The organism is Acinetobacter sp. 802_lipA (assembly GCF_058242885.1).
The window spans coordinates 2,534,909-2,650,251 of sequence record NZ_JBZAYP010000001.1; the positions used below are offsets into that span (position 1 = coordinate 2,534,909).

Here is a 115,343-nt window from a genome sequence, read left to right on the forward strand (position 1 = left end):
AAGTCGAAGGTTGTGACAAGTGTTGTTTCAAATAGCCAAAAGCAAAAAAGCTCTGCGAATTATGCTGAGCTTTTCATTGTTGGATATGGAGGTTCTATTTTTTAAGCATTACAACATTAATGAATTTCAACTCGGGTCGTGACCTTAATTTTTCGACACTCTCGGTCAGCTTCGAGTAGTGAGCGAATTTTAAAGTCAGAAAATCGCACTACTCGGTTTTGCATAGCAAACTGTTCAGGTGTTTTAATTTCTAAGCACTGAAAGGGACGCAGATTTTTTAGGATGTGCTTCTGTTTATCCGTCATGTTCTGTGTCGATAAGTACACATAGCCTTTGGTGGTTTTTAACAACACTTCATGTGGCTGTGCTTCAGTTGAGCTGGTGACTTTAACGATATGTGTTTTTAACACTTTGCATGCACTGAGGGAAAGTGCAAGACACAGCATCAATAGGGTAGTTTTGGTTTTCATGATGATGCGTATTTGAATGGTCTTTCTTCACTTTAGCCGAAAGTTTTCAACGGCAGCAATCAAAATATGACACTGATACGGTCATCTGTTTTAATTCTAGAGCATTCTACAAATAGGCTTCTGATAAATGCTAATCTGTAGCACAGATGCCAAAAATGAAGCATTCATTAGCGCGCTCTTTTCCCTACTTTATTTAAAAAAATTAACAAAACTATGAAAAATCAGTTCATTCAAACTTCTCTAATGTTCGCTGCAATGTTGGGTATATCCGCCAATATATATGCTGAGAACTTAAGCGCAGAGGACGTTCAGCGACAAAAAGCCACCAGCCAGTACAAAGCTTACCTTCCCGCAAAATATACGGTATTTGAGGTCGTGCAAGGGGACTTAAACAAAGATGGCTTGAAAGATGTGGTTTTAATCGTCAAAGGTACAGATCCGAAACAGTGGGTCACCGATGAATACCGCGGAAAACTAGATCGCAACCGCCGTGGTGTGATTGTGCTGTTGAATACAAAAGGGCGCTACCAAAAAGTCGTTCAGAACCTGTCACTGTTTTCTTCAGAAAATGAAGATGGCGGTGTGTACTTTGCGCCTGAGTTGGTGCCCTCTATCGAAAAAGGCCTGTTAAAACTACATTATGCACATGGTCGTTATGGATATTGGGCCTATCAGTTCCGTTTAGAAGGACGTGATATGCGTCTGATTGGCTATGACAGCTCCGATAATTTTGGCCCTTATGTGAACAGTGAAACCAGTGTCAATTTTCTCACCACTAAGAAGCTAGTCAGAGAAAATCTCAACAAAGACTCGGATAGCGACCCTAAATTTAAAGAAATATGGAGCAAAGTGAGTGTTGCTCCGATGTATTTGAGCAAAATTCAGGACATCGATGATCTGAGTCTTGAATAGTGTTGGCTTAGTTTTTGCTAACTTATATTTCAAAAATGTACTTTTATGAGTGACGTGAGTCTAGGGCATCAGTCACATGACTGCTTGATCATGTATAGGGGAAAGCGATGGAAAGTAAAGAACTGGCTTTGAGTGTTGAAGAGAAACCTAAGCTGAGTACAGCTGCTCATTTGATGGCAGGCTGGCCTTTGTTTTTAGTGATGATTGGTGGTGCAATCGGTGGAGCCTTAGCTGTGGTTGCGTATGTGATTAACCGAAAAATCTATCTGTCTCAGCTCAGCAATATGCAAAAGGTGCTTGCCAATTTACTCTGTGGTATGTCCGCGATCAGTTTATGGTGGTTTATTGCAACGTGGTTGCAAGGTTATATGGGGACTTAAACGTTCTGAAATGATGGTGTAAAAAATGATAGAAGTTCATTTTTATGCGATGAAATAGATGATTCAAGTGTCATTATGAATGTTTTTATCAAATCTAATTTTATTTATGGAAATATTTTTCATCATCGCTTGAAATTAGCCGATCTTAGGAAATTCATCCCGTACCAATTTGCTTAATATAGCGTTTAAGGGCACAGGAATCGAAAAGAGTAGTTTGCGACTCGTTATCTATCAGATCAGCGTCGTACTTACCCACAAGGTCTCGATTCGGCTTAGGACGCTATAGATTATCCATTTATAGGCAAAAGTTTAGAACTTACCCAGTTTTAATCGTTGAAGTTATCTCCTGATCCCTAAAAACTACATGATAAAAACAACACGATAAAAGACACGTCCATTTAAATATTTTCTTCCACTTCGAAACTTCTATATTGCCCCAAATTTATCCAAATATTTGCTCTAACTGTGCCAAAACAAATTGGCGCTTTGGTTTGCGAACACGGCTTTAAAAAAATTGCGATTTGATAACATTGGAACGCTTTGAGTTCTGCTATAACCATTAAAAGTCTGATAAAAATATGGAACAACAATGAAAATATATGTCACCAGTATCATGGTCGATAGCCAAGAAAAAGCCTGTCAGTTTTATACAGAAAAACTCGGTTTTAAAGTCAAACATGATGTTCCTGTGGGTGATTATCGTTGGCTGACCTTGGTTTCACCCGAAAGTCCAGAGGGTGTTGAACTGCTACTGGAGCCTGATGCACATCCTGCGGCACAGCCGTTTAAGGCCGCAATTAAAGCAGATCTAATTCCCTATACTTCTTTTCAAGTAGATGATCTCGATGCGGAATATGAGCGACTCAAAAACTTAGGGGTACGCTTTACCAGTGAACCGATGCGGGCAGGAAAAGTTAAAGTTGCAGTCTTTGATGATACATGCGGGAATCTCATTCAGCTGATGCAGGTCTGCGCAGGAAGTTGAATTTCTCATCTGTGATGCAATAAAGAAATAAAATCCTGAGAAAAGCGCTTTTATGTGAGAAAAAAATCATAAATACGCTGCATTTGGGAAAATATTTTTTAGATAACCTGAAAGCCAAGATTTTTTTCCAAAAATAGCCAAAAAGACTTTATCTTCGGGAAACAATCCCGCCCTTGGATTGTTAAATTATATCTCAAGGGTGTGACGGGATCGAAAAGAGTAGCATGCTACCAGTGGCGCAAAACGCGTGAGTAGTACTTACCCAAAAGGTCTTGATTCGGCTTAGGACGCTATAAATCAAAAGTTTATAGGCTATAAGATCATCACTTACAAAGTTATGATAGTTGAAGTAAACAACATGTTTTCCCAGACACCCTAAAAAATTTGAACTCGAATAAAATATAAATCAAAAAAAATAAATTTTAATATTTCCCGCGAAAACCGAAAAATCCTGCTGTTGTAGTTTCACTTACATCATTTTATTTTAAGCTTTCAATCGAATCAGCGCTGCTAAAAAGCTGGCTTTATATAGGGTGATGGGCGCCTAGGATTAAGCTGTTTTCGATATTTGGTGAATGATTGACAGCAGAAACACAGCTTGCTATTTTTCGCGCTCGCTTTTGTATGCTGTTATTCCTATGGCTCTAAATGACAACTTTATATATTCACCACCCCAAGAAGACTTGGTGATCGTTTATGAAGACGATGATTTGGTGGTGATTGAAAAGCCTGCGGGCTTGTTGTCTGTGCCGGGACGTTTACCAGAACACCAAGACAGTGCCTATTTACGGGTTTTAGCTCAGTATCCACATGCCAAAATTACCCATCGTTTAGATATGGCGACCTCGGGAATTTTAATGTTTGCCAAGCACCGCGATGCCGAAGTCGCCGTCAGCAAAATGTTTCAAGCCCGCACGGTGGATAAACACTATATTGCTTTAGTTCAAGGCCAGTTGGATGCCGAAGGCTGTGTTGAAGTGCCACTGATTACTGACTGGGAAAATCGACCACGGCAGATTGTGCACTTTGAACTGGGTAAGCCTGCAAAAACGCTTTATCAAGCTCTTAGCTATGATACTGAGACCGATATTACGCGAGTTTTACTGACCCCGATTACGGGGCGTTCACATCAGCTCCGTGTGCATATGCAATATATTGGGCATCCAATTACAGGGGATAAGTTGTATCACCCTGAGCCGACACGGAGTCCATTAAAACGTATGGCTTTACATGCCAGTTTTCTCGCCTTTCAGCAGCCTTTAAGTGGAAAAGCGGTTGCGATTCATGGACGAGTGCCATTTTAACTGTGTCACACTTTAACTATATTTTGAGAAATACTTAAAATTTGGGATATCAGGTCGTTTAAAAAACCGTTAGCGTAAGTTGTGTAAGTATCCTTTTATCCAGTGTGCTTATCTTTGTTGAAATTAACATTTGAGTTTGGCTTTTGGGCCATGATCACGATTGATTGAAATTGAATGAAAATAGGTTTGTCTGTTTCAAGGCTTACTGTTCGAATTTGATGTGTTCTTGCAGCGGAGTCTTTAAAAGAAAAATGACTTTCCCGTAAGGAGATAGGCCATGCTTTATGTATTTGCTGTCATTTTTGTCCTGCTGTGTGCGGTTATATGTTGGCAAAAAATACACAGCCTTGCCCAAAAAAAGAAGATTGAATCCTTAGAAATCAATTTAGAGCGTAGTCGAAACAGTTTAGAAGTTTATGAACAGCAGCAAAGTGAATTACAACATCGGCTGACCAGTTTAAGAATTGAGCTTGGAACACTCAGACAACGTAACGAAACTTTGAGTCCTTACCAAGAAATTATTGATGTCGAACACTATGTTATTGAACGGCACAACCAAGTTGAATTGTTTGCTGAAATGGTTAAATTTGATGCTGAACAAATGCTCAAACAATGTCGGCAGCGCATCGAAAAAGTACATCACTTCTTAACGGAATATGAGCGTAAAGCCAAAGAAATGAGCATGCTGCGGGCCAGAGAAAAACTGGGTGCTTTTTTTCACATGGCTGAAGAACGACAACATCTGGCTGAAATATCAAAGGCCTTACATCATAAGATTGAAACCTACAGCCAGAGTTATCAACTGCCTTCGGAGCAGTTATTAGATGAACTCATCGAAGGCTATGGGAAAACAGATGCGGCCTGTCATCTACTGAAAGTTCGGCAACAGGTGATTCGTGCGGTTGAGCAAAACGACGTTGTGACCTGCGCCTTTATGGATGAGAATCGGCGATTATCGATGATGGTGTTGGTTTCACAGTTATTTAATACGAAAGCAGACTTATATTTACAACGTGTGAGCAAAGATAATCTTGGTCTTTTGATTCAAGCTTTGCAGGATGACTTTACCCTGATCAATCACTATGGTGTGGCTTTCGGTCATACTCGGATACAAGAGAGTTATCTGGCTTTGCGTTTAAAAGAACTAAAATTTGCGGCCATACTAGAAAGCCTAAAAAGCAGTGATTTACAGTTTCAAGGGGACATTTTAGTTGAACATCGGGTTTTACAATAACGTGGCAAAGTCTGCGTGAAATAAAGTCCAAACAACCTTCGAAAAATCAGATGTAACTGCTATAAAAATGAGCAAAATATGCTATGTTGAAGTCACTATTTTGTCACTTGCCAACGATATATTGGCTAAAAAGATAACAAGGACATACGCATGACACGTGATTATGAATTATATCCAGATGATGATAACGGAAATGTACTTTGGCAAATGGCTGAGGATGGTGATGACCTATCTGAACCGCATGAAATAGAATATTCGATTGCCTTTCAAGAGCAGTCACAAGCAGAAAAGTGTGCGCTGTATTTATTACAAGAAGAGCAAAAAATCACTTTGTTTGTCGATGAAGAAAGTGATGTATCTGAGTGGATTATTACCATCTATGTGTATATGGAACCTGAGTATTCAGACATTGTCGACTTAGAACAATGGTTTACTAAAATTGCAGAACAGTTTGGTGGCGAATATGACGGCTGGGGCTGTATGGCCTATGTCTATGACGACGAAGATGACGAGGACTATGAGCAAGGTCAGGCCTAAGAAATAGTCAAAGTTAAAGCATGTTGGAAAACATGCTTTTTTTATTGGTGGGTAGAAAAGTCAGAGGGCCAAGTTTGGCTATTTAAAAAAAGATGCACAAAAAAATACAGTATGTGGGTTTGGGCGTTTTAAACTAAATCTGAATATTTGAAAAGAACGAGAAAAATCATGTCAAATAGTGTTCAATTACACCGCGTATTTAGTGCGCCCGTCGAGCGCGTCTATCGTGCTTTTACCACCGCAGATGCTTTAGTGAAGTGGATGGCACCACATGGCTTTACCGCACATGTAGATCAGTTCGATCTGCGTGAAGGTGGTCAATATCGCATGTTTTTTACCAACTTCAGTACAGGCATGCAGCATTCATTTCATGGCACCTATCATGAAATCGTTGAAAACAGTTTATTACGCTATACCGATGAGTTCGATGTGCCTGAACTGGCAGGAAAAATTGAAGTGCGTGTTGAGTTTAAAGAAGTATCTGTCGGTACAGAGGTTCATATTACGCAGTCTGGTTTACCCGATGTGATTCCTGTCGATGGCTGTTATCTGGGCTGGCAAGAGTCATTGTAACTCTTGGCTTTTTTAGTGAATCCAGACATTCCCGATGAATAGTGCATTGTCATCGTTGAACAATAGAATAAGTTGCATAAAAGAATAAAAGGAGTTTTGCATGCCAATACGCATGAAGCGGATTTATGCACCTGTCGAGGCAGAGGATGGCAAACGGGTTTTAGTCGATCGGTTGTGGCCACGAGGGGTCTCAAAACTTGAGGCCAAAATAGATGAATGGCCAAAAATTCTCACACCATCCAATGAACTACGGAAATGGTATCACCAAGACATGGTGGCACACTGGGATGAGTTTAAAGTCCGTTATATGAAAGAACTGGAAGCACATCCCGCCGAGTTGAATGATTTACGCCAACTGGCAGTACGTGAGCAAATCACTTTACTCACCGCAGCCAAAGAAGAACAGCATAACCATGTGGTGATTTTGAAGCAGTGTTTGGAACAAAAGTAAGTATTGAGCTGATGCTACTACAGGGGAAATTTATATTTTCCTAGGCTTTATTTTATTCATCCCATGATAAGGCTAAAGCCTTAAAATAAATATGTGATTCGCATCGCTTTCGTCTGAAAAATGCTATATTGGCGTTTTGAGCAATGTGAATTGCTTATTTTTTTTATTTTTGAGGTTTTTATGTCTTTACCCAACTGCCCAAAATGCCAGTCCGAATATACCTATGAAGATGGTGACTTGCTGATATGCCCTGAATGTTCAAACGAATGGAAAGAGGGAGAAGCAACTGAAGAAGTGGTGGCAATTAAAGATGCCAACGGCAACTCACTTGCTGACGGAGACACGGTAACGGTGATTAAAGATTTAAAAATTAAAGGTTCGTCATCGGTGGTGAAAGTCGGAACCAAAGTGAAAAATATTCGTTTACTGCCAGATGCCGCAGATGGTCATGACATTGACTGTAAGATTGACGGTGTCGGTGCGATGAAACTGAAATCTGAGTATGTGAAAAAAGCCTAATCCGCTGAGTTTGTAGTTCGAGATTAAAACGGAGTCAATTAGACTCCGTTTTTGTTTTTTGGCCATTTTGAAAAGACATTAAGCGTTGAAACACTAGCACAGCATGCTATAAAGATAAAAACCTGTTGAAGAATACGCTATGCCACATATCCACCTTGAATATTCAGACAATATCGACACCCTTGAAGTTAAGCCGATATTATTGGCTCTAAACCAAGCTTTGTTGGATGGTCAGTTTGTACAATCGGGCAACGACATCAAAAGTCGTGCTATTCGACAGTCCGATTTTGTGATTGGGGTAGATGGAGATGCGCAGGCTTATTTGCATGCCAAAGTGTCTTTATTAAGCGGACGAGATGAAGCCACCAAGTGCGCCATTTCGAGCCAGTTACTTAAAACCTTGCAGCAAAACTTTACCGCTCCTCAGGATTTAACGGTACAAATTTGTGTAGAAATTATTGAAATGCCAAAAAGCAGTTATAGCAAATTGGTATTAAAAGCATAAAATTATGAAGAGTTCCAAACCGTTTATTGGGCCGATATCACGTGTCATTTAAACGGTTTGAGGCTGTCATGCGTTATTCATATAGCGCTGTTATTTTATAAAAATAAAATCTGGCTGGTAGTAAATGCACTTTTTTTTATAAAAGAAGTCATTTATATTTTATGAAATTGGATGATTTTTTATTCGGTTTCGGTGGATCTACAATCACTTTAAAATAACAATAGGTGAGCTTATGTCAGGATGGTACGAAGTAAGTCAGGCAAATGATGGCCAATATCGTTTTGTTTTAAAAGCGGGAAATGGCGAGGTCATTTTGACCAGTGAACTGTATAAAGCAAAGGCGTCAGCACATAATGGAATTGAGTCGGTGCAAAAAAATAGCCCCGATGATACGCGTTATGAACGCTTAGAAGCCAAGAATGGCAAACCTTATTTTAACTTAAAGGCTGCCAATCATCAGATTATTGGTACCAGTCAGTTTTATGCCAGTGAGCAATCCCGAGATAAAGGCATTGAATCGGTCAAAAACAATGGTTCAAGTACCACGATTAAGGATTTGACGACTTAAGATCAGATTACATATTTTGCTTGTTTTAAGAATTGAAGAAAACCGCGTGTTTGCTATGGATGGCGCACGCGTTTTTTTATGCAGTTTGATTTGTAGCGTGGGAGTGCGATGTGGATTTTCGATTAGTTGGAGATGAGCATGCAGGGCATGAAATTATCTTCAAACTCAAACAATGGGATGATGCCATTTGTAAAATGGATGTACAAAATATCATTCGTCTTTGTCAGAGTGATGTCAGCTTGTTTGATATTGGGTTTGAGCTGCAAGGTGTGCAAGCCTATCAAGAATTGTAGAGACGATATGCCCCATTTTTTCAGGGGGAAATCAAAGTGTTCAGGCGTAACATCAATATTTTTAGTCGTGACGGTTTAGCTTTTTTACATTGTTATTCTAAATTGGATCATGCCAGTGGCGTTGCAACCCCAGAGATTCCTTGGTGCAGAACCACGCTATGTTTTCAAAAAACGGCAGGTGAGTGGTTGGTTGCCCATCAGCATATTTCGGTGCCTGTGGACTTTGAAACTAAAATGTCAAAGCCGATTTATTTTCCAGACTGAGTTCGACTAAAGCTTTGGCTTGGGTACAGGTTGAGCCACCTCCGTTTTGCTGGGCTATGTTTGAATGACAACATGAACAACTTAAGAAGAAGGTATCTATGGCATTTCAAGACTTTTACCGACTGAGTTCTCATGCGGTGCTAACCAATGATGCAGGACAGGTTTTATTACTGAAAGCCAATTATGCCGATCAGGCTTGGGGGCTGCCCGGTGGAGCCTTGGATATGGGAGAAACCATTCATCAGGCTTTGCTGCGTGAGTGCCAAGAAGAACTCAGTTGTCAGGTTCAGATCGATTATTTGTCGGGTGTGTATTTTCATTCGGCAGTGACCTCGCATGCCTTTATTTTTAGATGCCATTTGGCTGCATCTGCTGAGATCAGGCTCAGTGATGAACATACGGCTTATGCTTGGTTTGATCTAGATCAGCTGTCGAAGGTACAACGGATTCGTGTTGAAGATTGTTTAAATTATATAGGTATCGTGCAAAGCCGAAGTTTTTGAGTGCAAAATTAAAATTCCTCTGAAGTGGAGTGAGTGCATATGTTGAATAATAAGATCATAAAACGAAATAGTCCCATTATTGGTGTGTTGCTGATGAGTGCCTTGAGCCAGTTGACTCATGCTGAAACGGGTAACTATTTTATGCATAAAGACTGGGAACTTGCCTGTGATAATACGGGCATGTGCCGTGCGGTGGGATATCAAAGTGATGCTCAGTTTGGTCATCCAGTTTCATTGCTGATTTCTCGTCCTGCAGGTGCAGGCAGCGCGGTGCTCACCCAAGTTCAAGTGGCTGAGGAGTTTACGCAGGATACTGAAGCCAGTTTAAATGTAGGAGGAACATCTCTGGGTAGCCTGACCATTGATGCCAAGAAAAGTACCGCGAAACTGTCCAGTGCTCAAAGTGCGCAGTTGCTAAAGGCCTTGGTAGGCGCAGAAGATATTCGTCTCACGACCCAAGCACAGCAATGGCAAATTTCAACTGCTGGGGCAAATGCAGTTTTGCTCAAAATGGATGATATACAAAAGCGTGTAAATACACCGAACGCAGTATATCAAAAAGGTAATCAGTCTGAGCAAAATGTTTTACAACCCAAAGCCATCCCCAAAATTGGCATCACGGGATACCGACCTGCGGTTGCCAGTTATTTTGCCGTGGACAGTAAAAATGCCCATCAACTCTTTAAAAAGTTAAAAGCAAAAACAGATGAACAAGACTGTCCAAATTTATATGAAGTACGGTTTTTTGAGGAAGATCGGGTTTCAGTCTATCCGCTGAATGCAGAGCAAGTGGTGGTTCAAGTGCCATGTTGGCGTGGAGCGTACAATGAAGGTCTAGGCTACTGGGTTATGGACAAAGCATTGCAAAAGATTCAGCAGCAAGTCACGACATCAGGCTCAAGTTTTAGTGAGGCGCAAATTTTCTCAGAGCAAAAAGGTCGGGGTATCGCAGACTGTGGTATTCGTTCCGAGTGGGCTTGGAATGGAAAGGCTTTTGTCCTCAGTTATCAGGCACAATCGCAGCAATGTAAAGGTTTTGCGGGTGGTGCATGGAACTTACCCACTTATGTCGCGATCGTTGCGCGAACGGATTAAGTCGCGCTTGCGTTTAGTTTAAGGATAATGTCATCCAGCGGCTTGATACGCTTGACTTCATCCCAGAGGGCTTTGGCTTCAGGATAGTGTTTAGACATCATGCCAAGCCATTGCTTATAACGTCCGACCATATTCATTTCTTTCTTATACCCCCCGTTTAAGAAACGGATTTGTAAGGTCAGTAGCTCATTCCATGTGAGCAGAGGTGTATCGATATTTTGACGAATACACTGAGTCAAATCGGGGGTAGTCACGGCACCACGTCCAATCATTAAATCTTCACAGCCAGACTCTAAGCGACACTGTTTCGCGTCTGCATTGTTCCAAATTTCGCCATTGGCAATCACATTGATCTTTAATGCTTCACGAATCGGGCGGAGCTGATCCCAAAAAGCTGGTGGGGTATAACCATCGGCTTTGGTACGTGCATGCACGGTAACCCAAGCCGCACCTGCGTCTTCAATGGCATGAGCATTGTCCAACATAAAATGTCGGTCCATATAACCTAAGCGCATTTTCGCAGAAACAGGAATGTGTGCAGGAACCGCATCACGCACGGCTTTGACCAGTTCATGCACTACTTCTGGCTCATCCAAGAGTACAGAGCCACCACGGTGACGGTTCACGGTTTTGGCTGGACAGCCAAAATTCATATCAATGGCGGGTGCACCGAGTTTCACCGCACGGATGGCATTGGCAGCCAACATTTCAGGGTCATTGCCCAAAAACTGCACATGTACGGGTGTTCCCGCCGCCGTTTTTCCGCCATTGAGTAATTCTGGACAATACTGGTGGTAAATATGATCGGGTAAGACCGAATTGGTCACACGGATAAACTCGGTCACACACCAGTCGAAGCTACCTACAGACGTGAGCACATCACGCATGATTGGGTCGGTTAAGCCTTCCATTGGTGCAAGAATGAGTTTCACAGCGGTGTCACCAGTCAAATAGAAAAATGGTGTTATACGCAAATCCGATCACGCTGTCTAGTCTAATGCGTTTGGGTTAAATCGAAATAGTTTTGAATCTGTGTCTCCTCGACAAAGGCGTCATCATGTGAAACTAAAATAACCGCCCCTGTAAAATCGCGAATAGCCTGTGCCAACAGTTGTCTAGAGTCGATGTCGAGATGATTTTCGGGTTCATCCAGTAACAGTAAGTCCACAGGCTGTGCTGCGAGACTGATACACAGTAAAGCAACTTTGAGTTGTTCACCGCCACTGAGTAGGGAGATGGGAAGTAAAGCCTTATCTCGTCGAATTCGAAGTTGTCCCAATTGATTTCGACACGCCTCATCGGACAAAGACGGGTTCAATAACTCTAAATTGTGTACCGCATTCAGTTCTGAATTCAGTAGGCTAAAGTTTTGATCTAAATATAACGATGCTCCTCGCTTGAAAATGTCTCCCGATTGAACATGACTATGATTTTGAATGGCACGAAGTAAGGTCGACTTACCTGAACCATTTTGGCCGCGCAGTTGGATTTTTTCTCCGCTATGTAAGGCAAAAGAAATAGGCGAGATAGAAAGTGCTGCTAAAACCACGTCTTTTAAACGAAGAATTTCACCAGTTTGTTTAGGTTGAAAATGGAAATCAAACTTTTGTGACTTAATCTGTTCTAGTTGCTGCTGTTTGTTTTTGAGCTCATCTTGCGCTTGTTCCTTTTGGCGAAGTTGTTGCTGCGCGACTCCCGATAAGGTTTGACTCGCACGTTCTTTTTTAAAGTCGAGCAGGATTTTGGCTTGAGAACCAGAACTTCGTAATTTCTGCCCAGACTTTTGCCTTTTCTGAGCTTTCATGCGCTGCTCATGCTGTTGGGCTTGTAATTGTTTTAGTTCGCGTTTCTCTTGCGAGATATTGTGTTGTAGTGCCTGCTGGTGTTGCTCTGTGTATGACTGATACTCGGCATAGTTGCAACGGAAGTGTTGCAAGCCAAAATCATTTAAAACATAGGTATTGGAGATTTGATTTAACAATGTGCGGTCGTGGCTAATGACTAAACAGCCCGCAGGATGTTGAAGGATTTTTTGACTTAACCATGCACGACTTGCATGGTCTAAGTGATTACTGGGCTCATCAAGAAGTAAATAATGCTCAGTTTGTAAAAAAAGGCGACACAGTGCCAGTTTGGTTTTCTGACCTTCACTGAGTTGAGAAACTGAGCTAGATAGATCTGTAGGTAAGTTTGCACTTTCTAGCAATTTCAACCATTCAGTGGGTTGATGCCATGCATGTTCGACGCGGTCATAGTCTTCAAAGCTCGCAGTCGATTGTTCAATACGTTGAAAACTTGCATGTAAGTCAGCAATGTTAAGGGCTTCGGCAAGTGTACAGTTGCTTAAACGCTCGAGCTGACTTAAGTAGGAAAATGACATATGCCAAATCACTTCGCCACTCGCATAATTGGGCATGTGCGCCTGAGTGAGTAGGGACATTAATATTGATTTGCCTTGACCATTTCGTCCAATCAGAGCTGAACATTGGGCAGCGGGCAATTCAAAGTTTAAATGCTGAAACAGTGGTTCATGAGCAAATTGAACGCTGAGATTTTTTACAGTACAGGCCTGTTGGGTCATTGAAGACTCCTTTATACAGGACATACAAAATAAATTTTTATAGAGATATAGAGCAGTAAATAAGTTTATTTTGCACGTCAGAAAACACATAAATTAGATTTGACGGAAAATAAGACTTACTTCATTGGCGTTACTCTAAATTGGAAGAAGGGGGGGATATTTAGCCAGTATAACAGGTGGATAAAAAATGATCCATTTCATTGTCTTTCTTATGTACTTAAGGTTTATCGATCAATGCTATTGGTTAGGGAGTTTGTCATACACTAGTCGAAGCTTTCTGTAGATGTAAGTACAACCCGCAAGATTGGGATAGTTAGGCTTTTAGGAGTACAAAGTTGAGGCTCACAGTGGCGTTATACATTTTTAGTGGGGATGAGAAGTAATAGAGAACTAAAATATTGTAGGGTGGTTGGGGGAGTTTTTAGTGTTATTTTACATAAGCTCTATTCTATAAACTTTATGGAAAATTACTTTGTACACGACAAAAAAAGATAACTCATTGAAATAATGGCATAATACTTGTTTTCTGACGACGAATATGATGACACATTTCAATGAGTTACATCTCATCTTAAACAAATATCTAAAGTGGAACAAGTCACATGCAAAATGTTTTACACTGATTATGCTTGCATTAATTGTAAAACAGACATGTAATCTTTCTTCTGCATCTAAAGCCTTACCCATCAAGTGCTTACCACAATCATTTTATCGACGTATACAACGCTTCTTTGCAGATCAGTATTTCGATTATCGTCAAATTTCTCAGTTAATTTTCAATATATTTTCATTCGATAAAGTCCAATTAACTTTGGATAGAACTAATTGGAAATGGGGAAAACGAGATATCAATATCTTGATGTTAGCCATCGTCTATCGTGGAATAGCCATACCTATTGTTTGGACATTGCTCAATAAACGTGGAAATTCAGATACAAAAGAGCGTATTGCTTTGATTCAACGCTTTATCTCTATTTTTGGTAAAGACCGTATTGTGAATGTGTTCGCAGACAGAGAATTTATCGGTGAGAAATGGTTTACATGGTTAATTGAAAATGACATTAACTTTTGTATACGTGTTAAAAAAACTTTATTGTGACCAATCACTTAGCCAAGAATCATAAAATTAGTGATTTATTTCGTCATCTTCAAGTTGGTCAAACTGAATGTCGTAAACGACGTATTTGGGTTGGTCGAGTGAAACTGTATATTAGTGCGCTACGATTAGAAGATGGAGAACTTTTACTTGTTGTTTCTCCTATGTTTAATGCTTCTGCTATTCGTGATTATGCATTACGCTGGGAAATCGAAACGTTATTTAGTTGTCTCAAAGGACGTGGATTCAATCTTGAAAATACTCGTTTAACAGACCCTAGACGAGTCAAGAAATTGATAGCAGTGCTAGCTATCGGTTTCTGTTGGTGCTATTTAACAGGTGAATGGCAACATGATCGGAAAAAAGCGATAAAAATAAAGAAGCATGGACGACTTTCAGTAAGTTTATTTCGCTACGGTTTGGACTATGTTCAAATGGCTATTCTACGTTTGATTGGTTTTGGAAAAAAAGAAGAATTTAAGAAAGTGCTAGCAATTTTAAGAAAGAAAAAGCCTGATAGGACAAGGGTCCTATGAAATTTGTCGTGTACAGAGGGAAAATTATTAACTTTTTTCATATTTGTTAGAATTTTTATAGTATCCATATAAGTATGAATGTAAGTATATTCATAACAAATTTTTTCCCCTTGCCTTATTTCTCCAGAGTATTTTATGTTCTGATGCACATCAAATTCAGGATCAAAATTAAATTTATCTATTTCCTTTTGATTATTCTGTATTACAAAATACTCCTGACTAAATCTAGCTTTTGTTGACTTAATGCCCAACAAGTAGCCACAATTTTTAATTTTATTTGTTGAGTTTATTGCAGAATCTAATTGTTTTTTATGAAAAAAATCGCTGCAAATCCATGTGATTAAAGTGAATGCAAATGCTACAAAGAAAAATTTCATTATAAGTTTAATTTTCCTAAAGTTAACATAAAAGACTTTATCGACCTAAAATCATTTCCAACACAAACTTAGATCCGATAAAACCGACAGCCAACAAGAAGAATCCAATTAAGGTAAAACGAATCGCTTTTTGACCGCGCCAACCAAAACGGTAATGTCCGATGAGCAAAGCCCCATATACAAACCAAGAAATAATACTAAAAGCGGTTTTATGTGCCAGATGTTGGGCAAAAAAGTTATCGATGGTAAAGAAACCAAACACCAACGCCACGGTTAGTAAAAGAAAACCCGTTTTAATCAAGTCAAACAGTAAAGACTCCATCGCTTGAAAAGAGGGCAGTAAGTTAACCCAAAAGCGTTTCTTCTGTTTGTTCTTTAACTCACGATCTTGGAACCATAAAATCACGGCTTGTATGGTCGCCATGAGTAGCACCGCATAGGCCGACAGCGATAAAATAATATGAATATCTAAACCCAATGAGCGCTGTTCAATAAATTGAGTGGACTGGCTAAAGGCAAAACCTAAAATGAGTCCTGTAGCAGCCACAGGAATGCCAATCAGGTTCAAAGCTAGAATTGGACGATAAGTGCTATAGAGTAGACTAAGTAACAACATGAGCCCCGATGTAAATGACATTAAGACAAAAACGTCATAATTCACTCCCATTGGCGTGAGCATGTCATGGTACAAAACAGTCGCATGTAGTAATAAGCCTAAGCCTAAAATAATGCCAATAAACCAATGGTTTGGATCACGTTTAGCCATTAACTTGAGAAACAAATACCAAAAAGAGGTGGTATAAGCGACTAATGCTAAGATGGTGTAAACCAAGGGCAGGCTAATCATGTCAAACCTTTTTCAGGATGATGAATATTCATTTATATAAATTCGGTGCGAACTACAGTATCCTATAGCATTCTATGCATAAATTTTCTATTTTAAGAAAGATTTTTTTGCAACTAGCAATTTTAAGCGGATTTTGCAATGTTTGATACCTTAACGGAACGACTCACGCAGAGTTTAAGAAATGTTACTGGCTCTGGGCAGCTAACCGAAGACAATATTAAAGATACCCTACGTGAAGTACGTATGGCACTTCTTGAAGCCGATGTTGCACTTCCTGTAACTCGTGAATTTATCGCGAAAGTTAAGGAAGAGGCGTTGGGTCAAGAAGTCATGACTCAATTATCGCCAGGCCAAGCATTTGTTAAAATCGTGCATGACGAATTAACAAAAATGATGGGCGAGGCAAATGAAAGCCTTGATCTTGCAGCAAAACCTCCTGTTGTGGTCCTACTCGCGGGCTTACAAGGTGCAGGTAAAACAACAACGGCTGCAAAACTTGCTCGCTTTTTACAAGAACGCCAAAAGAAAAAAGTAGCGATGGTATCTGCCGACGTTTACCGTCCAGCAGCAATTAAACAGCTACAAACCGTTGCAGGTGAAGTTGGCGCGATTTTCTTTGAATCGAGTGCTGACGAAAAACCAATTACCATTGCAACGCGTGCAATTGAACAAGCCAAAATTCAGTTTGCGGATGTCTTGATTGTCGATACTGCAGGTCGTCTACACGTAGACGATGAAATGATGGACGAGATCAAAGAACTTCATGCGGCAATTAAGCCAACTGAAACTTTGTTCGTGGTCGATGCAATGACCGGTCAGGATGCGGCAAATACAGCCAAAGCCTTCAATGATGCACTGCCATTGACTGGTGTGATTCTGACCAAAACTGATGGTGATGCACGTGGTGGTGCGGCGCTTTCAGTACGTGCAATCACAGGTAAGCCAATCAAATTCTTAGGTATGGGCGAAAAGCTCGATGCCTTAGAGCCATTCCATCCTGAACGTGTTGCACAGCGTATCTTGGGTATGGGTGACGTACTTTCTTTGGTCGAAGAGCTTGAACGTAAAGTCGACAAAGAAAAAGCCGAAAAAATGGCGAAAAAACTGCAAAAAGGCGGCAGCTTCAACTTTGAAGATATGCTAATGCAGTTTGAGCAAATGAATAAAATGGGCGGCATGATGGGCTTCTTGGATAAGTTGCCTGGCATGAGCAATGCAGGAATTCAAGATGCGTTGGCGCAAGCGAACCCTGAAAAGCAAGTGAAAAAGATGGAAGCGATTATCCAATCGATGACCATCAAAGAGCGTCGTAACCCAGACCTGATGAACCCAAGCCGTAAAAAGCGTATTGCAGCAGGCTGTGGTATGGATGTCGTTGAAGTCAATAAGTTGATTAAACAACATGCGCAAATGGCGAAAATGATGAAGAAATTTGCCAATCCATCGGGTATGGCAAAAATGATGAAATCATTAAGCGGTATGCAAAAACAATTTGGTGGCGGCGGCGGAATGGGACCATTATTTGGTGGCAACGATAAGAAGTAATCTGCTTCTTACCATTTCAGAAAAAGGCGCGTTGAGCGCCTTTTTTTATGTCGTTTTGTGAGTCATGGAAATTATTGTGTGCGTTTTCAATACCGTCGCTTAATAACAAAAACGCACTGTTTATGGCTTGTAAGTTGCGTAAAATTTATTCTTTTCAAACATTATAATAAGAAGTTGAAAATGAATGGATCAAAACAACATATCTATATTGTGCATGGCTATCAAGCATCGCCCAATGACCATTGGTTTCCGTGGCTAAGTCAAAAACTCAGCCAGATGGATCTACATGCAGAAGTAAAACGCTTAGTGCTCCCGCGCAGCGATGCACCACATTTCGAAGAGTGGCAGCAGGCTTTAGCCCTGCAAATGACTACTTTGGATGAAAACACCATCATCATTGCGCATAGTTTGGGCTGTCTAACGACTTTACATTATCTCAGTAGTAAACTGCGTGAACGTCGAATCAAAGCGATCTTCTGTATTGCGGGCTTTAAAGCGGCTTTAACAACCTTGCCTGAGTTAAGTGGCTTTATTGCGCAAGTGAAGTTGGACAGCGGTATACTCCACTCTCACATCGCTTCACGTGTGGTGATGTTTTCCAATAATGACCCTTATGTTCCACCGCCTTTGGCGCTTACCTTTGGGCATTTTTTGAGTGCAGAGGTATTGGAAGTGAAACGTGCAGGGCATTTTATGCGTGAAAATGGCTATGCTGAATTTGAGCTACTGCTCAATACCTTAAAACCCCTTTTACAACAGCAGGCGGTGGCTCAGAATTGATGCTGAATATAATATTGTAGCCCTTTAAGTAATAAATCATTTTCAATGCATGGTGCATACTCTGCCAAATAGCGTGCAAATACAGGTGCATCACCGCCAGTTAAAATCAGTTGGCGTGGAGACTGTTGCAAGACTTTTTCAATGGTACTGACCAAGCCGAGCAAAATCCCATGATGCACTGCGTCGATGGTATTACGACCGGGACCGAGTTCATCAAAAGCCGCATCTGGAATTTTAATGCCTTTGGTGTTTTGGATCAGCGAGTCTCGTTGTAAGTAGAGGTTGGGTAAAATATAGCCGCCCAAATGCTGAAAACCATCTGCCAAGTCGATGGTTAGCGCCGTACCACAACTAATGACACAATAGTTCTGCTCTGGATTACGTGCGACAGCTAACACTTGCAACCAACGGTCAATTCCGAGTTGTTCTGGATGTTCATAACCACACTGTAGGCCTGCATAGTTGGCCTGTACTTGGGCAAAGGTGATCGGTACATTTAAACTTTTTAAAAGTCTACGGATTCGGTCATTATTTTTTTTGTCCTGAACCGAAGAAACACCAATCTGTTGGATGTTTAAGTTTTTAAAATGCTGAATTAGACCTAAAAGCAAATCGGCAGGGGACTGTAAATGTAACTCAGCCCCTTGTTCCAAAATTTGATCTTCCTGCGTAATCCAATACTTCAGACGAGTATTACCAATATCTAACCATAAATTTTTCATGATGATGCTCAATCATTTAAACAGGAATTATTGGGCGTAAACGGCCTTGATAAAAGTTTTCAACACCATTGGTGGTCTGAATTTGGACCGCACCATCATCTTGAATGCCTAAGAAGATGCCTTGAGATAGACCTTTCATATGTTCAAATTCAACCTGTTGCTGCATAAATGCTGCGTAATGATTGAAACGAGAAGCCAAATTTGCACTATTATGGGTGAACCATAGGCCTGCCTGTTGAATCGCCAGATATAGTTCCGCCATTAAGCGAATGCGATCTGCTTGGGCTAAACCCAGCTCTTCAAGGGAGCTGGTGGCTTGATCGAGCTGGGTATCTTCGACTTGGTTGATATTGATGCCCACCCCAATAATCGCTTGGTGGCTCGACAGTGGTTCAACTAAAATTCCGCCCCATTTACCTTGAGCACTGTAAAGGTCATTTGGCCATTTCACTTGCAGAGCAAGGCCTTGCAAACTCGGCATTTGCAAGATATTTAACGCAATTTCTAAAGCCAAGCGCCCATCTATAGGTGTTTTGGTCTGTAGCAATGTGCTTAAATAGATGTTTCCTTCAGGAGAAACCCATTGTCGTTGACGCTGTCCACGACCTTGAGTTTGTCGTGTACTGCAGACCAAAACGCTCTGAATCCCTTTTTGCGCAATTTCACGCACATCATCATTGGTGGATGTGGTAACTGGCTTAAGCAATAAAACTTCAGGAAGTTGCTGTGCTTCAGCGAGAAGCTGTTGTAATTGGCGTGTCTCTAAATCCATATGAATCTGAGAAAAGTGAAAAATGATCATGGAGTTAATCATATATTTACTGATTGGTGCAATCGCTGGTTTTGCTGCGGGGCTATTTGGGGTCGGTGGTGGACTCATTATCATCCCGATTTTATATGTGGTGTTTACTCATCTGAACTATGACCCGAGTGTCATTATGCATATGGCGGTTGGCACATCACTGGCGACTATTATTGTCACGTCAATGAGTTCCGTGAGTGCACATCATAAACGCGGGGCAGTGTTATGGTCTGTGTTTCGCAATTTGGCTCCTGGTCTAGTCATGGGCGCTTTTTTAGGTGCGGGCATTGCAGACTATATGTCGGGACATGGCTTACAGCTGCTGATCGGTTTTTTTGCAGTGTGGGTGGCGTACAAAATGTTTAGTGGCGCACATATTGAGGTCGATCCATCGCGTCAGTTACCGTCTACAGGCAAACAGTTATTTGTCGGTGCAGGCATTGGTGTGGCTTCTGCGATCTTTGGCATTGGTGGGGGAAGCTTGACGGTGCCGTACTTAAACCGTCATGGTGTGGTTATGCAAAAAGCGGTGGCGACGTCTGCGGCTTGTGGCTTACCTATTGCAGTGGCTGGGGCTTTAGGTTTTATGTGGTTCGGGCACCAAGCTGAAGTAAATGTACCGAATACTATTGGTTATATTCATGTCTATGCCTTTTTCGGGATTGCGCTGATGAGTTTTATCACTGCCAAGTTTGGGGCAAAAGTGGCGCATCTTTTATCGCCTGCGATGTTGAAAAAGTGTTTTTCTGGTTTGTTGGTGGTAGTTGGTTTATATTTTATTTATCAAGGTTTTAGTTCTTAATTTCTTTGACAATGTTGTGTGCGTTGCTGTTGATTGGCATTATAGACGGTAAAATTGTTAGACAATGACATAGTGTTTAGCGTTTAAGATCGGGTAAAACCTAAAAATAGGTCACTAAAGACCATGGATTGCATCTTATAAAAACAAGTTAGGAACAGTATGCAAGCACATGATACAGAGAGTTTGTCCGAACAAATTGCCAAGCACATCAGTGAACAAATCATTCGCGGTGAGTTGGTCGAAGGTGAGCGCATACAAGAATTACGTATTGCGGCTGAACTGGATGTGAGTCGCGGCTCGGTGCGTGAGGCCTTGTTACTGCTTGAACGTACACATCTGATTGAAATCTACCCGCGCCGTGGCGCTATCGTCTCTGAAATGTCCGCTCAGCAAGTGCGCGCCTTGTTTGACACCAGTAGTCTGCTGTTGGGGCAAATTGTGCAACGCATAGCGGAGACATGGCGCAGCTATGAAGCGGAACGTTTACAGCTGCTATTGGATGAGTTGGGGAATCAGCTGAAACAGGGCAGTATCGAAAAATTTTATGATTTGATTTTTGAAGGATTGGCGCGGCAGCATGAAATGGTGGGTAATGCTTATTTGATGAAGTTTTATCAAGAACTGTTACCCTCGATACGTCGGAGCTATTTTTTAACCTTAAATACTTCGCGTAGAGAGTTACAAGAATCTTATGATTTATTTAAACTGGTGACTGATGCGGTTTTAATCAGAAAATCACAACAAGCTACTTTATTTATGGAAGATTTTTGTCGACACTTACGTAACTTGGTGTTGGAATCTCTGACCCGAATGAAACAAATTGAACTTGCGTGGGCGAGACGCTCACGACGTTAGTCAGGACATTATGCGTTTAAGCAGTTTAAAACTTTCCGGCTTCAAATCTTTTGCCGACAGTACCACGTTACACTTTAAAGATAACCGCACAGCAGTCGTTGGGCCGAACGGTTGTGGTAAATCCAATGTGATCGATGCTATTCGCTGGGTCATGGGCGAATCCAGTGCTCGCCAACTGCGTGGTGGTAGTATGCAGGATGTTATTTTTACAGGTACGGCAAAGCGTAAACCCGTGAGTGTTGCCAGTGTAGAACTGCGTTTTGACAACACCTATGGCAAGTTAGGCGGTAGCTATAATGCCTATACCGAACTGGCGGTCAAACGTCAGGTCAACCGAGATGGCAAGTCTGAATACTTTTTAAATGGCACCAAATGCCGTCGTCGGGACATTACCGACATTTTCTTGGGTACAGGTTTAGGGCCACGTTCTTATTCGATTATTGAACAGGGCATGATCAACCGTTTGGTCGATGCAAAACCTGAAGAAATGCGGGTTTTTATTGAGGAAGCTGCAGGGGTTTCACGTTATCAAGCACGTCGCCGTGAAACTTTATTGCATTTGGATCACACCACGCAAAATTTATCGCGTTTAGAAGATATTGCCTCTGAATTAAGATCGCAGTTAAAAACTTTAAAACGTCAGGCTGAAACCGCGATTCAGTACAAAACACTGGAAAGCCAAATTCGCACCATTAAAGTCGAAGTTTTATCTTTTCAGTGTGAACAAAGCAGCCGTTTACAGCAAGAATATACGCTGCACATGAATGATTTAGGTGAGCAGTTCAAGCTGGTGCGTTCAGAGTTAACCACTTTAGAGCATGATTTGACTTCGACCAGTGAACTATTTCAACGCCTGATTCAGCAGTCCACGCCACTACAGAGTGAGTGGCAACAGGCAGAGAAAAAGCTGGCTGAGCTGAAAATGACTTTGGAACAAAAGCAGAGCCTGTTCCAGCAAAACACGACTACTTTGGTACAGCTTGAACAGCAGAAGGCGCAAACCAAAGAACGTATGCAACTGATCGAGCTGCAACTGGAAAGCCTTCACGAACAAAATGAGCTTCATACCGAACAGTTACAACAGCAAGAAAGTCAAAACCAACAGCAAAGCCAAGGTTTAACGGACTTAAAAGCACAGCAGCAACAGTTGCTTCAACAGTTTGAACAAGTCAAAAGTTTGGTTGAAAAACAGCAGCAACAAAAAACGCAAATGTTGGCGCAAAGTGAACAGTTGGCCAAAAATATTTTACGCTTTGAACAGCAAAAGCAGGTTTTAGAGCAGCAAGCTGCGCAAATTCAAAACCAAAGCCAGTTGGATGCGATTGATCAACTGCTACATGCCAAGCAAGACGCCGAGGCACAGCAGTTACAACGTGAGCAAAGTATCATTGAGGTGCAGTTGCAGTTGGATGATTTACGTATCCAACACCAAGCTGCTCAAACTGAGTTAAATCAGCACAAAGCAGATATACAGGTCTTAAGTGCCGAACAGAAGCATCTAAAGCAGCTTCTGGTTAAAGTGAGTGCCTTAAAAAATAGTGATCATCCACAGTTGATGCATGTGCTGCAGCTTAAAGATGCAGCTAAAACCCATGCCGCGCTGGTCGAAAAATTCTTAGCCAAATGGCTTTCAGCGCATTGTTTGGAAAACAGCGATGCATTCACCGATGCCGTTGCACGTCAGTTAACGCCTCAGCCGCATGTTGAACTGATCGAAATTGCAGGTTGCGATAGCCTAGCCAGTTGGATTGAATCGCCACAATCCTCTTTGTGGCAGCAGGTGGGGGTGACCACCAACTTAAAACAAGCCCTAGCGCTGCAAAAGCAATTGAAAGATGGTCAGTCTCTTTTAAGTTTAGATGGATACCATGTTGGCATGGACTGGGTGATTGGTTTGGATTATGACGAAGCGAGCCAAGCTGGACAGGGTGCGCTAAGCCATCGAATTCGTTTAGATGAAATTGAACAGAGTCTTGCTGAAAAAACGGGACTTCTGACTCAGCTTGAAACGAAAACTACAGAGCTTCGTACTCAAGTCCAAGCGGTGGATGAGCAGTTAAAAGCGGATCAACAACTGTTGAAAAAAGAAGTTCAAGCGACGCAGCAGATTGATTTGAATATTGCCAAAGTGCAAAGTACCAACCAAGCCTTTGAAGTGCAAAAGCAACAATTGGCCAATCAACTGGCGCAGCTAGACAGTCAGCTTGAAGAAGATGCCATGCAAAAAGATGATCTGGAGATTGATCTGCATGCATTAAATATTAAGCTAGAGCAAAACTTGCCAAACTATAAAACCATGCAGTTCCAAGTGGAGTCATTGACCGAGCAACTGGATGATAGCCAGCAGCAGGCACAGCAGGTTTGGCAGGCGCTTGAAATGGTGCGTCGTCAGGCGGTGCAAACCACACAGCAGATTGAACTATTAGAAAAAGACAGTACTTTCTTAAAGGCGCAGTATCAGCAAATATTGTCACAGATGGAGCAGGCCAAAAAGTTTATCGACCCTGTACAACTTGAACTGCCTGCCTTGGAAAGCCAGTTTAGCGAACAAGCACAGATTACTGAAAAGCTGCAAAAGACATGGTCTGAATGGCAAGTTGAACTGAATGCAGTGCAAGAGCGCCAGCAAAGTTTGACCGAACACCGTCATCAACAGCAACAACAAGATGAAAAGCTAAGAACCCAGTTAGAAGAGAAACGTTTGGCGTGGCAAGCGGCAAAGTCAGACTTACAACATTATTCTGAACAGCTGAAAGAGATGAATGTTGAAGCTATTGAGGGTTTGAGCATTGAGATCAGTAGCCATCAACAAGTTTTAGAAAAAGCACAGCAGCAGTTTGAGAAATTGGGCGCAGTCAATTTGGCGGCTTCAGAAGAATATGAAGAAGTATCAAAACGTTTTGAAGAGTTGAGTCATCAAATTCAAGATTTGGAAAATACCGTTGAGCAGTTGCGCGCTGCAATGAAAAGTATTGATCAAGAAACCCGTAAACTGTTCATGAGCACTTTTGATCGGGTCAATACCGAACTACAAGATCTGTTCCCGAAAGTTTTCAATGGCGGAGAAGCGAGTCTGACTTTAGAAGATGACTGGCAGTCAGGGGTTAAGCTCATGGCCCGTCCGCCAGGCAAACGCAATAGCTCATTGGCGCTACTTTCAGGGGGAGAAAAAGCCCTGACTGCGTTGGCCTTGGTGTTTGCGATTTTCCGTCTCAATCCATCGCCATTTTGTGTTTTGGATGAAGTTGATGCACCTTTGGATGATGCGAACGTGGGAAGATTTTGTAATCTTGTAAAAGAGCTTTCTGAACAGGTGCAATTCATTTACATTACCCATAATAAACTCGCAATGACGATGGCGACCGACTTGTTAGGTGTTACGATGCCTGAACCGGGAACATCAAAATTAGTGACTGTAAATTTAGAACAGGCAAAAGAATACGGTTTAGTCGCGGAGGCCTAATAAGATGGAATACACAACAATTATTGGTATCGTCATAGCAGTGATCATTATGCTGTTTGGGGTTCGAATGATTTTTCGAAAGCCGGCAGATGCAGCGCCTTCACTTGAGTCCGCATTGCATATCGATGCTGACAGTCAAAAACCGATTATCCCGCGTCACGTACGTGATCAACTGCAAACGGCATCAGTTGAAGAGGCTGAACGTAAAGAGCCGACTTTAAACGAAAACTCTGTAGAAGAGACACTGTCTGAAAAAGCCGAACCGAAAGCTTTGGATGCAGACAGTGTGCTCGAAAGCAGCAGTACTGAACCAAGTTTGGATGCGTCAGCTGAGGTAGAAAATAAAGCAGTAGACTCAGTCGCTCCTGAAAATGCTGTAGCAGATGCAACGGAATTAACGACTGAAAGCGCAAGCTCCTCGCTTGTTGATGACCAAGCAAAAGCGGATAAAGCTGAATTTAGTTTAAATGCCAATGTCGAAAAAGCCGAAATTTCAGAGTTTGACGATGAAAGCAGCATTTTAGATGCACATTTGTATGAGCAAAAAATTGTCGATGATGAAAGTGCTTTAGCCACAGCAGAATCGTTTATTGCCCTGAATGTTTATCCTGAACGTCGTGCATTGTCTGGTGAGAAAACTTTAAAAGTTTTAATGAAGTATGGTTTACGTTTTGGCGAAATGTCTTGTTTCCATCGCTATAACGAAGATGGAACCAAGTTACTGTTCTCTGTGTTGCAAATTACCGATACAGGCATGGATGGTTTTGACTTGGAAAATCTGTCGACCGATCCAATTAAAGGCTTGGCATTTTTCTTGGCCTTACCACACCGCGATGTCCAAAATGCCTTCGACACTATGGACAGTATTTCACGTTTGATTGCCCGTGAAATCGATGGAACAGTTTATGACCAAAACAACCAAGAGTTCACGCCACAACTGCGTGAGCATTGGCGCCACTTGGCGATTGATTACCGTGCTGGACAAGCAATTGACGCTTAATCTGATTGAAAGCAGTGATAACGATTTCTATAATAGACAGTAGAAATACAATTTTTAGGGCGGAACAAAGACCGCCCTTTTTTATGGTGAAATTATGACTCAACCTTCGACTGTCGTTGCGCAAATGCGTCAACTGATCCAAATTTTGGCACAGCATAATCATGCTTATTATGTGATGGATCAGCCGACCATTGCCGACAGCGAGTATGATCAGTTATTTCATCAGTTGAAAGCTTTAGAAGAACAATACCCTGAGTATATTCAGCCAGATAGCCCGATCAATAAAGTCGGTGGTAAACCTTTGGCGAAGTTTACGAGCGTGACCCATGTGGTACCGATGCTGTCTTTAGGCAATGTGTTTAATCAAGAAGAACTCTTTGCCTTTGCACGCCGTGCAGAAGAACGGTTGCCGAATCAAACGATTCAATATGATGTCGAACTGAAGTTTGATGGTCTTGCCATTTCACTGTGGTATGAACAGGGGGTGCTGGTGCGTGGGGTGACACGTGGTGATGGTGAAACAGGGGAAGACATTACTCAAAATGTCAAAACCATTCGGAACTTGCCGAAGGTGTTGAGTACAGATCAGGGTGAAGTACCTACGTTACTGGAAGTTCGTGGCGAAGTTTTGATGCCTAAAGCAGGTTTTGAAAAGCTCAATGCCGAAAATGAAGCCAAAGGGGAGAAGACTTTTGCCAACCCACGTAACGCCGCAGCGGGAAGTCTACGTCAGTTAGACCCGAATATTGCGGCTTCGCGTCCACTCGCATTTTATGCTTATGGTATTGCGCAGTGTGAACCGAATCATGGTCAAAGCACCATGTCGGAAAGTCTAGAGTGGTTGCAACAGTTTGGTTTTGCAGTTGGTGAGCGTCATTTTGTCTGCGATAGTATTCAAGAAGTTCAAGCGGTTTATGAACAAATCAATGCGGAACGACCACAATTGAGTGTGGAAATTGACGGTATGGTGATTAAGGTCAACAGCCTCAAACAACAGCAACAGCTCGGCTTTTTAAGTCGTGAACCGCGTTGGGCAACGGCTTATAAATTCCCTGCGGTGGCTGCGCTCACCACGGTTGAAAATATTGACTGGCAAGTGGGGCGTACAGGTACACTCACACCTGTGGCGCGTTTGAATCCTGTTGCTGTGGGCGGCGTGACCGTTTCAAATGTGACCTTGCATAATATTGGAGAAATTCACCGCCTAGATGTACGAATTGGCGATACTGTCAGTGTTTACCGTAGTGGTGATGTGATTCCCAAAGTGGAAAAAGTATGGCCTGAGTTCCGTCCTGTCGATGCCACTGAAGTTGAACTCCCGAGCCAATGTCCCGTGTGTGAATCACCTGTGGTGATGCCTGAAGGTGAAGCTTTAGCACGTTGTTCAGGTGGTTTGTATTGTGCTGCACAGCGTATTGAGGCAATTCGCCACTTCGTGTCACGTAAAGCGCTTGATATTGAAGGTTTGGGGGATCGTTGGGTCGAATCACTGTTACATCTTGATCTGCTTAAAGATGTGGCTGATATTTATCACCTACATGAGCACCGAGAAAAGCTATTAACCATTGAAAAAATGGGTGAGAAGTCCGTTCAGAACTTGATTGATTCGATTGAAAATAGTAAGAAAACCACTTTGGCTGCATTTATTTATGCACTGGGGATTCGTGGAGTGGGTGAAACCACAGCACGTATGTTGGCCAATACTTTCCAAACTTTAGATGCGCTACGTGTAGCAGACATTGACGCTTTAAAGAAAACTCCAGATGTGGGGGATATCACGGCGGAGTGGATTGTCGACTTTTTCCAAGCACCGCATAACCTTGAAGTCTTGGACCGATTATTGGCGGCAGGTATTCACTGGGACGCGCCTGTGGCACCAAGTCGCCAACCTCTAAATGGAGAAAGTTGGGTCGTGACGGGGACACTCAGTACGATGGGCCGTGATGAAGCAACACAGCTTCTACAAGCACTGGGCGCACGTGTCAGTGGTAGTGTGTCGAGTAAAACTAAGTGTGTTGTCGCAGGTGAAAAAGCAGGTTCAAAGCTGGATAAAGCGGAGAAGCTCGGGATTGCTGTGATCAATGAAGCTGAGTTTATTCAACTGATGAAAGATTATGGCCAGTTAGAGGCTTAGATTTTTGATTTGGATCAAAAATATACTGTTCAGATAATAGCGTTCAGTTAAAGCACACGACTAAAATGACTTTTAATGATGAGGGTTACAGCGGAGTCTTACGTATTCGCATCAAATGCTTGAAGTTCGTATGTTACTTTGGATTAGCCCAAAGTAACCAAAGGCATGAGTCATCAGCAAAACTCGTTCATTGCTATCAATGAGTAAAATTGTCGCAGAAACATTTTTTTCTCATGTAGTGTTGTCTCGAACAGTTGCTGATGACATTTCGTGTATCCCATACCTTCATAAATTTAGAAAAAGCATAGTGCTTGTCAGCTATGACGTTGACGAGCACTAAGCTTTTTATTTATTTTCAAGGAATATATTGCTTAATAACACCGTCATCGAGCAATTGTTGAAAGTGCTCAACCAAGCTTTCTTTGACATCTCGATACTTTAAGCCTAATTCTTTTTGGCTCTTGTTCGCATCAAAATAAATTGGATAACCCATATTTAACTCAACAAACTCGCGGCTAAAACCAATGAATGGACCAATCACCTTAAAAGCTGCTTTAGGAAGTTCATTTCGTGGAAATGGAAACTTCCAACCAAAATGTGCTTTAAGTAATTGACCGATTTCAAGCAGACTTAAAGTTCCACCACTGACGATGTAACGACCTGTTGCTTCTGGGTTGAATGCTGCTTGTAAGTGCGCTTCAGCAACATCTTGAACATCGACCACACCATTCCACATGGGTGGGACACCTGCTAAAGTCAAGCCATTGGTAAACTGTTGTAAGACCTCAATCGAACCTGACTGTGTATTTGGTGTCAATGAACGACCAAAGACCAACGCAGGGTTAATGCATACCAACTGCCAACGATCTTGTGCCTCCGCCATTTCCCAAGCTTTACGCTCAGCCATCACTTTGGAATATGGATAAGGCTGATGGGTCTCTGAGCTGCTGGTATTCCAGTGACTTTCATCGAAAGAATTATGGTCTGTTTTTAAAATATCAATGGCATCGCCATAGGTCGACGCAATACTCGAAGTGACTATAACGCGTTTAACGGACTCGGTTTCATTTACGGTGTTTAAGACATTTTCTGTACCCAAAACAGCAGGTTCAATGATGTCTTTCACTGCATCTTTATAGTTAGTAACGACGAAAGGAGAGGCCATATGAAAGACAATTTCACAGCCTTGCATCGCTTCTTTAAAGGAATTGGGCTCGAGCAAATTGGCTTTAAAGAGTTTCAGTGTTCCAGCACTGCTGTCTGCAATTTTAGATAAATGTGCAAAGCTTTGGGTTTTGTTCAAGTCACGTACAGTGGCATGAACGGTATACCCTTGGGTTAATAATTTTTGAATCACCCAACTGGCAATATAACCCGATGCACCTGTAACCAGTACCGGTGCTTGTGTTGCTAAGTTTGTCATAGATTACCCATTGTTGTTTTAAGTATTGGCTTAGTGTAAACGTGAATGCCTTGAAAGTCTTTGTCTCTCTGGGGTGAACAGGTGTCTGACTTATGCGTCATTTTATAATATTGCACCACACTGTATTGAAAATGAGCGAGTAAAACGTATTTTTTAGCAGTAAGCTTAAATTTGTATTTTAGATCAGATAGATAAGTCAAATGATAAAATACAATAAATAATGATAATTATTTTACATATAATAATGATTCTCATTAAAAATAAGTGTTGTTTAAAATGAAATCCTTCTCTAAGAAAATTCTTGCAAGCTCTGTTGGGCTTTTAATGATGGGTGGCGGCTGTTTACAGCTTGCATTTGCAGAGGAGGTTTCAGTTTTACCTGCCTTAAAATCAGAAGCGCAATCACAACAAGGCTATGCCGATGGTAAATTGGCGAAGGCAGCTGACTTGGGTGCTTTAGGGAATAAGTCAACGATTGATACGCCATTTACGGTTTCTACTTATACAGAGCAACTGATTCGTGATCAACAAGCATCTACAGTGGGGGAAGTTTTAGAAAATGATGCCAGTATTCGTGCGACGACCAATCAAGGTCATTTAAACGAAAACTTCCAAATTCGTGGTTTTAGTGTCGGCTATGATGATATGGCTTATAACGGGTTATACGCTGTAGCTCCTATGGGACGTATACCAACAGATTTACTAGAATCGGTGACAGTATTGAAAGGACCGAATGCTTTGGTTGCAGGTATGGCACCAGCGGGAAGCGTTGGCGGAGTCGTGATTGCTAATTCTAAACGTGCCGACCAAGATCTAACACGTATTTCGACGTCATTAGAAGATGAGAGTTATTATAAAACCAATGTAGATGTTTCTCGTCGTTTTGGTGACCAAAAACAATTTGGAGTTCGTGTAAACGGCACATATGGAGACGGTGAGCATCTTATTGAAGGTATGGATGACCGTTTAGCACTGGGTTCGATTGCAGCAGATTATACGACCGATAAATTAAAACTAAACTTTGATGCTTATGCCATTCGTGAAAACCGTGATAATGGTTCACCTGCAATGATCTCTATGCAAAAAACAGGCGTAGTTGCTGCACCAAAGGGTGATAATAATTACTTTGATCAAATTCATGGGGAAACCTATAGCCGTTATGCGGGCTTAAATGGTGAATATAAATTCACCCCTGATACCAAAGTTTTTGCAGGTGTGGGTTATGTTGAAAAAGGTTATTCGGGCCATATTTTTGGTACGCGTATGATCTTGCAGAACAGTGCAGGTGATGCAACTTCGCAGTACTATCGAGTCACATCTAAAGAAAATAACCTAAGTGGTAATACGGGTATTGAAACTAAGTTCAATACAGGCGCCATTAAACATACCCTTGGGTTACGTGCAGATTATGTACATCGCGAATACGATCAACACTCTCGTGCGACCAGTTCATCATTTACAACGAATCTTTATAATCCGAACTCGAATGGGACAATGCCAACGACCTATCCAACAATTGTACCTTATGAGGATGATAAATTCATGAGTTATACCTTGACGGATCAAATTTCAATGTTGGATGACAAATTGCAGTTGATTTTGGGTGCTCGTTATCAAGATATGCAGTTAGAAAGTCTCACTACAGATGTGAAATACGATGAAAATAAGTTTTCACCAAGTTTAGGCATCGTAATCAAACCATTTGGAGAAAATTTATCTTTCTATGCAAGTTATGTTGAAGGTTTATCAAAAGCAGACTCAGTAACTTCTACCGCGGATGTGAATGAAGGAAAACTGTTTAAGCCTTACGAAACGAAGCAATATGAAGTGGGGACGAAGTATCAAGCCGGTTCTTGGTTAAATAGCTTGGCGCTTTATCAAATTGAAAAACCGACTCTGATCACAACAGCTTTGGCGACAGCGGTTAATGGTAATACACAGATTACTGAAGATGGTGGAGAAAGTCGATCACGTGGTATTGAATGGTCCTTCTCAGGGAATTTGACCGAGGACTTAAGTCTACTGGGAAGCATGGCTTATATTGATGCTGAATATACAAAAGGTTCTACAAGCACCACTGATATTTCAGGCAATACGATTTATGGTGTGCCAGACTTTACTGCCTCATTAGGCTTGGATTATGCCGTACCTGTGGTAGATGGTTTAAATGTTAATGCTCGGGCTAACTATGTTAGTGAACAATATTTAGATAGTTTGAATACCTATAAACTTCCTGACTATACTATTCTTGATGTTGGTGCGCGCTATAAAACAAAACTGGGTGGTGTAAACACGACTTTCCTAGCCAATGTCGATAACGTGACTAATAAAAAATATTGGGAAGGTGTGTTCAACTCTTACTATGCAACGGTTGGTGGTGCACGTACCTATAAACTTGGCGTCACTTTCGATTTCTAATTTTTATGATCAGCCCATTGCGATGCAGTGGGCTTTTTTATGTCTGAATGCTGTCTCATTTAAGTTGAACGCAATGATGAAATTTCTCGGTTTATTCCTGTGCTGCGGTGGTTGTGTACTGCTGTATTTGACCCATCCTAATCAAACGGTTCTTAAACAGGCTGTGGCGAAAAAGTATCGTTGGGTCGGGTGGTTTGCTTTTATTTTGGCATTGGTTCTTTTACTGGCGGTATTACCAAAACTGGTGGCCGTGTTGATGTGGTTGCTGATGCCATTGGTGTTGTGGTCAGTACTGCCATTTATTCCTTTATTACATGGGGCTTTGACGCATGACGTTGCTACGCGATCAAAAGATACAACCTGACTGGTGGACGAAAAGCTTTGCGGGCGCAGTTCTTGGACTCAGCCTAGCTTTCGCTTTAGCTGCGTTAATCACGATGTGGGGACTGCAATCTGAGTATCATAGCCTTGCACCACAATTAGGTATGTGGTCGATTCCGTGGATTTGGCTACCGCTCTTTTTCGTGGCCTATTTTATTCCACGCGGTTGGCAGTCCATTGTGATTTATCTGTTTTTCAATTTCGTGGCTTACACACTTGTGTTTTGGTTCAGAGGGTAATAGGGCATGAAGATACGTACAGATATTCTCCGACTGGCTAAAGAGCTGCATACATGGGTAGGAATTTGCGCAGGCATTCTCTTGTTCATCTGCTTTTTTGCAGGTGGGCTGAGTATGTTTCAGCATGATTTGAGTAAGTGGGCAACGCCACCGCAACAAAGTTTAAATACGGTTGAACTCCATCAGTACAACGATTTGGTGTTACAGGTACAGCAGCATTATCCTGAAGCTCAAAAAAGCTTTCAGATCAATTTAAACTCCAAAGAGTTTCATTATGCCCCGATTCAGTGGCAACCTGCGCAAAGTCAAGTACATGATGATCATGCCTTTGATACCGATCAAAGCGCGATGTTAGCAACACTGAAACCAGATGGGACTTTACAGGTTGAACAGGAAAACTTATCTAAACTGGGTTGGTTGATTGAACAACTGCACGAAACGGCAGGTATTCCAGGGATGCTTGGGCATCATACACTCGGTGTTTATGTGATGGGTGTGGTATCTGTCTTATATTTTTTGGCGCTAATGACAGGTTTAATCATCCTCTTGCCGACGTTGGTCAAAGACTATTTTGCGATACGGCAAGGTAAGAACAAAAAACGTTTTTGGCTCGATGCGCATAATGTGATTGGCATTACCAGTTTACCGTTTCATATTTTGATTAGTGTGACGGTAATTGTTTTTGCATTTCATGATCTCTTTTATGATGGCTTGGGGCAGTTGGTGTCCAAAGGCAAACCATTGTTTGAACGTCCTGCTGCGGTGCAAATTGCAGATCCAGTTCCTCAACTGGATGTTGAAAAAATACTCTTACAGGTACAGCAACAAGCACTAGGCTATGAGGTCTCGTCTGTAAGCTTTAACAATCTAGACCAACCTGCCAAGGCATCGGCACGCGTCAGTTTATATAGTCCAGATCAGATGTTACGCGGTGACAACTTCGACGTGATGTTTTTCAATCCTTATCAGCCTGCACCTTATAGTACAGCCAATTTAAATACCCAAAGTTCTGGTCTAGATCAACTGATTCGATCGATGTTCAGTTTGCACTTTGGTAACTATGGTGGAGATTTTACCCGTTGGTTGTATTTGGCCTTGGGTCTGGGCGGAGCATTTTTATTTTACTCAGGCAATATTCTATGGATTGAATCGCGTGTAAAGCGACAAAAAAATCCAAATTTAGCACCACCTGCACAGCGTAAGGATGTGCAATTCATCGCAAACTTAACCATAGGCGCATGTTTGGGAGCGGTCTTTGGCATTGTTATGAGTATGTTGATCGGGCGCTGGGCCTATGTACTCAGTCCTGAACTACACAGCATCAACGCATGGTTTATGTATATCTATTATGCGATTTTTATTTTCAGCTTAATGCTGAGCTTCGTACTGGGCGGAGCACGGGCATTACCAACGTTATTGCTGTCGATTGTGATTGTTTTACTGCTCATGCCTTTGACTTCTGCTATCGCATTGCTCTTACCTGAGATTGGATTATGGTCATCTTCTTCCTCTTTATGGTGGGTTGACGTCTTTGCTATTATTTTTGCTGGGTTATTTTTCCGTTTTTATCGCCAAGCTCAGGCCCGAGTCCAGTCCGCAGAAGTGGGTTCTCTTTGGTCCGTTGCTCAGAAAAAATGAAAGATTGTGCACCGTTCCAAGGTTGAAATAAGAAGCATTTTTAATGGTTACAAAATGAAGCACAGGGCGGTTCAAGCCTAAAAAGCCTTTGCAAAAGGGATGAAGTTTTGCAAAGGCTTCTTTTATAACTATTATTTTGATGATTCATACTGCAAATGCGTATGTTTCTCATTTTAATTTTATAAAAATCATAAACTTACATAATTTATCTTTTGCAAAGTGAATTAAATATGTCCATAATAGTTGCATTAGAGAATGGAGATTTTGAAATGCGTGGCAATCCTGAAGTCGTAGACTACTTAAATATGTTGATCGGTGGAGAATTGGCTGCACGCGATCAATATCTCATTCATTCACGTATGTATGAAGATTGGGGTTTGAGCAAAATCTTTGAACGTATCGATCATGAAATGCAAGAAGAAGCACAACATGCGGATGCAATTATTCGCCGTGTTTTGTTTTTGGAAGGCACACCGAATATGCAACGTGATGACGTTGAAATTGGTGAAGATGTCGTTTCATGCTTAAAAGCCGATTTAAAGCTTGAATATCATGTACGTGAAAAATTAGCGCAAGGCGTAAAATTGTGTGAAGAAAAGGGTGATTACATTACCCGTGACATGTTACGTCAGCAAATGTCAGATACCGAAGAAGACCATACTTATTGGTTAGAAAAACAATTACGTTTAATTGAGTTGATTGGTCTGCAAAACTACATTCAGTCTCAAATGTAAGAGATGCCAGCTACCAGTTTTATGTAAAGGTGGCATGTGTATTTACATACTGAGTAATCAAAAAGCCTTCGAATCAATGTCCGAAGGCTTTTTTGTATGGGTTATTTTTTAGAGAATTTTTGAATATCTGCCAATACTTGTCCCGCATGGGTTTGGGTATTTACACTGCTGTAGTGATAGATCACTGTACCTTGTGGGTCAATCAGAAAGGTTTCACGTTTCGCAATTTTTGCGATGCCTAAGTTTCGTACGATGCCGAGTTGATTTGCCAGTTGATGATTGTTATCAGCCAAAATAGGGAAATTCAGCCCCAATTTTTTAGAAAATTTTTGATGTGACTGTACATCGTCCAAACTCACGCCTAAGACCACCGCATTATTTTTGCTAAATTGTGGGTAGAGTGCTTTGAACTGATTGGCTTCTTGGGTGCAGCCCGGCGAGTCATCCTTCGGATAAAAATACAGAACGATCCATTTGCCTTGATATTGTTTGAGCTCATGCCATTTGGCATTTTGATCTTGTAACTTAAAACTCGGTGCGGGCTTGCCTACCCATTGTTTTTGGTCTGATGAAGCGCTTGAAAAAGCCGGTGCTGCATAAGTGGCGCTACTGATGGCACAGAAACTACCTAGCGAAATTAAGCTAATCATTGCCATTTGCATTATTTTCATTGTGTAGGCTGTCCAGAAATGTATTCCATCGATCTTAGCAAATTTTAAGGCACTAAAGTGCTGAGATTCTCATGTCCAAATTTGAATTATTAAGGCTCTAGACTAGCAGAATAATTATGTTAGTCTAGAATAATGATAGAAAACAGTAAATTAAGTCACTACAAGATTAAAAAAATTATTCAATGCTTTTGTGTTGATATTCCTGCTTCCAAAACAGCCTTATTACTCAATTTAAATCGTAATACGATTAATTATTGGTACATGCTTTTTAGAGAAACTATCTATGATCATCAAACAGATTTAAGAGCTAAGTTTGTTGGTTCAATAGAAGTAGATGAAAGCTATTTTGGAGCGAGAAGACAACGTGGGTTTCATGGAAAGTTAAAGCGTGGTCGTGGGACTCTAAAACAGCCAGTATTTGGAATATTCGAACGTAATGGGCGCGTCTATACTGAAATCGTACCTGACTGTAAAATGAAGACTTTACAAGAGGTTATCATTGGTAAAGTTTCACTTGAGAGTGTGATTTATAGTGATTAATGGTCTTGTTGATGTGGGTTATTCAAAGCATTTTAGGGTAAATCACGGAGCAAATGAGTTTGCTAGAGGACAATGCCATATAAATGGAATAGAATCATTTTGGAGCTTTTGTAAAAGAAGGCTAGCAAAGTTTAACGGCATATCAAAAGAGTACTTTGATTATCATCTTAAAGAAACTGAATGGCGTTGGATGAGGGAACCTAATGAGTTAGCAACTGAGCTGTGGAACCTCATTAGGTAAAATTAAGTGTAAATCTGCTAGTCTAGAGCCTTATTTATTTAAATTTGCTGTTCATTCAAAGGGCTTGCTTTGCAACGGAGTCTGAGGTTTTATACTGTTTGAAATTTACAGTTTTAGAGTCTGCATTGAATCAACGTATTTTACTCATCACGGGCTGGGGTGGTGGGACCAAGTTACTGCAACCTTTGGCTCATGCTTTGCAGCATAAAGGTCATTCGGTTGAGCTGATCAATATTTTTAATGGATTGGATACACAGGCGTTGCAGCAATATACTGAACAAGCCAAAGATTTTGATGTCATTATCGGCTGGTCTTTGGGGGGACAACTGGCGACTTTATTGGTCGAGGCCGTTGAACAGCAGTATCAACAGCAAAAAGTATTAATTACTCTGGCTTCAAATCCGTGCTTTGTGGCGCATGAAAACTGGGCAACCGCGATGAGTCCAGCGACATTTCAAAGTTTTAAACAATCCTTCGAAGCAGACGCGATTGCAACATTAAAGAAATTTGGATTTATGGTGTGCCAAGGGACGGCAACCACCAAGCAAGATTTTTTGCAGTTGCAAAGTTTGCTTCAGCCTCAGTCTTTAGATCTGTTAAAACAGGGACTCAATTGTTTAGAGTATTTAAATACGGTTGAGATCTTACAAAATTATACGGGGCATCAACTCCATCTGCTGGCTAAACAAGATTTTTTAGTTAGCTACAAAGTCTTGGATAATTTAAAAACTTTAGGTGCAATTTTTTTAGATGCGATGCTTTTAACTGGTTCACATGGACTTCCAGTTTTTCATGTCTATGAAGTAACTGACAAAATCTGCCAATATTTACAAAAAATGGATTAAACAATTCACTGAGTGGTGAATATCGCAATTTCTTTTTGATGCGCGCAGGTTTAAGATCAGTCAAATTGAAATTTTGCTGTAACTGTCGTAGATATGGAGTTAAGGATGACTGAGATCAATGCCAAATTTGATGCTGAGTTGGATGACTTAGCATTTGATCGGGAACATATTTGGCATCCTTATACCTCGATGACCAATCCGCTCCCCACCTTTAAAGTTAAAAAAGCCTTTGGTTCAACCATTGAATTAGAAGATGGTAGTCAGTTGATTGATGGAATGTCTTCGTGGTGGTGCACCATACATGGCTATAATCATCCTGAACTGAATCAGGCTGTGACGGATCAACTGCAAAACATGTCGCATATTATGTTTGGTGGTTTTAGCCATGATCCCGCCATTCAACTGGGCAAATTACTGTTGCAAATCACCCCGCCAAGTTTAGATAAAATTTTCTATGCAGACTCGGGTTCTGTTGCGGTTGAAGTGGCGTTAAAGATGGCAGTTCAATATTGGACTTCGCTTGGGAAACAAGACAAAACCAATTTTGTCACTCCGCGTTCGGGCTACCATGGTGATACATGGAATGCGATGTCGGTCTGTGACCCTGTCACAGGGATGCATCAAATTTTTGGCTCAAGTTTACCCAATCGTATTTTTGTTCCTGCACCGCAAGTTGCCTTTGATGCAGCATGGAATGAGGATGACGTCCATGAGCTTGAAAACACCTTAGCTACACAGCATGAAATTATCGCCGCGCTGATTATTGAGCCGATTGTTCAGGGTGCAGGTGGGATGCGTTTTTATCATCCTGAGTACTTACGACAGGCCAAATTGCTCTGCGAAAAATACGGTGTTTTACTGATTTTTGATGAAATTGCGACGGGTTTTGGGCGTACGGGGAAGCTCTTTGCTTGGGAGCATGCACAGGTCGAACCTGACATTATGTGTATTGGTAAAGGTTTGACAGGCGGCTATATGACCTTGTCTGCAACCTTAACCACAAAGCATATTGCTGAAACTATCAGTCGAGGCGAAGCGGGTGTGTTTATGCACGGCCCAACGTTTATGGCCAATCCCTTGGCGTGTGCAGTAGCGGCGAAAAGTACAGAACTCCTCATCTCACAAGATTGGCAAAGCAATATTCAACGCATCGAAACACAACTTCGTACCACCTTGACACCGTTGCAGTCACTTGAATATGTACACGAGGTTCGTGTATTGGGTGCCATCGGTGTGGTTGAGCTGACGTTTAATGTGGATATGAAGACCTTACAACAGGAGTTTGTCCGCCGTGGTATTTGGGTGCGACCTTTTGGAAAACTGGTCTATGTGATGCCCCCTTATGTGATTAGTACACAGGAACTCAAGACCTTGCTTGAGCAATTGGTTGAAGTGGTGGTGCAGATGCAGGAGCCTGTTGTATGAAGCATGTAGAGCATTTTGCAGCACAACTGGATGTGCTTAAACAGCAAGGCAATTTGCGCCAGTTCACGTCCAATGTGCAGCAAGGGCGGATGATTCGAATCCATGATCATGAGATGTTGAATTTGGCATCGAATGACTATCTAGGATTGGCTGCAAATATCGAATTACGAGAACAGTTTTTCGATGAAACACCAAATGCGCAGCGCTGGATGAGTTCAGCTTCTTCACGTTTATTGACGGGTAATTTTCCTGAATATGAACAGTTTGAGGCCAGCCTAAGTCAAGCTTTTCATGGTCGAGCGGCTTTGGTATTCAACAGCGGCTATCACATGAATATTGGTATTTTACCTGCGCTAGCGGACAGTAAAACCCTAATTCTGGCTGATAAATTAATCCATGCCAGCATGATTGATGGTATTCGTTTATCGACAGCGAAGTTGGTACGTTATCGCCATAATGACTTGGCACATTTAACCCAACTTTTGCAAAAGTATCATACCGATGATACTTTTGATCGAATCATTGTGGTGACCGAGTCCATTTTTAGTATGGATGGTGATGAAACCGATTTGGCTGAATTGGTTCGCATCAAAAAACAGTTTGAAAAAGTCATGCTCTATGTAGACGAAGCACATGGTATCGGTGTGCGTGGTGAGCAAGGCTTGGGCAGTGCTGAGCAATACAAAGTGATTGATGAGATCGACTTTTTGGTTGGCACTTTGGGTAAGGCGATGGCTTCAATCGGCGGCTATCTGATTTGTCACCCTGTGATTCGAGACTATCTGATCAATACGATGCGCCCATTGATTTTTAGTACGGCACAACCGCCGATCTGCATGGCGTGGAGCAACTTTATCTTGCAACAAGTCTTGCAGTTAAAGACCTCAAGACAGCATTTACACAGTATCAGTCAGACCTTGCAGCAAGCGGTTCAGGCCAAAGGTTTTGATTGTCCATCAACGTCTCAAATTGTCCCTGTGATCATCGGTGATTCGAGCAAAACGGTAGAGAAGGCGAAAGCTTTGCAACAAGCAGGTTTTTATATTATGCCTGTACGACCACCGACTGTGCCGCAGCACAGTTCTAGACTACGTATTTCCTTGACCGCTCAAGTTCGCCATACTGATTTAGATCAGTTGATTCAGTTGTTGTGAGTGAGTCGTGAAGAATTTAGAGATTGATAAAGCACAAGTCGCATTGCGCTTTGCTCAGGCAGGGCAAAGCTATAGTGAGCATGCGGTTGTGCAAAAGCAAATTGCACGCCAGCTTTTTAATTTAATCCAACGTCATGCTGCTAAAACGCAATTTGAGCGGGTGTTTGAAATTGGTTGTGGTTCAGGAAATTTAAGCCATTTATTGCTGAAAGATTTCCAAATTCAGCACTATTTACTGAATGACTTATATGCCGAGGTGCAGCAGCACTTTCATGGCTATTCAAATATAGACTGGTTATTAGGTGATATTGAACAGCTTGTTTTTCCAACTCATTTAGAACTGATTGTATCGACCTCTGCGTTGCAGTGGATGACAGATCTTGCTGCTGTTTTTCAGAAAGCGAATGACAGTCTGCTCCCACAAGGGCTGTTTTGTTTTTCCACCTTTGGCGAGCGGAATTTACAAGAGATTAAGACCTTAACGGGGCAAGGCTTAGATTATGTCAACCTCGATCAACTACGGGAAAAATTGCAAAATCAAGGTTTTGAAGTTCTGCATTTGTCTGAACAAATTGAGTGCTTAGACTTTGCGACACCGAAACAGATACTGCAACATTTAAAAGCCACAGGTGTCACGGCAACTGCATCGAGCTTTCGTTGGACCAAGCACTCGCTTGAACGCTTTTATCAAGATTATCAACAATTTTCACAACTCGATACATCAGGACAGATTCATTATCGCCTGAGTTATCACCCTATTTATTGTATTGCACGGAGAATGCCATGACTGGATCAGTTTACTTTATCAGTGGAATCGATACAGGCATTGGGAAAACCTATACCACGGGCTACTTAGCCAAGCTTTGGAATGAACAAGGCCAAAAAACCATTACCCAAAAGTTAGTGCAAACGGGTAATGTGGATGTTTCTGAAGACATTGAACAGCACCGTAAAATTATGGGTATGGGCTGGTTTCCTGAAGATGACAGTAAGCTGACCATGCCTGAAATTTTTAGTTATCCTGCATCGCCACATTTAGCGACTAAAATTGATGGTCGTGAGATTGATTTTGCAAAAATCGAGCGTGCTACTCAGCAGCTGGCTGAAAAATATGAGGTGGTGTTGTTAGAAGGTGCGGGTGGTTTGATGGTGCCTTTAACCACAGATCTGCTCAGCATTGACTATATTGCAGCCAAGCAACTGCCTGTAATTTTGGTGAGTTCGGGGCGTTTGGGCAGTATTAACCATACCATTTTAAGTTTAGAAGCACTGAAAAGTCGTGGTTTGGAGCTCTATGCTTTAGCCTATAACTTAAATGATGAGTCACAAGATGAACTCATTTCTAAAGATACTGCGAACTATTTAAAAGCTTATTTGGCGACACATTTTCCGCAAGCCTTGTGGATCGACATTCCCGTGTTGAAGTAATCTTTTTACTTTTATTACTTACATGTGAAAAAGAGTGAAACTTATCCTCTTCCAAAGCGTGCATGATCACGCTGGATTTGGAAGATGAGTTGTTGCTAAATTTTGGAACGCTTCAAGCCGAACTTCGCTCAAACTAAAAATGAAGATTTGCAGTGACGAAAATGTTTTCATGAATATCGACTAGAAAAATAATTTAAATGACATCAAAGAAGTAAAAAGATAGTGTGCGCAATGACAGAGGGATAACTGTATGACCTCACTTTTATCATCTGACGCGAATAAAGAGCAGGTGTAAATTGCTGTCTACGGGCACTATTCAAGAAGAAATTGATGTTTTACCGTAAGCGTCCGCTGAACCCCATGTCTATTTTTTAATTTGAGTTGGATTTCCAGCGGTGTGGTAGCAATTCTTCTATTTGGGTCACTTTATGGGTCGGCAATCTTTTCAGCACATCACTTAAATAGGCATACGGATCCAGCCCATTCAGCTTTGCTGACTGGATTAAAGTCATGATGTTTGCCGCTCGCTGACCACTACGCAGCGAACCTGCAAATAACCAGTTCTTACGTCCCAACGCCCAAGGCCGCACCTGGTTGTCGGGTAGTCAGACGCAGTTACCTACGTCCAACCCCCTAAGAACCGTGCATGCGAGTTTCCCAGCACACGGCTCAAGCCTCTGCTAAGGCGCCATTCGGCACCCGGTTATACATCGTTGACATTGGCAAACTGAACACTCCTCGGACAATACAGATGGTAAATCTCAAGATTAGCAACTGCATCCGTTCCACCATGACTTAGCTTCACAATATGACGGCTGTGCCATGGTGTATCTTTGGTGACTGGTTTAAGACAGGCGCAGCAGCGACCACCTTGTTTTAGCCACACCCGATACAGCTTGGCTCGCCCCTTTGCGGAGACCAGCATTCTTTTACCCCATCGGGATTCGAAGTACTCATCCCATGCGGGGTCATGAGGGTTAGCAGCAGCCTTGATCTTGATATGTCGCACAATTGGCGTGTCCGAGGCAGACACTAATGTGTATTGTCGCTTCCGACCATCGGCGGACTGTTCATCACATGAGAACACCCATCGACGCGCTCCTTGTACTTTGAAATACCGATCTTTGACCCATCGGAGTGTCTTGCGAGGGTGGCGACGTACAGCCCATCGCCAGAGCATTTCCCACACTGCGTTGTCTACCTGGTTGAAAACCTTCTTGGCAACGACATGACTATGATAGTTGGCCCAACCCCTTAGAATCGGGTTGAGCAAACCGATCAAAGTGGCCTGTCGTGTCGCTTTGTTTGCATTGATTAATGCTCGCAGCTTGTCAAGATGAGCGCTGATGTTTGCCTTTGACGGCTTGATCAGTAGCTTGCCGTTGTACTTACGTACGTTCCAGCCAAGAAAATCGAACCCGTTCCCTATGTGCGTGATTTTGGTCTTTTCCTGAGAGAGCACGAGACCGCGCTGCGCCAGAAATTCAACCACGGCAGGACGAACTTCATTTTCGAGCCACTCTTTAGAATACCCCGTGATGATGAAATCATCCGCATACCGTACCAGTTGCAGCTTTTTGCCTGTCCATTTGGCGTTAGAGAACCTCTTCGCCAGCATCGTTTCCAGTCCGTCCAAGGTCATGTTGGCCAGCACCGGGGAGATAATACCTCCTTGCGGTGTTCCGGAAAGACTGGGAAACAGCTTGCTTTGGTAGACGTAACCGGCTTTGAGCCATTTCCGTAGAATCACCTTGTCCATTGGGAGGTTGGCGATCATCCAGTCATGGCTGATATTGTCGAAACAGCCTTGAATGTCACCCTCTAGCACCCACTCCGCACTTACTTTTCTTGACAGCACACCAAAGCACTGTGCTGCAGCATCCGCGGTTGAGCGTTGCGGTCTGAACCCATAAGAGTTCCGATCAGCGATGGTCTCCGCGATGGGTTCCAAAGCCAGCAGATGGAGCGCCTGCATGGCCCGGCATTTCATCGTGGGTATCCCGAGAGGTCTCATCTTGCCATTTTTCTTCGGAATAAGGACTCTCCGAAGCGGAAGGGGCGTGTAACCTCGCCTCTTCAACGACATCATCGCACCGGTCTTGGCCTTGGGTGTATTCCAAGTCACCTTGTCGACCCCAGCCGTGTTTTTGCCTTTGTTTTCAGACACTCGTTTGACGGCCAATGCTTTGCCACTAAACGAGTGAGTCAGCAGCCATTGCAAAGCTTTCGCCTTGTTATGCCTGCCGTCTTGTACCGCCTTCACAATACGCGCTTGCAGCCCTCTGACATGACGCTGTACAGCAATCCAATCGATGCTGTCCCACGATGTGCTGGAAGGTGCACACGCTGATACTGCTGCATTCATTTGCTCTCCCTCCATTAAAAGGGTTCTACACACTCTCTTGTGATGAGAGACCATAAGGACGTCAGCCCGCTTTCGCGTGGGGTAATGTTTCAACCTCTATCCAACCCATTACAGACTGGCATTCGCTTTTTCCTCGTTCCTTCGCCCGCATCACCATGGGCAGTTTTTGCAAACTGCTTTCCCAATGGGAGTAATACGGGATTTCCACGTTCCGCTTACTGAAGTACATCGGCTTAGGTGCCTGCTATCGACCGGGAGGCGTATGGGTCACGAATGCGTAGTCGAAAGACGCAATTCCCACCTCCATTACCGTTTTGGTTCGAGCGTATCAGCCATTTCCGCTCGTTCAACTTAACGATCGTTACGCAGATTCACATGTGTTCACCATACCGATTATCTAGCCCTTGTCCGGCTATGGCTGCCAGAAGGGTACGCCTCTCACGATTGATACCCCGCACCTTGCGGTGCCTCGTTACATTGTCGAAGGCGCTCTTTATTCAGCCTTCTAGATTCACCCGGTGACACGGGTGGTTCCCGCAGGGGGGAACAACTTCATTAAGCGACTTCGTGTCGCACTTCCACCCAATTATTGCAAATCGGTAGATTGCCATCATCCAGATAGCGGCTTAAAGCTGGCCAACGCTTCAGAGTGTAATTGATGGCCTTGGCGGTTGGAGAACTCGATGGCACCGTCAGTTGATGCTGGTTGAGCCATTCATACAGTTGTTGCATCACCGGTTGACTATGCTGTTGTCGGTATTCGCGGCGCTGTTCTGCTGTACCATCGGTCTTTCTCCTGAGTTCTGCTTCTATGGCATACAGTTTCTGAATCAGCACTAAGGCCTGTTCAGCGACCTGACTTTTCTTGGTCACATGCAGTTCATGGAATTTACGACGAGCATGCGCCATGCAGCCCACCTCAATGACTTGGCCTGATTTAAAGCGTGCTTTATAACCACTGTAATCATCACAGACCAGATGGCCCTGCCAGTCTTTCAGGAACGCTTCAGCATGCTGGCCTGAACGACTATCCTGAAAGTCATAAATCACGGCTTGAATTGGATTATATTGGGTTGTTGCATAGGCCCAGACATAACCTTTCTTCGGTTTTTTCTCATCATCACTCATCCGCATGATGGTGACCGGCGTTTCATCAGCATGGATCACCCGCTGTTGCAGCACCACCTCTTTTAAAGCATTGGCCAGAGGTTCCAGTTCTACACCGCAGCGACCTATCCAGTCAGATAAAGTTGATCTAGAAAGCTCGATTCCCGCCCGCTGATAGATCAGACGTTGACGGTACAGCGGTAAATGATCTGCGTATTTCGAGACCAACACATGGCTAAGCAGTTCAGGACTGGCAATACCTTTATCAATCACATAGGCGGGCATCGCTTGCTGAGTCAGGGTGTCACACTGATCACAGACCCATTTGCCACGCACATGCTGTTCCTTATAGAACTGTGCCGGTCTGAAATGTAGTTTTTCACTGATATCTTCGCCGATACGACGCAAGGTGCAGCCACAAGCACATTGGGTTGATGTTGGTTCATGCTCGATACGGATGGTGTGTAGATGATCGGGCAGCAGTCGACGTTTAGGTTTGTTGACTGTGGCTTTGTGTGTCGCTGCATCAGTTTTATCTGCATTCAGCCGTTCCAGTTCCAGATCAACAGCGGCAATATCTTCTTCGACCGCTTCATCCCACAGATGGATTTGTTTTGCGGTGAGATGTTCGTTTTTACTGCCAAATTTGTGCTGTTTAAATAGTGCGAGCTCATGCTCGTATTTTTGCGTGAGAATGGAAAGATGTTGAACTTTGGCATCCAATTGCTGGTTTGATTTTTCTAATTCTTGATTTGATTGTGCCAGAGACTGATGTTGCATTGCCAACTGTCTAGTAAATTCCAGCAGTTGTTCATGGGTCAGTTGGCTTAAATCAGGCAGTGTATTCATGACCGCAGTATGCCTGAGGTCATGAGAAGAATGAAATAGAACGTTTGGAGAATAGCAGAATGGACCAAGCTAGTTTAGAGCATTGTGACCAATTGCTGTCGTCCAATGCGCTGCCAAGGCAAACCCTGGATCAGTGCCTGTAACTGTTCTGGACTGAGTGCCAGGGTTTCACCCTGATGAACTTTAGCCCAGTGAAATTTGCCCTGTTCCAACCGCCGAGAACACAGCCAGATCCCCAGTCCATCATGTACCAGCACTTTCATGCGATGGCCACGTTTATTACAGAACAGGTAAGCACAATGCGGTTTAATGTAGCCAAAGGCTCTCACCACCTGAGCCATGGCCGTATCCATACCTGCACGCATGTCCATGGGCTGAGTAGACAACCAGATTTCATCGATACGGATCATGTTGTAAGTGCCTTGAGTAATTCTGCTAAAGCAGATATTTCTGATACTTGCCATTTCAAGCCAATTTCTGCTTTTGAGTGGGGTAAAGTAATTTGAACCGTTAACATGCCAGTAGAAATAGGATCTAATGGTGCGGAGCAAGATAAGGCAATAAATGCAGGTTTATTCGGTAGGGGTGAGCGATCATTCCCTGGCTTAGCATCAATTAAGCGAATCCATTTGGATACAAGATTTGTATTCAATCCATGTTGCAAAGCGACCGAAGCAATTGAAACCTCCGATGCTTTACACGCCTGAACGATCTGCTGTTTAAATTCAGCACTATATGTTCTTCGTATTATCGTAAGAGATGCGATGGATGTCTGATTATTTGTAGTCATAAATTTAAGTTCCCACTTGTTTTTAAGTGAGGACTAAATTAAGGCTTATAGGACGAATTCATAAGATGTGTTCAGCGGACGCTTACGTTTTACCTAAGTTATATCTGAAGCTTAGCCGTATAAATGGGATGGAACATTTTTCGACTTATGGTACAACATTCTAAGGAATTAGAAAAAATAGGCGTGGCATGATATTCGCTTTGTTGCTGAGGTGAATATTTGCCCATGACCGTTTTTTAAATTTTGATAATTAAAATTTAATTTATAAAACATGGGTTTATGTTTTAAGTCTTTGTCAGTGTTGTCTTAAAAATAAAACACAGACCTTGAACATGGATGGCATGAGATCACCTTGCTTAAAAAAAAGATGTGTATAGGTATGAACTTGAATTCAAAAAAACTGAAGCTTGCTGCTTTATCCCTTGCGATGGGTTTTGGCTTTTCTGCCTATGCAAAGTCGCCTGCAGATCCAAACAAAGTATTAAATATCGCTTATGAAGCGCCTGATGATGGTTTTGATACGGTTAAAACCTATAATTTTTATAGTGGTAGTATTGCCCAAGCCATTTTTGAACCGCTTTTAAAATACGATTATTTGGCACGCCCCGCTCAATTGGTTCCAAACACAGCAGTGTCGATGCCAAAAATAGAACAAGAGGGCAAAGTCTATATCTTTAAAATTCAGCCCAATATTTATTTTAGCGATGATGCCGCCTTCAAAGGCAAGCCGCGAGAGTTGGTGGCGCAGGATTATATTTATTCCATGATGCGGATTATGGATCCGAAAAATCGCTCACCGACCTATTCATTTATTGAGGGCAAAATTGTCGGTGGCGATGCTGCTGTTGCTCAGGCCAAGAAAACAGGCCAGTTTAATTACGATGCCGCGATTCTGGGTTTAAAAGCCCTCGATAAATACACACTACAAATCACATTAACTCGTCCTGACTATAATTTTCCCTATATCTTAGCTTACGCCACATTTAGCGGAACAGCGCGGGAAGTGGTGGAGTTTTATGGGGATCGAATTGCGCAGCATCCAGTGGGGACAGGACCTTATCAACTGAGCAAATATGTACCGCGGAGTCGTATTGAACTGGTGGCCAACCCGAAATATCGTGGTTTTACATGGAACTTTAAATCTACAGGTTCGAGTTGGGACAACCGTCTGGTCAAGGAGATGCAAGGCAAAAAAATGCCGCAAATCGGCAAAGTCAGCGTCAGTATTATTGAAGAGGAACAGTCTCGCTGGCTCGCGTTCAAATCAGGGCAACTCGACTTTGACAAACTGACTTCGAATGCGGTACCACAGGCTTTAAATGGCAAACAACTCAAACCTGAACTGGTCAAGCAGGGTATTCAACATTTCCCCAATAAAGACGCTGAAATCACCTATACCATGTTTAATATGCAAGACCCTACAGTGGGTGGTTTTGGGCTTGAAAAAGTTGCATTAAGACGTGCGATTAGTCTGGCTTATAACCAAGCAGAAGCCATTAAACAACTGTATAAAGGGCAGGCGGTGAAGTCGGAGATGTTGGTGCCTGAGGGGGTACAAGGCTTTAATCCGAATTATCGGAGTAGCGTGGCCTATAACCCGCTCTTGGCGAATAAATTACTGGATCGTTTCGGTTATAAAAAAGGTGTAGATGGTTATCGTCGGCTACCGAATGGTCAGCCTTTAACGCTCAAGTTTATGACTGAAAACAGTTCCAGTTCCGTGATTCAGTCTGAACTGTGGAAGAAAAATTTAGATGCTATTGGTCTGCGTGCCGACTTTGTGGTGAGTAACTTTGCTGACAATTTAAAAGCAGCGATGCAATGTAAATATATGATTTGGGGCGGGGCTTGGATTGCAGACTATCCTGAAGGGGAAAACTTTGCTCAGCTGCTGTATGGGCCCAATTCGGCGCAGGGCAATCTCAGTTGCTATCAGTCCAAAGCCTATGATGCACTTTATACACAAGCAATGGCACTCCCACCGCCTCAGCGTTTGCCATTTTATGAAAAACTCAGTCGTCAAATTGAGGCCGATAACCCATGGATTATTCATAACAGTCGTGTTCGAAATTGGTTGTTACATCCACAAGTTCAGGGTTTTAAAGCACATCCGATGATGAATACCAATTGGCAGTATTTGGATATTCAGCCCATAAAAAAATAATTGAGATGTAGAACATAATGAGAGATCTAAATCAGAAATTGAAACGATGGGGTTTGGGAATTTTGGCAGGCAGCATTCTGCTGAGTAGTTCAGTTTCCAGTTTTGCGCAAAGCCCTGCCGACCCGAAAAAAGTTTTACGTTATGTTTTTCCTGTGGCTGAAACAGGCTTTGACCCTGCGGGCGTGCATGACTTGTACTCGGCCCATGTCAATGGTTCGATTTTTGAAACGTTGTTTACCTACGATTATTTGGCCTCACCTGCGAAATTGGTGCCACGAACAGCTGAGGCTTTACCCGAGGTGAGCCCGGATGGATTGACCTATACCATTCGTTTGCAAAAGGGGATTTATTTTGCTGCAGACCCAGTGTTTAAAGGTAAAAAGCGTGAGCTGACTTCGGCTGATTATGTGTATACCTTTAAGCGTTTACTGGATCCGAGTTTGCATTCACCCAACAGTTGGTTATTTGATGGGCGAATCTTAGGGATGGAGGCTTTGCTGAAACAGGCGCAGAAAACGGGAAAATTCAATTACGACCAATCTGTCGCGGGCTTGCAAACACCAGACCGTTATACCTTGGTTATTCGCCTGACCAGCCCAGATCAGAACTTTCCAATGTTGCTTGCGCATCAGCCTGCAGGCGCGGTTGCACGGGAAGTCATCGAAAAATATCGTGACAAAGCGGGTTTTGTCATGGGGCATCCAATAGGAACGGGGCCATATATGCTCAGTCGTTGGACGCCGGGTTCGCGGATTATTTTAAAGGCCAATCCTGATTTCCGAAGTTTTGTTTGGAACTTTAAAGCCAGTACGCCTAAGGACCAAAAGATCGTCAAAGCCATGCAAGGCAAAAAGATGCCGCAAATTGGCGAGATTGATATTCAGGTGATGGAAGAAGGACAATCACGCTGGTTGTCCTTTATTAAAGATGAAGTGGATTTGTTTGCCTTAGATGGTGAGCTGACGGTTCAAGCCTTGCAAAATGGAAAGTTAAAACCGGAATTGGTTAAAAAAGGCGTACAGCTGTCACGGATCACCGATCCTTCGATTGACTATCATTATTGGAATATGCAAAACCCAGTGGTCGGCGGCTTAAGTAAAGATAAAATTTCCCTGCGCCGCGCTATGGCAATGGCTTTTTCAGCCGATAATTACATCAATATTTTACAAAAAGGTGATGCGCAAAAACTGCAAGCACCGATTCCAAGTGGTGTGGTGGGCTACGATCCCAATTATCGAAGCAGTATTCCTTATTCAGTCAAAGCGGCAAATTTATTGTTAGATCGTTATCACTATAAAGTAGCTGCGGATGGTTGGCGTGCTCAGCCGAATGGCAAACCTTTGGTGATTGAGATGACGCTTTCGGGCAATAATTTACGCAGTCAACAACAAGCCGAGTTTTGGAAGAAAACCTTAGACAGCATCAAAATCAAAATGACCACCAAGTCGATGCCTTTTGCTGAAGCTTTGAAATTAGAAAAACAATGTAAAACCATGTTTAAAGCATCAGCATGGATTGCAGACTACCCAGATGCAGATAACTTTATGCAGCTGTTTTATGGCAAGAACATCAAGATCACCAACAATGGCTGCGTCAAAATTCCTGAATATGACCGCCTATATGAACAAGCCCAAAAGATGACACCAAGCCCAGAGCGCGATGCAATCTACGCCAAAATGTCACGCCTGTTGGAGGTGTATATGCCTGTACAGGTGATTGGCGCGCGTTACCGCAATATCTTGGCACAACCGCGGGTGATTGGTTTTAAAAAGCATCCCATACTGCCCGCAGAGTGGATGTATATCGATATTGATTTGAAGAAATAGAAATTAAACAAAACTGGAGTCATGATGAAAAAGCAACATTTTAAATTCACTGCATTGTGCATGTTGGGCCTAGGGATGAGTCAGATGGCTTTGGCGGAAACAGCACCGCGCCAAACATTACCCAGCTTTCAAGCCAAAGACATCCCTGCAATGTGTAATGCCAAAATTGCGGATGTGAAAAAGCAACTTAAAACGTTTGAAAATAAGCCCCTTAAAAATGAAACCGCTGCAGCGCCTGTATTGACTGAATGGGATCGTATTTTTGCATCATTTGAAGATTTTTACGGCCCGATTGGTCTGTATAGCAATGTTGACCCTGATGAAGCACTGCGTAAAGCGGCTGAAGACTGTGAAATTAAAATTAGCCAATTCCAAACCGATGTGTATCAGAATCCAAAGCTATATCTACAAATTAAGAAAATTAAAATTGCTGATCCGATTGAAGCCAAGTTCCGTGAAGATATTTTGGAAGGTTTTGAAAAAACAGGGATACAGCTTTCAGCAGATAAACAAGTACGTTTAAAAGCGATTTTTGATGAATTGGCAAAAGTTGAACAAGAGTATGCGCGTAATGTACGTGATAATCCTGAAAAAATCGAATTTAGCCCTGATGAGCTAAAAGGCCTGCCACAAAGTTATATCGACGGCTTAAAGAAAAATGACAAAGGCAATTATTTACTCGGCTTTGAGTATCCCGATTATCGTCCGTTTATGGAGTTGGCAGATAACGATGAAGCACGTAAGCGTTATCAAATTGCATTTACCCGACGTGGTGGCGAGAAAAATCTGGCGCTGCTGAAGCAAGCCATGGACCTACGTTATGAGTTAGCACAACTATTTGGTAAGTCTAGTTATGCCGAATGGGTACTGCAAAGTCGGATGGCGAAAACCCCTGAAACCGTGAATAAATTCTTGGCGGATGTACATGCTACCGTGGCGCCCCTAGAGAAAAAGGAAGTCCAAACTCTACGTGAGTTTAAAGCGCAAAGTTTAAATATCCCTGTTGAGCAAGCCAGTATTGAGCGTTGGAGCGAAGCATATTGGAGTGAAAAATTACGCAAAGCCAAGTATCAGGTTGACCAAGAACAGCTACGTCAGTATTTTCCAACACAAGCCTCTCAAGACTGGCTATTTGCCATTTCTGAAAACCTATATGGCATCAAGTTTAAGCCTGCCAAAGTCGAGGTTTGGCAAGACGAAGTGGAATATTACGATGTGACCGATGCCAAAACAGGGCAACTGCTCGGCGGTTTATATATGGATAAATTTCCACGTAAAGGTAAATATGGACATGCTGCTGTGTGGGGTGTTTATGGCGGTAGTAGCTTAACTGGACGCAAACCGATTTCAGCACTGGTCACTAACTTTAACCGCAATGGTTTAAATAGTGATGAGTTAGAAACTTTTGTACATGAGTTTGGTCATGCGTTGCATGGCATTTTATCCAACACACGCTTTTCGTCTCAGTCAGGAACTTCAGTTGAGCGGGACTTTGTCGAAGCGCCGTCACAAATGTATGAGGAATGGGCACGACGCAAAGAGACTTTGTCAAAGGTGGCTGATTACTGTAAACCTGACTGCCCACGCGTGGATGATGCGCTGATTGCCAAACTCAATGCCGTGCATAGCTATGGGCGTGGTTTACATTATGCTCGTCAGACGTTGTATGCGCAGTATGACATGGCGCTACATGGCAGTGATGCACGAGAGGTGCCCTTAAAGGTTTGGGAAAAAATGGAAGGGGCAACGGCTTTGGGCTATGTTCCAACCACCGAGTTTCCGGGGCAGTTTGGTCACATCATGGGTGGTTATCAAGTCGGGTATTACGGTTATATGTGGTCAGAAGTGATGGCGTTGGACATGCTCTCAGCCTTTGGTGATAACTTAAATAATCCTGAAGTGGGACAACACTATCGTCAAACGATTTTGTCCCAAGGTGGTCAAAAACCTGCCAAAGCATTGGTCAAAGACTTTTTGGGTCGTGAACCTGATAACAAAGCCTTTTTCGATGAAATTACCGGTCAACGGGTGAAATAAGGGGCATTTTTATGCTGGCATATATTATTCGTCGAATTTGGCAAATGATCCCGACCATGCTTGGAGTGGTGTTGCTGATTTTCTTCTTGTTTAACTGGGTTGGTGGTGATCCTGCTTATATTTTGGCAGGGAAAATGTCGAACCCTGAACAGATTGAAAATATCCGACAGCAGCTTGGGGTCGATCAGCCCTATTATGTGCAACTGTGGATTTTCATTAAGCAGATTCTGACTTTTGATTATGGGCTGAGTTGGAGTACAGGGGAGTCAGTATCGCAAATCATCACGACACGACTCGGACCCTCGCTGACTTTGCTCATTCCGCTGACGATCTTACAAACCATCATTTCTATTGTGTTGGCTTTGGCGGTGGCAGCGGTGCGTGGCAGTTTAACGGATCGTATGGTGATGATGCTGTGTACGATTGGCATGTCGATCAGTATCTTGGTGTATATCATTGTTTTTCAGTATGTCTTTGCCTATCAGCTGAGCTGGTTTCCAGTACAAGGCTGGAGCGATAGCTTTAGTGTGAACCTGTTTAAATATGCTTTATTGCCCATTCTGATCATGTTAGTGGTCAGTATTGCCCCGACTTTACGGTTGTATCGTAGTTTTGTTTTGGATGAAGTCAATCAAGACTATGTTCGTACTGCACGTGCCAAAGGGATTGGTGAACGGCGCATTTTAGGCGTGCATGTGCTACGTAATGCCTCAATCCCGATTATTACAGACGTGATGGCAAGTTTACCTGCTTTGTTGATTGGTGCATTTTTGATTGAGCGTTTCTTTGGTATCCCGGGCATTGGTCGTGAAGTAATTATTGCGGTAGAGCGTAGTGATTTTCCCGTAATTAAAGCCATTACCGTGTACGTTGCCCTCGCAACGATGTTTTTCAACTTGATTGCCGATTTGATTTATAAATGGGTCGATCCACGTGTACAGTTGAAGTAGGTGAATTATGCTCAGTGTTCTTACTAAAAGAAAACCAGATACTGCTGAACCTACAACAGCGTCTACAGGACTATGGCAACTCGCCATGCGCCGCTTAAAACGCGATCGAATCGCCATGTTTTCTCTCCTAATCGTACTGTTTTATTTGGTGCTGTTAATTTTGTCATCTACAGGATTGATTGCAAAAAACTGGAATAAAGAAGTCGCTGTGAGTTATGCACCGCCTACGTTTATCGGTGCAGCAGCGATACCTGCTACGCAAAGTGAAACACGAAAAGTCGAAGCGGCTGTGCCTGAGAACCCTGTTGATCCTTTAAAAGATGTGATTCGTGAGCTCAACACAGAAATTGCTGCTGAACAGGGTGTGGGGGGGGCAATTGATTACTATGGGGTTGTTGATCCTTTAGCCGAAGATATGAGAGCGATTGATCAAGCGCTAGATGGTCATTTACTAGATCAGCAAGCGGAACTTAAGCAAAGCCTGATTTTAGGTGCCGACAAATGGGGACAAAGTGTTTTACTGAAAACCATTAAAGGTGCAGAAACATCAATTATTGTTGGCTTAGTCGCAGCTTTTCTTGCTGTGGTGATTGGCACGGTTTTAGGTGCCATTTCGGGCTACTTTGGTGGCTGGGTCGATGATGTCTTGAACTGGTTTTATAACATTTTTACCTCGATTCCTTATTTGCTTTTGGTGCTAGCGATTGCCGCAGTACTGCAACAAAAAGGTGTTTTATCCATTGTTTTGATTTTGGGTTTAACGGGGTGGACGGGGGTATATCGTTTAATTCGTGCCGAATATATGAAGCATACTTCGCGGGAATATGTGTTGGCGGCAAAAGCAATTGGGGTGAGTCATAGCCGACGTATTTTTGTGCATATATTTCCCAATGTCAGTCATATTGCACTGGTTCAAATGTCAATTTTAGTGGTGGCCTTTATTAAGTCAGAAGTGATTTTGAGCTTCCTAGGTTTTGGTGTCCCTGTTGGTGTGGTGTCATGGGGCAGCATGTTGAATGAAGCGCAAAGTGAACTGATTTTAGGTAAGTGGTGGCAGTTAGCGGCTGCTTCTGTGGCAATGGCGGTTCTGGTCACTGCATTTTCAATGTTTACCGATGCATTGCGAGATGCATTAGACCCGAAACTGAAATAGGAGTATGAGAATGTCTGAACTCAATCATATGACAGCGCCAGTCTTACTTCAGGTGGAAAACTTGCGTGTCAGCTTTAAAAATGAAGAAAAGCAGTACATTGAAACAGTCAAAGGCATTAGTTTTAGTATTCCAGTGAATGCCACTGTGGCTTTAGTCGGGGAGTCTGGCAGTGGTAAATCGGTCACATCGCTAGCGACCATGGGGCTATTACCTCCTGAAAGTAGTCAAATTGCTTTGGACAGTAAAATTCTGTTTGAGGGGAAAAACCTACTCGATTTACCACGCCGTGAAATGCGGAAAAAGTGCGGCAAAGATATTGCCATGATTTTTCAGGAACCGATGTCATCCTTAAATCCTGTGTTTACGGTGGGTTCACAAATTGCAGAAATTTTGCAGTTACATTTGGGCATGAGTCGTAAGCAGGCGCGTGCACGTGCTTTGGAACTCTTGATAGAAGTTGGAATTCCATCTCCTGAAGCCAAGATTGATGCTTATCCGGGGCAATTGTCGGGTGGGCAGCAGCAACGCGTCATGGTTGCTATGGCAATTGCGTGTAAACCCAAACTATTGATTGCCGATGAACCGACGACAGCGCTGGATGTCACCATTCAAAAGCAAATTTTAGATTTGCTGGAGTCGTTGCGGAAGAAGCATCAAATGTCGATGCTGTTTATTACCCATGATTTGGCTTTAGTCGGGGAAATTGCCGATCAGGTAATCGTAATGCGGCATGGTCAAATTCGTGAACAAGGCAGGGTTAAAGATGTGCTTGAACGCCCTCAAGATGTCTATACCAAAGCGTTGTTACACTGCCGTCCACAATTGTCCAAACGTCCCATGCGTTTGCCCATGATCAGTGATTTCATGCAGCAAAAGGGTGATGACTATATTGAAATGCATACCATCGATGTCGAGTCACTTCAACAAAGATCTCGCGGCTTAACTGGCCAAGAAGAGATCATTTTAGATGTGCGTGACCTTAAAAAGTCATTTTATAGTCGTAAAGGATTATTCGGCATAGAGGAGTTTCAAGCGGTCAAAGGCGTGAGTTTCCAACTGGCAAAAGGCAAGACTTTGGGCTTGGTGGGTGAGTCTGGTTCGGGGAAAACCACCATCGGATTATTGCTGATGCGTTTACAGGCGGCGACGGGAGGAAAAGCGCTGTTTGAAGGTCAAGATATTTTGGCCATGTCAGAAAAAGAGTTTGCTCGGTATCAACGCAAGATTCAAATTATTTTCCAAAATCCCTATGCATCACTCAATCCACGTTTTACCGTCGGGCAGATTCTGATGGAACCGATGCAGGTGCATCATATCGGCGCGAATGATGCTGAACGTAAACAGATGGCTTTGGAACTGTTGGAGCGTGTGAGCTTACCTGCACAGGCTTTTTATCGTTATCCGCATGAGTTTTCTGGTGGGCAACGTCAACGTATTGCGATTGCGCGCTGCCTAACCTTAAAACCTGAGGTTTTGATTTGTGATGAGTCAGTTTCGGCCTTGGATGTTTCGGTACAAGCCCAAGTACTGAATTTGCTGCAAGACTTACAGGATGAATTTGGACTGAGTTATATCTTTATTTCACATGATTTATCAGTGGTGAAATATATTTCAGATCAAATCATGGTGATGAATCATGGTGATGTGGTGGAAATAGCCAATTCAGATGATTTGTACCAGTCGCCACAGCACGAATATACCAAACGTTTACTTAGTGCTATTCCGCAAAGTGTGGCATGAATGGGTGGCTGTTGTTTTAATAATAAAAACGCTCAATAAGTTGGGCATTTTTTATAAGGAGCTTGCAGTTTTTTCTGATCTAGAGCAGAAAGGGAGCTTATTGTGCAGCGTAAACACATATAAAAAGAGCCACTCGAAAGTGGCTCAAATTTGGACTTTAGAAATTAAAATTTCTTAAAGCTTTTATTTCCAAAAGGTTTACGTGGCGCATTTTCATCACGCGCGTCGCGTTGACCATAGGTGCCTTTGTTGCCAAAGTTCTCTGGACGGCTGTCACGTTGTGCATAGCCTGAGTTTTGGCGTGGTTCACGTTGACCATAACCAGTTTGTGCATTGTCCTGACGACGTTGGCTATGACCATTTGGATTTTCACGACGTTCACGGTTGAAAGCTGGCTTCGCTTGTTGTTGGCCTTCATCTTCATTGTCACGGCGCTGTTGGCGTAAGAAACCACCACGACGCGCAGCCATTGGTTTTTCTTGCATACGTTCAGTACGACGTTTTGCCATGCCGTATAAACCAGTGCCTTGACGTGGTTTTAACTCAACCGCTTTGGTTAAGTTGTCGATGTCGTTTTTGTCCAACTCCATCCAACGCCCCGTACGTAATTCACGCGGTAAAATAACCGTGCCATAACGTGTACGGAGTAGACGGCTGACTTTTAAACCTTGTGATTCAAAAATACGACGTACTTCACGGTTACGACCTTCTTTTACCACCACTTGATACCAACGGTTAATCCCTTCACCGCCAATTTCAGAGAATGACTCAAACTTCGCTGGGCCATCATCTAACACCACACCTTTGAGCATGTTGTTCTTAATTTGAGGCGTCACTTCACCCATAACACGTACAGCATACTCACGTTCAACTTCATTTGATGGGTGCATCAAGCGATTCGCGAGTTCGCCATCATTTGTGAACAACAGTAGACCTGTTGAGTTAATATCCAGACGTCCAACCATCACCCAGCGATCATTCGCGATTGCAGGTAATTGATCGAATACCGTTGGACGTGACTCAGGGTCGTTACGTGAACAAATTTCGCCTTCTGGTTTATAGTAAATCAGAACACGACGACGAATTTCATCTTCAATTTGGAACGATACTTTACGACCATCGATGCGAAGCTCATCACCTGGTTCAATACGTTCGCCTACTTGGGCAACTTGGCCGTTGACACTCACACGACCAGCGGCAATGACTTCTTCCATATAACGGCGAGAACCCAAACCAACTCGTGCGAGTACCTTTTGCAACTTTTCACTCATGACAGCATAACCTTAGAAATTATCATCAACAGTTCACCTATTTACGACTTCGGTGCATTCGCATCGAGCGCCATAAAAGCTTCCTTGGCATCCTGCAGGGGAGGCAACTGACCTAAAGAATTTAGGCCAAATGCATTTAAAAATTGGGGCGTCGTAACTAACAACGCAGGTCTTCCTGGGAGTTCACGAAAACCAGATTCTTTAATCCAGTTCCAATCAAATAACGCTCGTAACAGTTGACTGTTATTTGAGACTCCTCGAATTTGTTCTATATCTGCTCGAGTGACGGGTTGATGATAAGCAACCACGGCCAACATTTCGAGTAGCGATGGCGAGAGGCGAGTTGGTCGCTCTGGCCACGTTTGTGCAACGATTTGACGGTATTTTGCTCGAACTTGAAAACGAAAACCTTGAGCAGTTTCAATCAGTTCAATCGAACGACCATGTTGTAGCATGGCAAGTTGTTGTAAAAACAGGCGTAAATCTTGTTTGCTATATTGATTTTGGAACGATTCTTTCAATCGTGCAAGTGAAACAGGCGCATCACTGGCAAAAATAATCGCTTCTAATTGCATCAACACTTCATGCAAGTTGTCTGCATTCGTTACAGGAGCGGTTTGTTCTAACATTATTTTTTGACTCCTTGTATCGAAAGTGGTGCTTCAACACCTGAACTCACAATTTGAATACGTTGCTGGCGGGTTAACTCTAAAATGGCCATAAACGTCACGACCATGCCCATACGTCCTTGAATGGGACGCAGCAAAGATTCAAAAACTAAAACTTCACCTGAAGCGACTTTGCTTTCAATAAAAGCCATACGCTCTTCAAGTAAAACTGGTTCTTGTGCAATTTGGTGGGTGATTGGCTCAGGTCGGTTAAACACGCAGAAAAGTGCATCACGCAGCTGTTGCACATTATGACCGTCATTATTGTCTAGAGTTTGGCCTAAGCTGACATTGGTTGAGAAGGTGTCTCGCTCTAATATAGGCATTTGTCCTAAGCGTTCAGCCGCTTGTTTAATTCGTAGATAAGTTTCTAAACGGTCAATCAGCTCTTGTTTTGGGTCTTTTTCAATTTGGATTGCATTGGGTGCTTTTGGCAATAGCAAACGTGACTTTAAATCAGCCAATAGCGCGGCCATCACCATATAGTCTGCTGTCAGCTCAATGTTAAGCGACTTCATGGCATCCATATAAGACAGGTATTGCGCTGCAATAGGGGCAATATCTAACTGTAATAAGTCGAAGCCGTTTTTTTGAATCAGGTAAATCAGAAAGTCGAGTGGTCCTTCAAAATGCTCTAAAAGAATTTCAAATGCAGCTGGAGGAATATATAAATCCTCGGGGATGGAGTCATGCCACTCATCCATAACACGGATTTGTGGAAGATCTTCCATGGCATTATGGACGGATTGATTCATTACAGTTATTGGCCACGCGAATTTTCAAAGGCATGATTATGTTTTTTCGAATCAGTACTTAAGGAGAAAAAGTAGAGGCGATTTAAAAAATACATAATTTTAATAGGGCTTAGTGTAAAACAAATTGCGGCGTGAATACATGATTTCACCGACCAAATAACAAAAAAAGCTGTAAATAAATAGAGAGTATTTATTTGTGTGATGCTTTTTATGCGCTGATGTCGTAGCTAAATTTGCAGAAGTGGGGTGGGTTTGAGAGAACATGATGTACTTAGGACCTAGTCCTGTGGTTTGAAAAATAATCGATTTATTGTAAGTAGCTAGATGAGGCTGCATAGTGCGGCATTATGAATCTCAAAAGCAGCCTACAAAATAGGCATTGGATGAATACCTTAAAGAATAGCGCTGAAATACGAAGAAAGTATTTCAGCGCTGCTCCAACTTCAGAGACTTTGAAGTCTCAAATTTTTGGGTGTTGATCAATCTCAGATCATCGCGTTTGAAATTATTTAGTCTTTTAAATCGATTGTGACGGTATCGATTTGACCTGTGAATGCATACGGCGCTTTTTCATTGTAGCGAGGTGAAACGGTTGAGCCTAAGTCCATACCGATATCGAAGGTTTCAGTTGCGGAGAAGCGATAAGGAACCACTTTTTCAACCTGACCTTGGGCAACCGTTTCGCCATTGACGCTGATGGTCACGGGTCCGCCAATACCATGTCGACCTTCACGCGGAGTCTGTTGATAGTCTACGACGATGGTGTGTTTACCCGGCGCTAATGCTTTGGTGGCAGCAATCCGATAATACGATTGGGCAAAGAAGTTGTATTCGTACACAGGTATGCCATTTTCCAAATACAACGAGAAGCCACCTCCTGAACCACCTTCAGCCACAATTACACCATTGGCACCGCTTTTAGGAATGACAACGTCAGCCTTAATACTATGCGAGCGCTGATACATGGATGGTGCACTGCCTTCAGGCAGACGCGTGGTTCCTGCTGAATAGGTGAATTGCTTTCGGCCACGAACTGAAGAAGGCCGCTCTGGATTAAAAGCACGTTCTACAAAACGATCATCTAACGGATAAACGCCATATTTGCCTGCTTCTTGGTCGAATAGCTTCTGCATTTCTGCTAAGCGTTGAGGCTCTTTGGCTGCTAGGTCATGCGCTTGGGAAAAGTCCTGTTTGATATTGTATAGTTCCCATGGACTATCTTTAAAGCCTAAAGAGCCACTGAGCTTCCACGGTACGCCATGGAAGGATGAGGCAACCCAACCGTCTTGATAGATGGCTCTATGTCCACCCGTTTCAAAGTATTGGGTATGACGCTGATCTTTGGCTTTTGCATCATTGAAACTGTATGCCATGCTAATGCCAGACATTGGCGTTTGCTTTACACCATCTACTAAGTTGGGCTGCGGAATATTGGCTGCTTCTAAAATGGTTGGGGTGATGTCGGAAACATGATGGAATTGGTTATGGATCGCATGCGTGGCTCTAATTTTTGCAGGCCAAGAAACGATCATGCCATTGCGTGTTCCCCCGAAGTGAGAAGGAACGCGTTTCATCCATTGAAATGGAGACGAGCCAGCCCATGCCCAACCGACAGGATATTGGTTTTCGTGTTTAGGTCCGCCAATTTCATCAATATGTTTTAATTGATTTTCAACGGTATCTGGAAAACCATTTTGAGTCATTAGGTTATTGATAGTACCCGTTAACGTCCCTTCAGCACTGGCACCATTATCCCCCGCAATAAAAATAATGAGGGTATTGTCTGCATCTGGAAGTTTCTTGATGGCTTTAATCAAACGTCCCATTTCATGATCTGTTTGTGCGAGGAAACCTGCAAAGACTTCTTGATGTTTTGCAAACAAGCGCTTCTCATCTGCACTCAGAGCAGCCCAAGCTTGAATACTGTCTGGGCGAGGCGTCAAGTCGGTATTTTTAGGAACAATGCCTAATTTTTTCTGACGGGCCAAGGTTTCTTCACGGACTTTGTCCCAACCTTGGTTGAACTGTCCTTGAAACTTATCAATCCATTCTTGATTGACATGCAGTGGTGCATGGACGGCACCGGGTGCCATATAGACAAAATACGGTTTATCTGGAGAGACTGAGCCTTGGCGATTGATCCAACCAATTGCATCATCGACCAAGTCAACATTCAGATTATAGCCTTGTTCTGGTCGTTTAGTGGGTTCAACGGGTGTCACCCCGCGGATCAACTGTGGTTCCCATTGGCTCGACTCACCACCAAAGAAGCCATAAAAATATTCGAAACCGAGACCTGTTGGCCAGCGTTCAAAGGGACCAACTGGGGATGTTTCCCAGTCAGGGGTGTTGTGCCATTTACCAAATGCCGCAGTGGCATAGCCATTGTCTTTAAGGATTCTAGCCACACTGGCACTTTCCTTAGGCCATATCGTGTTATATCCCGGATAACCTGTTGAAAGTTCGGTAATGGTTCCCGCTCCAACTTGATGTGGGTTTTGTCCCGTTAAAAGCGCTGCACGGGTAGGGGAACTGATTCCTGTAGTATGGAAACGATTGAAAATCACACCATCATCTGCAAGTTCATCCATTTCAGGTGTCGGCACAGGTCCCCCAAAGGTGCCAGCTTGCCCAAAGCCCAAGTCATCTAACAAAATCACCACCACATTGGGTGCATCTTTCGATGCTTTTATCGGTTGAGGGAAATCTTGTTTAGAGCCTTCAAAGGTTTCTTTAATCACCCCATTAAATGCGGGTGTGGGTTGGGGTAAGACCAAGCCTGTCTGATTGAGGGCTTGAGGTGCTGAACTTTGGGTTTCAGGTGCGGCTAAAGCCATATGCGAAGCTGCAATCGCAGCAACCAGCGTGAGGACTTGTGTCAGTGGTTTTGGGGTTAATGGTCTATTTTTGTTCATATACAATCCCTTATTAAAAGTTTCCTTGTTGTGGTGTTGAAAAACCGTATTTAGTTTTGAAAAAAATGCGCGAAAATGCGAAGTAGAAAGAAAAGACCTACAGAATAAAAAGGCTTAGATGCACTGGAGTAGTTGAAACTGCAAACAGGCCTAATATTGTGATATTCCCTTGGTTCGGCATTTTTTGTCCTTATTGATTTGATTATGATGTGGCTGTTTTTCATGCCATGACGATCCATCGTCAATGTACGGCGAAGTATGTTTGATGTTCTGGCCGTACAGTAGCAAACTGCTTCGGAAGATGAACCACTCAAAAGAATGGACTTGGCTGTTTTTTCCGCACTTTAAAATGAAGATGGCTCTTTGCAGTAACATCGGTTGTGAGCGCTAAAGCCGCACAGCTGAAGTGCTTTAATTTTTATGGATGTGTACTGATTTGAAAGCCTAGGGATGTAAAGTACGTCCAAAATATGCATAAATGCGTCAGTTGACGCCAAGGAAAAGATTCATCCATAATTTACTCAGGTCCTTGTAGCGCAAATTCAATGATGCGCTGACAGCTGTCTTGTAGGCAGAGATTTTTGGGTTCAAGATATTTGAAGTATTGTTGGATGGTCGCGATCGGCAGGAAATAGCTATACAGATTCTCTTCCCGCATAATGCAGTTGATTGAACTCGGGTTTTGCACCAAAGTCTCGGACTCAAGTGTCCAAGGACGCTGCACATATAAACTATGTTGCTCGGGAAATTGATTCAGATTGAGCAAAACCGTAAACAGGGTCATGTTGATCTATTGAGAATGTGAGATTCAGTTTCCCTAGCGAATAAATGCAGCGCATCACTCAAATGCGCTGACATCGCCAAGCCCACGGCGAATCACTTCAGGGTGATCACCTGATAAATCGACAATACTGGTGGTGCTTAATGTGCCCAGCCCGCTGTCGATAAACACATCAATTCGTTTTGATAGTTGCATTTCTATATCATAGGGATCATCCAGCGGTTCTTCCTGATTCGGCAGGATTAAAGTACTGGTTAGTAGTGGTTCACCCAACTCTTTGAGTAACATTTGGCACACAGGGTTACTTGGAATACGTAGACCAATGGTTTTTTTCTTCGGATGCATCAAGCGTTTAGGCACTTCACTGGTTGCAGGCAAAATGAACGTGGTCACGGCTGGTGTATTGTTTTTCAGTAAACGATACATAGCATTGTCCACTTTGGCATAAGTGGCAATATCGGAAAGATCCGCGCAAATGATGGCATATTGATGTTTGGCCCCAAGGCCGCGAATTTGAGCGATCCGCTCCATGGCATTTTTATTCCCAATCTGGCAGCCAATGGCATAAGCGGCATCGGTCGGATACACCACCACATCGCCTGCGCGAATCCGTTCTACTGCTTGGCTGATTGAGCGTGCTTGAGGGTTATCAGGATGGACTCTTAAATGAAGCATCGTTTTTATCTCCTGATGGTTTTTTCAACATTATCGCGCTTTATCTCGGTGATGTTCAATGACCAAAATGTGAATCGTGCTAAATTTAGTCGAGCATTTCTCTTTGAAATTCATCGCTCTGTAATATTTTGCCAGCACGAGTACACAGGCAAATACAGTCAATGAAGTGTTTCGCATCACGCGGTAATTGGGCTTGGCCTGAAAAATAAGCCTGAACTTGAGCGAAAACATGGTCTTTGAAGCGGCTGCCGTCACCACCTTCACCAGTCAAATTGTCGAGTGAAACCCGAAATTTACGTCCAAAGGCTTTTGCAAACATCCATTCAATGGCTTGAGGTTTAATTTCAACCTGTTCAAATAAAGCTTGTTGTTCAGCTGTGCGACCATCGGGTGCATACCAGTAGCCTAAATCGGGGAGTAGGCGACGTTTGTCTCCTGCAATGCTCCAATGGCTGATTTCATGCAAGGCACTATTAAAAAAACCATGGGCAAATTGGATACGCGCAGGGGAGCTTTCTATCGCGGGAAAATATTCAGGTTCAGAGTCACCTTTAACCAAGTTGACATTCAGGTGGGAAAACCAACGATTAAAGTGTAAGATGAGCCAATCAACTTGTTCTGCTTCTGTACACAAATTCTCCCACGTCGAGAGTTGCACTTGGCGGTTTGAAATGTCAGAATCGACAGTTGAAATTGTGCTCACAAGTGATGAAATACTCACTTCTGTTTGCGGCTGCAACAGATGCATGACTTAAGTTACCCAAATGGTCTGTCTAAATAAGTACAAAATTGTATCTTAATCTTTGACAGAGTACTGATGAATTTGTAGAATTGCCGCCTTAATTATGTCAGCAAATACCTTTCCGGCACAGATTGAGCCGTTTAAATGGGCCGAACAAGGCTTTACATGGTCAGGAACACTGCCATTGTCTCGCTTTGCTCGTATAGCCCGTGAAGCTGTTGGATCAATTGATGATCAATTGATTAACATAGACTGTAAGCTATCAATGGATGCGTATCATCGTATTGTATGGCTAGATGGTCACGTTGAAACGAACGTTCCAATGGAATGCCAGCGTTGTTTAGGCACGGTAAACATTGAACTCGTTTCAGATTTTCATCTAGCTCTAGTGGATGATGAGTCACTGATAGAGCGCTTGGATGAGGATGCTGATTTCATCGTCTTAGGTGAAAGTGAAGCAACGACGAAAGGTAGCTATGATGCGCCTGCGACGGCTGATTTACTGTCTCTGATAGAAGATGAATTGTTATTGTTGATGCCTTTGTCCGCTAAGCATGACGCTTGTGAACATAAGCACCAACCTGCCGTTGAAGAACTTGTTGAAGAAAAGCGGGATAATCCGTTTGATGTTTTGGCAAGTTTGAAGGGTAAACTTAACTAATTTTTGTGTTATACTCTTCCGTATAAGACAACTGAATTTGTTCTGATCCATATTTTTCGATTTGTAAGGAGCCATCATGGCCGTTCAGCAAAACCGTAAAAGTCGCTCTCGCCGTGACATGCGCCGTTCACATGACGCTTTAACCGAGAATGCATTAACTGTAGACCAAGCTACTGGCGAGATTCACCGTCGTCACCATGTATCTAAAGATGGTATCTACCGTGGTCGTCAATTATTCGCTAAAGCATCTGCTGAATAATTGTCGAAGCATTAAGCTTAAAGCTTAGTCGAAAAAAGGGGAGCGTAAAGCTCCCTTTTTTTGTTGTCGAATTTTTATCGCTGCTGTTTTTGTTGTATTTGGCAATTACATCGACCTAAATTAAGTGTTAAATTTTCGCTCCATAAACGAGAGCAAAGACAAGAAAGGACTTTTTTATGTCTGCGAAACAACTTGATCAAGTCGCTCAGGCAACAAAAACAGCGTTTGTATTTCCCGGTCAGGGTTCACAAAAGGTTGGCATGTTGGCTGAATTGGCAGAACAATTTGCCAGTGTTGAAGCAACATTTGCAGAAGCCTCTAAAGCGGTTGGATTCGATTTGTGGCACATTGCACAATCTGGTGAAGGTTTAGACCAAACTGAATTTACCCAACCAGTATTGTTAACTGCCAGTATTGCTTTGTGGCGTGTATGGTTAGAACTTGGCGGTGTTGCACCGAAGTATTTGGCGGGGCACTCACTTGGTGAATACAGTGCGTTGGTTGCAGCAGGAAGCCTAAGCTTAGGTGATGCAGTCAAGCTGGTAAATTTGCGTGGCAAGTTGATGCAAAGTGCTGTACCTCAAGGTAAGGGTGCAATGGCAGCCATCTTAGGTTTAGATGATGCGCAAGTTGTTGCTTTATGCCAACAAGTTTCGAGTCAAGCTGAAGGTTCAGTTGAGGCAGCTAACTACAATGCTCAGGGTCAAGTGGTGATTGCTGGTGAAAAAGCAGCAATTGAAGCAGTCATGGCTTTAGCCAAAGAAAACAGCGGCAAAGCGATTGCATTACCAGTTTCTGTTCCATCGCATTGTTCATTGATGAAGCCTGCTGCAGAACAGTTTGCAGAAGCTTTGGAACAAACTGCCATTGAGCTGCCTAGCATACCTGTAATACAAAATGTGGGCGCGGAAATTGCTACAGATGTAGCACAAGTCCGCCAAGCACTTACCGCTCAGTTATATGAGTCTGTACAGTGGACCAAAACAATGCAGTTTATTCAGGATCAAGGGATCCAATATGTTGCAGAGTGTGGTCCAGGCAATGTTTTGGCAAACTTGGCAAAACGTCTACCTAATATTGAAAAAGCATTTCCACTCGATAGTAAATCGCGCTTGGAAGATGCACTAAATGCCATTTTAGTGGCTGAAGGAAAAATTGCATGACACAGGAACGCAAAATTGCACTCGTGACAGGTGCAAGTCGAGGGATTGGTGCTGCCATCGCTCAGCAACTTATTCAAGACGGTTATTTTGTTGTGGGTACTGCGACATCTGAGTCAGGTGCAGAAAAACTTGCTGTAAGCTTCGGTGAACACGGTGCAGGTAAAGTACTCGATGTTCGTGATGGTGCTGCCATTGATGCGCTTGTAACTGACATTGAACAAAACTATGGCCCTGTGTTGGTTTTGGTGAACAATGCTGGAATTACCAAAGATAATTTGTTACTTCGTATGTCAGAAGATGACTGGGATGACATTTTAAATATCCATTTAAAAGCAGTTTACCGTTTATCTAAACGTGTGCTAAAAGGCATGACTAAAGCACGTTTTGGACGAATTATTAATATTAGTTCTGTGGTTGCGCATTTTGCCAACCCAGGTCAGGCCAACTATTCAGCAGCGAAAGCTGGTATTGAAGCATTTAGCCGTAGCCTTGCAAAAGAAATGGGCAGCCGTCAAATCACTGTAAACTCAGTGGCGCCTGGTTTTATTGCAACAGAAATGACTGAGCAATTAAGCGAAGATATCCGTAAAAAAATGAGCGATCAAGTGGCTTTGAACCGTTTAGGTGATCCACAAGATATTGCAAATGCGGTGAGCTTCTTGGCATCAGACAAAGCAAATTACATTACTGGTACGGTAATGCATGTAAATGGTGGTCTATACATGAGCTAATTGGCTGATGGATAAACTTTCAAAATTTTAAAGATTCAATTAAACTAACGGCATTAAAAACGCCACAAGCAATGAGGAGAATTCCTGTGAGCGATATCGAACAACGCATCAAGCAAGCAGTTGCAGAACAACTTGGTCTTAAGGCTGAAGAAATCAAAAACGAAGCATCTTTCATGGATGACTTAGGTGCTGACTCTTTAGACCTTGTTGAGCTTGTTATGTCTTTCGAAAACGACTTTGACATCACAATCCCAGATGAAGATTCTAACGAAATCACAACTGTACAATCTGCGATTGACTACGTTTCTAAGAAACTAGGTTAATACATATTGTTTCAGCTTTGCTGAATGGAAAGGCCACCCACTTGGGTGGCTTTTTTATGCCTTTCAAAAAATGCAAAGCACCTAACTCACCTTTAAAATCTGCTATTTACTCGGGTAACTTACAAAGCTTTACCTTAAGAGGACTTTTCGCTACCAAATCTGTTGTCTTTTTTGGGTATAAAAAAGGGTGTCTCATTTTTGAGCATTCAATATAACAACACTGATATAACAAGATGGAGCATACACATGGGTCTTTTTGATTTTGTTAAAGGCATTGGTAAGAAAAATACAGCAGCAGCCGAGCCTCAAGCTGCACCAAGCACACCAGCAGAGCCATCTGCTCAAGAAATTGCCAACAAGTTATTGGGTCATATTAAAGCATTGGGCTTACCTGTGACGGGACTTTCAGTCAGCTATAACTCCACCACGGATTTGGCGACCGTGAAAGGGCAAGTTCAGACTCAAGCCGACAAAGAAAAGATTGTTTTAGCCGTCGGTAATATTGACCATGTGGCACAAGTCGATGATCAACTCACTGTGGCTAGCCCTGAACCTGAAAGTAAGTTCTACACGGTTAAATCGGGGGATAACTTATCGAAAATTTCCAAAGCATTTTATGGTGATGCCAACCAGTACAATAAAATTTTTGAGGCCAACCGTCCGCTATTGAAAGATGCAGATGATATTTTCCCAGGCCAAGTCCTACGTATTCCTGCTTAAGTTCAAAGGTTGAAGAAAAGGCGCATGAAGCGCCTTTTTTATTTGAGAGTGGAATGTTGATCAAGTGCTTAGTGACTTGCTTTCACAACAGCATGCTGATTGAGCATACCTAAAGTAATTTTTTTTACTTCATCTCGACTTTGTTGAATGTGAGCACTGATCTTTTCAACTGCAAGCTCCGTCTGTTGCTGTGCTATATAATTCAAAATGGCTTGATGCTCCGCATAGGTGGCTTCAATTCGATCCATTTTTGAAAAATCGAGGCGCCGAATAATGCGAATTTTTTCACTGACCTCTTGGTGAATTTTGATCATTTCTTGATTGCCAATGGCACGAACCAATGCACAGTGAAAATCTTCATCAATTTTCGCCATGGCTTTTAAACTCGATAGATACTGCTTAGGTGCAACCATCCAAATTTTGTGTAGGTGTTTCATTTCCTTCGATGGCTGAGATGTACTGCTGCATAACTTTCGAATTGCGTACTGCTCAATCATGATGCGCAGCTCATAAAGCTCATCGTAGTATTGCAAGTTCAGCGGGCGGACAGTCCAGCCACTACGAAATGCCACCTCTACATAGCCTTCTTGTTGCAATCGATATAGCGCCTGCCGTGCAGGCGTGCGGCTGACCTGATAGCTCAAGGCGATTTCGGATTCGGTAAAACGTTCACCTGGCATCAATTTGAAATCAAAAATATCGTTTTTTATTTGCTGGTAAACCAGTTCAGACAAATTGTCTGAACTTGAACCTGCACGTGTCATATTGGGCATGCGTTATTCCATATAAACCAAAGGCTCACCGCTATGAACGGTTTGTCCAGCCCGACAAATAATGGCTTTGACAGTACCGTCATCTGCTGCATATACAGGTAATTCCATTTTCATGGCTTCAATGATAGCAATGGTTTCCCCTTTTTTCACAATCTGACCTTGTTCCACTAATATTTTCCAAATATTACCTGTCATCGAAGCATGTAGCGCTGCATAGGCACTGTAGTCGGTCTCATCAGGTATTTCTGCAATCAGATGTTCTTGATGATCAACGCTTTCTTTCCATAAGCCCACTTCAGCACTAAAAGCGTGTTGTTGCTGTGCTTTAAACTCGGCAATGCTGTCTTTTTCATCTTCAAGCAGTTGTAAATACGCTGCATAGTCAAATTCAGTGTCTTCAATTTGAATTTGTGCTTGACCATTTTCAAAGTCGGCACGCCATTGCTCTAACTCTGACTCAGATACGGGGAAGTATTTGATTTGATCAAAGAAGCTTAGAAACCATTGTTTGTCGCCAAACTGTTTGTTCTTTTTAAACTTATTCCAGATGGGTAGGGTGCGTCCGACCAGTTGGTAGCCACCTGGAGAGTCCATACCGTAGATACACATATACATGCCGCCAATGCCTACGGTACCTTCAGCGGTAAAAGTACGTGCTGGGTTGTATTTTGAACTTAACAGGCGATGGCGTGGGTCAATCGGTACTGCACATGGGGCGGTGAGATAAACATCACCAAGGCCTAAAATGAGGTAATTGGCATTGAAAATAATTTCTTTGACTTGCTCTCGGCTGTTTAAACCATTGATGCGTTGAATAAAATCGACATTGTTTGGTAGCCAAGGTGCTTTGGCACAGACACTTTCTTGATAGCGTTCTACAGCACCTAAAGTTGCACTGTCTTCAAATGCCATTGGGAGATGAATGATCCGTGACGGGATCTTAATTTGGCTTAAATCTCCCATTTGCTGTTCAAGCTTGAGTAGAAATTCGATCAATTGATGCTGTGGAAGCGTGAGCCCATCGTATTTGATTTGCAGCGAGCGTACGCCGGGGGACAGTTCCAATATGCCTTTAATATTAGCCGCGCGAATGAGTTGCATGAGCTGATGAACGCGTAAGCGTAGCGCCAAGTCTAAAACGTTGTCACCGTACTCCAGTAAGATATAACTGTCACCCGCTTGGCGGTATACCGTGCGTGGAGACACATCAGTTGCCTCTAAGCTGGCAAGAATTGCGGATGTTGGAATATCACTGCTTGGGGGTTCAGAATTAAGGGTTGCATGAGCAAAATTTTCGATCCGTTCAATTTGTTGTTGTTCTAAGGTATTGGCTTGTTCAACGGTTAAAGGATAAAAGCTGATTTTATCATCGGCTTTAAGTTGACCCACTTTCCAAAGTTCAGCTTTGGCAATAGTTACAGGGCAAACGAAGCCACCTAGACTTGGCCCATCTTTGGCTAAAATGACAGGGAAGTCACCTGTGAAGTTAATTGCACCAATGGCATATTCACAGTCATGGACATTGGATGGGTGGAGTCCTGCTTCACCTCCATTTTCACGTGCCCAGCTTGGTGTTGGCCCTGACAGTCGGATGCCTAAACGATTGGAGTTGAAGTGGACAGTCCATTCGGAGGCAAAAAACTCTTCAATATATTCAGGTTTAAAAAAGTCAGGTGCACCATGTGGTCCATACAGAACGCCAATTTTCCATTCTCTGCCGTAGCTTGGAATCAGGGCAGAAGATAGAGCTTGTGGTTCTTGCGTGGCTAAAGGTGTATCGCTATTTGGATGGGTTGTGTTGACGAGTTTGATCATGTCACCTGCACGAAGCACACGTCCTGCATGCCCGCCAAAGTTACCTAAAGCAAAAGTCGAACGACTGCCCAAATATAGGGGGATATCGAGTCCATGACGCACTGCTAAATAGCTACGGCAACCAGACTCGACCTGTCCTAAGCTGAGTACTTGACCTGCGCAAATGTGAATCGGCTGCCAAAAGGCCACAGGCTTATCATCCAGTTGCACAGGACATGGTGCACCTGTCAGTGCAATCACACTGTCTTGGTGAAACTTGAGACTTGGGCCTTGCAGAGTGAACTCGAAGCCTGCTGCGCTAGCATCATTCCCTACAATTTGATTGGCCAATTGAAAAGCATAGTCATCCATAGGACCCGATGGTGGTACACCAATATCCCAATAGCCAACACGTCCCGGAAAGTCCTGAATCGAGCTTTGTGTGCCAGCTTGGAGTACTTCAATCACATTCGGTACGTAGTCAAAGTCGTCTAGCAAGCGTGTCCAGATTTGCATTTGTTCAAAGCGTTCATCAGAGATCACGCTATGTGCATAGTCTAAATTGGTGCTGATGCCATTTAAACGAGTTTGAGAGAGTACATTTTTTAGTTGCTCAATGGCTTGTGCACGGGTGTCCGCATGTACGATGATTTTGGCAATCATCGGGTCAAAATATTGCGAAATTTCTGTTCCTGTTGAAACCCATGTATCAACACGACAATTGTCTGGAAATACAACTTCGGTCAGTACACCCGGGCTGGGTTGGAAGTTTTTAACTGGATCTTCTGCATAAATACGCACTTCAATCGCCGCACCTTGCGGTTGGATGTTGCTAAGTGCCGTCCAATCCAGTGCATCGCCCGCAGCAACTTTAAGCATGCATTCAATCAGGTCTAAACCCGTCACCATCTCAGTGACAGGATGTTCCACTTGTAGTCGGGTATTGACCTCAAGGAAGTAAAATTCATCACGTGCAGCATCATAAATAAATTCGACCGTACCTGCGCTGCGGTAATTGACCGATTTGCCGAGTTCAACTGCTGCTTGGTGTAGTTTTTGACGTGTGGCTTCGGGGAGATGAGCCGCTGGGGTCTCTTCCACTACCTTTTGGTTACGACGTTGCAATGAACAGTCGCGTTCACCCAATGCAACCACTTGACCTTGGCCATCACCAAAAATCTGAACTTCGACATGACGCGCACGGTCAATAAAACGTTCTAAAAATACGCCCGAATCTTTAAAAAATTGTGCGCCTAAACGTTTGACGCTTTCATAAGCTTCAACTAAGGCTTGTTCATTATCACAGCGAGTGAGGCCAATCCCTCCGCCACCTGCGGTACTTTTTAGCATGATGGGATAACCAATCTCTGTAGCCGCAGAAATTGCTTCATCTAAGCTGCCAAGTAGGCCTGTACCTGGTGTCATGGGCACTTGAGCTGCGGCGGCAAGCTCACGTGCACGGTGTTTCAGGCCAAACTCTAAAATTTGTGTCGCTGTTGGCCCCATAAAGGCAATATTATTTTTCTCACAAGCCTCTGCAAATTCAGCACTTTCTGATAAGAAGCCATAACCCGGGAAAATAGCTTCAGCCCCCGTTTTTTGTGCAGCTTGAATCAATTTTTCAATGCTTAAATAAGTGTCGGATGGTTTTAAGCCGTCTAAAGCAATGGCAATGTCCGCGTCTTTGACATGTTGTGCGTAACGGTCACTGTCTGAATATACCGCTACACTGGTCATCCCCAGTTTTTTTAAAGTGCGAATTGCACGTACGGCAATTTCGCCACGGTTTGCAATCAATACAGTTTTAAACATTTTAAAATTCCTAAATTTGACTAAGCTTGTTCTACTTTTGAATTGTTACGGTGCTGGATATAGGCGCGCCAACCACCAAAGTGACTGATGTTTTCGGCATCGTTTAAGCCATAAGGTTCGCAAATGAAACCTTTAACCCATCGACCGTCTGCCAGTTCGACATTGCCCATGCCCAGTGGTGTCGGAATCTCTGCGACAAATTCTCCAAAGCGAGCGGTGGGTACATCCCACAGTTCAACAATGATCTGCTGACCGTGTTCATCGACTCGGGCTAGACCGGGTTTAGGCGGGATCGTGCCATTCAGTGCAAACAGGGCATAGTGCTCAGCGGTATGCGTGGTTTCCACAAGCACAGCATCACGTGTGAGCAATTGGAAGTTCAGCGGCATTCCAGTCAGGTGTGCGCCAACCACTGCAACACGGATATGATGTGGAGAGACTGTGTTCTGTAGCTTTGGAATAGATGCATATCGGTCTAAGGCACCCAGCTTTAAGTTCAAATGCGTCTGCCAAATTTTTCCGAATTCAATCAGAGCTTGGTCATACCATGCAGGTGCAATTAGGCTGATGCCGAAAGGTAAACCGTCAGTGCGGAAACCTGCGGGCAGGGCGAGAGCACTTAAATCGGCGAGGTTAGTAAAATTGGTATAAGTCCCAAACTCAGAGTTCAGGCTAATCGGTGACTGTTCCATTTCCGCAAGGGTATGAATGGTTGGGGAGGTGGGAACAATCAATGCATCAAATTGGGCCAAAGTGTCTTGAATTTTTCGGCTTAAGTCTTGCTTTAAGTACTCCGCGTTATAGGCATCAATTGCACTAAAATCATGACCTTTTTGAATGATTGCACGCACTGTCGGATCGAAAACCTCAGGCTGCTGCGCCAACAACTCGGCAACCGCCGCTGTACGTTCTGCCACCCATGAGCCTTGATAGAGTTGGGCTGCCAACTGTTCAAACGCTGAAAAATCAATTTCAGTAATTTCAGCACCGAGAACTTTTAACTGTTCTACAGCCAGTTGGAAGGCATATTTAGCTTGGTCATCTCCAAAGAATTCCAGTTTTTGGGGAATAGCAAAATGTGGCTTAGTCGAGAGTTTCACAGGTGCAGTCTTTGGATGCTGGCGTGAATAGCTATCTAGCGCATCGTAGTGTTCTACCATTTGGGCAATGGTGTCGGCGTCTGTTACCGTTAAAGCAAAAATCGAAATACAGTCCAAACTTTTACAGGCTGGGAGTAGACCACGATTTGAAAAACGACCTTTGGTGGGTTTTAGTCCAATAATATTGTTAAATGCAGCAGGAACACGGCCAGAGCCTGCAGTATCTGTTCCGAGTGCAAAGGGCACCAAGCCACGAGCAACAACACTGGCTGAACCAGAGCTAGAGCCACCACTGACATAGTCAGCATTAAACGTGTTACTGACTGCACCAAAGGGAGAGCGTGTCCCTACGAGACCAGTTGCGAATTGGTCTAAATTGGTTTTTCCCACAACTATTGCCCCTGCATTTTTAAGCAGGCGAATGGTTTCTGCATCTTGTGTAGCAACAGTTGTCAGGGCCTTGCATGCGGCCGTGGTGACAAAACTAGCAACGTCGATGTTATCTTTAACTGCAAACGGAATACCGTATAAAGGTAATTCTTTGCTGAGGTCTGTGGCTTGATCTGCTTTTTGCTTTAAGACTTCAATTTGTTGGGAAAGTATTTCTGTTGTAGCAATTGAAATCCATGCATGATCAGGTTGTGGTAATTGCGCTACATAGTCGATTAAATCTTCAAGATGAATATCTTGGTTAAGATAAGCGGTTTGCCATTCTTGAAGTGTCCAGCCAATGCATTTGTTCTGACTCATTTTTTTGCATTCCAACTTGTATACATGATGGAATACAAAAATGCAGAATCTATGCCAATCTAATCAATTTGATTTATCTTTGGTTATAATTGTTATAAATCATTGGTTTAATGTTGAAGCTTTAGTTTAAATGAGTGATTCTAAGTGTTTTTAGAGTTGCACCAAAACAAGCGCATAGGGGAGCTAATGGTGCTTTTTATGATCAAGCCTTGGGTGGTTTGACGTTAAACTATTTAAAAGTAGGGTTTAAATCATATTCGTTTTTTATGTGAATTAAAGCCAAAAGAATTGAGGTTAAAACATATTATAAAATAGGATAATTCAAAGAAACTATACACACTCAGTTTTTAATTTTTATGTATAACTGAATGTATTTGAGCTATGCCAAATCTGGAAAGTTGCAAGTTTCATTTAACTCTTGATCAATACAACCGTTGAAATGTGCAGAGATAATCAATAAATCACGCGTATAACTTATAATAAACTATAATTTTTCATTCAGCTTTTCTCATCTTTCCTGTGTAATTAATTCTATGCCATATATTGATATACATAAGCTGGCTGGATCTTAATTCAAATACTAAGATGTGAATAACTGGGTCTTTTTTTCGAATAATAATTGATGTACTTAACTTGCATTTATCCTGCATAAGGTGATGATCTAAACTGTCTGTCGATAGCAGATCAATTGCTACTATGTATAAGCTATTGGCAGTAGGCTATGTTATCTATAGGGGAGTGGCCTATATTATCCTGATAAGCAACAGCTTCAAGAATTGCGGGTTATGTAGAAGGTTGTAATTGTTAGCGAGTTAAATGAAGTTTGAGTAAATTGCAAACCAGTATGAAAAAAATAAAATTTTAGTGGTCTGGTATTAACTGAAAAACTTTAATATTTCTAGAGTAGATAAAGGAATGAATTGGGTTAAGCTGAATATGACTGGGATAATATCAAAACTATAAAAATAGAAACTTACAGATGGATCGGTCATTTATTGAAAAAAGGCTCTGAACTTAAAAATTCTATTAAAGTTACAAAAAATTAAAGAAATTTTTTGTAACTTTTGTACAATCAGCCACAACTTAAAATTTAATAATAACGATGCCCAATAATATTTACGCTGCAATAGAGCAACTTGGACTTAGTGCACAAAAACGTGCCATTCATATTCAGTTCAGCAATACCTCGCTTAACGAACAAGTATTCCTTCAGCGCATAGATGGAACGCATGAACTGAATACAGGTATAGAGTTACAGCTCCTTTGCTTATCTACCTCCGCTCATATTCCGTTAAAGCAATTTATTGGTAGTCAGGTGGCTGTCGATATTGTCACTGAAAAGTCAGAACTCAATCGTATTTCAGGCATCATCACCAAGGCGGATGTAGGGGCAAGCGATGGCGCTTTAACCATATACCGTTTAACCGTGGAAGACCCGACAGCCTTATGGAAGCATCGACGTAACTCTAGAGTTTTCATGGCGAAGTCTGTTGTTGATGTAGTTCAAACCATTTTTGCCGAGTGGCAGCAACGTAGTCCCTTATTTGCTTCAAGTTTGATTTTGGATAAAAGTGGTTTAAGCAAAGAATATGATGTGCGCCCATTCATTATGCAAGCGAATGAATTAGATAGTGAATTTATTCAAAGGCTGCTCTCTTCAGAGGGGATTAACTGGCTTATTGATGAGTCTCAGCTCAAAGTGTCCAGTTCAAGTGAACCCATTCAGCCACAAAAACTTAGACTGATTGATGACAACGCTCAATATCAAAGTTTAGAGCGTCAGAATATTCGCTTCCATCGTAGCAGTACTGTAGAAAGTAGTGATTCGATTACAAATTTGGTCGGGCAGCGTTCTATACAACCAACATCTGTCCATATTCAACATTGGCAAGCAAATACTTTAGAAGTAGAAGAAGGTGCGGGTTCAGTTCAAAGCAAACATAGCCATAGTGATAATCAAGACAACGCCAGTCTAGGTTTAGAGCAGGCGTGGCATTTCTCACCTGCATGGATACAAGACCTTAAAGGTGAAGATGGAACGACCAAATCAGGCAATGGTCAGATTGAAAAGTTTAATCAAAATCTTGGTCATTATTACGACTTACAAGCCAAGCAATTTATGGCTACCTCGACTGTACGAGATGCACAAGTGGGTTACTGGTTTGAGCTCAACGAGCACCCTGAAATTGATCAGCATAGTGGTTCAGACAAAGAATTCTTAATCACATCCAAAAAATTCTATAATCAGAATAATTTGCCTAAAGATTTGACCGATCAAATCACAGCTTTGCTGAAACAAACCAATTGGCAACAGGCTGAAATTACGACAAATAATAAAGACGAACGCCAAGCCAATCACCTCGTCTTACAACGACGCAATATCACAATTGTTCCAGAGTACAATCCGCTACGACAACGCCCTATTGCATCACCACAACGCGCGAAAGTGGTTGGACCAAGTGGTGAAGAAATTCACGTGGATGAATGGGGGCGTATTAAAGTCCGTTTCCTGTTCACCCGTAGTGAAGACAATACTCACGATGGCGGTGCAGGTTCAAATGACAATGACACAGATTCTGCTTGGGTTGATGTGCTCACACCTTGGGCAGGTGAGGGTTATGGTGCACGCTTCTTACCGCGTATTGGTGAAATTGTGGTTATCGACTTCTTTGATGGCAATATCGACAGACCCTTTGTCGTGGGGCGCATCCATGAAGCACAACGTCATCCAAGCAAATTTGACAATACAGGCAAACTGCCTGATACCAAAAAACTGGCAGGGATCCGATCAAAAGAGATTCAAGGCGAGGGCTTCGGGCAACTACGTTTTGATGACACGACTGATCAGATCAGTACCCAGCTACAAAGTAGTCATGGTGCGACACAACTGAACTTAGGGAATTTGAGTCATCCTAAAGAAACGGACACGAGTGAAGGGCGAGGTGAAGGTTTTGAACTGCGTACTGACCAGTGGGGAGCACTCAGAGCTAAACAGGGTTTATTACTTTCTACCTATCGACAAGATTCAGCAAATGGTCATCATCTTGATACTTCTGAAACGAAATCACAATTTGAATCTAGTCTAAATAATTCAAAAGCTTTAAGTGAGGTTGCTAAAAATCAACAAACCGATCCATTAGAAATACTGGATAATCTAAAAGAGTTTATTGAACAAATTGAACAAGAAAGTGAGGCGAAGGCAAAAGCATTTAAACAAGCTTTAATGATATTGACCTCCCCCCATTCGATTGCTCTGACTACAAATGAAGATGTTCACCTTTCAGCAGATGGTCAAATTGGTCACAGTGCAGGGGACAGTATTAATTTTAGTACCCAAAAGAATTTACTTGCACATGCACAAAGTAAAATCAGTTTGTTTGCCGCACAGGACGGTGCGAAATTCTATGCAGGTCAAGGCAAAGTTGAAATACAGGCTCAAGCAGATGGGGCTGATTTGATAGCACGTAAAGGTGTACAGATCATTTCAACTGAAGATGCCATTTACATTACCAGCCCTAAAGAAATTAAATTAATCGCTGATGGTTCTGAACTTAAGATTAATAGTTCCGGAGTCTTTGCAACAACTAGTGGAAAGTTTGAGGTTAAGGCGGGACAGCATTTGTTTATGGGTGGGGGAGAGGTTTCAGCTCAATTACCTTATTTACCTGTTATTGGGAAAAATACGGGTTCCATTGAACTTAATTATGTTTATGAAGACTTATCACCTGTTAAACAAGCCACGTATGAGTTGTTATTTGATGATGGTACAAGTCAGAAAGGACAATTAGATGCAAACGGTTATGCGAAAATAGAAAATATTGAACTTGGAAAAAAAGCAAAAGTTTTATATGGGGAAGATATAAGAGTTGAGCCTGATCATTTCATAAAACTTTTAGAAAATCCTATTATTAATCAGAAAATAAGAACAGATGAAGATGCTAATTCTGCCAGAGATTCGTTTAAATCAGTCTATCAATCATATCTAACCGATAACTTTTTTGATGATGAAATTGAAGAAATACAAAATGGTGGAGACATTGTTCATGATTATTATGATGACTATATGTTAGACAATGAAATTAATCCTGAAACAAAATCATACACTGATACTCATTTAAAAAACTTAACTGACGATGAAGCGGAAACAGAACGTAATTTTCAAGAAGGTGATATTTAATGGCTAATTTACCTTCTGTTCCTGCAAATGCAACTAAACCTGTTAATCCCCATGTCTCCCAACAACAACTTAAAAAAGCTGATGATGATGTTGGCAAATGGTTTATGGGCTTACTTGATGGCAGCGGGACAGGTCCAAGTCAGATTATTGTGACTGCTGTTTTAGGTTGTGTCCCTGTAGTAGGTCAATTATTTGACCTAAGAGATTTGATTAGAGGCATTATTTTAGTTTCAGCAAATCCTGCAAATGTTATGGGCTGGGTGGATTTAGTCATTACGCTGATAGGATGTATCCCAGGTTTTGGTGATGCATTTAAAGCTGGGTTTAAGTTGGCTAAAAATGGGGCAAATGCAGAACGTGTTTTTGATGCAATGCGTAAATATGCCAAGATCGATCCCAAAAAAGCACTCAAAGAAATAAATTGGAATAAGTTAAAAAATGAGTGTATTTCTTTACTCAATAAAATGATTGATGAGATTGTTGATGTACTCGATTCTTGGTTAGCTAAACAGGTTATAGGTCGCCCAAAGGTCAATGAAGTAATCAAAATGTTTACTCAGGTAAAAAAAGATGCGCCTAAGTATATGAACGCTGCATTTGCTGAAATTCAAAAAACTGTCAATCAAATGCTAAATATGCATCCACCTTTACCATCAACTGCTGTTGGTAAAGCTAGCCAACAAGTTCCTGCAAGACCTGTCGTGCCTAGAGGTGGTGGAAAAGGGGCAACACCTCCTCCTGCTCAAAGGCCTTCAAATCCTCAACGAGGTGGTGCGCAACAACAAGTTAAAAATAATGCGCCTACTGCTCAAAGTTCAGCAGCTGCAAAAGCAAAAAAAAGCCATGAAATACGTCAAGCAAAGAAAAAGCGTTGGTCTACTGGCGTGCCAGCCGAACATATCGTTGATTATTATTCGAAAGAAAAGCGTAAATCTTTACGTAAGGTCAATGATAATGGACGTTTGATTGAGGAGTATGAGCGTTTAAAGCGTAATGCGGCTGGTGATCGGATACGTAAGCAAGATATTAACCAAACCGGTATAGATCATTTATGGTTTGGTAACCATAAAGGGCGTAAATATTTAGTAGGCGAAACGAAGGGAAGTATTTTTGGTCACTTTTCTTTTTTGGCTGGTATGGCACAATCCGATGCTAAGGCTATTGAAGGAAATCGTTCTGAGATTGGAAATATTTTTAACGAAAAAACTGAATATAATGAAAATTCAGGCTTAGGAAAGAGATCAACCAGTGCTGAGACTTCAATTAAAAATGAAAGTGCTTTGGAAGGGAGTAAAGGTAAAGCGGGTCTAGGCGGAACTAAGACGAAAGGTCGTCAAATGAGTCATAAATGGATTGGAGCCTCATTAAAAGAGGATAACTCAGTTTCTGCTACACATAAGAATACTATATCTGCAAATATTATAATTGCTCTACGTAATTTGTCATATCCAACAATATATAACCGTGAAATTTATATGGTAACAGGAAAACAATATGAGCAACATGATCGATCAAAAGGTAAATCACATAATATTCAGATGCCTCTAATTTTTTTACCCGATAATATTTTAGTTGAATAGAGAGTCATATATGGAGTTGTTAAGCAAAAGTGATTGGGAGTCGAGAGGTGGTCCCACATGTTTGAACAACTAAAAGCTTATTTATAAGTGATACTCTGCTCTAGTTAAGCTACCTTATTTTGTTGTGGTAGCTGGTCATAGTAAAACTCATCTGGAGTCATTTTGTCCAGACTCGAATGAGGTCGTTTCAAATTATAAAATTCAAAATATGCGTTTAATTGCTTCTTCGCATCCAAAACATTGCTGTAGGCTTTGAGATACACCTCTTCATATTTAACGCTCCGCCATAATCGTTCAACCATCACATTATCAACCCATCGACCTTTACCATCCATACTGATTTGAATGCCATTTGATTTCAATACATCAATAAATGCATCACTGGTAAACTGACTGCCTTGGTCTGTATTAAATATTTCAGGTCGACCATATTTTTCAATAGCTTCATTTAATGTTTCTATGCAAAATGTAACCTCCATACTAATCGATACTCTATGCGCAAGTACCTTGCGGCTATGCCAATCAATCACAGCACATAAATAAACAAAGCCTTTTGCCATAGGGATATACGTTATATCCGTAGACCACACTTGATTACTGCGCTGAATAGCCAATCCTTTGAGCAGATATGGATATTTGCGGTGAGCTTGATTAGCCTGGCTTAAATTTGGTTTGCAATATAACGCATTAATGCCCATTTTCTTCATTAAAGTACGTGTATGACGTCGTCCTATATGATGTCCTTGACGATTCAACAAATCACGCATCATACGGCTACCTGCAAAAGGGTATTGCATATGTAACTCATCCATACAGCGCATCAGCTTCAGATCTGATGCACTCACAGGTTTTGGGCGATAGTAATAACAACCACGGGAGACTTTCAGCAGCTGAGCTTGCTTAGATACTGAAATCTGAAGTGAGTCATCGATTAACTTTTGTGGTTGAAGCGGCCCAGTTTCTTCAACACACCTTCTAAAAAATCAATTTCTAATGCCTGCTCACCGATTTTTGCATGTAGTTTTTTTAGATCGATGGGTGGTTCTGTTGGAGCTTTTGATTGATCGAAAGCTTGCGAGGAAGCTGAAATCAGTTGATTTTTCCAGTCGATAATTTGGTTTTGATGAACATCAAATTCAGCACTCAATTCAGCAAGTGTTTTTTCTGCTTTAATCGCAGCAAGTGCTACCTTAGCTTTAAAATCATTTGAATGATTTCTTCTTGGTCTACGTGCCATAAAATACTCCATATATTGATGTTTATAACATCATTTGGGGAGCAAAATATCACTTATAAGTGTTGTTCAAATTTCCTGATCCACCTCTTCGTTAGGTAGCAGAAAGTCTGGTGAAATTATTGAAGTTACCCTAACAGCCGCCGCAAATGTGCGATTAATGCAATCTTCTGATTTTAATAATTACAAAAATGGTCGTCGTCATAGTTATAGGGGAGGACTTGTAACAAGAAGTCCTTATCGGATAGCTATTCCAAGTTCTGGACGATGGTATTTAACTGTTGATATGCAGGGTTTAAGAGGAAGTACAAAATCTTCAATACGAATTTTACCTTCTGCACTACCTGAGGCAAGACAAATGCCATTAAGTGAAGTACCTAGTCTTTATAGAGAACAACCCGAAGTAGTAAATGATCATGAAACGTTTGATGTATTTATTTCCCATGCCTCAGAAGATAAAGATGATTTTGTAAGAGAGTTTGCTACATCTCTTACAAATAAAGGTTTAAAGGTTTGGTATGACGAGTTCGCTTTAAAGATAGGAGATAGCCTTCGTCAAAAAATTGATAGAGGTCTTGCTAAAAGTAGAGTTGGATTAGTTGTTTTATCTCCTTCTTTTATAGCTAAAGGTTGGACTAATTATGAACTGGATGGAATTGTAACTCGCAATGTTTCAGGAGAGCAGATTTTACTTCCAATTTGGCATAATTTGACAAAGCAGCAAGTAATTGATTTTAGCCCTTCTTTAGCTGATAAGGTTGCACGTTCAACTGCAACACACACGGTTGATGAAATTTCTAATGAAATTGTTGACTTAATTAATTCACATAAATAGAAAATGTATATGAACAAACATAAAGTATTTATTAGTTATCACCATCATTTAGATCAAGATTATAAAGATTATCTTGAGGAGTTAAATGAGGAGCATCAAATTTTTATTAATCAATCTGTGAAACTAGGTGAAATTGATGATTCTCTATCGACAGAAACTATAAGAGAGAAAATTCGAGATGAATATTTACAAGACTCTTCTGTACTGATCCTTTTGGTTGGTCTCGAGACTAAGAATAGAAAGCATATTGATTGGGAAATTTATTCAAGTATGAGAGATAGTAAAAAGAATAAAAAATCAGGGATACTTGTTATTAATTTACCTACAATTAATTGTAAATATTACACGGCTGCTCATGGGGAGGGTGAAAAAAGCCTTTATCCATCGACTACTTGGGTGTCTATCAATGACAGAGAAGAGTATGAGCAACGATATCCATATATGTCAGACAGAATAATAGATAATTTATTAACTCATAAATCATTTATTTCAGTCATTAATTGGGATGATATTGTAAATAATCCTGAAAAATTAAGATATCTAATAGATTTAACTTTTCAGGATAAGGATAAGGCTGAATATGATTTATCTAGACCAATGAAAGGTAAAAATAGTTCTAATAACTCTACCAATTCCATTTTTCAGAATTTATTTCAAATGGAACCTTAACATGGTTCTCAAAAAAGGTATTAATTGATCTAAAGGAATCTAATAGTTCAGCATAAGCATAGTAAGTCTTTTGTATTTCGTAGATCGTCGTGTTGTAGAAAAATTTTCCACTTCCTTCGCCGGAATATTCGATGGTATTATCCGTAGAAATTTTTTGATACCAACGACGATAGTTATTCTGATTCTTAGTCAAAAACTTGTTTAGCTCTTGGAGTATATGATTTGTTAGGTCATATAGATCCTTATCCCTTTTTGGATCAAGAATTTTCATTTCGTGACGGAAAAAATTATAAGTTTCGAAATATGATTCGAATACATCTGAAAAATTATCATATTTTGGCTCAATTCTAAAAAGTGTTCTTTTGGAATCTAAAAAGTTAGAAACACTATTGGTATATAAGGTTCTAGATGTATCAAATAATATATTTAATCCACCTAAACTTAGTTTGTCTATTCTCAAAGAATACTTTTTACCAAGATATGCTGTAAAGGCTATGTAGCTTACTAAGCAAATTACAGTTGTAACAATAGAGGTGGATCAGGAAATTTGAACAACACTTATAAGTGATATTTTGCTCCCCAAATGATGTTATAAACATCAATATATGGAGTATTTTATGGCACGTAGACCAAGAAGAAATCATTCAAATGATTTTAAAGCTAAGGTAGCACTTGCTGCGATTAAAGCAGAAAAAACACTTGCTGAATTGAGTGCTGAATTTGATGTTCATCAAAACCAAATTATCGACTGGAAAAATCAACTGATTTCAGCTTCCTCGCAAGCTTTCGATCAATCAAAAGCTCCAACAGAACCACCCATCGATCTAAAAAAACTACATGCAAAAATCGGTGAGCAGGCATTAGAAATTGATTTTTTAGAAGGTGTGTTGAAGAAACTGGGCCGCTTCAACCACAAAAGTTAATCGATGACTCACTTCAGATTTCAGTATCTAAGCAAGCTCAGCTGCTGAAAGTCTCCCGTGGTTGTTATTACTATCGCCCAAAACCTGTGAGTGCATCAGATCTGAAGCTGATGCGCTGTATTGATGAATTACATATGCAATACCCTTTTGCAGGTAGCCGTATGATGCGTGATTTGTTGAATCGTCAAGGACATCATATAGGACGACGTCATACACGTACTTTAATGAAGAAAATGGGCATTAATGCGTTATATTGCAAACCAAATTTAAGCCAGGCTAATCAAGCTCACCGCAAATATCCATATCTGCTCAAAGGATTGGCTATTCAGCGCAGTAATCAAGTGTGGTCTACGGATATAACGTATATCCCTATGGCAAAAGGCTTTGTTTATTTATGTGCTGTGATTGATTGGCATAGCCGCAAGGTACTTGCGCATAGAGTATCGATTAGTATGGAGGTTACATTTTGCATAGAAACATTAAATGAAGCTATTGAAAAATATGGTCGACCTGAAATATTTAATACAGACCAAGGCAGTCAGTTTACCAGTGATGCATTTATTGATGTATTGAAATCAAATGGCATTCAAATCAGTATGGATGGTAAAGGTCGATGGGTTGATAATGTGATGGTTGAACGATTATGGCGGAGCGTTAAATATGAAGAGGTGTATCTCAAAGCCTACAGCAATGTTTTGGATGCGAAGAAGCAATTAAACGCATATTTTGAATTTTATAATTTGAAACGACCTCATTCGAGTCTGGACAAAATGACTCCAGATGAGTTTTACTATGACCAGCTACCACAACAAAATAAGGTAGCTTAACTAGAGCAGAGTATCACTTATAAATAAGCTTTTAGTTGTTCAAACATGTGGGACCACCTCTTATTTAAAAAAAGGAAAGAAGATGAAAATTAAGTTTTTAACAGTTTCATTGATGCTTATTCTGCCATTTTCTGTTTTTGCAGCAAATACTGTAGTAGAAAAAGCGGTCATTGAATCAAATAATACATATAAGGCGAAGTATAACTTAGAGGATATGACTGAGTTTAATCAGGCTCAAAAGGGCTTTATTGCCAAGCCAACAGGTCAAATTAAAAGTGAGAAAGGCAATGTTATCTGGGATTTTGATGCATTTAGTTTTTTACAAGATCAAGCACCAAATACCGTTAATCCCACTCTATGGCGACAAGCAAAATTAAACAACAATGTTGGGCTATTTAAAGTAACAGATCGAGTTTGGCAAATTCGTGGTTTTGATTTGGCAAATATGACCATCATTCAGGGTGATACTGGCTGGATTATTGTGGATACATTAACCTCTAAAGAAACGGCTGAAGCAGCACTTAAATTTGCTAGACAGCATTTAGGTGAGCAAAAAATTTCAGCCATTATCTTTACCCATAGCCATATCGATCATTTTGGTGGTGCATTAGGCGTTCTTTCTAGCGAAGAAATTAACGCTAGAAAAACTCCAATTATTGCGCCAAAAGGCTTTATGGAAGAAGCGACCAGTGAAAATGTGATGGCAGGTTCAGCCATGATACGTCGTGCGACTTATATGTATGGAACTTTTCTACCTAAAAATGCGGAAGGATTGGTGGATACAGGTTTAGGTAAGGCTGTTGCTGTGGGAAAAATGGGCATCCTTGAGCCTACACAACTGATCACTCAACCAGAACAGAAAATGACGGTTGATGGCTTGGATTTTGTGTTTTATAACGTGCCGGGTTCAGAAGCACCAGCAGAATTAACGTTCTCTATCCCATCATTGAAACTTTATAACGGCGCAGAAATTCTATCTCATACCATGCATAATCTTTATACCCTTCGGGGTGCTAAAGTCCGTGATGCCTTAAAATGGGTGGGCTATCTAGACCAAGCAATGCAGCATGCCAAAGCATCCGATGTATTGATTGCACAGCATCATTGGCCTGTCTGGGGCAATGACAATATTCAAGATTTTATTAAAACCCAGCGAGATGTTTATAAGTTCACGCATGATCAGACGGTGAGATATATGAACTCTGGTTTTAATGGCGCTGAAATTGCCGAAAAAATTAAGCTTCCAGCGGCACTTGATCAAAAACTATATGCTCATGGCTATTATGGAACCCTAAAACATAATGTAAAAGCAGTATACCAATATTATATGGGATGGTTCGATGCCCATCCTTCCAATTTAGATCCATTACCCCCTAAAGCTGTTGCAAAAAAATATATTGAGTTAGCAGGTGGGGAGAACAATGCATTGAAAAATGCGCGGGATGCCTACGCTCAAGCTGACTATAGATGGGCTGCCGAGATTTTAAAACATATTGTGTTGAATAACCCTCAAAACCAACAAGCAAAAGACTTATTGGCGAATACTTATCGTCAATTGGGCTATGCTGCTGAGGCTTCAACTTGGCGTAATTTCTTTTTGGTGGGCGCTCAAGAGCTACAAAATAATGTACCCCTACAAAATACTTCTGATCCGAGTGATTTATTGATTCATACACCAACTGAAAGATTTCTTGAAGCTATGGCGACAAATTTAGATGTGGAAAATTTAAAAAATGAAAACCAGTGTATCAATCTGGTTTTGTCGGATACCAAAGAGCATTTTTCATTATGGGTTGAAAACTCAGTCATGCAGTTTAAGCGTTATGATGAAAGTAAAGATTTGGCATTGGATTGCCCTACATTAACCTTAACCAAGCCCTTATATCTAAAAATGATTACAGGTCAAATAGAAGGGGTAAAAGTCCTGCTTTCTAAAGACAGTAAAGTCAAAGGTAATCCACTGAAAATTGGAAAATTCTTTGCAATGTTTAAACGTCCAGATTCAATTTTCCCGATTGTGACTCGACCAAATGGCTAAGCTCAAATAAGTAAAGTCGAAACTTAAATTAATAGATCCAAAGAAATGGGTGAAATTATCAACTTGGTTCTCCCAATCTTATAACAGGAATACAAGAAATTATTTCTTGTATTCCTCTTTAAAATTAAAAGTAAGCTATATGTATTTTAACTCTATTGATACTTTATTAAATGGTTTTTGAATTTTTATACTTTATTTTCGATGGAGATATTTTTATTATTAGCTTGTTTAAAAAAGATTTGTTTATTTTTCTATTAATTGCTTCTAAATAATAACTTCAATATTTTTGTGGTTAAAAGGCAAGGGGGTATTATGATGTGTTTTTTATTGAAAATAAGCTTTTATATTAGGTTAACTTGATTGCACTATTTGATGATTATATTGAGTAAATATATAGGTCATGATGATCATATCAATATCCGATAGTTTAAGAGCTCAATATTTGTTTTGCCAAGCTTATATTTTAGAGGTGGATCAGGAAATTTGAACAACACTTATAAGTGATATTTTGCTCCCCAAATGATGTTATAAACATCAATATATGGAGTATTTTATGGCACGTAGACCAAGAAGAAATCATTCAAATGATTTTAAAGCTAAGGTAGCACTTGCTGCGATTAAAGCAGAAAAAACACTTGCTGAATTGAGTGCTGAATTTGATGTTCATCAAAACCAAATTATCGACTGGAAAAATCAACTGATTTCAGCTTCCTCGCAAGCTTTCGATCAATCAAAAGCTCCAACAGAACCACCCATCGATCTAAAAAAACTACATGCAAAAATCGGTGAGCAGGCATTAGAAATTGATTTTTTAGAAGGTGTGTTGAAGAAACTGGGCCGCTTCAACCACAAAAGTTAATCGATGACTCACTTCAGATTTCAGTATCTAAGCAAGCTCAGCTGCTGAAAGTCTCCCGTGGTTGTTATTACTATCGCCCAAAACCTGTGAGTGCATCAGATCTGAAGCTGATGCGCTGTATGGATGAGTTACATATGCAATACCCTTTTGCAGGTAGCCGTATGATGCGTGATTTGTTGAATCGTCAAGGACATCATATAGGACGACGTCATACACGTACTTTAATGAAGAAAATGGGCATTAATGCGTTATATTGCAAACCAAATTTAAGCCAGGCTAATCAAGCTCACCGCAAATATCCATATCTGCTCAAAGGATTGGCTATTCAGCGCAGTAATCAAGTGTGGTCTACGGATATAACGTATATCCCTATGGCAAAAGGCTTTGTTTATTTATGTGCTGTGATTGATTGGCATAGCCGCAAGGTACTTGCGCATAGAGTATCGATTAGTATGGAGGTTACATTTTGCATAGAAACATTAAATGAAGCTATTGAAAAATATGGTCGACCTGAAATATTTAATACAGACCAAGGCAGTCAGTTTACCAGTGATGCATTTATTGATGTATTGAAATCAAATGGCATTCAAATCAGTATGGATGGTAAAGGTCGATGGGTTGATAATGTGATGGTTGAACGATTATGGCGGAGCGTTAAATATGAAGAGGTGTATCTCAAAGCCTACAGCAATGTTTTGGATGCGAAGAAGCAATTAAACGCATATTTTGAATTTTATAATTTGAAACGACCTCATTCGAGTCTGGACAAAATGACTCCAGATGAGTTTTACTATGACCAGCTACCACAACAAAATAAGGTAGCTTAACTAGAGCAGAGTATCACTTATAAATAAGCTTTTAGTTGTTCAAACATGTGGGACCACCTCTCATTTAAAACTGCAAAAGTTGATCTACTTATGCCAACAACTAAAACATATGGATTTGGCGGCTGACTTTAAACAACATGCCGCTGGTCCATATGATCCAGTTATGGCACGTTATTTAGATAAAAAGTTTAAAGATCATGAGTGGTTTAGTTACGATCCTCAGCGAGACTTAAAGTACAAACCTCTCAGTAGATGTAATGATCATAGATCTGCATTTAATAAGTATTTTGCTAAAGATGTGACTGCGATTTATGACTTAATAGGACTTTTTAGAACAAGTAAGTCTGATCATATAGAAATTGTAGCAACTCTCTTTGCTTGCTGGTTACGTTTGCTTGAGCAAAAGCACTTAGTTACAGAAGAGCAGCTTCTGAAAGATTTTTATGCATGGTCAAAAGAGAAAAAAGAATTTAGCCAAAATGAAGTATTGAATGGGTTGAAGTGGATGAAGCAAAATTTAGTTGTACCATTGTAAAATGTTTAAAATTTAATAAGAGATATAAAGTTAAATGTTTAACAGTCAAATTTGAAACATCTTTTTTTGTAATTTAACTATATAGTTATTAAAAATGGCTACTTAATAGAGGTAATTAATGGCTACCAATGGACATGAATATTGCGTTCAAAATGCTTTTAATCGGTCACATGCTGGCAGATATATATATGTTGTAGCCATGGGTATTTCTTGGGTAGTAATCTATATTTTTTTAAAATTTAATGGTGAACTCTCCCCATTAGAAAACATTGTAATTTCAAGTTTAAGTACGGGTATATTATTTTTAGCTTGTTACTTTTTATTTGATAAATGGGTGTGGAAATGGAACTTGTTATTTCATTTTTTAAAATACCCTGATATTTCTGGTGAATGGGAGTGTATTGGTAAAACATCCTATCAAGAACTTGATAATGAGTTAGTGAAATCAAACAACTCAGAATGGCAAGGTAAAGTAACTATAATTCAAACTTGGGATAAGCTAAGAATTAGAATGGAAACTAAATACTCTACTGATGTGGTTCTAGGATTTTAGACCACGTCTATAAGTGATAATCTACTCCCCAATAAGCATGGGAAATGCTTGTTTTTGGAGTCAACCATGACACGAAGAAAACGTCGTAATCATTCAGCAGAGTTTAAAGTTAAAGTTGCTCTCGCAGCAATTAAAGGCGACCACACACTCGCTGAACTTTCTACTCAATTCGATTTACATCAAAACCAAATCATCGATTGGAAAAATCAACTGCTTGAGCAATCAATCAATATTTTTTCACGACCAACAGCACAACAAGAACCTGAGATTGACCTCAAAGCTTTACATGCCAAGATAGGACATCAGGCATTGCAAATTGATTTTTTAGAAGGTGCGCTCAGAAAAATAGGGCAGCTGAGCGGCAAAAAATGATCGATAAGACCCATCAACTTTCGGTACGACAACAATCGCAATTGATTCAAATCAATCGCAGTACGTTGTATTACAAGCCCAAAGAGATTTCATCAACTGATTTGAGTTTGATGCGTCTAATCGATGAAATTCATCTCGACTACCCATTTATGGGCAGTCGAATGATACGAGATATGCTACAGCGTCAAGGGCATCAAATAGGTCGGCGTAAAGTCCGACGTTTAATGCGCTTGATGGGAATACATGCTTTGTATCCAAAACCCAATACCAGTAAGCCTAATCTTGCACACCGTATTTTCCCATATCTGTTGAAAAACATGGTCATCGATCACTCTAATCAAGTCTGGTGTACAGATATCACGTACATTCCTATGGCTAAAGGCTTTGTCTATCTGTGTGCAATTATAGATTGGCATAGTCGTAAAGTACTGGCTCATCGAGTATCGATCAGTATGGAAACAGACTTTTGCATAGATGCGTTGCAAGAAGCAATTGTGAAATATGGTTGTCCAGAGGTATTTAATACAGACCAAGGCAGTCAATTCACAAGCGAGGCATTTTTGAATGAGTTAAAATTGCGAAATATCCGTATCAGTATGGATGGGAAAGGACGATGGATGGATAATGTGATGATTGAGCGGTTATGGCGCAGCTTGAAGCATGAGGAAGTCTATTTGAAGGCTTACGATACGGTTAAACAAGCGAAACAATCAATTGCTGAATATTTGGATTTTTATAACACGATACGTCCTCATTCAAGTTTGAATAAGGCAACACCGGATGAATTTTATGATCAACATTTACTAAAAGTAATGGCAGCATAATTTAAATATTTAGAGCGGATTTATCACTTATAAAACTGAATTGAGTGGTCTAATTAACGGAACCACATTACTACTTCTGAGAGTATTTCAGCAGCCATTATTTATGATGAAATTGATTCATATAAGGTTTTATATAGTTATAAAAATGAGCCTAAAGACTTAGATCATAAAGAACTACGAACCCATTTAGGTTTTGTAGAACTTCAACTCAACAAGAACTCAAAAAGTGCTTCCGCCAAATACTATAATGTAAGTGGTAGAAGAACTTTTGGCTCAATGGAATGGAAGAAATTAAATTGATAATGGAAAAAATTTTAGTGATTCTTTAGATGAAAAGCCCAAATCCTGACATAAATCACTTACTAAATTATCTAATGCAATACTCAGTGTGGTGAGAGAAGTTAATTTGTCAGCGGAATCAAAAATTTTTCTAGTCCCATCAGGAGTGTCTAAAGATTTTGCATAATTTGGATTGTGATATAAATAATCCAAAAACCTTTGGGTTTCTAAAACAATCCCAAGAGAATGATTTTTGCTATTTTTTAAATTATCCCTATTAGCATGGTACATAACAGACGCTAGGTCATAGCTGCTTAGTGTAATCTTTGAGCCTTCGTCAATTAAATCAGCTTTGATAGTTTTACATAGCCGAATGGATTTTCTTAATGAACCTTCTGTTAAATACTGGCAAATTAATTTAATCCAATAAATATGGGAAAATGGTAAATTTAGAAATGTTGTAGGGATCTTTTTATCTAAAACGTTTATTCCTCTTAAATATTCAGACCCTTTGTTCTTATATTCATTCGTTTCGACCCAATGAGATGGGACTACATCTACATCTCTTGGTAATGACCCTCCTGTAAGGCTTATGCATTTTCCACCAGTATTATCAATTTTAACAGCGGGATATGCTTGCTTTAGCTCATGAAAACTAGAATTTCTTAATTGTTGTAGAATTTTTATATCTTCATTTCTTAATAAAGTTGTACAGTCTTCTGAGCGATAGTGATTTTTATGTATAACTAATAGATCAACATCACTGACTCCCTTAATATGGATATCTAAAGGTACAGAACCTTGCAATTTATATTCTGTAGCTAATCCATGGTTTGTCAGTCGAGTTTTAAGTTGGTTTTCAATTCTTTTTGCAGTTTCAATGTAAGCGTCCGCTGAACACACCTTATGAATTCGTCCTATAAGCCTTAATTTAGTCCTGACTTAAAAACAAGTGGGAACTTAAATTTATGACTACAAATAACCAGACATCCATCGCATCTCTTACGATAAAACGAAGAACATATAGTGCTGAATTTAAACAGCAGATCGTTCAGGCGTGTAAAGCATCGGAGGTTTCAATTGCTTCGGTCGCTTTGCAACATGGATTGAATACAAATCTTGTATCCAAATGGATTCGCTTAATTGATGCTAAGCCAGGGAATGATCGCTCACTACTACCGAATAAACCTGCATTTATTACCTTATCTTGCTCCGCACCATTAGATCCTATCCCTACTGGCATGTTAACGGTTCAAATTACTTTACCCCACTCAAAAGCAGAAATTGGCTTGAAATGGCAAGTATCAGAAATATCTGCTTTAGCAGAATTACTCAAGGCACTTACAACATGATCCGTATCGATGAAATCTGGTTGTCTACTCAGCCCATGGACATGCGTGCAGGTATGGATACGGCCATGGCTCAGGTGGTGAGAGCCTTTGGCTACATCAAACCGCATTGTGCTTACCTGTTCTGTAATAAACGTGGCCATCGCATGAAAGTGCTGGTACATGATGGACTGGGCATCTGGCTGTGTGCCCGGCGGTTGGAACAGGGAAAATTCCACTGGGCTAAAGTTCACCAGGGTGAAAACGTAGCTCTCAGTCCAGAACAGTTACAGGCACTAATTCAGGGTTTGCCTTGGCAGCGCATTGGACGACAGCAAGTGGTAACAATGCTCTAAACTAGGCTGCTACATTCTGCTATTCTCCAAACGTTCTATTTCCTCTGCGTCATGACCTCAGGCATACTGCGGTCATGAAAATGCTGCCTGATTTAAGCCAACTGACCCATGAACAACTGCTGGAATTTACCCGGCAGTTGGCGATGCAGCATCAGTCTCTGGCACAATCAAATCAAGAATTAGAAAAATCAAACCAGCAATTGGATGCCAAAGTTCAACATCTTTCCATTCTCACGCAAAAATACGAGCATGAGCTCGCACTATTTAAACAGCACAAATTTGGCAGTAAAAACGAACATCTCACCGCAAAACAAATCCATCTGTGGGATGAAGCGGTCGAAGAAGATATTGCCGCTGTTGATCTGGAACTGGAACGGCTGAATGCAGATAAAACTGATGCAGCGACACACAAAGCCACAGTCAACAAACCTAAACGTCGACTGCTGCCCGATCATCTACACACCATCCGTATCGAGCATGAACCAACATCAACCCAATGTGCTTGTGGCTGCACCTTGCGTCGTATCGGCGAAGATATCAGTGAAAAACTACATTTCAGACCGGCACAGTTCTATAAGGAACAGCATGTGCGTGGCAAATGGGTCTGTGATCAGTGTGACACCCTGACTCAGCAAGCGATGCCTGCCTATGTGATTGATAAAGGCATTGCTTCACCTGAACTGCTCAGCCATGTGCTGGTATCGAAGTATGCCGATCATTTACCGCTGTACCGTCAACGTCTGATCTATCAGCGGGCGGGAATCGAGCTTTCTAGATCAACGTTATCTGACTGGATAGGTCGCTGCGGTGTGGAACTGGAACCTCTGGCCAATGCCTTAAAACAGGTGGTGCTGCAACAGCGGGTGATCCATGCCGATGAAACGCCGGTCACCATCATGCGGATGGGTGATGATGAGAAAAAACCGAAGAAAGGTTATGTCTGGGCCTATGCCACTACACAGTACAATCCAGTTCAAGCGGTGATCTATGACTTTCAGGATAGCCGTTCAGGTCAGCATGCAGAAGAGTTCCTGAATGGCTGGCAGGGCCATCTGGTCTGTGATGATTACAGTGGTTATAAAGCACGCTTTAAATCAGGCGATGTCATAGAGGTGGGCTGCATGGCGCATGCACGTCGTAAATTCCATGAGCTACATGTGACCGGGAAAAGTCAGATCGCTGAACAGGCATTACTGATGATTCAGAAACTGTATGCGATAGAAGCAGAACTCAGGAAAAAGACCGATGGTACAGCAGAACACCGCCGCGAATACCGACAACAGCACAGCCAACCGGTGATGCAACAACTGTGTGAATGGCTCAACCAACATTATCTGACGGTGCCATCGAGTTCTCCCACCGCCAAGGCCATCAATTACAGTCTGAAGCGTTGGCCAGCCTTAAGCCGCTATCTGGATGATGGCAATCTACCCATTGACAATAACTGGGCAGAGAACTCAATGCGTCCCTGGGCATTGGGCCGTAAGAACTGGTTGTTTGCAGGTTCGCTGCGCAGTGGACAGCGAGCGGCAAATATCATGACTTTAATCCAGTCAGCAAAGCTGAATGGGTTGGATCCGTATGCCTATCTCAGTGATGTGCTGAAAAGGCTGCCGACGCATAAAGCGACCCAAATAGAAGAATTACTACCACATCGCTGGAAATCCAACTCAAATTAAAAAATAGGCATGGGGTTCAGCGGACGCTTACCAATGACAACTGTAAGCGTCCGCTGAACACACCTTATGAATTCGTCCTATAAGCCTTAATTTAGTCCTCACTTAAAAACAAGTGGGAACTTAAATTTATGACTACAAATAACCAGACATCCATCGCATCTCTTACGATAAAACGAAGAACATATAGTGCTGAATTTAAACAGCAGATCGTTCAGGCGTGTAAAGCATCGGAGGTTTCAATTGCTTCGGTCGCTTTGCAACATGGATTGAATACAAATCTTGTATCCAAATGGATTCGCTTAATTGATGCTAAGCCAGGGAATGATCGCTCACTACTACCGAATAAACCTGCATTTATTGCCTTATCTTGCTCCGCACCATTAGATCCTATCCCTACTGGCATGTTAACGGTTCAAATTACTTTACCCCACTCAAAAGCAGAAATTGGCTTGAAATGGCAAGTATCAGAAATATCTGCTTTAGCAGAATTACTCAAGGCACTTACAACATGATCCGTATCGATGAAATCTGGTTGTCTACTCAGCCCATGGACATGCGTGCAGGTATGGATACGGCCATGGCTCAGGTGGTGAGAGCCTTTGGCTACATCAAACCGCATTGTGCTTACCTGTTCTGTAATAAACGTGGCCATCGCATGAAAGTGCTGGTACATGATGGACTGGGGATCTGGCTGTGTGCTCGGCGGTTGGAACAGGGCAAATTTCACTGGGCTAAAGTTCATCAGGGTGAAACCCTTGCACTCAGTCCAGAACAGTTACAGGCACTGATCCAGGGTTTGCCTTGGCAGCGCATTGGACGACAGCAAGTGGTCACAATGCTCTAAACTAGCTTGGTCCAAGTTGCTATTCTCCAAACGTTCTATTTCATTCTTCTCATGACCTCAGGCATACTGCGGTCATGAATACGCTGCCTGACTTAAGCCAACTGACCCATGAACAACTGCTGGAATTTACCAGACAGTTGGCGCTGCAGCATCAGTCTCTAGCACAATCAAACCAGCAATTAGATGCCAAAGTTCAGCATCTTTCCATTCTCAATCAAAAATACGAGCATGAACTGGCGCTGTTTAAAAAGCACAAATTCGGCAGTAAAAACGAACATCTCACTGCAAAACAAATCCACCTATGGGATGAAGCGGTTGAAGAAGATATTGCTGCTGTTGATCTGGAATTAGAACGATTAAATGCAGATAAAACCGATGCAGCGACACAGAAAGCCAAAACCAATAAACCTAAACGTCGACTGCTACCCGATCATCTACACACCATCCGTATTGAGCATGAACCTGCATCAACCCAATGCAGTTGTGGCTGCCAGTTACGTCGTATCGGCGAAGATATCAGTGAAAAACTACATTTCAGACCGGCACAGTTCTATAAGGAACAGCATGTGCGTGGCAAATGGGTCTGTGATCAGTGTGACACCCTGACTCAGCAAGCGATGCCCGCCTATGTGATTGATAAAGGTATTGCCAGTCCTGAACTGCTTAGCCATGTGTTGGTCTCGAAATACGCAGATCATTTACCGCTGTACCGTCAACGTCTGATCTATCAGCGGGCGGGAATCGAGCTTTCTAGATCAACTTTATCTGACTGGATAGGTCGCTGCGGTGTAGAACTGGAACCTCTGGCCAATGCTTTAAAAGAGGTGGTGCTGCAACAGCGGGTGATCCATGCTGATGAAACGCCGGTCACCATCATGCGGATGAGTGATGATGAGAAAAAACCGAAGAAAGGTTATGTCTGGGCCTATGCAACAACCCAATATAATCCAATTCAAGCCGTGATTTATGACTTTCAGGATAGTCGTTCAGGCCAGCATGCTGAAGCGTTCCTGAAAGACTGGCAGGGCCATCTGGTCTGTGATGATTACAGTGGTTATAAAGCACGCTTTAAATCAGGCCAAGTCATTGAGGTGGGCTGCATGGCGCATGCTCGTCGTAAATTCCATGAACTGCATGTGACCAAGAAAAGTCAGGTCGCTGAACAGGCCTTAGTGCTGATTCAGAAACTGTATGCCATAGAAGCAGAACTCAGGAGAAAGACCGATGGTACAGCAGAACAGCGCCGCGAATACCGACAACAGCATAGTCAACCGGTGATGCAACAACTGTATGAATGGCTCAACCAGCATCAACTGACGGTGCCATCGAGTTCTCCAACCGCCAAGGCCATCAATTACACTCTGAAGCGTTGGCCAGCTTTAAGCCGCTATCTGGATGATGGCAATCTACCGATTTGCAATAATTGGGTGGAAGTGCGACACGAAGTCGCTTAATGAAGTTGTTCCCCCCTGCGGGAACCACCCGTGTCACCGGGTGAATCTAGAAGGCTGAATAAAGAGCGCCTTCGACAATGTAACGAGGCACCGCAAGGTGCGGGGTATCAATCGTGAGAGGCGTACCCTTCTGGCAGCCATAGCCGGACAAGGGCTAGATAATCGGTATGGTGAACACATGTGAATCTGCGTAACGATCGTTAAGTTGAACGAGCGGAAATGGCTGATACGCTCGAACCAAAACGGTAATGGAGGTGGGAATTGCGTCTTTCGACTACGCATTCGTGACCCATACGCCTCCCGGTCGATAGCAGGCACCTAAGCCGATGTACTTCAGTAAGCGGAACGTGGAAATCCCGTATTACTCCCATTGGGAAAGCAGTTTGCAAAAACTGCCCATGGTGATGCGGGCGAAGGAACGAGGAAAAAGCGAATGCCAGTCTGTAATGGGTTGGATAGAGGTTGAAACATTACCCCACGCGAAAGCGGGCTGACGTCCTTATGGTCTCTCATCACAAGAGAGTGTGTAGAACCCTTTTAATGGAGGGAGAGCAAATGAATGCAGCAGTATCAGCGTGTGCACCTTCCAGCACATCGTGGGACAGCATCGATTGGATTGCTGTACAGCGTCATGTCAGAGGGCTGCAAGCGCGTATTGTGAAGGCGGTACAAGACGGCAGGCATAACAAGGCGAAAGCTTTGCAATGGCTGCTGACTCACTCGTTTAGTGGCAAAGCATTGGCCGTCAAACGAGTGTCTGAAAACAAAGGCAAAAACACGGCTGGGGTCGACAAGGTGACTTGGAATACACCCAAGGCCAAGACCGGTGCGATGATGTCGTTGAAGAGGCGAGGTTACACGCCCCTTCCGCTTCGGAGAGTCCTTATTCCGAAGAAAAATGGCAAGATGAGACCTCTCGGGATACCCACGATGAAATGCCGGGCCATGCAGGCGCTCCATCTGCTGGCTTTGGAACCCATCGCGGAGACCATCGCTGATCGGAACTCTTATGGGTTCAGACCGCAACGCTCAACCGCGGATGCTGCAGCACAGTGCTTTGGTGTGCTGTCAAGAAAAGTAAGTGCGGAGTGGGTGCTAGAGGGTGACATTCAAGGCTGTTTCGACAATATCAGCCATGACTGGATGATCGCCAACCTCCCAATGGACAAGGTGATTCTACGGAAATGGCTCAAAGCCGGTTACGTCTACCAAAGCAAGCTGTTTCCCAGTCTTTCCGGAACACCGCAAGGAGGTATTATCTCCCCGGTGCTGGCCAACATGACCTTGGACGGACTGGAAACGATGCTGGCGAAGAGGTTCTCTAACGCCAAATGGACAGGCAAAAAGCTGCAACTGGTACGGTATGCGGATGATTTCATCATCACGGGGTATTCTAAAGAGTGGCTCGAAAATGAAGTTCGTCCTGCCGTGGTTGAATTTCTGGCGCAGCGCGGTCTCGTGCTCTCTCAGGAAAAGACCAAAATCACGCACATAGGGAACGGGTTCGATTTTCTTGGCTGGAACGTACGTAAGTACAACGGCAAGCTACTGATCAAGCCGTCAAAGGCAAACATCAGCGCTCATCTTGACAAGCTGCGAGCATTAATCAATGCAAACAAAGCGACACGACAGGCCACTTTGATCGGTTTGCTCAACCCGATTCTAAGGGGTTGGGCCAACTATCATAGTCATGTCGTTGCCAAGAAGGTTTTCAACCAGGTAGACAACGCAGTGTGGGAAATGCTCTGGCGATGGGCTGTACGTCGCCACCCTCGCAAGACACTCCGATGGGTCAAAGATCGGTATTTCAAAGTACAAGGAGCGCGTCGATGGGTGTTCTCATGTGATGAACAGTCCGCCGATGGTCGGAAGCGACAATACACATTAGTGTCTGCCTCGGACACGCCAATTGTGCGACATATCAAGATCAAGGCTGCTGCTAACCCTCATGACCCCGCATGGGATGAGTACTTCGAATCCCGATGGGGTAAAAGAATGCTGGTCTCCGCAAAGGGGCGAGCCAAGCTGTATCGGGTGTGGCTAAAACAAGGTGGTCGCTGCTGCGCCTGTCTTAAACCAGTCACCAAAGATACACCATGGCACAGCCGTCATATTGTGAAGCTAAGTCATGGTGGAACGGATGCAGTTGCTAATCTTGAGATTTACCATCTGTATTGTCCGAGGAGTGTTCAGTTTGCCAATGTCAACGATGTATAACCGGGTGCCGAATGGCGCCTTAGCAGAGGCTTGAGCCGTGTGCTGGGAAACTCGCATGCACGGTTCTTAGGGGGTTGGACGTAGGTAACTGCGTCTGACTACCCGACAACCAGGTGCGGCCTTGGGCGTTGGGACGTAAGAACTGGTTATTTGCAGGTTCGCTGCGTAGTGGTCAGCGAGCGGCAAACATCATGACTTTAATCCAGTCAGCAAAGCTGAATGGGCTGGATCCGTATGCCTATTTAAGTGATGTGCTGAAAAGATTGCCGACCCATAAAGTGACCCAAATAGAAGAATTGCTACCACACCGCTGGAAATCCAACTCAAATTAAAAAATAGACATGGGGTTCAGCGGACGCTTACGTTTCAATACCAATTTCAGTATACCTTTGGTCCACTGCTTGCATAGCTCCAATTGAATAGCGTATAGATGGTTTAGTTGAAATATTTTCCCAAAGTTCACGTTTATTCTGAAGTGAAGTAAATTCAGAATAAGAAGTGACTCCAGTTCCTATGCTATCGAATAGGTTATAACTAAGATCTTTAGCTTTTCTCCTTTTCTCTAATCTTTTTAATCTATCATCAAAATTAATTTTAGCCATGAAAAATACCCAATTTAATCTTAAATATAAATTGGGTACATTAAAAATATTTCAATGAATTTAAATTAAAATATTTGTTAGTTTACTTATTTTGATATTTCCATATTTATGAGAAATAGATTTACCAGATTAATGTATGTAATCAAGAGCAAGTAATTAGATTAAGAACATAATTTAAAAAAAATAGAGCCATTAGGCTCTATTTTTTTATTTAGTGAGTTGTTAAATAAATTTGTAACAATCTCGAAATATGTGTCAAAAATCTCACATTATCTGTCATTCAGCGGTGATGCTTTACCTTACCAGCTCAACGCGCCGCCAGTCTGATAATCTGTCACACGTGTTTCGAAGAAGTTCTTCTCTTTACGCAAGTCCATCATTTCAGACATCCACTGGAATGGATTGTTTACACCAGCAAACTGCTCAGGCAAGCCCAACTGTGCTAAACGGCGGTTACAGATGAATTTCAAGTATTCTTCCATCATCGCAGCATTCATACCCAATACACCACGTGGCATAGTGTCACGCGCATATTCGATTTCAAGCATCGTACCTTCAAGAATCATTTGAATGATTTCTTCTTGGAATTCAGCAGTCCACAAGCTTGGGTTTTCGATCTTGATTTGGTTAATCATATCGATACCAAAGTTCAAGTGCATCGACTCATCACGTAAGATGTATTGGAATTGCTCAGCAACACCATTCATCTTATTACGACGGCCCATCGACAAGATTTGGCTGAAACCACAGTAGAAGAAGATCCCTTCAAGAACACAGTAGAACGCGATCAAGTTACGAAGCAAAATTTGGTCGTTTTCAGGTGTACCTGTTTGGAAAGTAGGATCACTTAAAGACTGCGTATATTTCAAGCCCCAAGCCGCTTTACGTGCAACAGATGGAACTTCGCGGTACATGTTGAAAACTTCGCCTTCATCCATACCTAAAGATTCGATACAGTATTGGTAAGCGTGAGTATGAATTGCTTCTTCAAATGCTTGACGCAAAATGTACTGACGGCATTCAGGGTTGGTGATGTGACGGTAAATCGCCAACACCAAGTTATTTGCAACCAATGAGTCTGCTGTAGAGAAGAAACCAAGTGAGCGCATAACAATGGTACGTTCGTCTTCAGTTAAGCCATTTTCAGACTTCCAAAGGGCGATGTCATGGTTCATGTTTACTTCTTGTGGCATCCAGTGGTTTGCACAACCGTCTAGATATTTTTGCCAAGCCCATTCGTATTTGAACGGTACAAGTTGGTTTAAGTCCGCACGACAGTTAATCATGGCTTTGTCGTCAACTTGTACACGTTGTGCACCCATTTCTAGTTCTTCTAGACCTGGAGCAACATCTAAACTTTCTAAGGCGTTAGATGCTCTTGCCAACGGATCGGCTGAATTTGTTGATCGGCTTCGAGGGGTTGAAGCGGGTTGTGCAGTTGCCACATTCTTCTGTGGTTGCTCTGCAGCAGATACCATCTGCGGATTAGCCGCTTTTTGCGGTTCGACGGGCGCAGACTTGTGTTCAGGTGCAGCCGGTTTTTGCGAATCATCTTCGAAATCGTCCCAACTTAGGATAGACATATCAATTCTCTCTACGTTGCTTTATATCTTTTATCGACATCCAGCTACGCTGAGATGTCTTACTATACGCTTAATTTGTGAAAGCAAAATTAAGTTTTGCCAATCATTGTTCTAAAACTGTGCATAGAACGTGATTCTCACGACTTATTTTGCTTTCGCTTTTTGCTTTGGTTTGCTTTTACCCAAAAGTAGGCAATGGGCATATAAAACAAAACCACAAAGGAAATCACCAAGGTCGCAAGACCTAACATATAGTTATGTGTCATATGGAGCATGGTGGGTTCCTTTAATGAAACATATTAAATATGTTCTTGAATCCAATCACATCCTTTGAGTGATAGCCAACCTCTAAAATCTTTAGATGCTTGCAATACAAGAACGTGATCATTTTTATCTAGATGTTTATTTAACTTTTCATAAATTTCATCAGCGCTTTTAGGGGTACTGATAAGCCAATATGATTTCATTAAATGACACCAGCTATCAAAGCTTTTTAATTCTTTGATTAAGGCTTCATAGCTTTGACCTTCCTTATAGAGGTCGTAGCTTATCGAATAAACTGCCATTTATATCTCCTTAAATATCATTCATTAGAGCAGTTGTTACCCAAAAGTCCTTGACGATATTGCGAGATCAGGCGATTATTCACCTGCTTTTTACGAAGCAATATGTCGAAGAACTCGCTTCTTAGACTGGAAAGGGGATCTGTAGGAAGATTCCCTTTTTTTTATGTCTAAAATTTGTCTCTTAGGATTAGTAGTAGGAATTACTTTGCCTCTGAGTTGAATTAACTATTTACATAATTAATCCAAGAATTCTAACTTTTTTAATCTCCCTAAATCCCTCTTTTAAAAGAGGGACTTTCACACCTCAATAAGTTTGGTGTAATTCCCCTCCTTTTAGGAGGGGTTAGGGGAGGTGATTACTGACAAGCCTCACAGTCTGGATTATCAATTGAACACGCCATTGGCACTGGAGCTGCTTGACCGAAGCCTTCATCTTCAGCAACCACTTCTGGTTTAACTTCCTGAGCAACTGCTGCAACAGGCGCTGCCGTTACAGTTGCAGGTTTTACTGCATTCAATGCACCAGTGTTAATGGTTGATTTCTCAGCAGAAGTTGCACCTAAAGCTCGGAGGTAATACGTTGTTTTTAAACCACGTAACCAAGCCATTTTATAGGTCAAGTCCAGTTTCTTACCGTTTGCACCAGAGATGTAAAGGTTTAAAGACTGCGCTTGATCGATCCATTTTTGACGACGTGATGCAGCATCCACAATCCAGCGTGGCTCAACTTCAAATGCCGTCGCGAAGATTGCTTTAAGCTCTTCAGGAATACGAGAAATCTTCTGAACTGAACCTTCAAAGTGTTTCAGATCATTCACCATCACAGAGTCCCATAGACCACGGTCTTTCAACGCACGTACTAAGTACGGGTTGATCACTGTGAACTCGCCTGACAGGTTCGATTTTACATATAAGTTTTGGAATGTCGGCTCAATCGACTGAGACACACCACAAATGTTCGAGATGGTTGCAGTCGGTGCAATGGCCATCACGTTCGAGTTACGCATACCGTCTTTTTGAACTTTGGCACGTAAAGTGTCCCAGTCCAAACGTTGAGTGCGGTCAACTTCAAACATACGCTCAGGACGTGTTTTTGCAACAAGGTCTAGCGAGTCAATTGGCAGGATACCTTGATCCCATAGTGAACCTTTGAATGTCTCATAAGTACCACGTTCAACAGCCAAATCACTTGATGTTGAAATTGCGTAGTAGCTGATCACTTCCATCGATTCATCAGCAAAGTCTACTGCTGCATCAGAACCATAAGCGAGTTGCATTTCATAAAGCGCATCTTGGAAGCCCATGATGCCCATACCCACTGGGCGGTGTTTCAAGTTCGAGTTTTTCGCTTGTGGCACAGCATAGTAGTTAATGTCGATCACGTTATCGAGCATACGAACCGCTGTTTTCACTGTACGTGCAAGCTTTTCACGGTCTAACACACCACCTTGAACGTGTTGTACAAGGTTGATTGAACCTAAGTTACATACCGCAATTTCATCTTTGCTTGTATTTAATGTGATTTCTGTACACAAGTTAGAAGAGTGAACTACACCAACGTGTTGTTGTGGTGAACGTAAGTTACATACGTCTTTGAATGTGATCCACGGGTGACCTGTTTCAAACAACATTGACAGCATTTTGCGCCACAAATCTTTTGCACGGATTTTCTTGTGCAACATGTTTGTTTCTTTTGCAATTGCTTCATAGTGTGCATAACGCTCAGCGAATTCTGCACCCATTAAGTCGTGTAGATCTGGTGTTTCAGATGGCGTGAACAGGGTCCATTCAGCATCTTCAAAAACACGTTGCATAAATAAGTCAGGAACCCAGTTCGCGGTGTTCATGTCATGCGTACGGCGACGGTCATCACCAGTATTTTTACGTAGCTCTAGGAACTCTTCGATGTCCAAGTGCCAAGTTTCAAGGTATGCACACACAGCACCTTTACGCTTACCACCTTGGTTAACTGCAACAGCAGTATCGTTTGCCACTTTAAGGAATGGAACTACACCTTGTGACTTACCGTTTGTACCTTTGATATATGAGTTCAAGGCACGAACTGGCGTCCAGTCATTACCTAAACCGCCTGCCCATTTAGATAGCATTGCGTTATCACGCATAGCGCCATAAATGTCATACAGGTCATCATCAATGGTCGTTAAATAGCAGCTTGATAACTGTGGACGTAGCGTACCTGAGTTAAACAGGGTAGGCGTAGACGCCATGTAATCGAAGCTAGACAATAAGTTGTAGAACTCGATTGCACGTTCTTCACGGTTTGCTTCGTTGAGTGAAAGACCCATCGAAACACGCATGAAGAATAATTGTGGTAATTCGAAACGTACGCCATCTGAGTGGATGAAGTAACGGTCAAATAATGTTTGCAGACCTAAGTAAGTAAATTGGTTAGAACGTTCTGGTTGAATCGCTGCGGCTAATTTCGCAAGATCAAAGTTAAGAAGCTCTGGTGAAAGTAGGTCTAGCTCAATACCTTTCTTCAGGAAAGTTTCTAAAGCATCGCCTTCAGCTGTGTCTTCAGACAAGCCAAGGAAAGTTAAACCAGTTGCGACCAATTCATCACGAAGGAGGCGAGCTGTCACGTAGGTATAGTTTGGTTCTTGTTCGATACGTGTACGTGTTGCCATCATCATCGTGGTTGCGATGTCAGACGCTTTTACACCGTTGTAAAGGTTTTTAATGGTTTCATCGATGATCGCTTGAACATTGATGCCTTCTAAACCTTCAGCCGCTTTTGTTACAGTCGCTTCAAGCTTACGCATGTCAAGCGGTTGAAGCTGACCATTGGCGTCAGTAATTTGTAAGGTTGGGTGATGGTTTTCACCTGCTTGTTTACGTGCATCAGCACGTTGATCGCGGTAGATGACATACGCACGAGCAACTTTCTGTTCACCTGTACGCATCAGCGCAAGTTCAACTTGGTCTTGGATTTCTTCGATGTGAATTGTACCGCCAGAAGGTAGGCGGCGACTGAACGTATTTAATACCATCTCGGTAAGTTGAGAAATACGATCGTGGATGCGGCTTGAGTCAGCACTTTGTTGGCCTTCAACAGCCAAAAATGCCTTACCAATGGCAACAGAGATTTTTTCTGCGTCAAAGCTGGCAACATCTCCAGTGCGTTTAATCACCTGAATTTGACCAGGGGTTGAATTCGATACGCTCATGCTAGCATAGCTCCATTTTGTCATCTATTTTTATGTCTATGGACCGTTTGAACTGGGCAGTTTTTATGCCACAGTGTTTGAGGTTTAAACACAAGACCTAGTGGTTTAAAAATTAATTGAACACAAGATACGGGAAAATTCAGGGTAGATCAATATTGACATTTTATTAAATATTTTGATCGATTTGGTCTCGGAAAGATCTCAAAAAGATCCATTTTTTATGATTCTTGTATTAAGCCTTATTAGACAAGGCGATAGCATAACAAAGCTCGGTTTAAGTGCTTATAGATAACATTGTGGATAAGTTCAAAACAGACGAGTGAGTGAGTTATAAACTGTTCAAACAGTGACTTGGTATGAAAAATCGCCATTTTGTAAAGAAACGTTTCTTTTGCTTTGGTTGGATATACAGCAAACGCGAGAAAGCCTGCATTTCGAGGTTAAAAAAATGTATAACAAAATGCTACTTTGATGTATCAGTTTGGTGAACAAGATCTTGTTTACAATGTAAACGTGTGTATATTGCAAAATATATCAGAGCGTATCCCTTGGATTTTAAAGGATACGTTAAGTTGTCAAAATAAAGGGGCACTCCATGAGCCAAGAAGAAAAGTTACCAAAAATTTTAATCGTAGAAGACGATGAGCGCCTAGCTCGCTTAACTCAAGAATACCTGATCCGTAATGGTCTTGAGGTTGGGGTAGAACCCGATGGTAACCGTGCCATTCGCCGTATTATTGCAGAACAACCCGATATGGTGGTGTTGGATGTGATGCTTCCAGGTGCAGATGGTTTAACCATTTGCCGTGAAGTACGTCCACATTATCACCAACCGATTTTGATGTTGACTGCACGTACTGAAGATATGGATCAAGTGCTTGGTCTAGAAATGGGTGCAGATGACTATGTGGCAAAACCAGTTCAGCCACGTGTTTTACTTGCACGTATTCGTGCTTTATTACGTCGTACAGACAAAGCACCTGAAGATGAAGTTGCACAGCGTATCGAATTTGATGATCTGGTGATCGATAACGGTGGTCGTTCAGTGACTTTAAATGGTGAGTTGGTTGACTTTACCAGCGCTGAATATGACTTATTGTGGTTGTTGGCTTCAAATGCAGGACGCATTCTTTCTCGCGAAGACATTTTCGAGCGCTTACGTGGTATCGAATATGACGGTCAAGACCGTTCAATTGATGTACGTATTTCGCGTATCCGCCCAAAAATTGGTGATGACCCTGAAAATCCAAAACGTATTAAAACGGTACGTAGTAAAGGCTACTTATTTGTAAAAGAAACCAATGGTCTTTAAGCCGTTTATTTGATTCGTTAAAACGGGACATTTTTAGTGTTCAAACACAGTATATTCTTGCGTATCTATGCTGGGCTGGTAGTGCTGGTCGCTATTGTTGCCCTCATGGGATATTTGCTTGTACAAATTATTAACTATCAGCGAGTGCAAGAATATCGCGAGTCTTTGACGGACGGGATTTCCTTTATTATTAGTGAAGGTGTATCCCGTCAGACCAATGCACAGCAAAAAGCAGACTGGATTTCAGATGCTTCAGATTTGCTTGAACTGCCGATTAATATGATCCCTGCCGATAAGGTGGATTTGAGTCGTGCAGAATTAAAGCGGATCAGTGAGCGTAAAGCGGCTGTGCGTTATGATGCACAAACGCAAGTCGCTTACCTGATTATTGGTCTAAAAGATGATCCGAAACATTTACTGTATATTAAAGTAGATAAAATTGGTGAGCTGCAAATGAAAGCACTCCCGATTTTTATCCTAGATTATTTGGTGTATTACCCAGGTCAAGAAGAAGAGTACTTGGAAAAAGTACAGAAACATTTCTCTTATCCTGTGCAAATTGAAGAAGTACAAAATCTGGCTTTAGAGTCGGAGCAGATTGGTCGTTTGCGTTTAGATCATAGCGTGATCTTATATCGTGATAGTGCTTCTGTGCGTGGCACCACCATTTCTATTGTGTCTCCACCTTTACCTAGTTCACCGAGCAAGGTTTTGGTATTGGGGCCTGTGCCTATTTTCAACTGGATGCCGTTTCAGCTCGCAGCGGGGATTACCTTGTTGAGCCTGTTTGTACTCAGTTTGGGGGTGTATGGCTTGCTTGTACCGATGCAGCGTAAACTGCGTGAGGTCAATTACGGTTTAAACCGTATGAAAGCAGGTGATATGACCCTACGTTTGCCTGTCGATGGCACCGATGAAATGGCCAGTCTAGCCAATAGCTATAACAGCATGTCAGACCATATTCAGCGACTCATCGAGGCGCAGCGTGAGCTGATGCGTGCGGTCTCACATGAGCTTCGTACGCCCGTTGCTCGGATTCGTTTTGGTATGGAAATGTTGGCTGAAGAAGATGATTATGAATATCGTCTTCAGCAAGTCGATATGATTGATAAAGATATTGAGGCTTTAAATACCTTAATTGATGAAATCATGACCTATGCCAAGTTAGAGCAGGGCACACCATCACTCGATATTGAAAACATTGTATTGTTTGAAGTCTTAGATCAGGTGGTGGTTGAGACGGAAGCCTTAAAAACCCAGAAAGAAATTCATTTAAATGCTCCTCCTTTAACTTTAAAAGTTGAAGCTGAGCGTCGTTATTTACACCGCGTGGTGCAGAACTTGGTTGGTAATGCGGTTCGTTATGGTGACCATCAGGTGCTGGTCAGTGGCGGAATTAATGACAGTGGTATGGCCTATGTTTGTGTTGAAGATGATGGGCCAGGCATTCCGGAAGATGAGCGAGAGCGTGTTTTTGAAGCCTTTGCACGTTTGGATGATAGTCGGACTAGAGCATCGGGTGGCTATGGTTTAGGATTGTCGATTGTGAGTCGAATTGCCTATTGGTTCGGTGGTAGTGTTAAAGTGGATCAGAGTCCAAGTCTCGGTGGTGCACGTTTTACCATGACATGGCCGGCACACCGCTTTAGTAAGTCTAAAAAGAAGTATAGTGTCAAAGAAAGTACGGATCCAAAAAGCTAAGCATTGAAAATAAAAAAGCACCGAATTTCGGTGCTTTTTTATTTTCAATGCTGGCTTATTCTTGGATGCTGGCATCGGGAGAAATAATCTGTTTGCCTTGTTTTAGGCTTTCAAGCGCATCTGCATTAAAGTCAATCAATAAAGAGTTGTTTTGCGTATCTATGCCATAACGGCTAATGAGCTTTTGATCACCATTAATCGTTTCAATTTTATATTCATCCACAATATTCATAATGCCATCAAGGTTGGTGGTGGCTGAAGCTTTGTCTTGGCGAAAAAGTTCATAAATGTCGCGTAAATCAAAGATGGCATTATTGGCATCGGGGTGTTTACGAACATAAGTTTCAACATGGCGAATAAGCAACTGGGCAAATAAAAAATAGTTAGGTTTATGGGTGAATTCCAGACTCATGTGGTGCTCCTTATTCTTTGTTGTTGGTTGTTTATATCAATAGCACAAGAAAAAGCCAAGTGCATTAATTGATTGGGGTGATTTGCAAAAAAATACAAAAAATATGAGTGACTTAATCTACTTTTTTACTTTTTAAATAAGCAAAATGCTGCAGTTGAAGAGCTGAGTTTTTTAAACTGCTGATTGTGTGATTGTTATCGAAATAAGGCTGAAAAATGCTTTATAGGCTTTGTTTGAATGTTAAAATTTGGAAAAATAATAGAATAGTAGTGTTTTATTAGATAAAGCGATTGGTTTCGAAATAAAAGGGCTTTCATCGAAAAAATCTCAAAAAACGAAGAGAAATCATCCTAAAGACGAAGGTCTATAAGCTAGCAACTTACGTCAGCAATCGGGTACAATTGGCGGGATTAATTTTGTGTTTGGTGTATTTGAAGGCCAATACATGCATTCTTTGTTAATAAATTAGGCCTGCCAGGAGTTATCCCCGCATGAGTGCCATTACTCCATACGAATGGGCAATTATTGCCTTCGTGATCGGCGTTACATTTCTTTGCGTCTTTATGCTCACTGTCCCATTACTCCTTGGGGGTAAGTCATGGGGCCGTGCAAAGCAAGAGCAATTTGAATCAGGTGTGGTTGGTGCTGGTGGCGCACGTATCCGCCTGTCAGCAAAGTTCTATTTGGTTGCAATCTTCTTCGTCGTATTCGACTTAGAGGCGCTTTACCTTTATGCATGGGCTACATCGGTTCGTGAAGTGGGTTGGGTGGGTTTCACCACTGCAGCAGTATTTATTTTAGTTTTACTCGTTGGTTTGGTTTATGAGTTGTCTACTGGTGCGCTTAACTGGTCGCCTTCTGACAAACGTAAAGCAGCAGGGATTAAACCTAAAGTTGGTTCTCCAAATATGAATCTTGCAGAAATCACTCGCTTTAATTCAATTGAAGAGTTGGTTATGGACCCTACAGGTCAAATCCCAGCTCAATCATCTGGTCGTGTGAAAGATAAGTCACCGGCTAAATCGTCTGATAAGGAGTAACTCGGGATGAAATATACATTAACCCGTGCGAATCCGGATGCTGATCAATATCCACTTCAAGAGCGTCAAATCGTAACGGATCCGCTTGAAGAAGAAGTGAATAAAAATGTGTTCATGACTCGTTTAGAGGACGTGGCACATACAGCAGTGAACTGGGGTCGTAAGAACTCAGTTTGGCCGTTTAACTTTGGTACATCTTGCTGCTACGTAGAGTATGCAACGACTTTAACTGGCGTGCATGACTTGTCGCGTTTCGGTGCCGAAGTAATCCGTGCTTCACCTCGTCAGGCTGACTTGATGATTGTTGCAGGTACATGTTTCGTCAAAATGGCTCCAGTTATTCAACGTTTATATGAACAAATGTTGGAACCGAAGTGGGTTATTTCAATGGGCGCATGTGCAAACTCTGGCGGTATGTACGATATTTATTCAGTAGTACAAGGTGTGGATAAAATCATCCCAGTCGATGTTTATATTCCAGGTTGCCCACCCCGTCCAGAAGCATTAATCCAAGCATTAATGTTGTTACAAGACCAAATTCAATTAGAGCGCCGTCCACTTTCTGCCGTGATTGGTGATGATCTTAAGCCAGTGTATAAGCCAAAGATGATGCCAGAACGTGACCGTAAGAATGCTGAACGTATTGCAGTGAAAAACTTACGCTCTATGGATGAAATTAAATAATTTAAACGACAGTTGTTTTGATGCACCCGGTCTGGGTGTAGTTGTCGTTTAGGTTGAATGAATTTGTATTAAATAGGAAGCCAAGCCAATGGCTGAAACTGAAAACGCTATGCCAGAGTCAGCGCAAGTTGATTCACGCCCAGCATTTGCAATTGTAGAAGAGCTCAAAACCAAATTTGGCGAGAACTTCTATGTGCAAACGACTTTTGAAGACTTTCCAACAGTCTGGGTTGAGCGCGCGCGCGTACAAGAAGTTTTAATGTTCTTGCGTACAGTGTCACGTCCATACGTGATGTTGTTTGACTTGTCTGCGGTAGATGAACGTTTACGTACACACCGCGACGGTTTGCCTGCGTCTGACTTTACTGTGTTCTATCACTTATTATCGCTTGAGCGTAATAGTGATATTCGTATCAAAGTTGCATTGAATGAAAATGATGTAAATCTTCCAACTGCAACCAACATTTGGCCAAATGCCAACTGGTACGAACGTGAAGCTTACGATATGTTCGGGATCAATTTCGAAGGGCATCCAATGCTCCGTCGTATTTTGTTGCCAACCTATTGGGAAGGTCACCCACTTCGTAAAGAATACTCTGCACGTGCCACTGAATATACGCCGTATATGCAGAACCAAGCAAAGCAGGATTACGAACAGGAACACCTTCGTTTCGTACCTGAAGATTGGGGTATGAAGCGCGGTAATGACGACGAAGACTTCATGTTCTTGAACTTAGGTCCGAACCACCCATCTGCGCACGGTGCTTTCCGTGTAATCTTGCAGTTAGATGGTGAAGAAGTGAAAGACTGTGTGCCTGATATCGGCTATCACCACCGTGGTGTGGAAAAGATGGCTGAACGTCAAACTTGGCATTCATTCATTCCTTATACCGACCGTGTCGACTACTTAGGTGGTTGTGCGCAAAACATGCCTTATGTGATGGGTGTGGAGCAAATGGCGGGTATTACTGTACCTGACCGCGCGCAATGTATCCGTGTCATGATGTCTGAATTGTTCCGTATCAATAACCACTTATTGTATATCGGTACTGCGATTCAAGATGCCGGCGGTATGACACCAGTCTTCTACATGTTTGCGGATCGTCAAAAAATCTATGACGCGATTGAAGCAATCACTGGTTACCGTATGCACCCAGCATGGTTCCGTATCGGTGGTACAGCGCATGACTTGCCAAACAACTGGCAGCATCTGATTCGTGAAATCCTAGATTGGATGCCGAAGCGTATGAATGAATACTACACCGCTGCATTACGCAACTCAGTATTTATTGGTCGTACCCGTAACGTAGCTCAATATGATGCAAAATCTGCATTGGCTTGGGGCGTGACTGGTACAGGTCTGCGTGCAACAGGTATTGATTTCGACGTTCGTAAATATCGCCCGTACAGTGGCTATGAAAACTACGACTTCGATGTGCCACTTGAGTACGAAGGAGATGCTTATGCACGTGTGATGGTTCACTTCCGTGAAATTGAAGAATCACTCAAAATCGTGAAGCAATGTTTAGACAACATGCCTTCAGGTGCGTACAAAGCAGATCATCCATTGGCTGTTCCACCACCAAAAGACAAGACTTTACAAGACATTGAAACCTTGATTACGCACTTCTTAAGCGTATCTTGGGGTCCAGTCATGCCTGCAGGTGAAGCATCTGTGATGGCGGAAGTGGTAAAAGGTGCGTCGAACTACTACTTGACTTCAGACAAGTCAACCATGAGTTATCGTACCCGTATTCGTACACCGACCTTCACGCATTTACAGCAAATGCCTTCTGTGATTAACGGCAGCTTAATGTCTGACTTGATCATTTATTTAGCGACTATTGACGTCGTTATGGCTGACGTGGATCGCTAAGGGGTAAACGCATTATGATGATTTTGACTGATAAAAAGCCACGCGTGAATGTTGAAGGGATTTTGACTACGGACGAAATCCACGAAATTGAACATCACATTGGTCACTACCCGTACCCACGCGCAGCATCTTTGGATGCTTTGAAGTGTGTACAACGCCGTAATGGTTGGGTAGATGACGCGCAGCTAAACGCCATTGCTCAGTTATTGACAATCAGTGTTGCTGATTTGGAAGGTGTTGCAACTTTCTATAACCGTATTTACCGTCAACCCGTGGGTCGTAACGTCATTTTACTTTGTGACTCGATCGCGTGCTTCTTGATGGGTGCGGAAACTTTAGCAGAAGCTTTTCAGCGCGAGTTAGGCATTCAGTTTGGTCAAACGACTGCTGATGGTCGTTTTACTTTGCTGCCGATTTGCTGCTTAGGTAACTGTGACAAAGGCCCAACCTTAATGGTGAATGAAGACACTCACGGTTTGGTTGAAGTTTCTTCAGTGAAACAGTTATTGGAGAAGTATGTATGAATACCGAACCAAAACCAATTTATGGCGAAGGTAACCCAGAAACGCATCCATTAACTTGGCGTTTGAGTAAACAAGAGCACGTTCGTAATGCCGATGATTACGAAGCGCTCGAAGGTTACGCGGGTCTGAAAAAAGCAATCACCATGCCGCCGAAAGATGTGCTTGAAGTGATTAAAGCTGCGACCGTAAAAGGCCGTGGTGGTGCAGGCTTCCCAGCAGGGATCAAATGGTCTTTGATGGCGCCAAATGACAATTCAGGGCCACGTTACCTGATTTGTAATGCCGATGAGATGGAACCAGGGACCTTTAAAGACCGTTTGTTGATGGAAAAACTTCCTCACCAATTGATCGAAGGGATGTTGATTGCAGCGTATACGCTAGAAGCAACCCATGGTTATATCTTCATTCGTGGTGAGTACATTGAAGCAGCTGCGTACTTAAATGAAGCGCTTGAGCAAGTTCGTGCCAAAGGTTACTTGGGTGAGAACATCCTTGGAACTGGCTGGAACTTCGAGTTGCATGTACACACCGGTGCGGGTCGTTATATCTGTGGTGAAGAAACTGCATTGATCAACTCGCTTGAAGGTCGCCGTGCAAACCCACGTACGAAACCACCATTCCCACAAGTTGCAGGTGCTTGGGGTCGTCCTACCATTGTTAACAACGTAGAGACCTACAATAACTTACCGGCAATCATGTTGCGTGGTCCTGAATGGTATATCGGCTTATCTGCGGGTAAGTCGAAAGATCCAGGCACAAAAATTTATGGTGCATCTGGCAAGGTGAAATTCCCTGGTCTTTGGGAGCTTCCATTTGGTACAACTGCACGCGAAGTCATTGAAGACTATGCAGGCGGTATGCGTGATGGCTTGAAGCTTAAAGCATGGTTACCGGGTGGTGCGTCTACAGACTTCTTGGCTGCTGAACACATTGATCTACCGATGGATGCTGAGAGCATCATGAAAGCAGGTTCACGTTTAGGTACGTGTTTGCTGATGGTGGTTGATGAAACGCAATGTATGGTTTCAGCGACTCGTAACTTAGAAGAATTCTTTGCACGTGAGTCATGTGGTTTCTGTACGCCTTGTCGTGATGGTTTACCGTGGGCAGTTAAAGCACTGAAAGCATTGGAAGATGGTACAGGTAAGAAAGAAGATATCGATCACTTACAAGAACTTACTCGTAAGCTTTGGATTGGTAAGACTTTCTGTGCGCATGCTCCAGGTGCAATGGAACCGTTGATGGGTGCACTCAAATATTTCCGTGGCGAGTTTGAAGCAAAAGTAGTGAATGCTGCTGCGCAAACTAGCAACGTAGAACAAGCTTAAGGAATTCGACTATGGCTACAATTCATGTCGATGGCAAATCGTACGAAGTCAATGGCTCAGAGAACTTGCTGCAAGCATGTTTGTCTTTGGGTATTGATATCCCGTACTTTTGTTGGCATCCATCCTTAGGTTCTGTCGGTTCTTGCCGTCAATGTGCCGTGACTCAATACGCGAATCCTGAAGATACGCGTGGCCGTTTAGTCATGTCATGTATGACGCCTGCATCTGACAATACCTACATCTCGATTGAAGACAAAGAAGCGAAAGACTTCCGTGCGTCAATTGTTGAGTTCTTGATGACGAACCACCCACACGACTGCCCAGTCTGTGAAGAAGGTGGTCACTGTCATTTACAAGATATGACCGTGATGACTCAACACGACCGTCGTCGTTACCGTTTTACTAAACGTACGCACTACAACCAAGAGCTGGGCTCATTCATTTCACATGAAATGAACCGTTGTATTGCATGTTACCGTTGTGTTCGTTACTACAACGACTATGCGGGTGGTACAGACTTTGGTGTGTATGCAAGCGCGTCACGCGTTTACTTTGGTCGTCCTGAGTCAGGCACTTTAGAGTCTGAATTTTCAGGTAACTTGACTGAAGTATGTCCTACAGGTGTATTCACCGACAAAACTCACTCAGAGCGTTATAACCGTAAGTGGGACATGCAGTATGCGCCAAGCGTATGCCAAGGCTGTTCTTCGGGTTGTAATATTTCTCCGGGTGAGCGTTATGGCGAACTTCGTCGTGTCGAAAACCGTTTCAACGGCGAAGTAAACCAATACTTCTTGTGTGATAAAGGTCGTTTTGGTACGGGCTATGTGAACCGTGCAGATCGCCCACGTCAACCGCAGTTCCGTGATGGTGCTGAAGTCACTACAGTTTCTGTAGATCAGGCATTAGATACGGTGATTGCAAATATCCAAGGCAAAAAAGTTTTGGGTATTGGTTCTCCACGTGCATCACTTGAGTCGAACTTCGCGCTTCGCGAGTTAGTCGGCCAAGAGAACTATTCAACGGGTATGTCTCAAAAAGAGCAAAACTTGGTTGAATTGGCTGCATCGATTATGCAAACAGAGGGTGTATATAACCCAGGTATGCGTGAAATCGAAAGCTATGATGCTGTGCTTATTTTGGGTGAAGACTTAACGCAAACTGCACCACGTATGGCGTTGTCTGTTCGTCAAGCGGCGAAAAACAAAGCCAAAGAAATGGCTGCGGAACGTCGTACCCAAGACTGGTTAGCAGAACCGCTACAACGTATTGCTCAAGATGCGAAATCACCGATTTTCATCCTCGCTGCAACGCAAACACGCTTAGCTGATGTTGCTGCTGGTGAAGTGGTTGCTTCTCCAAACGACATCGCTCGTTTAGGTTTTGCCGTTGCTACTGCTGTGAAGGGTGATGCAATTCTTGGTCTGGCAGATGATGCGAAAGCATTTGCTCAGAACATTGCAGATACATTGAAAGCGGCGAAGAAACCGCTGATCATTTCAGGTACAAGTTTACAAGACGCATCCATCATGGAAGCTGCTGCACAAGTTGCGCAAAACCTTGGTGGAAATGCTGGCTTAAGCTTGACGGTTCCTGAAGTGAACTCTATGGGCTTAGCAATCTTCGGTGGTCAAAGTTTAGAACAAGCGTTTGCGCAAGACTATGACACGGTTGTGATCGTTGAAAATGATCTATTCCGTCGTTTGCCAGCGGTACAAGTTGAAGCAGCACTTTCTGGTAAAGACGTGATTGTGTTAGATCACTCTGAAACTGAAACTGTGAAGAAAGCGGATATCGTACTTTCTGCTGCGTCATTTGCTGAAGGCGATGGTACGGTTGTCTCTCAAGAAGGCCGTGCACAACGTTTCTACCAAGTGTATGACCCGAGCTACTACAAACCTGAACTGGCGATCAAAGAATCTTGGCGCTGGTTACATGCCATTGAAACCGGCGTGAAGGGCAAAGCGATTTC

Annotated in this window: 99 protein-coding genes and 6 pseudogenes (2 of these 105 running past the window's edge); 74 read left to right on the plus strand and 31 right to left on the minus strand. The window is 42.2% G+C overall.

All coding sequences use genetic code 11. The annotated features are described in order from the left end of the window. Positions 1-35: the end of a hypothetical protein gene (locus tag AC4CU3_RS12575; protein ID WP_005400272.1), read on the plus strand. The gene continues 172 nt to the left of window position 1, outside the view; the window shows 35 of its 207 coding nt (coding positions 173-207); its start codon lies beyond the left edge, outside the window; it ends in the stop codon at positions 33-35. 81 nt (positions 36-116) lie between these two features. Here the strand turns inward: AC4CU3_RS12575 and AC4CU3_RS12580 are convergent, their stop codons facing one another. Next, entirely contained in the window at positions 117-470 is a 354-nt protein-coding gene (locus AC4CU3_RS12580) for a hypothetical protein (RefSeq protein WP_279043402.1), read from the minus strand. A 255-nt stretch (positions 471-725) separates the two neighbouring features. On the opposite strand from AC4CU3_RS12580, the gene AC4CU3_RS12585 reads away from it, so the two are divergent. The 15 genes from AC4CU3_RS12585 (at position 726) to AC4CU3_RS12655 (ending at position 10,593) form a co-directional block, all read left to right on the plus strand. Further along, on the plus strand, positions 726-1,382 hold the full coding sequence (locus AC4CU3_RS12585; RefSeq protein WP_490738262.1) for a hypothetical protein: 657 nt from the start codon (positions 726-728) through the stop codon (positions 1,380-1,382). A gap of 107 nt (positions 1,383-1,489) precedes the next feature. Then, positions 1,490-1,762 (plus strand): hypothetical protein, encoded by a 273-nt coding sequence (locus tag AC4CU3_RS12590; RefSeq protein ID WP_159153323.1) that lies wholly within the window; start codon positions 1,490-1,492, stop codon positions 1,760-1,762. A 589-nt stretch (positions 1,763-2,351) separates the two neighbouring features. Then, positions 2,352-2,747, plus strand: coding sequence for a VOC family protein (locus AC4CU3_RS12595; RefSeq protein ID WP_010327416.1), 396 nt, complete (start codon positions 2,352-2,354; stop codon positions 2,745-2,747). A gap of 638 nt (positions 2,748-3,385) precedes the next feature. Further along, positions 3,386-4,051, plus strand: a complete 666-nt coding sequence (locus AC4CU3_RS12600) for a pseudouridine synthase (protein WP_279043398.1) — start codon at positions 3,386-3,388, stop codon at positions 4,049-4,051. 277 nt (positions 4,052-4,328) lie between these two features. Continuing rightward, positions 4,329-5,285 carry an SNIPE associated domain-containing protein gene (locus AC4CU3_RS12605; protein ID WP_279043396.1) on the plus strand — a complete coding sequence of 319 codons (957 nt, stop codon included), beginning with the start codon at positions 4,329-4,331 and terminating at the stop codon, positions 5,283-5,285. 150 nt (positions 5,286-5,435) lie between these two features. Further along, complete coding sequence (locus AC4CU3_RS12610; RefSeq protein ID WP_004695219.1) at positions 5,436-5,822, plus strand: ribonuclease E inhibitor RraB; 387 nt, start codon at positions 5,436-5,438, stop codon at positions 5,820-5,822. Between the two features lie 168 nt (positions 5,823-5,990). Continuing rightward, entirely contained in the window at positions 5,991-6,395 is a 405-nt protein-coding gene (locus tag AC4CU3_RS12615) for an SRPBCC family protein (RefSeq protein WP_279043394.1), read from the plus strand. 100 nt (positions 6,396-6,495) lie between these two features. Next, on the plus strand, positions 6,496-6,846 hold the full coding sequence (locus AC4CU3_RS12620) for a DUF488 domain-containing protein (protein WP_004983061.1): 351 nt from the start codon (positions 6,496-6,498) through the stop codon (positions 6,844-6,846). A gap of 180 nt (positions 6,847-7,026) precedes the next feature. After that, positions 7,027-7,365, plus strand: coding sequence for a zinc ribbon domain-containing protein YjdM (locus AC4CU3_RS12625; RefSeq protein ID WP_279043392.1), 339 nt, complete (start codon positions 7,027-7,029; stop codon positions 7,363-7,365). A 139-nt stretch (positions 7,366-7,504) separates the two neighbouring features. Next, entirely contained in the window at positions 7,505-7,870 is a 366-nt protein-coding gene (locus AC4CU3_RS12630) for a 5-carboxymethyl-2-hydroxymuconate Delta-isomerase (protein WP_078389055.1), read from the plus strand. A 232-nt stretch (positions 7,871-8,102) separates the two neighbouring features. Further along, positions 8,103-8,438, plus strand: coding sequence for a YegP family protein (locus AC4CU3_RS12635; RefSeq protein ID WP_004695228.1), 336 nt, complete (start codon positions 8,103-8,105; stop codon positions 8,436-8,438). Between the two features lie 110 nt (positions 8,439-8,548). Continuing rightward, on the plus strand, positions 8,549-8,731 hold the full coding sequence (locus tag AC4CU3_RS12640) for a hypothetical protein (protein WP_279043390.1): 183 nt from the start codon (positions 8,549-8,551) through the stop codon (positions 8,729-8,731). 36 nt (positions 8,732-8,767) lie between these two features. Then, entirely contained in the window at positions 8,768-8,995 is a 228-nt protein-coding gene (locus tag AC4CU3_RS12645; RefSeq protein ID WP_279043388.1) for a nuclear transport factor 2 family protein, read from the plus strand. Positions 8,996-9,093: 98 nt separating this feature from the next. Beyond that, positions 9,094-9,498, plus strand: a complete 405-nt coding sequence (locus AC4CU3_RS12650) for an NUDIX domain-containing protein (protein WP_279043387.1) — start codon at positions 9,094-9,096, stop codon at positions 9,496-9,498. 39 nt (positions 9,499-9,537) lie between these two features. After that, complete coding sequence (locus AC4CU3_RS12655) at positions 9,538-10,593, plus strand: DUF1176 domain-containing protein (RefSeq protein ID WP_279043385.1); 1,056 nt, start codon at positions 9,538-9,540, stop codon at positions 10,591-10,593. On the opposite strand, the gene AC4CU3_RS12660 is transcribed toward AC4CU3_RS12655, so the two are convergent. Beyond that, positions 10,590-11,525, minus strand: coding sequence for a tRNA dihydrouridine synthase (locus AC4CU3_RS12660; protein WP_213063783.1), 936 nt, complete (start codon positions 11,523-11,525; stop codon positions 10,590-10,592). The two genes, AC4CU3_RS12655 and AC4CU3_RS12660, sit on opposite strands and share 4 nt — an antisense overlap. Positions 11,526-11,587: 62 nt before the next feature. Further along, entirely contained in the window at positions 11,588-13,174 is a 1,587-nt protein-coding gene (locus AC4CU3_RS12665) for an ATP-binding cassette domain-containing protein (RefSeq protein WP_279043381.1), read from the minus strand. Between the two features lie 541 nt (positions 13,175-13,715). Between AC4CU3_RS12665 and AC4CU3_RS12670 the strand changes: the two genes are divergently transcribed. Further along, a protein-coding gene (locus tag AC4CU3_RS12670) for an IS4-like element ISAba33 family transposase (protein ID WP_125625403.1) occupies positions 13,716-14,806 on the plus strand; the annotation gives its coding sequence in 2 pieces (ribosomal slippage) (positions 13,716-14,256 and positions 14,256-14,806; 1,092 coding nt in all). 414 nt (positions 14,807-15,220) lie between these two features. Here AC4CU3_RS12670 and AC4CU3_RS12675 read toward each other — a convergent pair. After that, the gene (locus tag AC4CU3_RS12675; protein WP_010327405.1) at positions 15,221-16,030 is read right to left on the minus strand and encodes a cytochrome C assembly family protein; all 810 of its coding nucleotides are present in this window, start codon (positions 16,028-16,030) and stop codon (positions 15,221-15,223) included. A gap of 138 nt (positions 16,031-16,168) precedes the next feature. Here AC4CU3_RS12675 and ffh point away from each other — a divergent pair, with 138 nt between their 5' ends. Together ffh and AC4CU3_RS12685 are read left to right on the plus strand one after the other, a co-directional pair. Beyond that, the gene (gene ffh, locus AC4CU3_RS12680; protein WP_010327404.1) at positions 16,169-17,575 is read left to right on the plus strand and encodes a signal recognition particle protein; all 1,407 of its coding nucleotides are present in this window, start codon (positions 16,169-16,171) and stop codon (positions 17,573-17,575) included. 180 nt (positions 17,576-17,755) lie between these two features. After that, positions 17,756-18,355: an alpha/beta hydrolase gene (locus AC4CU3_RS12685; RefSeq protein WP_279043377.1), complete on the plus strand. Its 600-nt coding sequence runs from the start codon at positions 17,756-17,758 to the stop codon at positions 18,353-18,355. Here the strand turns inward: AC4CU3_RS12685 and AC4CU3_RS12690 are convergent. Then, complete coding sequence (locus AC4CU3_RS12690; RefSeq protein WP_279043375.1) at positions 18,346-19,077, minus strand: type III pantothenate kinase; 732 nt, start codon at positions 19,075-19,077, stop codon at positions 18,346-18,348. The genes AC4CU3_RS12685 and AC4CU3_RS12690 overlap by 10 nt on opposite strands. Positions 19,078-19,093: 16 nt before the next feature. Further along, positions 19,094-19,849, minus strand: coding sequence for a biotin--[acetyl-CoA-carboxylase] ligase (locus AC4CU3_RS12695; RefSeq protein WP_005400292.1), 756 nt, complete (start codon positions 19,847-19,849; stop codon positions 19,094-19,096). A 28-nt stretch (positions 19,850-19,877) separates the two neighbouring features. On the opposite strand from AC4CU3_RS12695, the gene AC4CU3_RS12700 reads away from it, so the two are divergent. From AC4CU3_RS12700 to ligA, 5 genes are all read left to right on the plus strand, one after another. Beyond that, positions 19,878-20,681, plus strand: a complete 804-nt coding sequence (locus tag AC4CU3_RS12700; protein ID WP_005400293.1) for a sulfite exporter TauE/SafE family protein — start codon at positions 19,878-19,880, stop codon at positions 20,679-20,681. Between the two features lie 159 nt (positions 20,682-20,840). Continuing rightward, positions 20,841-21,536, plus strand: a complete 696-nt coding sequence (locus tag AC4CU3_RS12705) for a GntR family transcriptional regulator (protein WP_004983028.1) — start codon at positions 20,841-20,843, stop codon at positions 21,534-21,536. Between the two features lie 10 nt (positions 21,537-21,546). Then, positions 21,547-24,999 (plus strand): chromosome segregation protein SMC, encoded by a 3,453-nt coding sequence (gene smc / locus AC4CU3_RS12710; RefSeq protein WP_005400294.1) that lies wholly within the window; start codon positions 21,547-21,549, stop codon positions 24,997-24,999. 4 nt (positions 25,000-25,003) lie between these two features. Next, complete coding sequence (locus tag AC4CU3_RS12715) at positions 25,004-25,999, plus strand: cell division protein ZipA C-terminal FtsZ-binding domain-containing protein (RefSeq protein ID WP_125280318.1); 996 nt, start codon at positions 25,004-25,006, stop codon at positions 25,997-25,999. 94 nt (positions 26,000-26,093) lie between these two features. Next, positions 26,094-28,133, plus strand: a complete 2,040-nt coding sequence (gene ligA / locus AC4CU3_RS12720; protein ID WP_005400296.1) for an NAD-dependent DNA ligase LigA — start codon at positions 26,094-26,096, stop codon at positions 28,131-28,133. Between the two features lie 355 nt (positions 28,134-28,488). Here the strand turns inward: ligA and AC4CU3_RS12725 are convergent, their stop codons facing one another. Next, positions 28,489-29,556: an SDR family oxidoreductase gene (locus AC4CU3_RS12725; protein WP_005400297.1), complete on the minus strand. Its 1,068-nt coding sequence runs from the start codon at positions 29,554-29,556 to the stop codon at positions 28,489-28,491. Between the two features lie 276 nt (positions 29,557-29,832). Between AC4CU3_RS12725 and AC4CU3_RS12730 the strand changes: the two genes are divergently transcribed. The 5 genes from AC4CU3_RS12730 (at position 29,833) to ftn (ending at position 34,966) form a co-directional block, all read left to right on the plus strand. Next, the gene (locus AC4CU3_RS12730; RefSeq protein ID WP_039889983.1) at positions 29,833-31,974 is read left to right on the plus strand and encodes a TonB-dependent receptor; all 2,142 of its coding nucleotides are present in this window, start codon (positions 29,833-29,835) and stop codon (positions 31,972-31,974) included. 73 nt (positions 31,975-32,047) lie between these two features. Further along, positions 32,048-32,338, plus strand: a complete 291-nt coding sequence (locus AC4CU3_RS12735; protein WP_155115824.1) for a hypothetical protein — start codon at positions 32,048-32,050, stop codon at positions 32,336-32,338. Next, on the plus strand, positions 32,304-32,594 hold the full coding sequence (locus tag AC4CU3_RS12740; protein ID WP_005400300.1) for a hypothetical protein: 291 nt from the start codon (positions 32,304-32,306) through the stop codon (positions 32,592-32,594). Before AC4CU3_RS12735 ends, AC4CU3_RS12740 begins: the two co-directional genes overlap by 35 nt. 6 nt (positions 32,595-32,600) lie before the next feature. Further along, positions 32,601-34,232 carry a PepSY-associated TM helix domain-containing protein gene (locus AC4CU3_RS12745; RefSeq protein ID WP_005400301.1) on the plus strand — a complete coding sequence of 544 codons (1,632 nt, stop codon included), beginning with the start codon at positions 32,601-32,603 and terminating at the stop codon, positions 34,230-34,232. A gap of 269 nt (positions 34,233-34,501) precedes the next feature. Then, positions 34,502-34,966, plus strand: coding sequence for a heteropolymeric bacterioferritin subunit Ftn (gene ftn, locus AC4CU3_RS12750; protein ID WP_004695301.1), 465 nt, complete (start codon positions 34,502-34,504; stop codon positions 34,964-34,966). A 101-nt stretch (positions 34,967-35,067) separates the two neighbouring features. On the opposite strand, the gene AC4CU3_RS12755 is transcribed toward ftn, so the two are convergent. Next, positions 35,068-35,637, minus strand: coding sequence for a peroxiredoxin (locus AC4CU3_RS12755; RefSeq protein WP_039889984.1), 570 nt, complete (start codon positions 35,635-35,637; stop codon positions 35,068-35,070). 132 nt (positions 35,638-35,769) lie between these two features. Here AC4CU3_RS12755 and AC4CU3_RS12760 point away from each other — a divergent pair. The 6 genes and pseudogenes from AC4CU3_RS12760 to bioD all read left to right on the plus strand — a co-directional run bounded on the left by AC4CU3_RS12760 (position 35,770) and on the right by bioD (position 41,270). After that, positions 35,770-36,418: pseudogene (locus AC4CU3_RS12760) on the plus strand (IS1595 family transposase). Between the two features lie 98 nt (positions 36,419-36,516). Further along, a complete protein-coding gene (locus tag AC4CU3_RS12765; protein ID WP_005400304.1) occupies positions 36,517-37,263 on the plus strand; it encodes a YqiA/YcfP family alpha/beta fold hydrolase in 747 nt (248 codons plus the stop codon). Positions 37,264-37,368: 105 nt separating this feature from the next. Next, a complete protein-coding gene (gene bioA, locus AC4CU3_RS12770; RefSeq protein ID WP_039889985.1) occupies positions 37,369-38,688 on the plus strand; it encodes an adenosylmethionine--8-amino-7-oxononanoate transaminase in 1,320 nt (439 codons plus the stop codon). Next, positions 38,685-39,842 (plus strand): 8-amino-7-oxononanoate synthase, encoded by a 1,158-nt coding sequence (locus tag AC4CU3_RS12775; protein WP_005400306.1) that lies wholly within the window; start codon positions 38,685-38,687, stop codon positions 39,840-39,842. Before bioA ends, AC4CU3_RS12775 begins: the two co-directional genes overlap by 4 nt. A gap of 7 nt (positions 39,843-39,849) precedes the next feature. Further along, a complete protein-coding gene (bioC, locus tag AC4CU3_RS12780; protein ID WP_279043364.1) occupies positions 39,850-40,629 on the plus strand; it encodes a malonyl-ACP O-methyltransferase BioC in 780 nt (259 codons plus the stop codon). Further along, the gene (gene bioD / locus AC4CU3_RS12785) at positions 40,626-41,270 is read left to right on the plus strand and encodes a dethiobiotin synthase (protein WP_005400308.1); all 645 of its coding nucleotides are present in this window, start codon (positions 40,626-40,628) and stop codon (positions 41,268-41,270) included. Before bioC ends, bioD begins: the two co-directional genes overlap by 4 nt. A 371-nt stretch (positions 41,271-41,641) precedes the next feature. On the opposite strand, the pseudogene AC4CU3_RS12790 reads toward bioD, so the two are convergent. The 5 genes and pseudogenes from AC4CU3_RS12790 to AC4CU3_RS12810 form a co-directional block, all read right to left on the minus strand. Continuing rightward, positions 41,642-41,869: pseudogene (locus AC4CU3_RS12790) on the minus strand (transposase domain-containing protein); the annotation flags it as partial. A gap of 104 nt (positions 41,870-41,973) precedes the next feature. Further along, positions 41,974-43,635, minus strand: a complete 1,662-nt coding sequence (ltrA, locus tag AC4CU3_RS12795) for a group II intron reverse transcriptase/maturase (RefSeq protein ID WP_005167203.1) — start codon at positions 43,633-43,635, stop codon at positions 41,974-41,976. A 576-nt stretch (positions 43,636-44,211) separates the two neighbouring features. Beyond that, a pseudogene (gene tnpC, locus AC4CU3_RS12800) lies at positions 44,212-45,591 on the minus strand (IS66 family transposase); the annotation flags it as partial. Positions 45,592-45,665: 74 nt separating this feature from the next. Continuing rightward, on the minus strand, positions 45,666-46,001 hold the full coding sequence (tnpB, locus tag AC4CU3_RS12805) for an IS66 family insertion sequence element accessory protein TnpB (RefSeq protein ID WP_205667427.1): 336 nt from the start codon (positions 45,999-46,001) through the stop codon (positions 45,666-45,668). After that, positions 45,998-46,381 (minus strand): transposase, encoded by a 384-nt coding sequence (locus AC4CU3_RS12810; protein WP_058951668.1) that lies wholly within the window; start codon positions 46,379-46,381, stop codon positions 45,998-46,000. The genes tnpB (AC4CU3_RS12805) and AC4CU3_RS12810 overlap by 4 nt, the downstream gene beginning before the upstream one ends. Before the next feature lie 373 nt (positions 46,382-46,754). Between AC4CU3_RS12810 and AC4CU3_RS12815 the strand changes: the two genes are divergently transcribed. The 6 genes from AC4CU3_RS12815 to AC4CU3_RS12840 are packed head-to-tail and all read left to right on the plus strand — an operon-like array spanning position 46,755 to position 56,252. Then, complete coding sequence (locus AC4CU3_RS12815) at positions 46,755-48,545, plus strand: ABC transporter substrate-binding protein (RefSeq protein WP_171054228.1); 1,791 nt, start codon at positions 46,755-46,757, stop codon at positions 48,543-48,545. A 17-nt stretch (positions 48,546-48,562) separates the two neighbouring features. Further along, a complete protein-coding gene (locus AC4CU3_RS12820; protein WP_005400310.1) occupies positions 48,563-50,371 on the plus strand; it encodes an ABC transporter substrate-binding protein in 1,809 nt (602 codons plus the stop codon). A gap of 24 nt (positions 50,372-50,395) precedes the next feature. Next, complete coding sequence (locus AC4CU3_RS12825; RefSeq protein WP_279043408.1) at positions 50,396-52,408, plus strand: M3 family metallopeptidase; 2,013 nt, start codon at positions 50,396-50,398, stop codon at positions 52,406-52,408. 11 nt (positions 52,409-52,419) lie between these two features. Further along, entirely contained in the window at positions 52,420-53,358 is a 939-nt protein-coding gene (locus AC4CU3_RS12830) for an ABC transporter permease (RefSeq protein ID WP_005400312.1), read from the plus strand. A gap of 7 nt (positions 53,359-53,365) precedes the next feature. After that, the gene (locus tag AC4CU3_RS12835) at positions 53,366-54,511 is read left to right on the plus strand and encodes an ABC transporter permease (protein WP_005400313.1); all 1,146 of its coding nucleotides are present in this window, start codon (positions 53,366-53,368) and stop codon (positions 54,509-54,511) included. Positions 54,512-54,521: 10 nt separating this feature from the next. Further along, complete coding sequence (locus tag AC4CU3_RS12840; RefSeq protein WP_005400314.1) at positions 54,522-56,252, plus strand: ABC transporter ATP-binding protein; 1,731 nt, start codon at positions 54,522-54,524, stop codon at positions 56,250-56,252. A 164-nt stretch (positions 56,253-56,416) separates the two neighbouring features. On the opposite strand, the gene rluB is transcribed toward AC4CU3_RS12840, so the two are convergent. The 7 genes from rluB to AC4CU3_RS12875 all read right to left on the minus strand — a co-directional run bounded on the left by rluB (position 56,417) and on the right by AC4CU3_RS12875 (position 64,065). Continuing rightward, positions 56,417-57,523 (minus strand): 23S rRNA pseudouridine(2605) synthase RluB, encoded by a 1,107-nt coding sequence (rluB, locus tag AC4CU3_RS12845; protein ID WP_004695341.1) that lies wholly within the window; start codon positions 57,521-57,523, stop codon positions 56,417-56,419. Between the two features lie 41 nt (positions 57,524-57,564). After that, complete coding sequence (gene scpB, locus AC4CU3_RS12850; protein WP_279043359.1) at positions 57,565-58,152, minus strand: SMC-Scp complex subunit ScpB; 588 nt, start codon at positions 58,150-58,152, stop codon at positions 57,565-57,567. Then, positions 58,152-58,946: a segregation and condensation protein A gene (locus tag AC4CU3_RS12855; protein ID WP_125280338.1), complete on the minus strand. Its 795-nt coding sequence runs from the start codon at positions 58,944-58,946 to the stop codon at positions 58,152-58,154. The genes scpB and AC4CU3_RS12855 overlap by 1 nt, the downstream gene beginning before the upstream one ends. A 509-nt stretch (positions 58,947-59,455) precedes the next feature. Then, on the minus strand, positions 59,456-61,861 hold the full coding sequence (locus AC4CU3_RS12860) for a sulfatase-like hydrolase/transferase (RefSeq protein ID WP_279043356.1): 2,406 nt from the start codon (positions 61,859-61,861) through the stop codon (positions 59,456-59,458). 517 nt (positions 61,862-62,378) lie between these two features. Continuing rightward, positions 62,379-62,645, minus strand: a complete 267-nt coding sequence (locus AC4CU3_RS12865; RefSeq protein WP_279043354.1) for a hypothetical protein — start codon at positions 62,643-62,645, stop codon at positions 62,379-62,381. A 54-nt stretch (positions 62,646-62,699) separates the two neighbouring features. Continuing rightward, the gene (locus AC4CU3_RS12870; RefSeq protein WP_004695345.1) at positions 62,700-63,317 is read right to left on the minus strand and encodes an L-threonylcarbamoyladenylate synthase; all 618 of its coding nucleotides are present in this window, start codon (positions 63,315-63,317) and stop codon (positions 62,700-62,702) included. 85 nt (positions 63,318-63,402) lie between these two features. Then, on the minus strand, positions 63,403-64,065 hold the full coding sequence (locus AC4CU3_RS12875; RefSeq protein WP_279043352.1) for an elongation factor P hydroxylase: 663 nt from the start codon (positions 64,063-64,065) through the stop codon (positions 63,403-63,405). A 97-nt stretch (positions 64,066-64,162) separates the two neighbouring features. Between AC4CU3_RS12875 and AC4CU3_RS12880 the strand changes: the two genes are divergently transcribed. From AC4CU3_RS12880 to lysM, 6 genes are all read left to right on the plus strand, one after another. Then, complete coding sequence (locus tag AC4CU3_RS12880) at positions 64,163-64,720, plus strand: YceD family protein (RefSeq protein ID WP_004982945.1); 558 nt, start codon at positions 64,163-64,165, stop codon at positions 64,718-64,720. 76 nt (positions 64,721-64,796) lie between these two features. Next, positions 64,797-64,979, plus strand: a complete 183-nt coding sequence (gene rpmF / locus AC4CU3_RS12885) for a 50S ribosomal protein L32 (protein ID WP_004695348.1) — start codon at positions 64,797-64,799, stop codon at positions 64,977-64,979. Between the two features lie 176 nt (positions 64,980-65,155). Continuing rightward, positions 65,156-66,142, plus strand: coding sequence for an ACP S-malonyltransferase (gene fabD, locus AC4CU3_RS12890; protein ID WP_201702625.1), 987 nt, complete (start codon positions 65,156-65,158; stop codon positions 66,140-66,142). Then, positions 66,139-66,873, plus strand: coding sequence for a 3-oxoacyl-ACP reductase FabG (gene fabG / locus AC4CU3_RS12895; RefSeq protein WP_062034057.1), 735 nt, complete (start codon positions 66,139-66,141; stop codon positions 66,871-66,873). Before fabD ends, fabG begins: the two co-directional genes overlap by 4 nt. Before the next feature lie 86 nt (positions 66,874-66,959). After that, positions 66,960-67,196 (plus strand): acyl carrier protein, encoded by a 237-nt coding sequence (gene acpP, locus AC4CU3_RS12900; protein WP_004695351.1) that lies wholly within the window; start codon positions 66,960-66,962, stop codon positions 67,194-67,196. Positions 67,197-67,442: 246 nt separating this feature from the next. Further along, on the plus strand, positions 67,443-67,916 hold the full coding sequence (gene lysM / locus AC4CU3_RS12905) for a peptidoglycan-binding protein LysM (RefSeq protein ID WP_004982938.1): 474 nt from the start codon (positions 67,443-67,445) through the stop codon (positions 67,914-67,916). A 68-nt stretch (positions 67,917-67,984) separates the two neighbouring features. Here lysM and AC4CU3_RS12910 read toward each other — a convergent pair whose 3' ends face one another. From AC4CU3_RS12910 to atzF, 3 genes are read right to left on the minus strand one after another with little or no spacing between them, the layout of a single operon-like run. Next, complete coding sequence (locus AC4CU3_RS12910) at positions 67,985-68,689, minus strand: GntR family transcriptional regulator (protein ID WP_279043346.1); 705 nt, start codon at positions 68,687-68,689, stop codon at positions 67,985-67,987. Positions 68,690-68,692: 3 nt separating this feature from the next. Beyond that, entirely contained in the window at positions 68,693-72,295 is a 3,603-nt protein-coding gene (gene uca / locus AC4CU3_RS12915) for an urea carboxylase (RefSeq protein ID WP_279043344.1), read from the minus strand. A gap of 20 nt (positions 72,296-72,315) precedes the next feature. Beyond that, positions 72,316-74,145 (minus strand): allophanate hydrolase, encoded by a 1,830-nt coding sequence (gene atzF / locus AC4CU3_RS12920; protein ID WP_126037659.1) that lies wholly within the window; start codon positions 74,143-74,145, stop codon positions 72,316-72,318. 1,102 nt (positions 74,146-75,247) lie between these two features. On the opposite strand from atzF, the gene AC4CU3_RS12925 reads away from it, so the two are divergent. Further along, positions 75,248-78,322: a type VI secretion system Vgr family protein gene (locus AC4CU3_RS12925; protein WP_279043340.1), complete on the plus strand. Its 3,075-nt coding sequence runs from the start codon at positions 75,248-75,250 to the stop codon at positions 78,320-78,322. Next, positions 78,322-79,902 (plus strand): hypothetical protein, encoded by a 1,581-nt coding sequence (locus tag AC4CU3_RS12930; RefSeq protein ID WP_087012609.1) that lies wholly within the window; start codon positions 78,322-78,324, stop codon positions 79,900-79,902. Before AC4CU3_RS12925 ends, AC4CU3_RS12930 begins: the two co-directional genes overlap by 1 nt. 104 nt (positions 79,903-80,006) lie before the next feature. On the opposite strand, the gene AC4CU3_RS12935 is transcribed toward AC4CU3_RS12930, so the two are convergent. Continuing rightward, positions 80,007-81,139, minus strand: a protein-coding gene (locus AC4CU3_RS12935) for an IS3 family transposase (protein ID WP_223235881.1) whose coding sequence is annotated in 2 segments (ribosomal slippage) — positions 80,007-80,887 and positions 80,887-81,139 — 1,134 coding nt in all. Because the reading frame shifts where the segments join, the coding sequence is not laid out codon by codon here. A gap of 115 nt (positions 81,140-81,254) precedes the next feature. Between AC4CU3_RS12935 and AC4CU3_RS12940 the strand changes: the two genes are divergently transcribed. The 9 genes and pseudogenes from AC4CU3_RS12940 to AC4CU3_RS12980 all read left to right on the plus strand — a co-directional run bounded on the left by AC4CU3_RS12940 (position 81,255) and on the right by AC4CU3_RS12980 (position 90,698). Next, complete coding sequence (locus AC4CU3_RS12940; RefSeq protein WP_490738469.1) at positions 81,255-81,971, plus strand: DUF1883 domain-containing protein; 717 nt, start codon at positions 81,255-81,257, stop codon at positions 81,969-81,971. A 9-nt stretch (positions 81,972-81,980) separates the two neighbouring features. Continuing rightward, positions 81,981-82,640, plus strand: coding sequence for a TIR domain-containing protein (locus AC4CU3_RS12945; RefSeq protein WP_038346543.1), 660 nt, complete (start codon positions 81,981-81,983; stop codon positions 82,638-82,640). A gap of 617 nt (positions 82,641-83,257) precedes the next feature. Continuing rightward, positions 83,258-84,390, plus strand: a protein-coding gene (locus AC4CU3_RS12950; protein WP_228255337.1) for an IS3 family transposase whose coding sequence is annotated in 2 segments (ribosomal slippage) — positions 83,258-83,510 and positions 83,510-84,390 — 1,134 coding nt in all. Because the reading frame shifts where the segments join, the coding sequence is not laid out codon by codon here. Between the two features lie 82 nt (positions 84,391-84,472). Next, complete coding sequence (locus AC4CU3_RS12955) at positions 84,473-86,428, plus strand: alkyl/aryl-sulfatase (RefSeq protein ID WP_000693745.1); 1,956 nt, start codon at positions 84,473-84,475, stop codon at positions 86,426-86,428. A gap of 553 nt (positions 86,429-86,981) precedes the next feature. Then, positions 86,982-88,114, plus strand: a protein-coding gene (locus tag AC4CU3_RS12960; protein ID WP_223235881.1) for an IS3 family transposase whose coding sequence is annotated in 2 segments (ribosomal slippage) — positions 86,982-87,234 and positions 87,234-88,114 — 1,134 coding nt in all. Because the reading frame shifts where the segments join, the coding sequence is not laid out codon by codon here. A 52-nt stretch (positions 88,115-88,166) separates the two neighbouring features. Beyond that, positions 88,167-88,649, plus strand: a pseudogene (locus tag AC4CU3_RS12965) (restriction endonuclease subunit S); the annotation flags it as partial. Between the two features lie 118 nt (positions 88,650-88,767). After that, positions 88,768-89,202: a Cap15 family CBASS effector gene (locus tag AC4CU3_RS12970; protein ID WP_490738276.1), complete on the plus strand. Its 435-nt coding sequence runs from the start codon at positions 88,768-88,770 to the stop codon at positions 89,200-89,202. A gap of 66 nt (positions 89,203-89,268) precedes the next feature. Further along, positions 89,269-90,398, plus strand: a protein-coding gene (locus AC4CU3_RS12975) for an IS3-like element ISAcsp5 family transposase (RefSeq protein WP_100228722.1) whose coding sequence is annotated in 2 segments (ribosomal slippage) — positions 89,269-89,521 and positions 89,521-90,398 — 1,131 coding nt in all. Because the reading frame shifts where the segments join, the coding sequence is not laid out codon by codon here. Positions 90,399-90,464: 66 nt separating this feature from the next. Next, positions 90,465-90,698, plus strand: a complete 234-nt coding sequence (locus AC4CU3_RS12980; protein WP_279043463.1) for a Cap15 family cyclic dinucleotide receptor domain-containing protein — start codon at positions 90,465-90,467, stop codon at positions 90,696-90,698. Here AC4CU3_RS12980 and AC4CU3_RS12985 read toward each other — a convergent pair. After that, the gene (locus AC4CU3_RS12985) at positions 90,690-91,580 is read right to left on the minus strand and encodes a nucleotidyltransferase-like protein (protein WP_490738277.1); all 891 of its coding nucleotides are present in this window, start codon (positions 91,578-91,580) and stop codon (positions 90,690-90,692) included. The two genes, AC4CU3_RS12980 and AC4CU3_RS12985, sit on opposite strands and share 9 nt — an antisense overlap. A 65-nt stretch (positions 91,581-91,645) precedes the next feature. Here AC4CU3_RS12985 and tnpA (AC4CU3_RS12990) point away from each other — a divergent pair, with 65 nt between their 5' ends. The 8 genes and pseudogenes from tnpA (AC4CU3_RS12990) to AC4CU3_RS13025 form a co-directional block, all read left to right on the plus strand. Further along, positions 91,646-92,029: an IS66-like element accessory protein TnpA gene (tnpA, locus tag AC4CU3_RS12990; protein WP_004684363.1), complete on the plus strand. Its 384-nt coding sequence runs from the start codon at positions 91,646-91,648 to the stop codon at positions 92,027-92,029. Beyond that, complete coding sequence (gene tnpB / locus AC4CU3_RS12995; protein ID WP_043974827.1) at positions 92,026-92,361, plus strand: IS66 family insertion sequence element accessory protein TnpB; 336 nt, start codon at positions 92,026-92,028, stop codon at positions 92,359-92,361. Before tnpA (AC4CU3_RS12990) ends, tnpB (AC4CU3_RS12995) begins: the two co-directional genes overlap by 4 nt. Before the next feature lie 74 nt (positions 92,362-92,435). Continuing rightward, a complete protein-coding gene (tnpC, locus tag AC4CU3_RS13000; protein ID WP_201952670.1) occupies positions 92,436-94,040 on the plus strand; it encodes an IS66 family transposase in 1,605 nt (534 codons plus the stop codon). A gap of 128 nt (positions 94,041-94,168) precedes the next feature. Further along, positions 94,169-94,552: an IS66-like element accessory protein TnpA gene (gene tnpA, locus AC4CU3_RS13005; RefSeq protein ID WP_043974824.1), complete on the plus strand. Its 384-nt coding sequence runs from the start codon at positions 94,169-94,171 to the stop codon at positions 94,550-94,552. After that, positions 94,549-94,884 carry an IS66 family insertion sequence element accessory protein TnpB gene (gene tnpB, locus AC4CU3_RS13010; RefSeq protein ID WP_058951667.1) on the plus strand — a complete coding sequence of 112 codons (336 nt, stop codon included), beginning with the start codon at positions 94,549-94,551 and terminating at the stop codon, positions 94,882-94,884. Before tnpA (AC4CU3_RS13005) ends, tnpB (AC4CU3_RS13010) begins: the two co-directional genes overlap by 4 nt. A gap of 74 nt (positions 94,885-94,958) precedes the next feature. Next, positions 94,959-96,317: pseudogene (gene tnpC / locus AC4CU3_RS13015) on the plus strand (IS66 family transposase); the annotation flags it as partial. A 576-nt stretch (positions 96,318-96,893) separates the two neighbouring features. Continuing rightward, positions 96,894-98,555 (plus strand): group II intron reverse transcriptase/maturase, encoded by a 1,662-nt coding sequence (gene ltrA, locus AC4CU3_RS13020; protein WP_005167203.1) that lies wholly within the window; start codon positions 96,894-96,896, stop codon positions 98,553-98,555. Positions 98,556-98,659: 104 nt separating this feature from the next. After that, a pseudogene (locus AC4CU3_RS13025) lies at positions 98,660-98,887 on the plus strand (transposase domain-containing protein); the annotation flags it as partial. A gap of 27 nt (positions 98,888-98,914) precedes the next feature. Here the strand turns inward: AC4CU3_RS13025 and AC4CU3_RS13030 are convergent. From AC4CU3_RS13030 to AC4CU3_RS13050, 5 genes are all read right to left on the minus strand, one after another. Next, on the minus strand, positions 98,915-99,157 hold the full coding sequence (locus AC4CU3_RS13030) for a hypothetical protein (protein WP_490738278.1): 243 nt from the start codon (positions 99,155-99,157) through the stop codon (positions 98,915-98,917). A gap of 299 nt (positions 99,158-99,456) precedes the next feature. Then, a complete protein-coding gene (locus AC4CU3_RS13035; RefSeq protein WP_004982915.1) occupies positions 99,457-100,740 on the minus strand; it encodes a ribonucleotide-diphosphate reductase subunit beta in 1,284 nt (427 codons plus the stop codon). 137 nt (positions 100,741-100,877) lie between these two features. Beyond that, positions 100,878-101,015, minus strand: coding sequence for a hypothetical protein (locus AC4CU3_RS13040; protein WP_004695369.1), 138 nt, complete (start codon positions 101,013-101,015; stop codon positions 100,878-100,880). Positions 101,016-101,039: 24 nt separating this feature from the next. Next, positions 101,040-101,306, minus strand: coding sequence for a hypothetical protein (locus tag AC4CU3_RS13045; RefSeq protein ID WP_004695371.1), 267 nt, complete (start codon positions 101,304-101,306; stop codon positions 101,040-101,042). Between the two features lie 356 nt (positions 101,307-101,662). Beyond that, a complete protein-coding gene (locus AC4CU3_RS13050) occupies positions 101,663-104,494 on the minus strand; it encodes a ribonucleoside-diphosphate reductase subunit alpha (protein WP_004695373.1) in 2,832 nt (943 codons plus the stop codon). A 595-nt stretch (positions 104,495-105,089) separates the two neighbouring features. Between AC4CU3_RS13050 and bfmR the strand changes: the two genes are divergently transcribed. Next, complete coding sequence (gene bfmR, locus AC4CU3_RS13055; protein WP_004695375.1) at positions 105,090-105,806, plus strand: response regulator transcription factor BfmR; 717 nt, start codon at positions 105,090-105,092, stop codon at positions 105,804-105,806. A gap of 36 nt (positions 105,807-105,842) precedes the next feature. Further along, a complete protein-coding gene (bfmS, locus tag AC4CU3_RS13060; RefSeq protein ID WP_005400340.1) occupies positions 105,843-107,507 on the plus strand; it encodes a sensor histidine kinase BfmS in 1,665 nt (554 codons plus the stop codon). A gap of 55 nt (positions 107,508-107,562) precedes the next feature. Here bfmS and AC4CU3_RS13065 read toward each other — a convergent pair whose 3' ends face one another. Further along, positions 107,563-107,919: a hypothetical protein gene (locus tag AC4CU3_RS13065; protein ID WP_004695379.1), complete on the minus strand. Its 357-nt coding sequence runs from the start codon at positions 107,917-107,919 to the stop codon at positions 107,563-107,565. 491 nt (positions 107,920-108,410) lie between these two features. Between AC4CU3_RS13065 and AC4CU3_RS13070 the strand changes: the two genes are divergently transcribed. The 6 genes from AC4CU3_RS13070 to nuoG form a co-directional block, all read left to right on the plus strand. Next, positions 108,411-108,959 (plus strand): NADH-quinone oxidoreductase subunit A, encoded by a 549-nt coding sequence (locus AC4CU3_RS13070; RefSeq protein WP_004695380.1) that lies wholly within the window; start codon positions 108,411-108,413, stop codon positions 108,957-108,959. 6 nt (positions 108,960-108,965) lie between these two features. Next, complete coding sequence (locus AC4CU3_RS13075) at positions 108,966-109,643, plus strand: NuoB/complex I 20 kDa subunit family protein (protein WP_004695382.1); 678 nt, start codon at positions 108,966-108,968, stop codon at positions 109,641-109,643. A gap of 88 nt (positions 109,644-109,731) precedes the next feature. After that, entirely contained in the window at positions 109,732-111,519 is a 1,788-nt protein-coding gene (gene nuoC / locus AC4CU3_RS13080) for an NADH-quinone oxidoreductase subunit C/D (protein WP_178928349.1), read from the plus strand. A gap of 14 nt (positions 111,520-111,533) precedes the next feature. Next, on the plus strand, positions 111,534-112,043 hold the full coding sequence (gene nuoE, locus AC4CU3_RS13085; protein WP_004695385.1) for an NADH-quinone oxidoreductase subunit NuoE: 510 nt from the start codon (positions 111,534-111,536) through the stop codon (positions 112,041-112,043). Continuing rightward, positions 112,040-113,371 (plus strand): NADH-quinone oxidoreductase subunit NuoF, encoded by a 1,332-nt coding sequence (gene nuoF / locus AC4CU3_RS13090; RefSeq protein WP_005400342.1) that lies wholly within the window; start codon positions 112,040-112,042, stop codon positions 113,369-113,371. Before nuoE ends, nuoF begins: the two co-directional genes overlap by 4 nt. Before the next feature lie 11 nt (positions 113,372-113,382). Continuing rightward, positions 113,383-115,343, plus strand: the 5' portion of a protein-coding gene (gene nuoG, locus AC4CU3_RS13095; RefSeq protein ID WP_279043416.1) for an NADH-quinone oxidoreductase subunit NuoG. It continues 721 nt past the right edge of the window; only the first 1,961 of its 2,682 coding nucleotides appear in the window; the start codon lies at positions 113,383-113,385; its stop codon lies off the right edge, out of view.

Excerpts from the sequence above, each read along its gene's own strand:
- AC4CU3_RS12655 (WP_279043385.1), top strand. The coding sequence starts at position 9,538 with ATGTTGAATAATAAGATCATAAAACGAAATAGTCCCATTATTGGTGTG.
- tnpB (WP_205667427.1), bottom strand. The coding sequence starts at position 46,001 with ATGATCCGTATCGATGAAATCTGGTTGTCTACTCAGCCCATGGACATG.
- AC4CU3_RS12580 (WP_279043402.1), bottom strand. The coding sequence starts at position 470 with ATGAAAACCAAAACTACCCTATTGATGCTGTGTCTTGCACTTTCCCTC.
- lysM (WP_004982938.1), top strand. The coding sequence starts at position 67,443 with ATGGGTCTTTTTGATTTTGTTAAAGGCATTGGTAAGAAAAATACAGCA.
- ffh (WP_010327404.1), top strand. The coding sequence starts at position 16,169 with ATGTTTGATACCTTAACGGAACGACTCACGCAGAGTTTAAGAAATGTT.
- AC4CU3_RS12835 (WP_005400313.1), top strand. The coding sequence starts at position 53,366 with ATGCTCAGTGTTCTTACTAAAAGAAAACCAGATACTGCTGAACCTACA.
- AC4CU3_RS12820 (WP_005400310.1), top strand. The coding sequence starts at position 48,563 with ATGAGAGATCTAAATCAGAAATTGAAACGATGGGGTTTGGGAATTTTG.
- AC4CU3_RS12615 (WP_279043394.1), top strand. The coding sequence starts at position 5,991 with ATGTCAAATAGTGTTCAATTACACCGCGTATTTAGTGCGCCCGTCGAG.
- AC4CU3_RS12705 (WP_004983028.1), top strand. The coding sequence starts at position 20,841 with ATGCAAGCACATGATACAGAGAGTTTGTCCGAACAAATTGCCAAGCAC.
- bioA (WP_039889985.1), top strand. The coding sequence starts at position 37,369 with ATGACTGAGATCAATGCCAAATTTGATGCTGAGTTGGATGACTTAGCA.
- AC4CU3_RS12875 (WP_279043352.1), bottom strand. The coding sequence starts at position 64,065 with ATGCATCTGTTGCAGCCGCAAACAGAAGTGAGTATTTCATCACTTGTG.
- nuoF (WP_005400342.1), top strand. The coding sequence starts at position 112,040 with ATGAATACCGAACCAAAACCAATTTATGGCGAAGGTAACCCAGAAACG.
- nuoE (WP_004695385.1), top strand. The coding sequence starts at position 111,534 with ATGATGATTTTGACTGATAAAAAGCCACGCGTGAATGTTGAAGGGATT.
- AC4CU3_RS13050 (WP_004695373.1), bottom strand. The coding sequence starts at position 104,494 with ATGAGCGTATCGAATTCAACCCCTGGTCAAATTCAGGTGATTAAACGC.
- AC4CU3_RS12735 (WP_155115824.1), top strand. The coding sequence starts at position 32,048 with ATGATGAAATTTCTCGGTTTATTCCTGTGCTGCGGTGGTTGTGTACTG.
- AC4CU3_RS12695 (WP_005400292.1), bottom strand. The coding sequence starts at position 19,849 with ATGGATTTAGAGACACGCCAATTACAACAGCTTCTCGCTGAAGCACAG.
- AC4CU3_RS12930 (WP_087012609.1), top strand. The coding sequence starts at position 78,322 with ATGGCTAATTTACCTTCTGTTCCTGCAAATGCAACTAAACCTGTTAAT.
- AC4CU3_RS12830 (WP_005400312.1), top strand. The coding sequence starts at position 52,420 with ATGCTGGCATATATTATTCGTCGAATTTGGCAAATGATCCCGACCATG.
- AC4CU3_RS12855 (WP_125280338.1), bottom strand. The coding sequence starts at position 58,946 with ATGAATCAATCCGTCCATAATGCCATGGAAGATCTTCCACAAATCCGT.
- AC4CU3_RS12955 (WP_000693745.1), top strand. The coding sequence starts at position 84,473 with ATGAAAATTAAGTTTTTAACAGTTTCATTGATGCTTATTCTGCCATTT.
- AC4CU3_RS12685 (WP_279043377.1), top strand. The coding sequence starts at position 17,756 with ATGAATGGATCAAAACAACATATCTATATTGTGCATGGCTATCAAGCA.
- tnpB (WP_058951667.1), top strand. The coding sequence starts at position 94,549 with ATGATCCGTATCGATGAAATCTGGTTGTCTACTCAGCCCATGGACATG.
- AC4CU3_RS12690 (WP_279043375.1), bottom strand. The coding sequence starts at position 19,077 with ATGAAAAATTTATGGTTAGATATTGGTAATACTCGTCTGAAGTATTGG.
- ltrA (WP_005167203.1), top strand. The coding sequence starts at position 96,894 with ATGAATGCAGCAGTATCAGCGTGTGCACCTTCCAGCACATCGTGGGAC.
- atzF (WP_126037659.1), bottom strand. The coding sequence starts at position 74,145 with ATGAGTCAGAACAAATGCATTGGCTGGACACTTCAAGAATGGCAAACC.
- AC4CU3_RS12600 (WP_279043398.1), top strand. The coding sequence starts at position 3,386 with ATGGCTCTAAATGACAACTTTATATATTCACCACCCCAAGAAGACTTG.
- AC4CU3_RS12860 (WP_279043356.1), bottom strand. The coding sequence starts at position 61,861 with ATGAACAAAAATAGACCATTAACCCCAAAACCACTGACACAAGTCCTC.
- AC4CU3_RS12700 (WP_005400293.1), top strand. The coding sequence starts at position 19,878 with ATGGAGTTAATCATATATTTACTGATTGGTGCAATCGCTGGTTTTGCT.
- tnpC (WP_201952670.1), top strand. The coding sequence starts at position 92,436 with ATGAAAATGCTGCCTGATTTAAGCCAACTGACCCATGAACAACTGCTG.
- AC4CU3_RS13045 (WP_004695371.1), bottom strand. The coding sequence starts at position 101,306 with ATGGCAGTTTATTCGATAAGCTACGACCTCTATAAGGAAGGTCAAAGC.
- AC4CU3_RS12870 (WP_004695345.1), bottom strand. The coding sequence starts at position 63,317 with ATGCTTCATTTAAGAGTCCATCCTGATAACCCTCAAGCACGCTCAATC.
- bioD (WP_005400308.1), top strand. The coding sequence starts at position 40,626 with ATGACTGGATCAGTTTACTTTATCAGTGGAATCGATACAGGCATTGGG.
- AC4CU3_RS12745 (WP_005400301.1), top strand. The coding sequence starts at position 32,601 with ATGAAGATACGTACAGATATTCTCCGACTGGCTAAAGAGCTGCATACA.
- AC4CU3_RS12665 (WP_279043381.1), bottom strand. The coding sequence starts at position 13,174 with ATGACCCAACAGGCCTGTACTGTAAAAAATCTCAGCGTTCAATTTGCT.
- AC4CU3_RS12925 (WP_279043340.1), top strand. The coding sequence starts at position 75,248 with ATGCCCAATAATATTTACGCTGCAATAGAGCAACTTGGACTTAGTGCA.
- tnpA (WP_043974824.1), top strand. The coding sequence starts at position 94,169 with ATGACTACAAATAACCAGACATCCATCGCATCTCTTACGATAAAACGA.
- AC4CU3_RS12610 (WP_004695219.1), top strand. The coding sequence starts at position 5,436 with ATGACACGTGATTATGAATTATATCCAGATGATGATAACGGAAATGTA.
- AC4CU3_RS12775 (WP_005400306.1), top strand. The coding sequence starts at position 38,685 with ATGAAGCATGTAGAGCATTTTGCAGCACAACTGGATGTGCTTAAACAG.
- AC4CU3_RS12970 (WP_490738276.1), top strand. The coding sequence starts at position 88,768 with ATGGCTACCAATGGACATGAATATTGCGTTCAAAATGCTTTTAATCGG.
- AC4CU3_RS12620 (WP_004983061.1), top strand. The coding sequence starts at position 6,496 with ATGCCAATACGCATGAAGCGGATTTATGCACCTGTCGAGGCAGAGGAT.
- AC4CU3_RS12730 (WP_039889983.1), top strand. The coding sequence starts at position 29,833 with ATGAAATCCTTCTCTAAGAAAATTCTTGCAAGCTCTGTTGGGCTTTTA.
- AC4CU3_RS12635 (WP_004695228.1), top strand. The coding sequence starts at position 8,103 with ATGTCAGGATGGTACGAAGTAAGTCAGGCAAATGATGGCCAATATCGT.
- AC4CU3_RS12945 (WP_038346543.1), top strand. The coding sequence starts at position 81,981 with ATGAACAAACATAAAGTATTTATTAGTTATCACCATCATTTAGATCAA.
- AC4CU3_RS13035 (WP_004982915.1), bottom strand. The coding sequence starts at position 100,740 with ATGTCTATCCTAAGTTGGGACGATTTCGAAGATGATTCGCAAAAACCG.
- uca (WP_279043344.1), bottom strand. The coding sequence starts at position 72,295 with ATGTTTAAAACTGTATTGATTGCAAACCGTGGCGAAATTGCCGTACGT.
- AC4CU3_RS12715 (WP_125280318.1), top strand. The coding sequence starts at position 25,004 with ATGGAATACACAACAATTATTGGTATCGTCATAGCAGTGATCATTATG.
- rluB (WP_004695341.1), bottom strand. The coding sequence starts at position 57,523 with ATGAGTGAAAAGTTGCAAAAGGTACTCGCACGAGTTGGTTTGGGTTCT.
- ftn (WP_004695301.1), top strand. The coding sequence starts at position 34,502 with ATGCGTGGCAATCCTGAAGTCGTAGACTACTTAAATATGTTGATCGGT.
- tnpB (WP_043974827.1), top strand. The coding sequence starts at position 92,026 with ATGATCCGTATCGATGAAATCTGGTTGTCTACTCAGCCCATGGACATG.
- AC4CU3_RS13070 (WP_004695380.1), top strand. The coding sequence starts at position 108,411 with ATGAGTGCCATTACTCCATACGAATGGGCAATTATTGCCTTCGTGATC.
- AC4CU3_RS12880 (WP_004982945.1), top strand. The coding sequence starts at position 64,163 with ATGTCAGCAAATACCTTTCCGGCACAGATTGAGCCGTTTAAATGGGCC.
- bfmR (WP_004695375.1), top strand. The coding sequence starts at position 105,090 with ATGAGCCAAGAAGAAAAGTTACCAAAAATTTTAATCGTAGAAGACGAT.
- smc (WP_005400294.1), top strand. The coding sequence starts at position 21,547 with ATGCGTTTAAGCAGTTTAAAACTTTCCGGCTTCAAATCTTTTGCCGAC.
- AC4CU3_RS12740 (WP_005400300.1), top strand. The coding sequence starts at position 32,304 with ATGACGTTGCTACGCGATCAAAAGATACAACCTGACTGGTGGACGAAA.
- scpB (WP_279043359.1), bottom strand. The coding sequence starts at position 58,152 with ATGTTAGAACAAACCGCTCCTGTAACGAATGCAGACAACTTGCATGAA.
- AC4CU3_RS13030 (WP_490738278.1), bottom strand. The coding sequence starts at position 99,157 with ATGGCTAAAATTAATTTTGATGATAGATTAAAAAGATTAGAGAAAAGG.
- ligA (WP_005400296.1), top strand. The coding sequence starts at position 26,094 with ATGACTCAACCTTCGACTGTCGTTGCGCAAATGCGTCAACTGATCCAA.
- AC4CU3_RS12605 (WP_279043396.1), top strand. The coding sequence starts at position 4,329 with ATGCTTTATGTATTTGCTGTCATTTTTGTCCTGCTGTGTGCGGTTATA.
- AC4CU3_RS12910 (WP_279043346.1), bottom strand. The coding sequence starts at position 68,689 with ATGCCCAATATGACACGTGCAGGTTCAAGTTCAGACAATTTGTCTGAA.
- AC4CU3_RS12625 (WP_279043392.1), top strand. The coding sequence starts at position 7,027 with ATGTCTTTACCCAACTGCCCAAAATGCCAGTCCGAATATACCTATGAA.
- AC4CU3_RS12630 (WP_078389055.1), top strand. The coding sequence starts at position 7,505 with ATGCCACATATCCACCTTGAATATTCAGACAATATCGACACCCTTGAA.
- AC4CU3_RS13065 (WP_004695379.1), bottom strand. The coding sequence starts at position 107,919 with ATGAGTCTGGAATTCACCCATAAACCTAACTATTTTTTATTTGCCCAG.
- fabG (WP_062034057.1), top strand. The coding sequence starts at position 66,139 with ATGACACAGGAACGCAAAATTGCACTCGTGACAGGTGCAAGTCGAGGG.
- nuoC (WP_178928349.1), top strand. The coding sequence starts at position 109,732 with ATGGCTGAAACTGAAAACGCTATGCCAGAGTCAGCGCAAGTTGATTCA.
- AC4CU3_RS12825 (WP_279043408.1), top strand. The coding sequence starts at position 50,396 with ATGAAAAAGCAACATTTTAAATTCACTGCATTGTGCATGTTGGGCCTA.
- tnpA (WP_004684363.1), top strand. The coding sequence starts at position 91,646 with ATGACTACAAATAACCAGACATCCATCGCATCTCTTACGATAAAACGA.
- fabD (WP_201702625.1), top strand. The coding sequence starts at position 65,156 with ATGTCTGCGAAACAACTTGATCAAGTCGCTCAGGCAACAAAAACAGCG.
- AC4CU3_RS12865 (WP_279043354.1), bottom strand. The coding sequence starts at position 62,645 with ATGACCCTGTTTACGGTTTTGCTCAATCTGAATCAATTTCCCGAGCAA.
- rpmF (WP_004695348.1), top strand. The coding sequence starts at position 64,797 with ATGGCCGTTCAGCAAAACCGTAAAAGTCGCTCTCGCCGTGACATGCGC.
- AC4CU3_RS13040 (WP_004695369.1), bottom strand. The coding sequence starts at position 101,015 with ATGCTCCATATGACACATAACTATATGTTAGGTCTTGCGACCTTGGTG.
- AC4CU3_RS12590 (WP_159153323.1), top strand. The coding sequence starts at position 1,490 with ATGGAAAGTAAAGAACTGGCTTTGAGTGTTGAAGAGAAACCTAAGCTG.
- AC4CU3_RS12675 (WP_010327405.1), bottom strand. The coding sequence starts at position 16,030 with ATGATTAGCCTGCCCTTGGTTTACACCATCTTAGCATTAGTCGCTTAT.
- AC4CU3_RS12585 (WP_490738262.1), top strand. The coding sequence starts at position 726 with ATGTTGGGTATATCCGCCAATATATATGCTGAGAACTTAAGCGCAGAG.
- AC4CU3_RS12650 (WP_279043387.1), top strand. The coding sequence starts at position 9,094 with ATGGCATTTCAAGACTTTTACCGACTGAGTTCTCATGCGGTGCTAACC.
- AC4CU3_RS12755 (WP_039889984.1), bottom strand. The coding sequence starts at position 35,637 with ATGAAAATAATGCAAATGGCAATGATTAGCTTAATTTCGCTAGGTAGT.
- AC4CU3_RS12595 (WP_010327416.1), top strand. The coding sequence starts at position 2,352 with ATGAAAATATATGTCACCAGTATCATGGTCGATAGCCAAGAAAAAGCC.
- AC4CU3_RS12840 (WP_005400314.1), top strand. The coding sequence starts at position 54,522 with ATGTCTGAACTCAATCATATGACAGCGCCAGTCTTACTTCAGGTGGAA.
- AC4CU3_RS12725 (WP_005400297.1), bottom strand. The coding sequence starts at position 29,556 with ATGACAAACTTAGCAACACAAGCACCGGTACTGGTTACAGGTGCATCG.
- AC4CU3_RS12810 (WP_058951668.1), bottom strand. The coding sequence starts at position 46,381 with ATGACTACAAATAATCAGACATCCATCGCATCTCTTACGATAATACGA.
- AC4CU3_RS13075 (WP_004695382.1), top strand. The coding sequence starts at position 108,966 with ATGAAATATACATTAACCCGTGCGAATCCGGATGCTGATCAATATCCA.
- ltrA (WP_005167203.1), bottom strand. The coding sequence starts at position 43,635 with ATGAATGCAGCAGTATCAGCGTGTGCACCTTCCAGCACATCGTGGGAC.